This is a genomic window from Spirosoma liriopis (assembly GCF_023196085.1).
Taxonomy (GTDB): Bacteria; Bacteroidota; Bacteroidia; order Cytophagales; family Spirosomataceae; genus Spirosoma; species Spirosoma oryzicola.
The window spans coordinates 1-115343 of sequence record NZ_JALPRF010000002.1; the positions used below are offsets into that span (position 1 = coordinate 1).

99 protein-coding genes, 2 tRNA genes and 1 rRNA gene (1 of these 102 running past the window's edge) are annotated in these 115343 nt (G+C 49.1%); 44 read left to right on the forward strand and 58 right to left on the reverse strand.

Features of this window, described 5'->3' with window-relative positions; all coding sequences use genetic code 11:
• Positions 1-11 precede the first annotated feature (11 nt).
• Positions 12-122 (forward strand): 5S ribosomal RNA (rrf, locus tag M0L20_RS09100).
• Between the two features lie 118 nt (positions 123-240).
• Here the strand turns inward: rrf and M0L20_RS09105 are convergent.
• The 12 genes from M0L20_RS09105 to ilvD all read right to left on the reverse strand — a co-directional run bounded on the left by M0L20_RS09105 (position 241) and on the right by ilvD (position 14729).
• Positions 241-702 carry a hypothetical protein gene (locus M0L20_RS09105; protein WP_248476638.1) on the reverse strand — a complete coding sequence of 154 codons (462 nt, stop codon included), beginning with the start codon at positions 700-702 and terminating at the stop codon, positions 241-243.
• Between the two features lie 108 nt (positions 703-810).
• On the reverse strand, positions 811-1950 hold the full coding sequence (locus M0L20_RS09110) for a 2-isopropylmalate synthase (protein ID WP_248476639.1): 1140 nt from the start codon (positions 1948-1950) through the stop codon (positions 811-813).
• 264 nt (positions 1951-2214) lie between these two features.
• Positions 2215-3294, reverse strand: coding sequence for a 3-isopropylmalate dehydrogenase (gene leuB, locus M0L20_RS09115; RefSeq protein WP_248476641.1), 1080 nt, complete (start codon positions 3292-3294; stop codon positions 2215-2217).
• A gap of 2 nt (positions 3295-3296) precedes the next feature.
• Positions 3297-4817: a hydroxymethylglutaryl-CoA lyase-like TIM-barrel protein gene (locus M0L20_RS09120; protein ID WP_248476642.1), complete on the reverse strand. Its 1521-nt coding sequence runs from the start codon at positions 4815-4817 to the stop codon at positions 3297-3299.
• Positions 4818-4911: 94 nt separating this feature from the next.
• Positions 4912-5523, reverse strand: a complete 612-nt coding sequence (leuD, locus tag M0L20_RS09125; protein WP_232560598.1) for a 3-isopropylmalate dehydratase small subunit — start codon at positions 5521-5523, stop codon at positions 4912-4914.
• A gap of 97 nt (positions 5524-5620) precedes the next feature.
• Positions 5621-7021, reverse strand: coding sequence for a 3-isopropylmalate dehydratase large subunit (gene leuC / locus M0L20_RS09130; RefSeq protein WP_232560599.1), 1401 nt, complete (start codon positions 7019-7021; stop codon positions 5621-5623).
• A 138-nt stretch (positions 7022-7159) separates the two neighbouring features.
• The gene (locus tag M0L20_RS09135; RefSeq protein ID WP_232560600.1) at positions 7160-8011 is read right to left on the reverse strand and encodes a helix-turn-helix transcriptional regulator; all 852 of its coding nucleotides are present in this window, start codon (positions 8009-8011) and stop codon (positions 7160-7162) included.
• Between the two features lie 57 nt (positions 8012-8068).
• Entirely contained in the window at positions 8069-9343 is a 1275-nt protein-coding gene (gene ilvA, locus M0L20_RS09140; RefSeq protein WP_232560601.1) for a threonine ammonia-lyase IlvA, read from the reverse strand.
• 100 nt (positions 9344-9443) lie between these two features.
• Positions 9444-10487, reverse strand: a complete 1044-nt coding sequence (gene ilvC / locus M0L20_RS09145; protein ID WP_232560602.1) for a ketol-acid reductoisomerase — start codon at positions 10485-10487, stop codon at positions 9444-9446.
• Between the two features lie 40 nt (positions 10488-10527).
• On the reverse strand, positions 10528-11061 hold the full coding sequence (gene ilvN, locus M0L20_RS09150; protein WP_232560603.1) for an acetolactate synthase small subunit: 534 nt from the start codon (positions 11059-11061) through the stop codon (positions 10528-10530).
• Between the two features lie 120 nt (positions 11062-11181).
• On the reverse strand, positions 11182-12942 hold the full coding sequence (ilvB, locus tag M0L20_RS09155) for a biosynthetic-type acetolactate synthase large subunit (protein ID WP_248476643.1): 1761 nt from the start codon (positions 12940-12942) through the stop codon (positions 11182-11184).
• An 86-nt stretch (positions 12943-13028) separates the two neighbouring features.
• Positions 13029-14729 carry a dihydroxy-acid dehydratase gene (gene ilvD, locus M0L20_RS09160; protein WP_248476644.1) on the reverse strand — a complete coding sequence of 567 codons (1701 nt, stop codon included), beginning with the start codon at positions 14727-14729 and terminating at the stop codon, positions 13029-13031.
• 125 nt (positions 14730-14854) lie between these two features.
• Between ilvD and murQ the strand changes: the two genes are divergently transcribed.
• Complete coding sequence (murQ, locus tag M0L20_RS09165) at positions 14855-15667, forward strand: N-acetylmuramic acid 6-phosphate etherase (RefSeq protein WP_248476645.1); 813 nt, start codon at positions 14855-14857, stop codon at positions 15665-15667.
• 154 nt (positions 15668-15821) lie between these two features.
• Here murQ and M0L20_RS09170 read toward each other — a convergent pair whose 3' ends face one another.
• From M0L20_RS09170 to M0L20_RS09205, 8 genes are all read right to left on the reverse strand, one after another.
• The gene (locus M0L20_RS09170; protein ID WP_248476646.1) at positions 15822-17087 is read right to left on the reverse strand and encodes an AGE family epimerase/isomerase; all 1266 of its coding nucleotides are present in this window, start codon (positions 17085-17087) and stop codon (positions 15822-15824) included.
• Positions 17088-17150: 63 nt separating this feature from the next.
• Positions 17151-19643 carry an endopeptidase La gene (lon, locus tag M0L20_RS09175; protein ID WP_248476647.1) on the reverse strand — a complete coding sequence of 831 codons (2493 nt, stop codon included), beginning with the start codon at positions 19641-19643 and terminating at the stop codon, positions 17151-17153.
• A 182-nt stretch (positions 19644-19825) separates the two neighbouring features.
• Entirely contained in the window at positions 19826-20335 is a 510-nt protein-coding gene (locus M0L20_RS09180; RefSeq protein WP_248478061.1) for a DUF6702 family protein, read from the reverse strand.
• Between the two features lie 33 nt (positions 20336-20368).
• Positions 20369-21685, reverse strand: coding sequence for an RIP metalloprotease RseP (gene rseP / locus M0L20_RS09185; RefSeq protein ID WP_248476649.1), 1317 nt, complete (start codon positions 21683-21685; stop codon positions 20369-20371).
• A gap of 149 nt (positions 21686-21834) precedes the next feature.
• A complete protein-coding gene (locus M0L20_RS09190) occupies positions 21835-23007 on the reverse strand; it encodes a 1-deoxy-D-xylulose-5-phosphate reductoisomerase (RefSeq protein WP_248476651.1) in 1173 nt (390 codons plus the stop codon).
• On the reverse strand, positions 23004-23594 hold the full coding sequence (locus M0L20_RS09195; protein ID WP_232560612.1) for an HNH endonuclease family protein: 591 nt from the start codon (positions 23592-23594) through the stop codon (positions 23004-23006). The genes M0L20_RS09190 and M0L20_RS09195 overlap by 4 nt, the downstream gene beginning before the upstream one ends.
• 5 nt (positions 23595-23599) lie before the next feature.
• Complete coding sequence (locus M0L20_RS09200; RefSeq protein ID WP_248476653.1) at positions 23600-24961, reverse strand: AAA family ATPase; 1362 nt, start codon at positions 24959-24961, stop codon at positions 23600-23602.
• Between the two features lie 3 nt (positions 24962-24964).
• A complete protein-coding gene (locus M0L20_RS09205) occupies positions 24965-26467 on the reverse strand; it encodes a GH3 auxin-responsive promoter family protein (protein WP_248476654.1) in 1503 nt (500 codons plus the stop codon).
• A 251-nt stretch (positions 26468-26718) separates the two neighbouring features.
• Between M0L20_RS09205 and M0L20_RS09210 the strand changes: the two genes are divergently transcribed.
• The 5 genes from M0L20_RS09210 to M0L20_RS09230 all read left to right on the forward strand — a co-directional run bounded on the left by M0L20_RS09210 (position 26719) and on the right by M0L20_RS09230 (position 31524).
• On the forward strand, positions 26719-27744 hold the full coding sequence (locus M0L20_RS09210) for a rod shape-determining protein (RefSeq protein WP_077923646.1): 1026 nt from the start codon (positions 26719-26721) through the stop codon (positions 27742-27744).
• A gap of 127 nt (positions 27745-27871) precedes the next feature.
• Positions 27872-28708 carry a rod shape-determining protein MreC gene (gene mreC / locus M0L20_RS09215; RefSeq protein WP_248476655.1) on the forward strand — a complete coding sequence of 279 codons (837 nt, stop codon included), beginning with the start codon at positions 27872-27874 and terminating at the stop codon, positions 28706-28708.
• Positions 28709-28771: 63 nt separating this feature from the next.
• Entirely contained in the window at positions 28772-29278 is a 507-nt protein-coding gene (locus M0L20_RS09220) for a hypothetical protein (protein WP_248476656.1), read from the forward strand.
• 9 nt (positions 29279-29287) lie between these two features.
• On the forward strand, positions 29288-29770 hold the full coding sequence (locus tag M0L20_RS09225; protein WP_248476657.1) for a GAF domain-containing protein: 483 nt from the start codon (positions 29288-29290) through the stop codon (positions 29768-29770).
• A 230-nt stretch (positions 29771-30000) separates the two neighbouring features.
• Positions 30001-31524, forward strand: coding sequence for a c-type cytochrome domain-containing protein (locus tag M0L20_RS09230; protein ID WP_248476658.1), 1524 nt, complete (start codon positions 30001-30003; stop codon positions 31522-31524).
• A 12-nt stretch (positions 31525-31536) separates the two neighbouring features.
• On the opposite strand, the gene M0L20_RS09235 is transcribed toward M0L20_RS09230, so the two are convergent.
• From M0L20_RS09235 to M0L20_RS09265, 7 genes are all read right to left on the reverse strand, one after another.
• Positions 31537-32817 carry a sensor histidine kinase gene (locus tag M0L20_RS09235; RefSeq protein WP_248476659.1) on the reverse strand — a complete coding sequence of 427 codons (1281 nt, stop codon included), beginning with the start codon at positions 32815-32817 and terminating at the stop codon, positions 31537-31539.
• Positions 32814-34184: a sigma-54-dependent transcriptional regulator gene (locus tag M0L20_RS09240; protein WP_248476660.1), complete on the reverse strand. Its 1371-nt coding sequence runs from the start codon at positions 34182-34184 to the stop codon at positions 32814-32816. Before M0L20_RS09240 ends, M0L20_RS09235 begins: the two co-directional genes overlap by 4 nt.
• A 56-nt stretch (positions 34185-34240) precedes the next feature.
• Positions 34241-35395, reverse strand: coding sequence for an ABC transporter permease (locus tag M0L20_RS09245; RefSeq protein ID WP_232560621.1), 1155 nt, complete (start codon positions 35393-35395; stop codon positions 34241-34243).
• A gap of 80 nt (positions 35396-35475) precedes the next feature.
• Positions 35476-36723 carry an ABC transporter permease gene (locus tag M0L20_RS09250; protein ID WP_248476661.1) on the reverse strand — a complete coding sequence of 416 codons (1248 nt, stop codon included), beginning with the start codon at positions 36721-36723 and terminating at the stop codon, positions 35476-35478.
• A 4-nt stretch (positions 36724-36727) separates the two neighbouring features.
• Entirely contained in the window at positions 36728-37417 is a 690-nt protein-coding gene (locus M0L20_RS09255; RefSeq protein WP_248476662.1) for an ABC transporter ATP-binding protein, read from the reverse strand.
• A gap of 15 nt (positions 37418-37432) precedes the next feature.
• Positions 37433-38866 (reverse strand): TolC family protein, encoded by a 1434-nt coding sequence (locus M0L20_RS09260; RefSeq protein WP_248478062.1) that lies wholly within the window; start codon positions 38864-38866, stop codon positions 37433-37435.
• 71 nt (positions 38867-38937) lie between these two features.
• Positions 38938-40197 (reverse strand): efflux RND transporter periplasmic adaptor subunit, encoded by a 1260-nt coding sequence (locus M0L20_RS09265; protein ID WP_232560624.1) that lies wholly within the window; start codon positions 40195-40197, stop codon positions 38938-38940.
• 325 nt (positions 40198-40522) lie between these two features.
• Here M0L20_RS09265 and M0L20_RS09270 point away from each other — a divergent pair, with 325 nt between their 5' ends.
• The 4 genes from M0L20_RS09270 (at position 40523) to M0L20_RS09285 (ending at position 47252) form a co-directional block, all read left to right on the forward strand.
• The gene (locus tag M0L20_RS09270) at positions 40523-43993 is read left to right on the forward strand and encodes a DUF1553 domain-containing protein (protein ID WP_248476663.1); all 3471 of its coding nucleotides are present in this window, start codon (positions 40523-40525) and stop codon (positions 43991-43993) included.
• Between the two features lie 86 nt (positions 43994-44079).
• A complete protein-coding gene (locus tag M0L20_RS09275; RefSeq protein ID WP_248476664.1) occupies positions 44080-45537 on the forward strand; it encodes a DUF1501 domain-containing protein in 1458 nt (485 codons plus the stop codon).
• Positions 45538-45685: 148 nt separating this feature from the next.
• The gene (locus M0L20_RS09280; RefSeq protein WP_248476665.1) at positions 45686-46045 is read left to right on the forward strand and encodes a VOC family protein; all 360 of its coding nucleotides are present in this window, start codon (positions 45686-45688) and stop codon (positions 46043-46045) included.
• Positions 46046-46142: 97 nt separating this feature from the next.
• Entirely contained in the window at positions 46143-47252 is a 1110-nt protein-coding gene (locus tag M0L20_RS09285) for a mechanosensitive ion channel family protein (RefSeq protein WP_248476666.1), read from the forward strand.
• Positions 47253-47498: 246 nt separating this feature from the next.
• On the opposite strand, the gene glpK is transcribed toward M0L20_RS09285, so the two are convergent.
• A complete protein-coding gene (gene glpK / locus M0L20_RS09290) occupies positions 47499-48998 on the reverse strand; it encodes a glycerol kinase GlpK (protein WP_248476667.1) in 1500 nt (499 codons plus the stop codon).
• A 197-nt stretch (positions 48999-49195) separates the two neighbouring features.
• On the opposite strand from glpK, the gene M0L20_RS09295 reads away from it, so the two are divergent.
• Both M0L20_RS09295 and M0L20_RS09300 read left to right on the forward strand, forming a co-directional pair.
• Positions 49196-51193, forward strand: coding sequence for a CHU_0125 family OmpA-like outer membrane integrity protein (locus tag M0L20_RS09295; protein ID WP_248476669.1), 1998 nt, complete (start codon positions 49196-49198; stop codon positions 51191-51193).
• A 104-nt stretch (positions 51194-51297) separates the two neighbouring features.
• The gene (locus M0L20_RS09300) at positions 51298-52104 is read left to right on the forward strand and encodes a TspO-related membrane protein (protein WP_248476671.1); all 807 of its coding nucleotides are present in this window, start codon (positions 51298-51300) and stop codon (positions 52102-52104) included.
• 75 nt (positions 52105-52179) lie between these two features.
• Here the strand turns inward: M0L20_RS09300 and M0L20_RS09305 are convergent, their stop codons facing one another.
• The gene (locus tag M0L20_RS09305) at positions 52180-52626 is read right to left on the reverse strand and encodes a peptidylprolyl isomerase (RefSeq protein WP_232560631.1); all 447 of its coding nucleotides are present in this window, start codon (positions 52624-52626) and stop codon (positions 52180-52182) included.
• 615 nt (positions 52627-53241) lie between these two features.
• Between M0L20_RS09305 and M0L20_RS09310 the strand changes: the two genes are divergently transcribed.
• Positions 53242-53541 carry a DUF952 domain-containing protein gene (locus tag M0L20_RS09310; protein ID WP_248476673.1) on the forward strand — a complete coding sequence of 100 codons (300 nt, stop codon included), beginning with the start codon at positions 53242-53244 and terminating at the stop codon, positions 53539-53541.
• Here the strand turns inward: M0L20_RS09310 and M0L20_RS09315 are convergent.
• Positions 53538-53729, reverse strand: coding sequence for a hypothetical protein (locus tag M0L20_RS09315; RefSeq protein WP_232560633.1), 192 nt, complete (start codon positions 53727-53729; stop codon positions 53538-53540). The genes M0L20_RS09310 and M0L20_RS09315 overlap by 4 nt on opposite strands.
• On the opposite strand from M0L20_RS09315, the gene M0L20_RS30505 reads away from it, so the two are divergent.
• The 5 genes from M0L20_RS30505 (at position 53642) to M0L20_RS09335 (ending at position 58349) form a co-directional block, all read left to right on the forward strand.
• Positions 53642-53836, forward strand: a complete 195-nt coding sequence (locus M0L20_RS30505; RefSeq protein ID WP_494338089.1) for a hypothetical protein — start codon at positions 53642-53644, stop codon at positions 53834-53836. The two genes, M0L20_RS09315 and M0L20_RS30505, sit on opposite strands and share 88 nt — an antisense overlap.
• An 82-nt stretch (positions 53837-53918) precedes the next feature.
• On the forward strand, positions 53919-55430 hold the full coding sequence (locus M0L20_RS09320; protein ID WP_248476675.1) for a TolC family protein: 1512 nt from the start codon (positions 53919-53921) through the stop codon (positions 55428-55430).
• A gap of 177 nt (positions 55431-55607) precedes the next feature.
• Positions 55608-56678 (forward strand): mannose-1-phosphate guanylyltransferase, encoded by a 1071-nt coding sequence (locus M0L20_RS09325; protein ID WP_248476677.1) that lies wholly within the window; start codon positions 55608-55610, stop codon positions 56676-56678.
• Between the two features lie 157 nt (positions 56679-56835).
• On the forward strand, positions 56836-57372 hold the full coding sequence (locus tag M0L20_RS09330) for a hypothetical protein (RefSeq protein ID WP_248476679.1): 537 nt from the start codon (positions 56836-56838) through the stop codon (positions 57370-57372).
• 62 nt (positions 57373-57434) lie between these two features.
• A complete protein-coding gene (locus tag M0L20_RS09335) occupies positions 57435-58349 on the forward strand; it encodes a serine hydrolase (RefSeq protein WP_248476681.1) in 915 nt (304 codons plus the stop codon).
• 112 nt (positions 58350-58461) lie between these two features.
• Here M0L20_RS09335 and M0L20_RS09340 read toward each other — a convergent pair whose 3' ends face one another.
• The 3 genes from M0L20_RS09340 to M0L20_RS09350 form a co-directional block, all read right to left on the reverse strand.
• Positions 58462-59349 (reverse strand): cyclase family protein, encoded by an 888-nt coding sequence (locus M0L20_RS09340; RefSeq protein ID WP_248476683.1) that lies wholly within the window; start codon positions 59347-59349, stop codon positions 58462-58464.
• 36 nt (positions 59350-59385) lie between these two features.
• A complete protein-coding gene (thiL, locus tag M0L20_RS09345; protein WP_248476685.1) occupies positions 59386-60414 on the reverse strand; it encodes a thiamine-phosphate kinase in 1029 nt (342 codons plus the stop codon).
• 93 nt (positions 60415-60507) lie between these two features.
• Complete coding sequence (locus tag M0L20_RS09350) at positions 60508-60960, reverse strand: hypothetical protein (RefSeq protein WP_248476686.1); 453 nt, start codon at positions 60958-60960, stop codon at positions 60508-60510.
• A gap of 108 nt (positions 60961-61068) precedes the next feature.
• Between M0L20_RS09350 and M0L20_RS09355 the strand changes: the two genes are divergently transcribed.
• The 3 genes from M0L20_RS09355 (at position 61069) to M0L20_RS09365 (ending at position 63351) form a co-directional block, all read left to right on the forward strand.
• On the forward strand, positions 61069-61317 hold the full coding sequence (locus M0L20_RS09355) for a cytochrome b5 domain-containing protein (RefSeq protein WP_232560641.1): 249 nt from the start codon (positions 61069-61071) through the stop codon (positions 61315-61317).
• Between the two features lie 34 nt (positions 61318-61351).
• Entirely contained in the window at positions 61352-62206 is an 855-nt protein-coding gene (locus M0L20_RS09360; protein WP_248476688.1) for an N-acetylglucosamine kinase, read from the forward strand.
• A 74-nt stretch (positions 62207-62280) separates the two neighbouring features.
• Positions 62281-63351, forward strand: a complete 1071-nt coding sequence (locus tag M0L20_RS09365) for a ferredoxin--NADP reductase (protein WP_248476690.1) — start codon at positions 62281-62283, stop codon at positions 63349-63351.
• A 118-nt stretch (positions 63352-63469) separates the two neighbouring features.
• On the opposite strand, the gene M0L20_RS09370 is transcribed toward M0L20_RS09365, so the two are convergent.
• Together M0L20_RS09370 and M0L20_RS09375 are read right to left on the reverse strand one after the other, a co-directional pair.
• Positions 63470-65581: a M56 family metallopeptidase gene (locus M0L20_RS09370; RefSeq protein WP_248476692.1), complete on the reverse strand. Its 2112-nt coding sequence runs from the start codon at positions 65579-65581 to the stop codon at positions 63470-63472.
• 28 nt (positions 65582-65609) lie between these two features.
• Complete coding sequence (locus tag M0L20_RS09375; protein ID WP_248476693.1) at positions 65610-65975, reverse strand: BlaI/MecI/CopY family transcriptional regulator; 366 nt, start codon at positions 65973-65975, stop codon at positions 65610-65612.
• Positions 65976-66141: 166 nt separating this feature from the next.
• Between M0L20_RS09375 and M0L20_RS09380 the strand changes: the two genes are divergently transcribed.
• The 8 genes from M0L20_RS09380 to M0L20_RS09415 all read left to right on the forward strand — a co-directional run bounded on the left by M0L20_RS09380 (position 66142) and on the right by M0L20_RS09415 (position 75104).
• Positions 66142-67887: a M3 family oligoendopeptidase gene (locus M0L20_RS09380; protein ID WP_248476694.1), complete on the forward strand. Its 1746-nt coding sequence runs from the start codon at positions 66142-66144 to the stop codon at positions 67885-67887.
• Positions 67888-67983: 96 nt separating this feature from the next.
• On the forward strand, positions 67984-68262 hold the full coding sequence (locus M0L20_RS09385; RefSeq protein WP_232560647.1) for a hypothetical protein: 279 nt from the start codon (positions 67984-67986) through the stop codon (positions 68260-68262).
• A 224-nt stretch (positions 68263-68486) separates the two neighbouring features.
• Positions 68487-69560, forward strand: coding sequence for an NAD-dependent epimerase/dehydratase family protein (locus M0L20_RS09390; RefSeq protein ID WP_232560648.1), 1074 nt, complete (start codon positions 68487-68489; stop codon positions 69558-69560).
• A gap of 58 nt (positions 69561-69618) precedes the next feature.
• Positions 69619-71295: a hypothetical protein gene (locus M0L20_RS09395; protein ID WP_248476695.1), complete on the forward strand. Its 1677-nt coding sequence runs from the start codon at positions 69619-69621 to the stop codon at positions 71293-71295.
• 84 nt (positions 71296-71379) lie between these two features.
• Positions 71380-72312, forward strand: coding sequence for a glycoside hydrolase family protein (locus M0L20_RS09400; RefSeq protein ID WP_248476696.1), 933 nt, complete (start codon positions 71380-71382; stop codon positions 72310-72312).
• 72 nt (positions 72313-72384) lie between these two features.
• The gene (locus tag M0L20_RS09405; RefSeq protein ID WP_232560651.1) at positions 72385-73209 is read left to right on the forward strand and encodes a hypothetical protein; all 825 of its coding nucleotides are present in this window, start codon (positions 72385-72387) and stop codon (positions 73207-73209) included.
• Positions 73210-73298: 89 nt separating this feature from the next.
• Complete coding sequence (locus tag M0L20_RS09410; protein ID WP_248476697.1) at positions 73299-74255, forward strand: glycosyltransferase family 2 protein; 957 nt, start codon at positions 73299-73301, stop codon at positions 74253-74255.
• A gap of 78 nt (positions 74256-74333) precedes the next feature.
• Positions 74334-75104 carry a glycosyltransferase family 2 protein gene (locus tag M0L20_RS09415; protein WP_232560653.1) on the forward strand — a complete coding sequence of 257 codons (771 nt, stop codon included), beginning with the start codon at positions 74334-74336 and terminating at the stop codon, positions 75102-75104.
• Positions 75105-75153: 49 nt separating this feature from the next.
• Here the strand turns inward: M0L20_RS09415 and M0L20_RS09420 are convergent, their stop codons facing one another.
• On the reverse strand, positions 75154-75600 hold the full coding sequence (locus tag M0L20_RS09420) for a hypothetical protein (protein ID WP_232560654.1): 447 nt from the start codon (positions 75598-75600) through the stop codon (positions 75154-75156).
• A 54-nt stretch (positions 75601-75654) separates the two neighbouring features.
• On the opposite strand from M0L20_RS09420, the gene M0L20_RS09425 reads away from it, so the two are divergent.
• Positions 75655-76626, forward strand: a complete 972-nt coding sequence (locus tag M0L20_RS09425) for a YheT family hydrolase (RefSeq protein ID WP_248476698.1) — start codon at positions 75655-75657, stop codon at positions 76624-76626.
• Positions 76627-76657: 31 nt separating this feature from the next.
• Here M0L20_RS09425 and M0L20_RS09430 read toward each other — a convergent pair whose 3' ends face one another.
• From M0L20_RS09430 to M0L20_RS09470, 9 genes are all read right to left on the reverse strand, one after another.
• Entirely contained in the window at positions 76658-77536 is an 879-nt protein-coding gene (locus M0L20_RS09430; RefSeq protein WP_232560656.1) for a MerR family transcriptional regulator, read from the reverse strand.
• 193 nt (positions 77537-77729) lie between these two features.
• A complete protein-coding gene (locus M0L20_RS09435) occupies positions 77730-78326 on the reverse strand; it encodes a carotenoid biosynthesis protein (RefSeq protein ID WP_248476699.1) in 597 nt (198 codons plus the stop codon).
• Positions 78327-78458: 132 nt separating this feature from the next.
• Positions 78459-78534, reverse strand: a tRNA-His gene (locus M0L20_RS09440).
• A gap of 102 nt (positions 78535-78636) precedes the next feature.
• Entirely contained in the window at positions 78637-79251 is a 615-nt protein-coding gene (locus M0L20_RS09445) for a superoxide dismutase (RefSeq protein ID WP_232560658.1), read from the reverse strand.
• 58 nt (positions 79252-79309) lie between these two features.
• A complete protein-coding gene (locus M0L20_RS09450) occupies positions 79310-79747 on the reverse strand; it encodes a nucleoside deaminase (protein ID WP_232560659.1) in 438 nt (145 codons plus the stop codon).
• A gap of 43 nt (positions 79748-79790) precedes the next feature.
• On the reverse strand, positions 79791-83711 hold the full coding sequence (locus M0L20_RS09455; RefSeq protein WP_248476700.1) for a T9SS type A sorting domain-containing protein: 3921 nt from the start codon (positions 83709-83711) through the stop codon (positions 79791-79793).
• A gap of 160 nt (positions 83712-83871) precedes the next feature.
• Entirely contained in the window at positions 83872-86937 is a 3066-nt protein-coding gene (locus M0L20_RS09460; protein ID WP_248476702.1) for a serine hydrolase domain-containing protein, read from the reverse strand.
• A gap of 574 nt (positions 86938-87511) precedes the next feature.
• Complete coding sequence (locus tag M0L20_RS09465; protein WP_232560662.1) at positions 87512-87760, reverse strand: hypothetical protein; 249 nt, start codon at positions 87758-87760, stop codon at positions 87512-87514.
• Between the two features lie 174 nt (positions 87761-87934).
• On the reverse strand, positions 87935-88747 hold the full coding sequence (locus M0L20_RS09470) for a T9SS type A sorting domain-containing protein (RefSeq protein ID WP_248476704.1): 813 nt from the start codon (positions 88745-88747) through the stop codon (positions 87935-87937).
• Positions 88748-88959: 212 nt separating this feature from the next.
• On the opposite strand from M0L20_RS09470, the gene M0L20_RS09475 reads away from it, so the two are divergent.
• The 6 genes from M0L20_RS09475 to M0L20_RS09500 all read left to right on the forward strand — a co-directional run bounded on the left by M0L20_RS09475 (position 88960) and on the right by M0L20_RS09500 (position 97399).
• Entirely contained in the window at positions 88960-90876 is a 1917-nt protein-coding gene (locus M0L20_RS09475) for a sensor histidine kinase (protein WP_248476706.1), read from the forward strand.
• A 41-nt stretch (positions 90877-90917) separates the two neighbouring features.
• Entirely contained in the window at positions 90918-91628 is a 711-nt protein-coding gene (locus tag M0L20_RS09480; protein ID WP_248476707.1) for a response regulator transcription factor, read from the forward strand.
• A gap of 62 nt (positions 91629-91690) precedes the next feature.
• On the forward strand, positions 91691-92662 hold the full coding sequence (gene hemB / locus M0L20_RS09485; RefSeq protein WP_248476709.1) for a porphobilinogen synthase: 972 nt from the start codon (positions 91691-91693) through the stop codon (positions 92660-92662).
• Positions 92659-93996, forward strand: coding sequence for a dihydroorotase (locus tag M0L20_RS09490; RefSeq protein WP_248476711.1), 1338 nt, complete (start codon positions 92659-92661; stop codon positions 93994-93996). Before hemB ends, M0L20_RS09490 begins: the two co-directional genes overlap by 4 nt.
• A gap of 82 nt (positions 93997-94078) precedes the next feature.
• A tRNA-Leu gene (locus tag M0L20_RS09495) sits at positions 94079-94165 on the forward strand.
• A 378-nt stretch (positions 94166-94543) separates the two neighbouring features.
• Positions 94544-97399, forward strand: coding sequence for a PAS domain S-box protein (locus M0L20_RS09500; protein ID WP_248476713.1), 2856 nt, complete (start codon positions 94544-94546; stop codon positions 97397-97399).
• Between the two features lie 106 nt (positions 97400-97505).
• Here the strand turns inward: M0L20_RS09500 and M0L20_RS09505 are convergent, their stop codons facing one another.
• From M0L20_RS09505 to rpmG, 9 genes are all read right to left on the reverse strand, one after another.
• Positions 97506-98519: an aspartate-semialdehyde dehydrogenase gene (locus M0L20_RS09505; protein ID WP_232560669.1), complete on the reverse strand. Its 1014-nt coding sequence runs from the start codon at positions 98517-98519 to the stop codon at positions 97506-97508.
• 94 nt (positions 98520-98613) lie between these two features.
• The gene (locus M0L20_RS09510) at positions 98614-99195 is read right to left on the reverse strand and encodes a 5-formyltetrahydrofolate cyclo-ligase (protein WP_248476715.1); all 582 of its coding nucleotides are present in this window, start codon (positions 99193-99195) and stop codon (positions 98614-98616) included.
• Between the two features lie 27 nt (positions 99196-99222).
• The gene (gene bshC, locus M0L20_RS09515; protein ID WP_248476716.1) at positions 99223-100770 is read right to left on the reverse strand and encodes a bacillithiol biosynthesis cysteine-adding enzyme BshC; all 1548 of its coding nucleotides are present in this window, start codon (positions 100768-100770) and stop codon (positions 99223-99225) included.
• A gap of 94 nt (positions 100771-100864) precedes the next feature.
• A complete protein-coding gene (gene rimO / locus M0L20_RS09520; RefSeq protein ID WP_232560672.1) occupies positions 100865-102178 on the reverse strand; it encodes a 30S ribosomal protein S12 methylthiotransferase RimO in 1314 nt (437 codons plus the stop codon).
• 68 nt (positions 102179-102246) lie between these two features.
• Complete coding sequence (locus M0L20_RS09525) at positions 102247-102897, reverse strand: PH domain-containing protein (protein ID WP_248476717.1); 651 nt, start codon at positions 102895-102897, stop codon at positions 102247-102249.
• A gap of 5 nt (positions 102898-102902) precedes the next feature.
• Positions 102903-103397 carry a hypothetical protein gene (locus M0L20_RS09530; RefSeq protein ID WP_248476718.1) on the reverse strand — a complete coding sequence of 165 codons (495 nt, stop codon included), beginning with the start codon at positions 103395-103397 and terminating at the stop codon, positions 102903-102905.
• 8 nt (positions 103398-103405) lie between these two features.
• Positions 103406-104362, reverse strand: a complete 957-nt coding sequence (gene ftsY / locus M0L20_RS09535) for a signal recognition particle-docking protein FtsY (protein ID WP_232560675.1) — start codon at positions 104360-104362, stop codon at positions 103406-103408.
• Between the two features lie 182 nt (positions 104363-104544).
• The gene (locus M0L20_RS09540; protein WP_171741734.1) at positions 104545-104700 is read right to left on the reverse strand and encodes a DUF4295 domain-containing protein; all 156 of its coding nucleotides are present in this window, start codon (positions 104698-104700) and stop codon (positions 104545-104547) included.
• 91 nt (positions 104701-104791) lie between these two features.
• Positions 104792-104977 (reverse strand): 50S ribosomal protein L33, encoded by a 186-nt coding sequence (gene rpmG / locus M0L20_RS09545; RefSeq protein WP_012929817.1) that lies wholly within the window; start codon positions 104975-104977, stop codon positions 104792-104794.
• A 193-nt stretch (positions 104978-105170) separates the two neighbouring features.
• Here rpmG and M0L20_RS09550 point away from each other — a divergent pair, with 193 nt between their 5' ends.
• A complete protein-coding gene (locus M0L20_RS09550) occupies positions 105171-106391 on the forward strand; it encodes an NADH-quinone oxidoreductase subunit D (protein WP_248476719.1) in 1221 nt (406 codons plus the stop codon).
• A 31-nt stretch (positions 106392-106422) separates the two neighbouring features.
• Here M0L20_RS09550 and hpt read toward each other — a convergent pair whose 3' ends face one another.
• Positions 106423-106950: a hypoxanthine phosphoribosyltransferase gene (hpt, locus tag M0L20_RS09555; protein WP_248476720.1), complete on the reverse strand. Its 528-nt coding sequence runs from the start codon at positions 106948-106950 to the stop codon at positions 106423-106425.
• Between the two features lie 131 nt (positions 106951-107081).
• On the opposite strand from hpt, the gene M0L20_RS09560 reads away from it, so the two are divergent.
• Complete coding sequence (locus tag M0L20_RS09560) at positions 107082-108299, forward strand: tetratricopeptide repeat protein (protein WP_248476721.1); 1218 nt, start codon at positions 107082-107084, stop codon at positions 108297-108299.
• A gap of 72 nt (positions 108300-108371) precedes the next feature.
• On the opposite strand, the gene M0L20_RS09565 is transcribed toward M0L20_RS09560, so the two are convergent.
• Complete coding sequence (locus M0L20_RS09565; protein WP_232560679.1) at positions 108372-108839, reverse strand: Lrp/AsnC family transcriptional regulator; 468 nt, start codon at positions 108837-108839, stop codon at positions 108372-108374.
• Between the two features lie 387 nt (positions 108840-109226).
• Between M0L20_RS09565 and M0L20_RS09570 the strand changes: the two genes are divergently transcribed.
• Positions 109227-109388 (forward strand): DUF2256 domain-containing protein, encoded by a 162-nt coding sequence (locus M0L20_RS09570; protein ID WP_425276918.1) that lies wholly within the window; start codon positions 109227-109229, stop codon positions 109386-109388.
• Positions 109389-109434: 46 nt separating this feature from the next.
• The gene (locus tag M0L20_RS09575; RefSeq protein WP_248476722.1) at positions 109435-111147 is read left to right on the forward strand and encodes a glycoside hydrolase family 10-like protein; all 1713 of its coding nucleotides are present in this window, start codon (positions 109435-109437) and stop codon (positions 111145-111147) included.
• Here M0L20_RS09575 and M0L20_RS09580 read toward each other — a convergent pair.
• The gene (locus tag M0L20_RS09580) at positions 111144-112400 is read right to left on the reverse strand and encodes a 4-hydroxy-3-methylbut-2-enyl diphosphate reductase (RefSeq protein ID WP_248476723.1); all 1257 of its coding nucleotides are present in this window, start codon (positions 112398-112400) and stop codon (positions 111144-111146) included. The two genes, M0L20_RS09575 and M0L20_RS09580, sit on opposite strands and share 4 nt — an antisense overlap.
• 119 nt (positions 112401-112519) lie before the next feature.
• On the opposite strand from M0L20_RS09580, the gene M0L20_RS09585 reads away from it, so the two are divergent.
• On the forward strand, positions 112520-113023 hold the full coding sequence (locus M0L20_RS09585; protein ID WP_248476725.1) for a flavin reductase family protein: 504 nt from the start codon (positions 112520-112522) through the stop codon (positions 113021-113023).
• 193 nt (positions 113024-113216) lie between these two features.
• Here M0L20_RS09585 and M0L20_RS09590 read toward each other — a convergent pair whose 3' ends face one another.
• On the reverse strand, positions 113217-113735 hold the full coding sequence (locus M0L20_RS09590) for a hypothetical protein (protein ID WP_248476727.1): 519 nt from the start codon (positions 113733-113735) through the stop codon (positions 113217-113219).
• 378 nt (positions 113736-114113) lie between these two features.
• Between M0L20_RS09590 and M0L20_RS30320 the strand changes: the two genes are divergently transcribed.
• Positions 114114-114320, forward strand: coding sequence for a PLDc N-terminal domain-containing protein (locus tag M0L20_RS30320; RefSeq protein ID WP_354004169.1), 207 nt, complete (start codon positions 114114-114116; stop codon positions 114318-114320).
• A gap of 172 nt (positions 114321-114492) precedes the next feature.
• Positions 114493-115343 carry the 5' portion of a hypothetical protein gene (locus M0L20_RS09595; protein ID WP_248476729.1) on the forward strand. Its footprint extends 430 nt past the window's final position, so only the first 851 of its 1281 coding nucleotides appear in the window; the start codon lies at positions 114493-114495; the stop codon falls past the right edge of the window.

Here is a 115343-nt window from a genome sequence, read left to right on the forward strand (position 1 = left end):
GAGTTCAACAGGTTGGTGCGGTTAAGGCGGGTGAACACCTCTTCCATTTCGAACAGAGCCGTTAAGCCCCGTACTGCCGATGGTACTGCTGTCACAAGCGGGAGAGTAGGAAGGTGCCACCTGGTGATATTGAGGGGAAAGGCCGTTAGCGAGAGCTAGCGGCCTTTTGTTATTAAAGCCTATTCAACTGTAATTACCTCAAAAAAGAAATGGACTCCTTAAGTGTTCATAGCGACTTGCCTAAGCAGGTTGCAAATCGTTGATGGATGGCAATACAATCTTTTGTAATAACTGATCCTCTAGCAAGCCCGCCCAAGTGTTTAGATAAGTAACTACATCATCACGGACATTATGTTTCAGATAGCGCTTCTCCAAAGGCAGACGGAGTAGCACTTCTCTATCGTTCAATTTCTCGAGATGTTTTAAATCTTCTATCGTCAGACCATTCGTAATCATTTCGTTGATTATTAAGTCGATTGGCATTTGGCTGCTGGAACAATAATCGTCAACCTGTTTGCTCCAATCGCCGTAACGCTCCATAGCGTATCGATGAATTTGATCTTTTGACAGTTTGGTCAGCTCTTGAGCGAGATTTCCGCAATTGCAGCCTCCCATATGCCCCCATTGATAATGCGTACCGTTCTTAAGCTTTTGAGCCGTAACGCGCAGTGCATGTATTAATTCAGGTGTTGGACGTGCCATGTCTAAAACGTTTATTGAATAATATTACTGTTATTGGCCGAACAGCTTGCTTATTGGTTTTGTTCGTTTGGCATAAATGAAAAAGCCCACCGACATGGTGGGCTTTTTTTATCGGACCAATTCCATCAAATCTTTATCGTTTACTTCTTTTCGAATGTCTGCCATATCGAGGAAGCGTGTGTAGATACCGTCCAAAGTTGGTTTGTCGTAGCGGTATCCAAGCAATTCAAGTCGATGCTTTAGGGCGTGACGTCCACTTCGTGCCGTTAATACGATAGATGACTCCGGAACGCCGACATCCTGAGGCTTCATGATCTCATAGTTCTCCGAATGCTTTAGAAAACCGTCTTGGTGTATACCCGACGAGTGTGCGAAGGCATTGCGACCAACGATAGCTTTGTTTGCCTGAACAGGCATGCGCATCATTTGCGAGACAAGATTACTTACCGGAAATAGCCGGGTAGCATCGATGTTCGTGTAGTAGCCAAGCTCCTTTTTCACCTTTAAGGCCATAACGACTTCTTCCAGTGATGTATTGCCAGCACGTTCGCCGATGCCGTTCATAGTAACCTCAACCTGCCGCGCACCATTCATGACGCCAGCCAGGGTATTAGCTGTAGCCAGGCCAAGATCATTGTGGCAATGAATCGATATGGTCGCTTGATGAACATTCGAAACGTGCTCGTATATATAGGCAATCTTTCTGCCGTACTCATCAGGCAGGCAATAACCTGTTGTATCCGGTACATTGACAACGGTTGCCCCTGCTCTAATAACCGCTTCGGTAAGCTGAGCTAGAAAGCCAAGATCAGCTCGTCCCGCATCTTCAGCGTAGAACTCTACATCTTCAACGTACGTCTTAGCGTGTTTAACCGCAGCAACGGCTTGCTCGAGGATCTTTTCCCGTGTACTGTTAAATTTGTTTCTGATGTGAATATCTGAGGAGCCAATACCCGTGTGAATCCGACCGCGTTTCGCCCACTTAAGCGCTTCACCAGCTGCGTCGATATCCCCTTTAACGGCACGGCTAAGAGCACAAATGGTCGGCTCGCTAACCGCTTTAGAAATTTCAACTACCGATTTAAAATCTCCGGGGCTAGATATTGGAAAACCTGCTTCAATAATATCAACGCCCAGTCGTTCCAGCTCTTTAGCTACCACAATTTTTTCTTCAGTGGTTAACTGGCATCCCGGCACTTGTTCGCCGTCGCGTAGCGTGGTGTCGAAAATATAAACTCGTTGGCTCATACCTGGTATTGATTGAACTGTATATAATTGACAAAGTAACGTAAAAAGATAAAGCCCTTTCATTTGGAGAAAGGGCTTTATTTGCATAGAACAACCTTCTCCGTTTAAAAAACGCTTCTCTTTAGAAGTAGGCTATTCGAACAAATCGATATCATATTTTCTGCGAAATTTCGCTGCTTGCGTAAATACGCTACAAAAGTAGCCAATTCATACAAAATTGCAAATACCCGCAAAAATTTTTGTCCTATATAATGTAACTACAAATCAGGCATTTAAGCGGCTGATTAGCTCCTTACCCATAGCTTCAGTTCCAAGTATTTTCTCTGCTGGGGTATTCTGATCGGCGATGTCCCGTGTACGGAATCCGACCTTCAATACGGAATCGACAGCGTCGATGACTGCCTGGGCTTCGTCCTTCAAGCCAAAGGAAATGTCTAGAAGCAAGGCTGCTGATAAAACCGAAGCAAGCGGATTGGCAACGCCTTTTCCTGTAATGTCATGCGCTGATCCGTGGATTGGTTCGTAGACTCCCGTATTATCGCCAACCGAAGCAGACGCGAGCATACCCATTGAACCTGCAATTTGGCTAGCTTCGTCAGTGAGGATATCACCGAACAAATTACCTGTTACAACTACGTCAAACCGCTTAGGATCTTTAATCAGAAGCATGGCAGCTGCATCGATGAACTGATGCTCGACGGTTACGTCAGGGTATTCGGGCGACAGCGTTTGTACGACTTCCCGCCACAAACGACTACTTTCTAAAACGTTTGCCTTATCAACGGAACACAACTTCTTACCACGTGTACGGGCTGCTTCGAACGCTTTACGAACGATACGTTCAACTTCGTACTTGCTGTAAATCATCGTATCATAAGCCGTATTCCCTTCATCAAGCCGCTCGCGTTTGCCGAAGTAGACGTCACCCGTCAGCTCGCGAAAGAAAAGAATGTCAGCACCCCGTAAAATTTCAGGCTTAATACTCGATGCTTCGAGAAGTTCGTCAAATAGCTTGATCGGGCGGAGGTTGGCATATAAGCCCAGCTCTTTCCGCATCTTCAATAGCCCCTGCTCAGGACGTACTTTAGCCGAAGGGTCGTTATCGTATTTGGGGTGACCTACTGCGCCGAAAAGAACAGCATCGGCAGCGCGCATTTTTTCTAATGTTTCGTCCGGTAGAGGAGAACCCGTAGCTTCGATAGCAACGTGGCCGATGAGTGCTTCATCGTAGGTGAATTCATGACCGAATTTCTGGGCTATTACTTCCAGAACCTGCTTACCTACGGTGGTTACTTCGGCACCGATGCCGTCGCCGGGAACTACGAGAATGTGTTTTTTTGCCATGATTAATCTAAAGTATTCAGCATTTTTTGGGTTGCCTTGATGGCTGATACGGTTTGGTCAGAGTCGAGGCCCCGGGTTTTAAATTCGCGATTTTTGTCTTTCCAGGTAATGATTGTCTCGCAAAGAGCGTCGGTTCGCCCTCCCGTCGGAATCCGCACGGCGTAGTCGGTCAAAACGGGTAAGGTTTGGTTTTTCTTGCCGTAAATTTTCTTTAGCGCATTCATAAAGGCGTCGTACTGCCCGTCGCCCTGTGCACTCTCCTCAAATTGCTCTTCATTAATGCGCATCCGGAGCGTGGCCGAAGGCTTCAGATCTTTTGAATGAGTCAGCACATAGTTAAGAATCTCTACCCGCGAGACGACAGCGTTTGTATTCAGCACGTCAGCAATGACGTACGGCAGATCTTCACGGGTAACAACTTCTTTCTGATCACCTAGCTCAATAACCCGTTGGGTTACTTTTTTTAGGTCGTTTTCCGACAACTGGATCCCCAGTTCGCGCAGGTTATTTTCAATGTTTGCCTTGCCTGACGTTTTTCCGAGGGCATAACTGCGTTTACGCCCAAAACGCTCGGGAAGCAGGGCGTTGAAGTACAGATTATTTTTCTTGTCGCCATCGGCGTGAATACCTGCGGTTTGCGTGAATACGTTATCGCCTACAACAGGTTTGTTATCCGGAATCCGCAACCCGGAAAAAGTTTCGACAATCTTGCTGACCTGATAGAGCGACTTTTCAGTAACGCCCATTTTCACATCCGGCATAAAATCCCGGAGAGCGGCAATGGCGCTGGCCATCGGTGCGTTACCTGCCCGCTCGCCTAAGCCGTTAACAGTTAGGTGAATGCCCTGCGCGCCGGCACGTATGCCTTCCAGCACGTTGGCAACACTGAGGTCATAATCGTTATGCGCGTGAAAGTCAAAATGAATCGTTGGGTAGCGGCTGACAAGCTGACTGATGAACGCGTACGTTTCTGAAGGGGTAAGAATGCCGAGTGTATCCGGAAGGAGCGCCCGGCGGATTGGCTGGGTTTGAAGAAAGTCAAGCAGTTGAAAAACGTAATCGGGCGAGTTTCGCATGCCGTTGCTCCAGTCTTCCAGATAAACGTTCGTTTGCAAGCCTTCCTGCTGAGCCTCCTCGATAACTAATCGAATGTCGGCAAAATGTTCGTCTGGCGACTTTTTGAGCTGGTGGATAAGGTGGTTGAGCGAACCCTTGGTCAGTAAGTTCATCACCTTGGCACCGGATGCCCGCATCCAGTCGAGGGACGCTTTGCCGTCGACGAAGGTGAGTACTTCGATTTTGTCGAGTAAGCCAGCGCTAGCCGCCCAGGTGGTAATCTGTTGTACCGCTTCCAGTTCCCCGGCTGATACCCGCGCAGAAGCCACCTCTACCCGGTCTACCCTGACTTCGGTAAGCAGCAGCTGGGCCAGAGCCAATTTCTCAGAGGCAGAAAACGACACCCCGCTGGTTTGTTCACCGTCGCGGAGTGTCGTATCCATAATTTCAATGTAACGGCGTTTCATACGTTAAAGAGCGAAAGAAGTAAATAAACAAAAGAGTGATCGTTTGGCGCTCCGCTAGTGCGATGTCCCGAACGTTCACTCTTCCGCTGGCTCTTTAAAATGGCCTTGTCTCAGCAAAGGTTTCGATCTCCCCTTTCATCGAAAGCAGGTAATCAATGTCATCATAACCGTTGATGAGGTTATGCTTTTTGTAGCCATTGATGTTAAAGCTTTCACTCTCGCCCGTAACCAGCAACGTAATCGTCTGCGTTGGAAGATTGATTTCTAGTTCCGTGTTAGGGTCCGCGTCGATGGCCGCGAAGATTTTCTCCAAAAACTCGGGGCTTACTTGTACGGGAAGGATACCAATGTTCAGCGAGTTATTGCGGAAAATATCGGCAAAGAAGCTCGATACAACACAGCGGAACCCGTAATCGTAAATCGCCCAGGCAGCGTGTTCACGGCTAGACCCACTACCGAAGTTTTTGCCGCCTACCAGAATTTTGCGGGGCGACCCTTCGCCCGAATAGGTCGGATTGTTCAGTACGAAATCCTGCTTAGGCGTATCGTCGTTGTTATAGCGCCAGTCGCGAAAAAGGTTGTCGCCGAATCCTTTGCGCTCCGTTGCTTTCAGAAAACGGGCAGGGATGATTTGGTCCGTATCGACGTTCTCAATCGGCATCGGAACGGCAGTGCTACGCAGTATAGTGAATTTGTCGTAAGCCATTTTTGTAGTCGTTCTATGTCACTTGCGCGGAATTAATCGTCGTTAGCTGCCATTGAGTGTTCGGAATGACAGCTAACTGACGCAGAGCGCCATGACGTTAAATAAATTGACGGGGATCAGTTACTACACCGGTGACGGCAGCAGCGGCAGCTACCAGCGGACTTGCCAGCAAGGTTCTGGCACCTGGACCCTGACGGCCTTCAAAGTTGCGGTTCGAGGTCGAAACAGCGTATTTGCCCGCTGGAATTTTGTCTTCATTCATCGCCAGACATGCGGAGCAGCCTGGTTGACGTAGTTCAAAACCGGCGGTAGTCAAGATATCGAGAATGCCTTCTTCCTTAATTTGTGACTCGACAATGTGTGAACCCGGCACAAGCCAGGCCGTTACGTTATCCGCTTTCTGACGACCTTTAACGATAGAGGCAAAGGCGCGGAAGTCTTCGATACGACCGTTGGTGCAGCTGCCCAGAAACACAAAATCAACGGGTTTGCCCAGCATCGATTCGTTTTCCGAGAAACCCATGTACTGAAGCGATTTCTTGTAGCTTGCGGCACCGTCTTTCACCGTTTCAGCTACTGGAATCTGACGCGTTACGCCGGTTCCCAATCCAGGATTGGTACCGTAGGTAATTTGGGGCTCAATGGCGGCTGCGTCGAAGGTCAGGTCAACGTCGAAGGTAGCGCCTTCGTCTGTTTTGAGCGTCTGCCAGTAAGGAACCAGTTTATCCCACTGTTCGCCCTGAGGAGCCAGTTCGCGTCCTTTCAAGTAGTTGAGCGTCGTCGCGTCAGGAGCGATGATACCCCCACGAGCACCCATTTCGATACTCATGTTGCATACCGTCATCCGGCCTTCCATGCTCATATTCTCAAACACATCACCCGCGTACTCGACGAAATAGCCGGTTGCGCCACTGGCTGAGATCTGCGAAATGATGTACAGAATCGCGTCTTTAGGCAACACCCCTTTACCCAGCGTACCGTTGACGGTAATACGCATTTTCTTGGGTTTAGGCTGCATGATGCATTGCGTGGCCAGTACCATTTCTACTTCCGACGTACCAATACCGAAAGCGATAGCACCAAACGCGCCGTGTGTTGAGGTGTGCGAATCACCACAAACAATGGTCATACCAGGTAACGTAATGCCGTTTTCGGGACCGACGACGTGTACGATACCGTTTTTGATATGGCCCAAACCCCAGTGCGAGATGCCGTACTTGGTCGCGTTCCGTTCCAGGGCCGCCAGCTGATTAGCCGACAAAGGATCGGCAACCGGCAGGTGTTGATTAAGCGTTGGCGTGTTGTGATCGGCAGTCGCGAAGGTGCGTTGGGAAAACATCACGGGTACGTGGCGGCTTTCGAGACCAAGAAAAGCGACAGGGCTGGTTACTTCGTGGATAAAATGACGGTCGATGAAGAAAACATCAGGGCCATCGTCAACGTGCCGGACAACGTGTGCGTCCCACACCTTATCGAACAAAGTTTTTGGAGTGCTCATAACTATATAGATAACAAGTCTTAGGATTTTCTACCAAATCTTTCAGGCGTAGTAACAAGCGAGAAAGGTGGCTACAAATTTGCCAAATGTTCTTCGATTATACATCTCGCCATTCGTCCAGTGAATAGCGATTTTAGCTCAATGTACCTGTTTAGGTGTAAAACCGTATTGCTGTTTGTACGCCTTTATAAAATGGGAAACGCTTTCATAGCCAATTTCCATGCTGACTTCTGATACGTTCTTGACCGTATTTCGTAGTAAAAAATGCGCGTGCGTTAGCCGCTTCTGGCGAATCCATTGACCAGGTGACGTATGAAAGTGTTCTTCGAAATCACGCTTAAACGCCGACAAGCTCCGGCCCGACAAACGGGCCAGTTCGTTCATGGACAAAGGTTTAAGTAAATAGGTACTCATGAGGTAATCAAGATCCGTTTTCTGGCCTTCGTAGATATGGCGAAGAATAGCTTTCAGTTGGTTGGACGCATCCAGCTCAAGAAGGTGTAAAAGCAATTCCTGGAATTTGAGCCGAAGCAGTTCGTTCAGAAAAGGAGTTTTTGCCCCGAAGTAAGGGAGTAGTGAGTCGATAAACGTTACGAAAGTCGGTGATGAAGAGAAAGACAGGATCAGATCAGCAGGCAACGGGAGCGGGACCGGCAACGATTGGAAAAGGGCCAGATGCTGACTAACAAATTCTTTCAGTAATTTCTCATTTACAAAAAAGACGAGGCTGCGGTAGCTGGAGTCAATAGACTCGTTCATGGAGTAGCACCCTCGCTGAAAAAATAGAATCTGCCCCTTGTGTACGTGCAGTTCCTGCGTGGGTGAGCTGAATTTCTTCTCTCCTTCCAGAATAACAATGACGGCATGTTCTTCAAAGAAAACCTCGTTCCGCTCTGGATAAACATCGCTACGGTAAGCCACGAACGTCATTTCCTGAATTTTCAGGGATTGAAACTGATTCGCTTCGATAGAAGACGGCACACGGAGCATGGAAAAGACAAATTAGCGGAAAAGGCAGACACTCCTGTCGGCTGGCGGGCTTCTGCGTTAGACTAAAAACTGAAAAAGATTCGGCTGGTCGTTCAGGTAGTCGAACACAATATTCTGGTCTTTCATCCGCTGAATAAGTGGCTCGAAATCATCCCGATTTTTAAGCTCAATGCCTACCACAGCAGGGCCGTTTTCCCGATTTGTTTTCTTGATGTATTCAAAGCGGGTGATATCGTCGGTCGGCCCCAGTACGTTCAGAAACTCGCGAAAAGCACCCGAGCGCTGTGGAAACCGAATAATGAAGTAATGTTTCAGGCCTTCGTAAAGCAAGGACCGTTCCTTGATCTCTTCGGTGCGGGTAATGTCATTGTTGCCACCGCTGACCAGACAGACCACGTTTTTTCCTTTGATCTCGTCCTTAATCAAATCGAGTGCGGCAATGGTCAGTGCTCCGGCGGGTTCAGCAACAATAGCGTCTTCGTCGTACAGTTTGAGGATGGTGGTGCAGACCTGCCCTTCCGGCACCAGAATAACGCGGTCAAGAAACTGACGGCATACTTCGAACGTAGTTTCACCAACGCGCTTCACGGCGGCACCATCTACGAATTTGTCAATCTGGTGGAGGGTAACCACATGGCCCTGGTCAATGGCTACCTTCATGGAAGGCGATCCCAGCGGCTCAACGCCAATCAGTTTGGTTTTCGGACTAAGCTGATTAAAAACCGTCGAAACACCGGCTGCCAGACCGCCCCCACCGATAGCCATCAGCAGGTAATCGATCCTAAAATCAGAATCCTTAAAAATTTCCAACCCAACCGTTCCCTGCCCTTCAATGACCTGCAAATCGTCAAATGGATGAACGAATATGCTGTCGTGGGTTTTGACGTAATCAATAGCTGCGTAGTACGCATCATCAAACGTATCGCCCGTCAGTACAACCTCAACGAACTCCTTACCAAACAGTTTTACTTGCTTGACCTTTTGGTTCGGCGTGGTTGACGGCATAAAAATAGTACCGCGAACGGCCATCTTCCGGCAGGCGTACGCTACGCCCTGAGCGTGGTTGCCGGCACTGGCGCAAACGACACCCTGAGCTAGTGCTTCGGCTGACAGGCTAGCCATTTTGTTGTAAGCACCCCGAAGTTTGTAAGACCGAACAACCTGTTGATCTTCGCGTTTCAGGAAAATGGTAGCTCCATAACGATCCGACAGATTGATGCTTTCCTGAAGAGCTGTGTGCGAGGCTACGCCCCGGAGCCGCTCGGCAGCCAGATAAATATTATCCAGATCGGGAAAGGTTGTTTTCTTATCGGCTTCGACGGACAAGCTCATAGTGCAAAAAAAGTATAAGCGGGAAAGGTAGCCTAGTTGTCCGACCGTCAGTTTCTAATGAGCGGTCTGCCAACAAAACTACCTTTCCCGAATTAATTAGTTAGCTACGCTCTGGACGCAACGACCGAACGGCTTTACCAGCCTGCCACATTTCTGAATCGCGCAATTCGGACAGTTCTACTTCCAGCTTCTCGCGGTAGTCGGGCTGCGAGTTACGAGTGATGCTGATTTCGGCCTGCTCCTGCGATTTTACCGAGTTATAGAGTTGTTCGAAAACCGGCTTGGTTGCATCGCGGAAAGGCTTCCACCAGTCGAGAGCACCGCGCTGAGCTGTGGTCGAGCAGTTTGCGTACATCCAATCCATACCGTTCTCGGCGACGAGTGGCATCAGCGACTGCGTCAGTTCTTCAACCGTTTCGTTGAAGGCTTCCGAAGGGCTGTGGCCATTAGCGCGCAATACTTCGTACTGAGCCGCGAAGATACCTTGAATAGCACCCATCAGCGTACCCCGTTCGCCGGTCAAGTCGGAGGTTACTTCTTTGTAGAAATCTGTTTCGAACAGGTAGCCCGAACCTACGCCGATACCCATAGCAATTGCCTTGGTACGGGCATTGCCCGATGCATCCTGGTAGATAGCAAAGCTAGAGTTCAGTCCTTTTCCTTCTACGAACAACCGGCGAAGCGACGTACCCGATCCTTTCGGTGCAACCAGGAACACGTCAACATCAGCTGGCGGAACAATACCCGTTTTTTCTTTATAAGTAACGCCAAAGCCGTGCGAGAAGTACAACGACTTGCCGGGCTTCAGAGCCGCTTTTACGGTCGGCCAAAGTTCAATTTGAGCGGCATCAGAAAGCAGGAAGCAAATGATGGTACCTTTTTCCAGCGCTTCTTCAATCTCGAAAAGCGTTTCGCCGGGTACCCAGCCGTCGGCAACGGCTTTGTCGTACGTTTTGCCTTTACGCTGTCCTACGATGACATTAAAGCCATTGTCGCGCATGTTCAGCGACTGACCAGGGCCTTGTACGCCATAGCCAATAACGGCGATTGTTTCATTGGCTAGCACCTCACGGGCTTTTTCCAGCGGGAACTCTTCCCGTGTAACAACTTGCTCCTCAACTCCTCCGAAATTAATCGTTGCCATGTTTAATTGGTTTTGGTACTCGTATTATGGGGGTTAAACATTACAGATAATAAGCCCACTCCATTTCGGGCAGGTATTCTACCAGTCCTTTCTCGGTTTTTCCGACGGCTACGCGACCCGAGCGGACAAACTCCAGAATGTCGTACTGCTTGATGTAAGCAAAGAAATCAAAGATCTCCGTATCGTTCCCGGTTTTCTCGATCACTACGTAATCAAGACCCCAGTAAACGACCCAGGCTTTGTATTTCTTGTTGATGGTTTCCACATCCAGCGGTTTGCTGCCCAGGGGCGTAGAAACCTTGAACAGCGCAATTTCATTGTAGACGATCTCGTCGTTGAGGTAACCAAAAACGGCCATCACCTCCACGATTTTACGGATCTGACGCACAAGCTTTTCGACTTCTTCCCGCGATTCGTGTTTAATGACAATTGTGAATCGGGACACGCCTTTTCGCTCGGTTTCAGAAACCGTCAGGCTCTCGATGTTGATCCGTCGGCGCGTGAAAATAATCGTGATGCGATTCAGCAGTCCGATGGTATTTTCCGTGAATATACAAATGGTGTAAGTCGTCATGGGGGATGTCATTAGTTGTCAATTGATCGTCGTTGTGTTACCATCTATTGGGCTGAATACCGATGAAATAGGCACCAACGAATGGGTAATCAGGACAGTCAGCGACGGAATAGCGAATGACTATTTCAATCTGATTTGTGAAACGCTGGTGCCAGCAGGTACCATCGGGAATACGTTTTCTTCTTTCTCCACGATGACTTCGAGCAAGAACGGTCCGTCGTGGTTCAGCATGGTATCAAGCGCGTCCGACAGGTTTTCCCGCTGATCGCAGGTCATACCATCCATGCCGAAACCTTTGGCAATCGTGATGAAATCAGGATTCTGCAACTCAACGAATGAGTACCGGCGTTGGTGAAACAGTTGTTGCCATTGCCGGACCATGCCCAGAAAGTTATTATTCAGGATGATGGCTTTAACCGGCTGCTTGTTCTGCACAATGGTTCCTAATTCCTGTAGTGTCATCTGGAAGCAACCATCACCAATAATGGCTACAACCTGCCGGTCGGGAGCACCGACCTGAGCACCAAAGGCCGCTGGTAACGCAAAGCCCATCGTGCCCATACCGCCCGAGGTAACTAAGCTATTGGGACGGCGGAACTGATAGTAACGGGAGGCCATCATCTGGTGCTGACCTACGTCGGTCACCAGAATGGATTCTCCGTTGGTTTTCTCCGACAGCATGTTCACAACCTCACCCATTCGGATTTTTCCTTCGGCGGTGTTTAGTACCGGCTGCGTGATGGTTTCGTGCTCGACCACGTCATATTTACGAAACTCGTTGCGCCATACCGTATGATCGTTGGGGTTAACCAGCGATAGCAGAGCGTTAAGTGCTTCTTTGGCATCACCCACAACCGGCGCGTCGGCCCGAATAATCTTATCGATTTCCGATGGATCGATCTCGATGTGAACGACTTTGGCCTGCTTGATAAACTTGCTGGCATCGCCCGTTACCCGGTCATCAAAACGCATACCGATGGCAATAACTACGTCGGCCTGATCGGTCATCACGTTGGCGCCGTAGTTTCCGTGCATGCCCAGCCAGCCCACGTACAGTGGATGGGCGGTCGAAATGGTTGATTGGCCCAGCAAGGTTGTCGCTACCGGGATGCCGGTTTTTTCAACGAATGTCAGTAATTCAGCTTCGGCTTTTGCGATTTGCACGCCGTGTCCAACCAGCACGTAAGGCCGTTTCGCGGAGTTGATCAGGCGGGCTGCTGCTTCCACCTGTTCTTGCTTGGGTACGAGACGGGGCCGGTAGCTAATGATGCTCTGGCAACGTTCGTACGCAAACGGTTTCGTCATCAGTTCCAGCTGGGCACTTTTGGTAATGTCGATCAGGACGGGTCCCGGACGACCCGACTGGGCAATGTAGAATGCTTTTGAAATGACATCCGGCACTTCGTCAGCGTCGGTAATCTGGTAGTTCCATTTAGTAATCGGCATCGTAACGCCCATCACATCGGCTTCCTGAAAAGCATCTGTGCCCAGTAACTTTTTAGCCACCTGACCGACAATGCAGACCATCGGTGTCGAATCGATCAACGCATCGGCAATACCCGTAACCAGATTCGTTGCGCCTGGTCCCGATGTTACGAGGCAGACACCCGCCCGACCCGTTACGCGGGCGTATCCTTCGGCTGCGTGAGCCGCGCCTTGCTCGTGACGAACCAGAATGTGATTCAAGCGATCCTGAAAATCGTAAAGGGCATCGTAGACCGGCATGATTGCTCCGCCGGGGTACCCAAAAATGGTATCGACGCCTTCGGCTACCAGAGCCATCATAAGTGCTTCCGATCCTGAGATTAATTTCGGAGCTACTGGGGGAGCCGCCGGGGTAGTCTCAATAATTTCCGGGGTGATGCTGGCGATTGCTTCCATGACGTATGGTCAGTTTAAGGTCGTTAGCTTGTTGGTTTTCTTACAGGGTTGTATTCAACTATCGAAAGTACGAATCGGGCAACTGATTAAGCTTCATCCGTGACACAACCTTCACTGGCTGATTTTACGTTCCGGATGTATTTGCCGAGCATACCCTTTGCAAAGCGTGGAGCCGGTTGCGTCCAGCGACTCCGCCGGTCGGCTAGTTCTTCGTCCGAAACGTGCAGCGTGATCTCGCGATTGACAGCGTCAATGGTGATGCGGTCGCCGTTCTGAACCAGTGCAATCGGTCCGCCTTCAAACGCTTCAGGAGTGATGTGTCCAACCACAAAACCGTGGGTTCCACCCGAGAAACGTCCGTCCGTGATCAACGCTACTTTATCGCCGAGACCCGCGCCAATAATAGCCGAGGTCGGTTTCAGCATTTCGCTCATGCCGGGGCCGCCTTTAGGACCCGCATTCCGGATTACGACTACCTGACCAGGCAGCAGTTCACCGTTCTGTAGCGCTTCGATTACTTCGCCTTCGTGCTCACATACTTTGGCTGTGCCTTCAAAGCGTTCGCCTTCTTTACCCGTAATCTTGGCTACTGAACCATCTGGGGCCAGATTACCGCGCAGGACCTGAAGGTGTCCCGTAGTCTTGATGGGCTGAGAGACGGGGAAAATGATTTTTTGCGTTGAGAAATCAAGGTCCTGTGCCTCCGCCAGATTGTCGGCAACGGTTTTTCCAGTAACCGTGATACAGTCACCGTGAATCATACCTTGCTGGTAAAGGTATTTCATAACCGCAGGAACACCGCCGATACCCAGCAGATCTTCCATATAGTACTTACCGCTCGGCTTTAGATCCGATAGTAAGGGCACACGATCGCTGATCGCCTGAATTTCATCGAGCGTCAGGTTGATGCCAACCGCACGCGCAATAGCCAGGTAGTGAAGTACCGCGTTGGTTGACCCGCCGAGTGCCATAACTACTGCAAACGCGTTTTCGAGCGACTCACGGGTAATAATATCTTTGGGGGTAATATTGCGCTCTAGCAGGATACGCATAGCTGCCCCAATCTTCTTACATTCTTCCTGTTTCCCTTCGTGGGTAGCCGGGTAAGTACTGCTGAACGGAAGGCTCAAGCCCATCGCTTCGATGCTACTCGCCATGGTGTTGGCGGTATACATACCACCGCAGGCACCGGCTCCCGGAATCGCGTTTTTGATGACGCCTTCGTAATCTTCATCGGAGATGTTATTGGCGTACCGCTTGCCGAGAGCTTCAAAAGCCGAAACGATGTCTAATTTCTGACCTTTATAGTGTCCTGAACGAATTGTTCCGCCGTAGACCATGATACCTGGCCGATCAAGGCGAGCCATCGCCATAACAGCACCCGGCATATTTTTATCACAGCCAACCACCGTAACAACACCATCGTACCACTGCGCTGACACAACGGATTCAATCGAGTCAGCGATCAGGTCGCGGCTGGGCAGCGAATAGCGCATACCGTCATTGCCGTTCGTCATGCCATCCGATACACCGATTGTGTTGAAGATTAGACCAACCAGACCGTTCGCCTGAATACCTTGCTTTACGTAGACGGATAACCCGTTGAGGTGCATGTTACAGGTGTTACCCTCGTAGCCCGTGCTGGCAATGCCAATCTGGGGCTTCTGCATGTCATCCTCGCTTAATCCAATACCGTACAGCATAGCTTTAGCGGCTGGATTAGTTACTTCTTGCGTTAGCGTGCGACTAAAACGGTTTAATTCGGTTGTTTCTGGTTCGGCAATCATCTTAGACAATTAGCGAAATTTCGCTGATAGTGTAATAACGCCGTAAAGAAAAGTTAAGTTTTCTGTAAAGGCAAGAAAAATGGTATTATTTGTCAGTTAAAATATGGACGTATTATTTTTGGGTCATGATAACAGAAACATCGTCGCAATACGATCATTTAGAGCAGATGTCGGTTCACGACTTGCTGGCCAATATTAACAAAGAAGATAAGACTGTCCCGTTGGCAGTTGAGAAGGCTATCCCCCAAATTGAAGCGTTGGTTAGCCAGATCGTCAATCGCATGAAAAAAGGCGGACGGTTGATTTATATCGGTGCTGGAACAAGTGGTCGTCTGGGCGTTGTCGATGCATCGGAGTGTCCGCCAACGTACGGTGTTCCGCACGATCTGGTCATTGGTTTGATAGCGGGCGGGGATGGAGCCGTACGAAAAGCGGTCGAATTCGCCGAAGATGATGCGGAACAAGCCTGGAAAGATATTGAGCCGTATCACCCCGACGAGCTGGATACGGTCATCGGGATTGCAGCCTCGGGCAGAACGCCTTACGTGATTGGTGGGCTTGATAAAGCGCGCGCAGCAGGTTTGCTAACGGGTTGTGTTGTTTGTAATCCGGGTTCAGCGGTGGCGCAGGCGGCTGAATTTCCAGTTGAAGTCGTTGTTGGTCCCGAGTTCGTTACGGGCAGCACACGCATGAAAGCAGGAACTGCTCAGAAGCTGGTGTTGAACATGATTTCCACGTCGGTTATGATTCAACTAGGTCGCGTGAAGGGAAATAAAATGGTCGATATGCAGCTTACTAATATTAAGCTCCAAGATCGGGCGGCCAAGATGGTAATGGGTGAGATTGGTGTCAGTCGGGAAGAGGCCGAAGCGCTATTAGCGAAGTACGGTAACGTTCGCGGTGCTATCGACAACTTTAACCAGGAAAATAACTTGTAAAAATAAGGCTGCTGGTATCCAGGTATAGTTCAGGTAGCAGTTTTAAACCAGTGTTACTTGAAACCTGTACCGGTTTGACACGATTCACAAACGCTTCGAATGTACAAGAGCCAGTAACGACGCTTTTGCCTCTTACTCAAGGGCAGACAAGAAATCACTTATTCGTTTTCTGATTGTTGAAATCAGTAGCGGGAAACTGGTCGCCCTTTGGTAAGTCGTCAAACAGACGACTATGGCGTCCTGCGGGCTGGAGCTGAGCGCATCTAATCAAAGTTTGCGCTGTTTCTGCCAGACATCGGATTAAGGAAAAGCAGCCTGTAGTAGCAATGGCTTTTGCCGGTAGCAACGGTTGATTTTGCTGGCCAATGACTAGGTGCCAACCGCTCAGCTTCGGATCAGGGAAATACTGAAACGTAAAATCGTGAATGCGCTTAATCCATTTTGGGCATTCGGGGTGGTGCGTTTGAAAATAGCTTTTGGTCAAGGCTGACAAAGCTTCAACCTGTACCCAGGCCCACCGTTGGTTCCAGTCCGGAAAAATAAGCGGCTGCCCTTTCATATCCGCGTACTGATTAAGTCCACCTGATAGCTCATTCCAGGCCACTTCGCTCATTCGGATACACCATGATGCTACTTGCATCGCTAATTTGCGGTTACCCGATTCTGCGCAAAGGTCAAGCAAAAAATTGGCGGCTTGGAAAGTCAGGCCAACGTTAAGCCGCCGACCTTCCGGGGTGTTGATGAACGAGCCGTCGGGCAGCATATGTTCTCGCAAGATACCTGTGCGACGGTCCAGGAATTCGCGCAACAGCGCATGCAGGACGCTTTCTATCTTTTCGTGCCAGCTTTCCTCATCGAGCAACGGTCGGATTTCGAGTAGTGTTTTGAGCAATAGAACGGGCTCACCCAAGTGCCGGAGCTGGCGATAGCCGCCAATCGTCTGTGCTAATTCGGTATGCGTTGTTTCCCATTGCTGGAACAAGCCCGAAAACACTTGTTTCGCCAGCATCGCCCATCCGTCGTCGTCTGTTGCGCGGTGAAGCTGGGCGTACGCCATAACGGCTGAACAGCTTGCTACAACGTTGGCTGACGGAGCTACCGGACGGCCCCGGCGGTCAAGCTGTTCATACGAATTCAGCTTCTCATCGTGGGCAAACTCACTCAAAAAAGTAGCGCCCTTGTATGCGTGGTCAAGCCAGGCTGGTTGACCGTCGAACGTATTGTAAAGCCACGTAAATGCCCATACTTGTTGTGCTTGCAGCGTTACGATCTTATCGCCTTCTACAACTTGCCCGTCGCTTGTCAGGAAGTCAAAGTAACCACCGCATTGCTCATCCCGGCTGTGGTTAAGCCAAAACGGAACAACCTGGCGAAGCAGCGCCTGTTGATAATCGGCAGAAAGTTTACGAAAATCTAACACCCTGTAAATATAAAAAAGCGGCTCAAATCGTACGATTTGAGCCGCTTTTTTGTTTCGCTGCAACTAGGAATAAACACGCTCTACTTCGCGCTGTTCCTTATCTTCTGGCAATACGAATTTCATCGGTTTACCAACTTTATCCGGCAACAAAGCAATGTCGAGAACCTGATCGACGGTATCGGCGTAATGAAACTTGAGGTCTTTGATGTACGTAGCATTGATTTCCTCAATGTCCTTCCGGTTTTTCGAGCAAAGAATAATTTCCTTGATACCCGCCCGGTTAGCCGCCAGAATTTTCTCTTTGATACCACCGACCGGTAATACTTTACCCCGCAACGTCACTTCACCCGTCATCGCCAGGTAAGGTCTAACCTTGCGTTGGGTATAAATCGATGTCATCGACGTTAGCATCGTAATCCCCGCAGAAGGGCCATCTTTTGGAACCGCCCCCGCCGGAATGTGGATGTGCAAGTCGTAATGGTTGAAGATCCGATAGTCGATGCCTAAATCATCGGCGTGGGCTTTCAGATAAGAAAGAGCAGTGATTGCTGATTCTTTCATTACGTCACCCAACTGACCCGACAAGGTCAAAACGCCTTTGCCACGGCTCAAACTCGACTCGATCAGCAGAATTTCACCGCCAACCTGCGTCCAGGCCAATCCCGTTACAACACCCGCAATGTCGTCATCGGCGTACAACTCTTTGTCAAAGATTTCGGCTCCCAGCATTTTCGGCACATCAATAGCCCGAACGGTGTGGTTGTATTCCTCCTCCATGGCAATGGATTTGGCAACTTTACGGACCAAAGCACCAATTTTCTGCTCCAGATTCCGCACGCCCGATTCACGCGTGTACCCTTCAATAATCCGCAAAATCGCTTTGTCCTCAAACACCAGATCTTTAGGCTTTAGCCCGTGATCTTTGCGCTGCTTGGGAATCAGGTATTTCTTGGCAATCTGCACTTTTTCTTCAACGGTATACCCCGCGATGTCGATAATCTCCATCCGGTCGCGTAGGGCAGGGTGGATGGTATCGAGTGAGTTAGCGGTAGCGATAAACAACACCCGCGACAGATCGTACTCCGTTTCGAGGTAATTGTCCATAAACGTCGAGTTCTGCTCGGGATCGAGTACTTCCAACAACGCTGACGACGGATCGCCCCGAAAATCGGAACTGACTTTGTCGATCTCGTCCAGAATAAAGACCGGGTTCGACGTGCCGCATTTGCGAATATTCTGGATGACCTTACCCGGCATAGCGCCGATGTACGTTTTGCGGTGACCTCGGATTTCAGCTTCGTCGTGAACACCACCCAGCGCCATTCGGCTGTATTTACGCCCTAATGCCTTGGCAACCGATTTCCCCAGCGAAGTTTTACCCACGCCCGGAGGGCCATAAAGGCACAGGATTGGCGCTTTCATGTCGTTTTTCAGCTTCAGAACGGCCAGGTATTCGATGATCCGCTCTTTTACTTTTTCGAGACCAAAGTGATCGGTATCCAGAATCTTCTGCGCCCGCTTCAGGTCGAAGTTGTCTTTCGTGTACTCACTCCACGGCAGATCAACCATCAGCTCCACGTAGTTCATTGTCACCGGATATTCCGGAGCCATTGGGTTAATCCGCTGAAGTTTGTTCAACTCCTTGTCGAAGTGCGCCCGTACCTCGGTTGGCCACTTTTTATGGTCGGCCCGTATGCGAAGTTCGTCGATCTCGCGGTCAGGATTATCCATGCCCAACTCATCCTGTAACACCTTCATCTGCTGGCGCAGGTAATAATCCCGCTGCTGCTGATCGAGGTCCGAGGAGGCTTTAGACTGAATCTCGCGTTTCAGTTCAAGCAACTGCACTTCCCGAAGCATGTATTCGAGCAGCAGATTAGCCTGTTGGTTTCCTTCGAGTGTTTCAAGAAGGCGTTGTTTGTCGGATACGTCGGCGTTGATGTTAGACGACAGGAAGTGGAGCAGAAATGTCGGACTTTCGATGTTGTCGAGCGCAATCCGGGCTTCCTGTGGTATCTCTGGATTAAGCCGTAAAATCTTATAGGCCGAATCTTTCAGTGACTGCAACAGGGCTTTTCCTTCCTTTTTATTGACGGCTGGAAACGAATCTTCGATCTGACGAACCTGCGCCGTCATGAAAGGCTCTTCCTGCTGGATTTGCTGGATTTCAAAACGTTTCTTTCCCTGAATGATAATCGTAATGTTACCATCAGGAAGCGTAATCATTTTGATGATATAAGCCACTGTACCATATCGATACAGATCATCGACCGTTGGTTCGTCTTTTTGTTGATTCAACTGCGCAACTACGCCGATAATCCGATTGCCTTTGTACGCTTTTTTTACCAGCCGAATGGATTTCGCTCTACCTACCGTAACCGGAATAACCATACCTGGAAACAATACAGTATTACGAACCGGCAGAATAGGCAGGTTCGGCGGAAGCTCGTAGTCATCATCCAACCCTTCCGGCGAGCCAAGTGGCACAATTTCTAAATTGTCCGAATCAAAATCGGCCAGCAGTAAACGGGTAGCTAAATCTTTTTCTGAAATCATATGTGAACTGTCAAACTGACAGCTTTCATTACGTGGTAGGTGTCTTTACCTTGTGGAAAGATAAGGTTATGAGCAAGTTGCAAGAGCCGTGCCATATATTGACCGCTGACCCAAAAAGGGGTCACACACCTTAACAACAAAAGTAACCAAATAGGGCCGCCACTAATCAATAAATTTATTATTCAGAACGAAACATCCTGAACGGGCTGGCTTTTGCGGAAAACAAATGTTTTTTTCTGCCCCTGATACTGAACATTGACCATATTGACCTGGTCATCGAACATTTCCATCAGTACATTTTGCTTTAGCAGCCCTCCTTTAAAGGGTTCACTATAAGGCATTTCCAGATAAATCCAGTTGGCGTCAGCTTCTACCTCATGACCTACGTAGGTGATAGGTTTAGTTTGCTTCTGTGGATTTACGTAAGCAAAATGTGAACGAATGTATTTTTCGATTAGTGGTTCGTTTTTATCGTGCGGCTGACCGGGCGAACCATCTAAATGCACTTTGGTATTTGCCTCCTGGGATAACGCTTTTTCAAAGTCGTCCGTGAAAATACGGATACTGATCTCAAATGCGCGCTCCTTGGGGTTGTACTGCATTTGCGTAACACTGGCATGAAAATCATGTTTCGCTCCGCTATTCAGGACAAGAGGCCGACTACCTGACAGGCAACCGGCCACTAGTATCATCAAGGCTATTACTGACTTACGCGATTTCACTGCTTAGAAAACAGCTTTAAATACATCATTGAAAATAGCGAAGGCCATTAGCCCGAGCAGGATAACCATACCAACTCGCTGAGCTGCTTCCAGGAATCGATCCGATGGTTTTCTACCTGATATGATTTCGTACCCTAAAATGGTCGCGTGACCACCGTCGAGCGCCGGGATCGGTAGTGCGTTCATAAACGCCAGTGCCATAGAAAGCAATCCTGTGACGGTCCAGAAGCGATCCCAAACCCAGATACCACCAAACAGATTTTGTGCGATACCGATCGGGCCACTTAGTGCTTTGGAGGGAGAAACTTCACCCCGGAAGATTTTACCAAACCCTTTGATGTTGTCGAACACAACCTGGAAAGCCTTTTGTGTACCAATCGAAAGAGCTTGCCCAAATGTGTATTCTTCTTTTGTCAACGGAAGCAACAGCTTTGGGTAGAAACCAATAGTCCCATCGGCGGTTGTTATCATGTTGAGGGTAAGCGCCTGACCGTTGCGGTTGATACCAAGGGTAAGCGGTTTGCTTTTGAGCGGCTTCACCACCTCGGTAAACTCGTGATAGAACCGAATCGGTTTGCCGTTAGCGCTCGTGATAACATCCCCTTTCTTTAAGCCTGCTTTCGTCGCTGGCTGGCCAGGAACCAACTCATCAACTTTGAACGGCTCGATAGGCTCAATGAATTGCCCGGCAGCTTTTTTGTCGGCTAGCTTATCAACAAAATTGTTGGGAATGTAAATGTCTTCCAGCTTACCGTTGCGTTCGATCGTGTAGGAGCTATTGTCGCCCAGAAACACGTCCGAGCTACGGATCTCGTTAAAATCGTTAATTGGCTTACCGTTTACTTTAACAATTTTGTCGCCCGTCTGCAAGCCAATACCTTTCGCCAGATCGTACGCTACAATACCGTATTTAGCATCTTTCATAGCCAGGTACGTATTGCCATTCTTGTACGTAAGGATCACGAAAATCAGGATACCGACAATTACGTTAACGATGATACCGCCGAGCATGACGATAAGGCGCTGCCAAGCTGGTTTGGCCCGGAATTCGTACGGCTGAGGTTCGGTGTTTGTATGCGTCGTGTCGAGCGATTCGTCGATCATGCCCGATATTTTCACGAAGCCACCGAGTGGAACGGCACCAACGCCATATTCGGTTTCACCCCGTTTGATGCTCCAGATTTTGGGTGGGAAGCCGATAAAATATTGTTCCACCCGCATGCCAAAGGCTTTTGCCGCCAGCAGGTGTCCTAACTCGTGCAATCCTACTAAGATAGACAGGCCCAATATGAGCTGTCCGGCCATAACTAATATTTCCATCTACTCTTAACTGTGAATTTCGCTGATTGAATGAATGTCGGTACTACCCAAGTGGCTTAATGATCGTTATAAACGACTCACAACTATACGTCAAAGGTAATAATCCGTGTGAATAGAAACGTTAACCGGTGTGTATACTGTACAAACACCTAAACGAAACTTTTAATTCGCTCGGACGCTAATCGACGGGCTTCGTCATCTGTACGGACGTAATCCTCATAAGTCGGGTTCTGTACGAACGTTGTTTTGGTTAGGCACAACTCGATAATCTCCGAAATTTCCAGAAAACCGACCTGGTCATGCAAGAAGGCATCGACGGCTACTTCGTTGGCCGCGTTGATGATACACGGCGCATTTCCGCCTTGTTTGAGAGCATCAAAGGCAAGTTGCAAATTGCGGAACGTTTTAACGTCAGGCTTCTCGAACGTCAATGACGGGTAGTCCAGAAAGTTGAAGCGCGGAAAATCGGACGGAAGTCGGTTCGGATAGCCGAGGGCGAATTGAATCGGTAGTCGCATATCGGGTAAGCCCATCTGCGCTTTCAGGCTACCATCTTCAAACTGAACCAGCGAGTGAATAATGCTCTGAGGATGTACAATCACATCAATCTGATCGGGAGTTAGTCCGAACAGCCACTTGGCTTCGATTACTTCCAGCCCTTTGTTCATCAGGGTAGCGGAGTCGATCGTAATTTTAGCGCCCATAGTCCAGTTGGGGTGCTTAAGCGCCTGTGCTTTCGTGACCGTCGATAAAAACTCGGACGATTTTCCCCGGAAGGGGCCGCCCGAAGCCGTCAGGATAATTTTCTCGATGGGGTTATGAAACTCCCCGACAAGGCATTGGAAGATAGCCGAATGTTCTGAATCGACCGGATAGATGTTGACGCCTTTTTGGGCCGCCAGCTTGGTAATCAGTTCGCCCGCCACAACCAGGGTTTCTTTATTGGCCAGTGCAATCGACTTCCCCGCTTCAATCGCCTTGATGGTCGGTAACAAACCTGCGTAACCAACCATAGCGGTCAGGACCATATCGATTGTATCCATCTGTACAACCGAAGCAATGGATTTAGCGCCAGCGTAGACCTTGATACCAAGCGGGTCGAGTGCGCTGAAGACCTGATCGTATTTGTCTTCGTTGCAGATGACCACAACATTAGGGTTTAGGTCGGTAGCCTGCTGAATCAGCAGTTCGGCGTTGTTATTCGTCGTTAATACCTCAACGGCAAACTGGTCGGGATGGGCCTTCACCACTTCAATCGCCTGTGTCCCGATGGAACCCGTGGAGCCGAGAATAGCGATATGGCGTTTTTTTATATCAGTCATGTAGTTTTCAACAGATCAAAATTGACTTTTACGTCTAACTCTTCTTCAATAGCGCGGATAAAGTAAACGCCCTCGGGATAAGTAACTAGCAATTCATCAATATACTGCTGTGCTGATTGACGCAAATTACCAATCTGTTGCTTTTTTGATTGAACATACCGTTTGCGTTGATCTGCCAGGCGGGCATTGTCTAAATCGAGTAGTCGAATAAGATTTTGGGCTGCTACATCATTGGGATCAGCGGCAACATAGTGGCCGCCAGCGAAGTACAAAATTCGTTGTTCTAAGTCTTCAGCAGTTGGATGAAGTATAGGTTGATAGTCTGCCCATTTTCTAGACTTTTTAGTATTCCATAGGCTTTTTACTAAAAACCAATTCGTATAACTATCTTCATTTGTGCCTTTGAGCGTCGGATTGAAGTGTTCAATGTGTGCGTCATCTGATGGACCAAGATATGTCTCCGTATAAGCACAAAGCGTATGCTGTTCATCAGCTAATAACTGCCTTAGCAAGTCATTCTCCCCAGCTTTAAACTTCACCTTACGTTTAATTACCTCCGAATCGGCGTCTTTTTTAACTCGTCGCATGCCGATTAAAATTTATACTGATCACCTAATTTAGCCTGCTCAACAATCAATTCTTTTTGGCGAACAGGGTCCTTCTCGTTTCTAATTTCTACAAATAAATCCCTATATCGCTTATAAGCGTCTAAGCCTGGCTTTAGCATTAATTCCTCTAAGCCAAAATCTTCACTTAGAATATCGTTGGGATCATCACCTTCTGGAGCAACGCCGGTGTGACACTTCACTTCTCCGTTTTCGTCAAAGTATAAAATGAAGCGTTCACAAGGCTCGAAAGCGGAAGCAATAATTGGTGAGTGAGTGGCGAAGAAGAACTGAGCTTCAGGAGCAAGTGACGTATAATAATCAATTAGACCTCGCTGAACGTCAGGAAATAAGGACCGTTCAGGTTCATCGAAAAGAATAACTCCTTGATGAATTTGACTCTTATAAATTGGGATCGCTGTTGCTAAAAGCTGCTTTGTGCCAGTGCTTAAAGTGTCGTAGGTTAAAGATACCCCGTTTTGTGTTTTTATAACTATTGGCGCTTCTGTACCTTCTATGTCTACTTCCAGATGAAAGTTTTTCAGGATTGGATTAAGGCAGTTATTAGCTATATCTATTTTTGGATTAGGATTCTCTTCCTGCCATTTACTTAGTTTCTCTGCCAAACGATTTGGTGAAAAGCTGCCATTCCTCTGAATTAAATCAATTGCTATTCTCTTCAAACTATCATCGTATCTATCTATATCGCTAAGTAGGTAATTCCACAAGTAACGACTTCCCACAGACTGTAAAGCCATCACTTTTGAGTTTGTCAATTTAGTAATTGTTTCCTCTCTTTTTTCATTAGCTAGAAGGATCTCATTACTATTTGCAATGTATGGCTTATTGCCAAAATCACTTTCGTTTCTATTAGCTGTTAAACTATAAGCGTGATTAATAGCCGAGTCATCAACATACACACATAGTTTACTGGTTACTCCAATCTCATTTTCTACCTGTGACTTTAATAGCCACTCTACGCTGCTATTGATAACTGATAAGTCTTTAAAAAGGCTATCTTCATAGTTTTTAAAGCTTTCATTATCAAATCGAATAGATTTTCCGCTGGCATCAGCTGTCACTGATACTTTGTTGAAAATTATGTAAGGATCTATAGAGTTTGGCCTACCGAGTTGTCTCTTTTTGTAGAGTTGATATCCATCATCACTGATCACAAAGAAGTTCCAAATAATATTCAATAGGGTCGTCTTGCCAGTTCCGCTTTGGCCGATAAAGCACACTTTCTCCAACGGCTGACCTGCTTTAGGGTGGTTAGCCGGATACGTGAAATCAAACTTTATATTTTTGAACTGACGGTATTCATCAATGTTGATTCCGGTTATTTTCATCGTCTAAACCGTTTTCGGAATTTCCAGTAATCCATCGGCAATTTTCCGGTCGTTGGCCAGACGAGGTACTTTGTTCTGACCACCCAGCTTACCCTGCGACTTCATGTAGCGCTGAAAAGCTCCGCGTGGTAAGCTGGTCAACTTCAGTGGTTGTAAGATAGAGCCTGTAATCAGATCGTCGTAATATACGTTTAAACCAATCAGCCGGTTGTCAATATCGCGGGCAAATGAAGCCAGATCGTTAGGGGGCGTAGCAAATTCAATTAGCCACTCATGGTACGGCAAACCCTCGGAAGGGCTAACCATTGGAGCGACGGTAAACTCAACGACTTCCGTTTCGGGATGACGCTGCATGGCGTACTGGAGCGCTTTCTCCACTTCTTCGCCAATGACGTGTTCACCAAAAGCCGAAATAAAGTGCTTGATGCGTCCCGTTACCAGTAGCCGGTAAGGCTCTCGTGAAACAAACTTGACCGTGTCACCCAACGAATAGCCCCACAGCCCGGCGTTGTTGTTGATAATGACCGCGTAGTTTTTGCCCAGCTCCACTTCTTCGATGGTTAGTCGGCGCGGGTTTTCCGTAAAGAACTCGTCAGCGGCAATAAATTCATAAAAGATACCGCTGTCTAGCAGCATCAACAGACCCTCTTCGGTCTGCGTATCCTGAAACGCAATGAAGCCTTCCGAGGCTGGGTATGTTTCAATGGAGTCGATCCGCTTGCCGATGCTTTCGTACAGCTTCGCGCGATACGGCTCGAAGTTAACACCACCGTACACGAACAGCGAGAAATCGGGAAACACGTCCTTAATCAACTTACCCGTGCGTTCCTGGATTCGGTCGAAATACATCTGCACCCAGGGGGGGATTCCCGAGATCAGCGACATCGGCTGATCGATTGTTTCATCGATGATCCGCTCAAGCTTCGTCTCCCAGTCTTCGATGGTGTTTGTTTCGTAGCTGGGCAACTGGTTTGTGCGCAGGTAAGCCGGAACATGGTGATTCGCGATGCCCGACAATCGACCAATGTTGATACCCGCTTTTTGAGTAAGTTCAGGACTGCCCGAAAGAAAAATAAGCTTCTTATCCAGAAAACCACTGTTGCCCGTTTGGTGAACGTAATTCAGCAGTGCGTTACGAGCTGAGTTGATGTGGTTTGGAATGGAGTCATGGGTAATGGGAATATACTTCGTGCCGGAGGTTGTACCGGACGTTTTGGCAAAATAAAGCGGCTTGCCTTTCCAGAGGACATCCGACGTACCGGCTAGGATCTGGTCGATATACGGTCTAAGATCTTCATAATCGCGGACGGGTACAGCCTGCCGAAAGTCTTCGACCGTTTGGATATCCCGGAAGTGATGAATTCGGCCAAACACCGTGTTTCGACCGCCTTCGAGCAACTGCTGTAACCAGCGCTGCTGGGCTTCGGCGGGTCTGTACATCCACGCCTGTTGCCGCTCTACCACCCATTTAGCCAGTGGCTTACTTACGACTGAACGAATTCCCATAAGGACACAAAGTTACGAAAACAGTTGGCAGTCTGCTGTACATACACACAATTGATGCAGGTCAGAGAAGTGTGTATGTTTCTAAATTTACTTTGTTGTAAACAGACAGCTATAAACTGCTAACTATTCTGATTGTCATATAAAAAATACAATAATGCTTTTAGCGACTAGGCTTGTTTGTCTTGAATAATCCATATTTTTGCAGACCTTTTAAAACACTACTTGTAAAAAGGCGCAACAAATAACCTGGAATGGGACTTTTCAATTTTTTAACCAGCGACATTGCTATTGACCTGGGCACGGCGAATACCTTGATTATTCACAAGGATCGGATTGTGGTGGATGAGCCTTCGATTATTGCAATGGACAAAGCCAGTGGGAAAGTGCTGGCTATTGGCCACAAGGCCATGCAAATGCACGAAAAGACCAATGAAAATATTAAGACTATCCGTCCGTTGAAAGACGGCGTAATTGCTGACTTTACAGCCGCCGAGTTGATGATTCGGGGTATGATCAAAATGATCGATACCGGCAGTAAGCTTTTCTCTCCTTCTCACCGGATGGTGATCTGTATTCCATCAGGCATTACGGAGGTTGAGAAGCGGGCCGTTAAAGATTCTGCTGAGCATGCCGGGGCCAAGGAAGTATACATGGTGCATGAGCCAATTGCCGCTGCTATCGGTATCGGTATTGACATTACGCAGCCGAACGGAACGATGATCGTTGACATCGGTGGGGGCACTACCGAAATTGCCGTAATCGCGCTGTCGGGTATCGTCTGCGAACAGTCTATCCGTATTGCGGGCGACGTGTTCACGCGTGACATTGTAGACTACATGCGCCGGGAACATAACCTGCTTATTGGAGAACGCTCGGCGGAGCAGATCAAGATGGAAGTTGGCTCGGCACTGCCCGAACTCGACAACCCGCCGGCTGACTACGAAATTCGCGGTCGTGACCTGATGACGGGTATCCCCAAAGAAATCAAGGTTACGTATAGCGAAATCGCCTACGCGCTCGATAAATCGATTTCGAAAATTGAAGAGGCTACCATGAAGGCGCTGGAAATTTCGCCACCGGAGCTTTCGGCGGATATTTACACGAACGGTATTCACCTGACCGGGGGCGGTGCGCTGCTCCACGGACTCGACAAGCGCCTGGGTGCAAAAACCAAGCTGCCTATTCACGTGGCCGATGATCCGCTCAAAGCCGTTGTAAAAGGCACGGGCGAAGTAATTAAGAATTTGGATATGTACCGGTCGGTACTGATTAGTTAAGCTTTGTTTTGTAGCCTGGACCGCTGGTTTGGGTAACCGAAGGGTAGCTTGTGGCGGAGAATTTCGCGAGCAATGCAGGCTTCGGTTATCTGAATCAGCGGTTCAGGCTACTTGCTTTCGCTGCTCTATGGGCGAGTTAGTCGATTTTTTTGTTCGAAGCCGAAACTTCATTTTGTTTGTGCTATTGGAAGTACTTTGCTTCTATTTTATCATCAACACAAGCAATTACTGGAGCGCAACGTATTTCAACACCTCGAACCGATACGCGGCAAAGGTGTTGGCGTGGTCGAATGCGGCCAACGAGTACACACGATTGCGGCAGGTTAACGCCGATTTGGCTATGGAAAACCAGCGGCTCAATACCCGCCTGACCCGGTTACTCCAGAGCAAACCCGCTGCCCCTGCTGAATACCAAGCTGATTCAGCCTTTGCCGACCGATTCAAATACACCGTCGCGAAGGTGGTTGACAATACAACCCAGTTTGCCAACAACTACATCACGATCGATAAAGGTACGGACGATGGCATTCGTCCGGGGATGGGGGTTATTTCGCCAACAGGAATAGTCGGCAAGGTGAAAGTGTGTAACCGTCATTTTTCGGTCGTTACGTCCATCCTGCATTCCGAGTATCTAGTTTCCTCGCGACTGACGAAAGCTGGTGATGTTGGAACCGCTAAATGGGATGGCGTCGATCCGCACCTGATCAAGCTCAATGACATTTCGCTGACGAAAACAGTTAATAAGGGTGACTCTGCGGTTACTTCCGAATACAACACAACGTTTCCTCCAGGTATTCTGGTGGGGCGTGTTCGGTCGGTTGGTGTGCAACCAAACAAGACATTCCACGATATAACGCTTCTGTTGTCAACAAACTTTAGTAACCTCTCCTTTGTGTATGTGGTCGAAAATCGGTTGCAGCAGGAGCAGGATCAGTTGGAAAAACAAGTCGAAACGGAAAAATGAGTTTTCAGTTGACGGGCAAATCAATATGCCTCAGAATCTGAAAGCAGAAAACGGTTAATTAGAGTGACTTTACGCGAGATCCTGTCCGCTGTCTTTTTGTTTTTGTTGTACCTGGTATTGCAGATCCTGCTGGTGCGGAATCTGGTGCTGTTCGATTACGCATTCTGTTTTGTTTACATCGCCTGCGTGCTGCTGCTGCCAAACGAAACCAGCCTGACCTGGCTATTGCTGATTGGCTTCGTCACCGGTATTATTGTCGATACGTTTTACAACACGCTGGGTATGCACGCAGCGGCTACAGTGCTTATGGCCTATTGTCGTCCATTGATTGTCCGGTCGCAGATTGACGTACCCGGTCTGGAACACCGAATCGAATTCTCGTTAAAAGAACTGGGGGCGGGCGCTTTTTTTCGGTATGTGTTTATTCTGGCACTTATTCATCATACCGCGCTGTTCTTCATTGAAGCGAGTAGCCTGTCATTGCTTATTCCAACGATGATCCGGGTTATTGCCAGTACGCTGTTCACGACGGTGAGCATTGTGCTGATCCAGTTTTTTACAAGAAACTAGCGTACCGAAATGGCAGAAACACTTTTCATTCCGCAAACAGCCGACCGTAAAGCCGTCTACGAAAGCTTAGTACCACAAATAGCCGCCCTGATTGAAGGCGAACCAGACCTGATCGCTAACCTGGCCAATATTGCCGCTGCCCTCAAAGAAGCGTTCGGATTTTTCTGGGTTGGCTTTTACCTCAGTAAAGCCAACCAGCTGGTTCTCGGACCTTTTCAGGGACCAATTGCCTGCACGCGCATTGCGTTCGACAAAGGCGTTTGCGGAGCCGCCTACACCCGGCGGGAGACGATCTTAGTACCCGACGTTGACCAGTTTCCAGGGCATATTGCTTGCTGTTCGGCGTCTAAATCCGAAGTTGTTGTCCCGATCGTCAACCGTACGGGCGAGGTGATTATGGTCCTGGATGTAGACAGCGATCAGCTTAATGACTTTACGGAGGTCGATGTGCAGGGGTTAGAGCAAATTGCCGCTTTGATTACCGCTTTGTGAGCTAACGACTAGAACTAAATAAGTGCAACAATGGGTCAACTCGTTTCAAAACGAGTTGACCCATTGTTTTATATAAAAAGACAGAATCGAATTAAACGCTCGCAAACAGCGCCTTGGGCTTGCAGTAAAGTTTAGGCGTTGTATCCTTTTGCTAGTGATGGCGCGGGTATGTCCTCGTCAAAAAGCACACCCGATAAACCACAGCGGTTTGCCTGGAATGATGGAAGACCATGAACAAACTGATTTTAGTACAGGCAAATGCATCGCAACCGTCTGACTGGGCGCTGTTTTTTGGTCATTTCCACCCGCTTATTGTTCACCTCCCCATTGGCTTTTTGCTTATCGCAGGTCTGCTCGAACTGGACCGGTTAATCCGCCGTAATTCGGTCAGCACACATACCATCACGCTTATTCTGTTCTGGTCGGCGGTCAGCGCGACCTTAGCCTGTGTGTTTGGTTATTTGTTATCGCTGGGGGGCGGGTATGATGCCGCGACCCTGACCAGCCATCAATGGCAAGGGATCGGCGTCGCGGTGTTTGCGTGGATTGCCTGGGCGGTCAAGTGGGAAAATTTGGGTCGTATCATTCCGTTCGCGCAACTGATGTACCTGCCTGCGCTTGGAGTAGCACTGTTATTTTTATTGTCCGCTGGTCATCAGGGTGGCAACCTGACGCACGGGTCGGACTACCTGACCCAGTACGCACCTGAACCCATTCGAACGCTGGCGGGCTTACCACCGAAGCAAAACGAAATCAAAATTGAGCCAATCTCTGACGTGAATCAGGCGCTGGTGTATCAGCAAATCGTTAACCCGATTTTGCAAACGCGCTGCGTTCAGTGTCATAATGCCGACAAAGCCAAGGCTGGCCTACGCCTTGATAACCCCGCTATGATCAAGAAAGGCTACGAAGATGGCCCGGTTTTCGTCGCCGGGAATAGCAAGGTTAGCGAACTGACGAAAGTATGTCTGCTGCCCGAAACCGACGATAATCACATGCCGCCGAAAGGGAAGCCGCAACTGACGGATAGCCAGATCGCGCTGCTAACCTGGTGGATTGATCAGGGCGCTTCGTTTGACAAGAAAGTAGCGGACCTCGCTGTTAATGACGCGATTCGTCCGGTGTTAGCTGAATTGGCGAAGGGTAGTTCAGAAAAGGGGGCATCAGAAAAGCAGGTTGCGTTAGCGGGACCTTCACCCGAATCGCCCGTGCTGACCATGACGGTTCCGGCGGCTGATCCGAAAGTAGTGGACGAACTCAAAAAAACGGGTCTGTTGGTACTACCGCTTTCCAAAGAGCACAATCAATTGGAGGTTAGTGCCGTTAATGCGCGGAGTTTTAGTGATGCACAAGCGGCTTTGCTGCCTGCACTGCGTGAACAGATCGTATGGTTGAAGGTAAGTGATACTGAGGTGACCGATGCGGCATTAACGCATATCGCTCAATTGAAAAACCTGCAAAAGCTTCACCTCGAACAAACCAAGGTGACCGATGCGGGGCTGAAACAACTGGCTGGATTAACCCATCTGGAGTACTTAAACCTGTACGGTACAGCCGTGACGGACGCTGGTCTCAATGAATTGACAAAGCTGAAACACCTGAAGACTGTATACCTCTGGCAAACCAAAGTGACACCGCAGAGGCTGGCTTCTCTGAAGAAAACGATGCCAAACCTGGAAGTGATTGGGGGCAGCGACGACCAGTCGATTGCCAAAGCGACCGCTACGAATCAGGAAGAACCGAAGAAGAATTGATCGGTACGGCGCTTACCAGGCAATGGCGAAAACGGTCCAGCCATCGGATTCGGTTTGCAGTGAGAAGGTGAAGCCATGATTCAGCAGAATCTCCCGCGTAAGTGTTAAGCCAATGCCCTGCCCGGTAGGCCGTGTACTGAAAAAAGGGTTGAACAGTTTGACGGCTATCTCGTCGGAAATCGGTGCGCCATTGTTGCGAACAAGCAGTTGACTCACTTTGACCTGCACCTCTACCATTTGTCCCGCCTTGCAAGCTTCAATGGCGTTCTTGATAATATTGACCAGCACCTGCTCAAGCTGACCGACATCCATTGGCTGCGTAACCGGAATGCTCGGACTTGTCAGCGTAAGCGTTACGTGCTGCGCTTCGGCCTGTGGCTGCATAAGCCGAACAACATTACAAGCCAGTTCGGTTACGTCGCCGGGTAGAAGGTGGGGCGTTGGCAGCCTGACCACATCCGCAAAGCGACGCATAAACCGATTCAATCGCTCGTTCCGGTCAATCGCAACCTGAACCGCGCTTCGTAGATCAGGGTCCGACAGTTCGGGTTCGGCTATATTCAGAATCGAATTGACGGCCCCGATGGAGTTATTCACTTCATGGGCCATCATGCGAATAACCTTGCTGTAGGCATTTTTCTCGGTAGCCAGAATCTCGGGGGTGAGTTCTTCGATGATCAGGAATGAACGGCGGAAACCACGATCGACAAAATTGGACCGAAGTACTTTGTACGTTTCAATACCGTTGGGCTTCATGATGCGCGAATCACCGTCAACCAAATCAGCAATGTGGGCGAGCAGGGAATAACCCAAATCGGCCAACTGCTTTCCGATCACGTCGTTGGGGTGTACACTCAGCAGCTGGCAAGCTCTCGGATTGATGGACGCAATACGGTCGTCGAAATCAAAGACCAGGATGGCAATGGGGGCAGCCTCGATGAGTTTGTCCAGGAAAAACTGTTGTTCAGCCTGCCGGGTGCGTTCCTGCCGAAGCTGATCGATCATGAGGTTATACACCGTAATCAACTCATCGACTTCCCGGTTGCCCGTTTGGACAAATTTGATGGAAAAATCTTTGTCGCGGATGGCTTCAATACCCGATGTGATGAACTCGGCAGGTTGCTGAAACGCCCGGTAAATACGTACCGCAACGTAGGCCGAGATAAGAATCAACACTTCCGACGCAATGAACAACGCTTTATTCTCCCGCAAGATCCAACCCATCAGGGCCAGCAGCACGAGGTGAACAGCCATGATGTAAATCAGGTAACGAGTGCGTAGTGGTAAGTTCATTCCTCGGTCGTGTAGGGAATGCCAAATTTCTCTAATCGCCGGTAGAGTGCAAAACGAGTGATCCCCAGCGCTCGGGCCACTCGGGTCACCCGGTTATTGTGAAATACCATCGCCTGCTGAATCATCTGGTATTCCATCTCTTCGAGGGTCATCGTGCCGACCTGAGGCAGGGATTGCGCGGAAGGCAGGGTGGGCGAGGATTGCAGATTCTGTTCAAAATCAGCCACCGTCAGTTTGTCGCTGTGGGCCAGCAGCACGGTTCGCTCGACCACGTTTTTCAACTGACGAATGTTGCCCGGTAACGCCAGCGTTGATAGCCAGTTCATGGCTTCCTTTCCTATGTGGAGACCAGGACGCCCATACAGTGTTTTCAGGTTGTTGACAAAGTACGTCGCCAGCCGGGGGATGTCGTTAGGCCGTTCGCGCAGTGCCGGTAAGCGGACCGTAATGAGATTGATCCGGTACAGTAAATCTTCGCGAAATAAGCCCTTAGCGACCATCTCGTCCAGATTCCGGTTTGTAGCACAGATAACGCGTACATTGACCGTCCGGCTTTTGCTGCTGCCCAGCGGCTCAAAAGTCCGGTCCTGCAACACCCGAAGCAGTTTTACCTGACTGGCCGGATCCAGATCACCGATTTCGTCCAGGAAGATGCTGCCTTTGTTTGCCAACTCAAACCGTCCGATCCGGTCGGTACGGGCGTCGGTGAAAGCACCCCGGACATGACCGAACAATTCACTTTCAAATAACGTAGAGGAGATGCCCCCCAGATTCACTTTGACAAAGGGCTGTCGCTTGCGTCGGCTGTTCTGGTGAATGGCTTCGGCGATTAGCTCCTTGCCCGTACCGCTCTCGCCCGTGATCAGTACCGGGGCATCGGTAGGAGCCACCCGCCCGATTGTTTTCAGCACATGGAGCAGAGTGGCGTCTTCACCGACGATGTTGTCAAACGAAAACTGTTCGTCAAGACGTTGGCGGTCGGGTGATACCAGGTCCGGTTTCGCCAGATTCAATGCGGTACGAACCGACTGAACAAGGTACTCATTCTGCCAGGGCTTGGTGATAAAATCTTGGGCACCGGCTTTCATTCCTTCCACGGCCAGATCGATGCTGCCCCAACCCGTAATCAGAATGACTGGCACATCGGGCAGCCGTTCCCGAATCCGACGCAACAGCCGTAGCCCATCATCACCGGACGTATCTACCGAAAAATTCATGTCCAGCAGAATCAGCTCCGGTGTTTCTTCGCCTAAAATTTCGAAGGTCTCGAAGGGACCGTCGGCAATACGCACGGCAAATCCTTCTTTCCTGAACAGTAGGGAAAGCGACGTTTGAACCGCTATATCGTCGTCAATAATCAGAAGCATGAGCTCAAGGCAAAAATAGCCTTATAAAGTTTGAAAACGCTACAAGGCTCGTGCAACTATTCCTCGTGAAGGGCCGTCGCTGGTTGAATGAGGGCGGCCTGTCGGCTGGGAAATAGAGCGCATAGGGTAACAATTCCGTAGATGATGAGTACTGCAATGCCAATAGCTGTCATGTACGTCCCTGATGCTAAATCGAAAACGTTCAGCAACGGAAATTGAACGGCAAAAAGTAGCCCGATCAACATGGCGAATGTCGCCAGTACCCAGATTTCACCGATAAACTGAGTCGAGATACCGCTGCCTGTCGCCCCGATCGCCCGACGCAATCCGATTTCGCCCCGACGCTTGGCAATACTTAGATTCAGTACGCCGAACAAGCCAAGCGCTACATTGATCAGCAGAAAACCCGACACAATGGCGGCTATGATAACCGGGACCAATACCAGATTATGTTGGTTTTTTCGGGAGTCGGTCAGGTAGTTGACTTCCACGCTCCATCCTTTTACCATCGTTGCAATATTCTTTACCACGTTGGCTTCGAAGACCGCATCCGTTCCGGGCTTTACTTTGATGAGTACGATGTTGGACCAGGAATTCTTGGCTTCCATTAGCTCAAAAACGGCAGGTTTATTCGTCATGAACTCCCCCTTTGCCTTGAAATTGTCCATAACGCCAACTACTCTGAACTTGTCGCTAACTATTTTTCCTAGGGCGTTTTCGTTACCGAAGAGTTCTTCTTTGGCTTTCTCGTTGATAACCATTGGTCGATATTTACCGACGCTGTCAGCATTACGATACCATTTGCCGTCCGTTACGGAGATGCCAAGCGTTTGGGCGAAATTCTCGTCCGTTACGTAACGGTCAGACACTACGTTCCGCTTGTTGTATTCAACGCCGTCGTTCATCTGGTTTGCCGAAAACGGAAAGTTACTGCTCATGCGCGAAACCGATTCTACTTCTGGATACGTTTTCAGTTGCTGTACAATCCGCCCCAGTTTATTGGCCACTTCCGTTGTATCCTGGTTGTTGTTCAGGTCGATGGCCCACACGTTTTCGTAGGCAAACCCCAGCGGCTCCCGGTAGTTCCCGACGTTCACCACAATGAGGGTGGCCAGGCCAAACAAGACCATAAACGAAGCCCAGATCTCAACGATCAGCAGCGTATGGGCTTTTTTCTTATTCCAGATAAGTCTAAAGAGATGAGAGATCATAGTAGAAAGGGAAAAGGCGATGGAATGAATGGACGAAACCCGAAAGGCGATCTACGGTTACGGATGCATTCCATCGCTGTTTACGATTTTAAGGCGTCTGCAATCGATAAGCGGGACATGCGAAGGGCTGGCAACACACCTGATAAAAATCCGAAAATTAAACACACGAAGATGCTGATCATGAACACGCTCAGGTTAATGGTTAGATCGGCGTAAGCAATCCAGCCACTGCTGTTGATAAAGTAAATGATACCGGAGGTCAGCAGCAGGGCAATAGCGCCCCCGATCAGTGTGATGAAAATATTTTCGACAATAAACTGCCAGACCAGCGTCTGAATGGGTGCACCGAAAGCTTTCCGGATGCCAATTTCCGACGCTCGTTCCATAATCCGACTGACGTTGACGTTGACTAGATTGAGAGCCGGTAATCCCAGCAGCATAAACAGAATGAAGGCAAGAGCACCAAACAGAATGGCTTTGAGCCCAGGGCCACCGTCCAGGATTTGACCGATGAAATTGGCCGCGTACGGCTCTGATTTCACTTCCAGATAGGTATACTTATTGTCGTTTTCGACAATTGGTAACGGTATCTGATTGATGCGGTCCTGAAATTCGTCGTTTATAGCCTTTAGATCTGATTTATCCTTGGCCAGTAAAATACTCATGAAACCGCCCCGCATATCGCTTCGCTGGTAGTTGCTCTTGGGAGCTGTGTACGGAAAATAAACGTCGGCGTACGTGATCGGGCGTGTAACGGGACTGCCTTTTACAACACCAATGACTTTGTAATGAATGTTTTCAATTTCAACGTCTTTACCAACCGCCGATTCCCTCGCATCGGGAAAGTACTGTTTCCTGAAGTCGTCCGTAATAACCGCTACGTAATCCCCATTGGTAATGTTCTGCTCACTGTACGGTTTGCCTTCCAGAAAATCGAAGTCCATGACCCGCCAGAAATCGGCATCGGTAAATTTGGTGTTCAGCTTGATGCGCTGCGAACCTACGTATGCATTGGAGCTATTGAAGGCGGAAAAGATACTGACCCGCTCGGGCGTTTTCAGCGTTTTAGCGTACTTGTTCAGAAACTGAAAACTCATCGGTCCCGAACTTCTTCCGCTTCGAGCTGAATCGCGCTGAACCATCAACATGATGTAGAGCGAGCGGTCCCGTTTTGTCTCAGGATAATGACTGCTAAACAGATGATCCAGAAAGGAGGTCAGTACCATCAATACCGTGAGGGTCAGGCTGATACCGAAGAGCGTAATGAAGGTGTAGAACGGATGCCGAAGCAATACCTTCCAGGCGATTTTTATGTAGTTTATCAGCATGGCATTAAACCGTTTGAAGTACCGAATCGCCAACCATTGACCCATCGAAAAGCCGTACTAAACGATGCGTTTTCTTTGCCATCGATTCGTCGTGCGTAACCATCACAATCGTGCTGCCCTCCGCGTTGAGCTGTTGAAGAATCGCCATGATTTCGTTGCCCATCGCGCTGTCCAGATTGCCCGTCGGTTCATCGGCGAGAATAATATCGGGTCGGCCTACGATGGCTCGTGCAATCGCCACCCGCTGTTTCTGACCACCTGACAGTTGATTCGGGAAATGTTTCATGCGGTTGCTCAGACCAACGCGTTCGAGCGCCTGCTTCGCCATCTCCCGGCGTGATGCACCCGTTGTATCGCCTTTCCGATAAAGCAAAGGAATCTCGACGTTATCGAGGACGGATAAATCATTGATCAGGTGAAAGCTTTGGAAGATAAAGCCGATTTTTTGGTTCCGAAGCCGGGCCAGTTCTTTATCCCGGTAATGGGTTACGGCTTGGCCGCCAATCTCCACATTGCCTTTGCTTGGTTCGTCGAGCAGGCCCATCAGGTTCATCAGCGTCGATTTGCCGCAGCCGCTGGGGCCCATAATGGACAGAAATTCTCCGGTTCGGATGTCAAGGTTGATGTTTGTCAGCGCCAGCGTCTCGATGCTGCTGGTGCGGTACACTTTTTCGATGTTTTTGAGGGTAATCATGTCGATCGAGGGTGGTTAATACGTGATTTTATGATTCGTTTCAAAGTCGTACAACGTCAGCAGACGAAGCGAGTAAAACGCCTGCCAGTAGTCGCGGAGCGCTAGAATGGCATCCCGGCGGGCCCGGTCTTTATCCTGGATGGCAATACCCAGATCCGTAACGCTCAGGTTACTTAACTTAAACCGGTCCTGGGCGATCTGATAGCGGTTCTGGGCGATCTGGTCGGCTTCGGCGGTCAACTTAACCTGCTGGCGAAGCATGTCCAGCAACGTTACCTGCGTGTAAATCTGCTGCTCGAATACGCGCTTGTTCTGCTCGACGGTCTGTACGATTAGCTGTTGGTTCGCCAGTGCGGTTTCTGTCCGGGCTTTAGCACGTCCCCACGTCATGATGGGCAGTACAAAGCGAACTTCCAAAAACTCGCGGTCCTGCGGACGCACGTACACGTCGCTGGGCTGAGTACCCCGGTTTGATAGGCCGAATTCTGCGTTTAGCGTAGCATTCAGTCCGTTTTCTTTGCGTGCCTTTTCCGTATCGCGTTCGGCTTCGAGCAGTTGCCGACGGAAGCCAATCGACGCCGAACGATTCGCAAACGCTTCGGTTAGTGCCTTGCTGATATCGACCGGAAATTCCGTTAGCTGAGTCGGTACAACCAGTTCGAAGGGCTGCGGTCGGCCTGAGTTGGCGACGTTTGTATTCAAATACGACCGTAGCTTTAGCGAGGCTACTTCTGCCGTCTGACGAGCTGATGCCAGATCTTTTTTGGCGTTCAATACGCTTAGTTGCAATTGAAGCAGATCGTTCTGCGAAATCTTGCCCAGGTCCAGTTTGTGAACGGCTATCTTGTAGAGCGTGTCATTGTTAGCGCGGTTGGTTTCGGCAATTTGAAGGTTCACCTGCGCGACCAGCAAGTCAAAATACAGACTCGTCGCATCAACGGCAACCTGTTCCAGTGCTTCGATGTATTGCTGGTTACTTTCGGCGTAGCGCAACGGTTCGGTTCGGCGATCCCACTTCATTTGATTGAAGCGAAACAGCGGTTGCGTCAGTCCGATGGCAAAAGGAATACCGTTGTAAAGCGTCGTGTTGTTCAGAAAATTGTCGAACCGCTGAAGTTGTTGCTGAACGAAGATAGAGCCACCCGTCAAAGGAATGTTCTGGCTCAGGGACAGGTTCAGAATCGAGTTATTGTTCGAAACGGGTTGAAACGCAATCGTACCGTCGGGCTGGGTGACCTGCACAAACGAACGGGTAAAGCTGGGCAACGATCCATCAAGGCTTAGTTGCGGTTTAAAATCGGACAGAAACGTTCGGTATTTCCAGTAGTTCGTTTTTCGTAGGGTAGCCGCCTGTTTACCGGCGATCGACTGGTCACGAGCCAGCTGAATAACGTCGTTCAGCGTAAACTTTTGTGCTTGCGTCGTGGATAGTTGTAGGATTAGAAGCATGGAGCAACCTACCACCCATTTCGTCAGTGAACCGATCCGTTGGCCTGCCTGACTAGTCATCGTGTTCATCGTCAGGGCTTTTTAGGATCAATCGTGAGCTGTTCCAAATGCGCGAATTCGCTTAAATCGGTCAAAATAACCTGATCGCCGGGTTGCAAACCACTTTTGATCTCAACCCAATCGAAGTTGGACAAGCCGACCTCTATTTCGCGACGCGTCGCCACGGTAGGGCTGGTCATCACGTAGATAAACTGCTTGCGTTTGCCTTTAAAGGCGGGGCCGTTGGCGACGCGAACGGATTTCGCCACGCGATTGGTGACGATAAAAACCTCTACTTTCTGATTAGGCCGGAGCGACGTGTGACGATTATCATCCAGATCAACCGCAAACTGGATAACGCCATTCTGCACGGCTGGCTTGACCTGGACGATCTGACCGCGTATGGACGTTTCATTTATTTTGACGATAACCGGTAAGCCTGATTTTAGCTGTTCGGCATATACATCGGAGCAGGAACCTTCAACCCGGAAGCTGCCCAAATCGGCTAGCCGGGCCAGCATTTCGCCTTCGCTCACGGCTGAACCGATGTGCTCGTTTACCCACGTCAGCACGCCCGCCCGGTCGGTTAAAATATCCGCCTGTTTGAGCTTGTGCGCTAATACTTTCAAATTGGTGGCTTCAATCTGAGCCTGTAATTCCGACTCTTTCAGGCTGGCGCTCATCGACTGACGATTGTAGGTCAAGTCATTCTCAAGCTGCCTCTTTTCCAGTTGAGCAATTTGCAACAGATTCTCCGCGCGGGTAACGTCTTCCGGCGTCTGACCACCTACTTTCAGTAATCGTTTTGCATCGTTTAGTTCGGCTTTAAGTTTGTTGATAGACAGCGATTTGATCTGGTCGTTGACATCCGCATCGAATAAGTTCTTGTTTAACTTTAGCCGAAGTTGCTCGATGCTGTTTTGTTTTAATGCGAGTTGGTCAGCAATTTTTTCGTATTCAATCTGGGTCAGTGATTTGTCCAGTTCCAGGATGGGCTGACCTGGCCGGACGCGCGTTCCGGGCGTTAGCAGGACCCGACGGATACTGGCGCGGATGGGGCTGGTGATGATTTGCTCATAAGCGGGGATGACTTCTCCCGTAGCGGTGATGGTATTCTCCACAAAACCGGTCTGGGCAACTGCCGTCCTGATCTTGCTTGCTTCGACTGATGTGTTCAACAGCGTCTTAAACCAGAGAATCCCAGCAATCAACCCAATACATAAGGCTGTGCCAATCAACCAGCTTTTCCGGCGGGTTTGAGCAACAAGTTCGGGCGCTAATTCACGGTCCATGATTGGTAAGTGTCGTTATGCACTATACTTTTCAAATGGCATGCCACGAATAAAATATTGAAAATCAGATATTTGTGATTTTGAGCTGATGTAAATAGGTGCGATTTCGCACAATCGGTGCGGTTGTGCACTAAGTAGCGAAGCCCAAGACGGAGCACGGAGTGATACAGGATACCTGTAATGGCTGGCAACGTTTCGTTCTTGTTAGGTGTTTCACTCTGGACGGGCGTTAAAATAGAACGGTAACCGGGTAAAATAGTACTGTTTGAAGGTTCGTGGAGTTCGTAAATTTGTAATTTAGCGTATACTCAACTCAACTGGTTGTATGCCAATCTGGTCCGACATACGGTTTCGACGTATTTTACTTGGTACAACGGCCAGTCTGTTCACCATGTCCGTTTGGCTTACGGCTTGTCAAACAGCGGTTGAGAAGCCTGCCGACGTTGTCGCTGCCGAAGCCTTTTTGCCGGAAAAAGTCGATTACAACCTGCACGTCAAGCCAATTCTGTCCGATCGATGCTTTGCCTGTCACGGTCCAGACAAAGCCAAACAGCAGGCGGGGCTGCGACTCGACACGCCCGAAGGAGCTTATGAAGCGTTAGCCAAAAGCGGTCATACGGCTATCGTGCCGGGTAATCTGGCCAAAAGTGAATTTGCGCGTCGCATCATCACCACTGACCTGGACGAAGTGATGCCTACGCCCCAGTCGAATCTGACGCTCAGCGCGGAAGAAAAGGCAATATTGCTACGTTGGGTCGAGCAGGGGGCGGAGTATAAGCAGCATTGGTCGCTGATTGCGCCGACTATGCCCGAATTGCCTCAAGTCAGCGACGAGAAATGGGTAAAGAACGACATCGATCGATTCGTTCTGGCTAAACTGAAAGCCAAGCAACTAAACCACGCACCCGAGGCCGATAAAACAACGCTTCTTCGTCGCGTAAGTCTGGACCTGACGGGCTTACCACCAACACCGGCCGAGATTGACGCGTTTGTGGCGGATAAGTCCCCGAATGCGTACGAGAAAGTCGTGAATCGGTTGTTGAATAGCCCGCACTATGGCGAACGGCAGGCGGCTGAATGGCTCGACGTGGCCCGGTACGCCGATACGCACGGCTACCAGGACGACGGCCTGCGAACAGCGTGGCCTTACCGCGACTGGGTGATCCGGGCCTACAACCGCAATTTGTCGTTTGATCGGTTCGTCACCTGGCAGCTAGCCGGTGATTTACTGCCTAAGTCAAATCGGGATCAGCTCATTGCAACGGCTTTTAACCGCAATCACCAGCAAAGCCAGGAGGGGGGTATCGTTGATGAGGAATATCGCGTCGAATACGTAGCCGACCGGACCAATACGTTTGGGAAAGCCATGCTGGGTCTGACCGTCGAATGCGCCCGCTGTCACGACCATAAGTATGATCCAATCAGTCAGAAGGATTACTTTTCCTTGTTCGCGTTCTTTAACAGCAACAATGAGCGCGGGCAGATCCCTTACAATGGCGAGGCCGCTCCGACCATCACGCTTACCAAGCCCGAAACGGATGCGAAACTGAAGTTCATTCGCGAGAAACTCACGCCCATTGAGCAAAAGCTAAATCCCAATCGCCCCGATTACCAGCAACGGTTTACGCAATGGCTTGCCAACGATTCGCAGCAAAACCTATCGTCAACGGATTCGGGATTGTTGGCCCATTACACCTTCGACGAGGCCGACCGGGCCGATGTAAGCGCGTTTGTGAAAGCGCAGAACGAAGCGAAAAAGCTGGAGGATGCGAAGCGGAAAAAAGAAGAGGACGCCAAGTCGAAAACAAAGAAACCGGAGATTAAGAAGCCTGAACCGAAACCCGTTGCCAAGCGGAAAACGAAAGAAGAGCTTTGGAAAGATCCGCGCAATGCGTTTGCCAACTCGGTGAACGACACGATTCCGGCACGGCTGGGTGGCGATCCCGACAAGGTGCCTTACGCCGTTCCCGGACGGTTCGGTAAGGCGCGATTCCTGCCCGGAGATAGTTACATCGAACTACCCCGTGATTTTGGTGCTTTCGAACAGAATCAGCCGTTTTCGGTGAGTAGCTGGTTTAATCTGGCTAAACCAAACATGGCCCTTACGCTTTTGGGGCGCACAACCGGACCGATGGACGGGCAGCGCGGCTACCAACTTGATCTTCTGGCCGACGGTCGATTGAAACTCACGTTCAACCACGTCTGGCCTGCGAATGCCATTGACATCGAATCAGTCGATAAAGTACCTGCTCACCAATGGTTTCAGGTCGCTTTTACTTACAATGGCATGGGACGCGCCAACGGGCTGACGCTGTACCTGAACGGTAAGCCTATACGGACTAAAGTGGTTACCGACAACTTGGTTCACAGCATGGTGTACGGCAAGGATAAAACGCATTGGGCGCAACACGCGTTTTACGTGGGTCGGATGCACGACAATTTCTACAAAGACTTTGCTGTTGACGAATTGCGCATCTACGACCGTTGCCTGACGCCATTGGAAATGCCTAAACTGGCCGGACAGTCGGATGCGCTCAACGCGGCTCTGCAAACGTCCGCGTCTAAACGTACGCCCGCGCAACGAGCGGGTTTGTATACGTACTACGTGACAACGCAGGACCCGATCTATCGCGATGAGTACGCTAAAGCCATGACCTTACGGGGTGAGCAACTCATGCTTTACACTAATTCTGATCAGGTCATGGTGATGCAGGAGCGACCAACTCCCCGCGAAACGCACTTGCTGAAGCGTGGCGCTTACGATGCACCGGGTGAAGTTGTTAAACCTGCTGTGCTGCACAGTTTGAGCCCAATCCCAGACGATCTTCCTAAAAACCGGCTTGGTTTGGCAAAATGGTTGCTGTTGTCCGACAATCCGTTGTTTAGTCGGGTGATGGTTAATCGGGTGTGGCAACAATATTTCGGGCAGGGATTAGCCAAAAACAGTGATGACTTCGGTAATCAGGGTGCGTTACCAAGTCACCCCGAATTGCTGGATTACCTGGCCGTTCGGTTTCGGGAAGGAACCGGGGCGCCCGGCTCACAATGGAACATAAAAGCCTTGCATAAGCTGATCGTCATGTCGGCAACCTATCGGCAATCGTCGCGGGTTTCGGAAAAGGAGCGGGAAGCCGATCCCGAGAATACGTTCCTGAGCCGTGGACCAAGTTATCGAATGTCGGCGGAGCAGGTACGTGACAATACATTGGCGGCCAGTGGGTTATTGAATCAACGGATTGGTGGGCCGAGTGTCCGACCGTACCAGCCGGCAGGTATCTGGGAAGCACTAGCAACGCGCAACGCGGTGAAATACGAACAAAATCACGGCGATAGTCTGTACCGACGCTCGATGTACACGATCTGGAAACGGAGTTCGCCCCCACCGATGATGCTTAATTTCGACGCTGCCGAGCGGCATACCTGTATTGTGAAGCGGCAGAAAACGAGTACCCCCTTACAGGCACTCGTCACCCTTAACGACCCGCAGTTTGTTGAAGCGGCCAGAGTACTGGCGCAGCGGGTAAAAGGGGCAGGCACACCCGATGATGGCGAATTAATTAACCGAATCTTCAAAGCCGTTATCAGTCGTCCGGCCCGCTCGGTGGAGGTAAATCTGATGAAGCAGCTTTACGCGGAAGAGCTGGCCGATTTCCGAAAAAGCCCTAAGCGAGCGACAGAACTGTTGACCGTAGGCGAGTACCCGGTTGACAAAACACTAGATTCGGCGGAGCTTGCTGCCTGGACCGTGGTGACAAGCACAATCATGAATTTCGACGAAGCGATCATCAAGCGTTAATGGAAGTGGCGTCAGATGCTCACATTCTGACGCCACTCAAAACCAGATGAATTAACGGGCGCTGTCCTTCATAATCAACAACAGCTATGGACATTCAGGACGAAATACACGATCAGTTGAGCCGCCGGACGTTTTTAGGACAAACGAGCGCGGGGCTGGGGACGATTGCGCTGGCGTCGCTCCTGAATCCAGCGAATCTGTTTGGTAAAGGGTCATCTGCGTCAGACGAAAATCCAGCAGTCGGGAAACCGCATTTTCCACCCAAAGTAAAGCGGGTTATTTATTTGTTTCAAAGTGGCGCACCTTCGCAGCTGGAACTGTTCGACTACAAGCCGAAGCTTGAAGCGATGTGGGGGCAGGATCTGCCTGAATCGGTCCGCAATGGTCAGCGTCTTACCGGAATGAGCGCGGGACAAAGCCGGTTTCCGCTGGCTGCTTCAAAATACGCGTTCGCGCAGTACGGCCCCAGTCGCATGTGGATGAGTGAACTTTTGCCCCACACCAGCCGGATTGCGGGCGACCTGACGTTTGTTCGTTCGCTCCATACCGAAGCCATCAACCACGATCCCGCTGTTACGTTCTTTCAAACGGGTAGCCAGCAGGCGGGGCGTCCTAGTTTTGGCTCCTGGATTAGTTACGGATTAGGTTCCGACAACCAGAATCTTCCGGCTTTCGTCGTGTTGCTGTCCAAAGGCCGCGATGGTGACCAGCCGTTGTACGCGAAGTTGTGGAGTAACGGATTTTTACCTTCGGTGCATCAGGGCGTTGTGTTTCGGTCGGGTCCCGACCCAGTTTATTACCTCAATAATCCGCCGGGTGTTGACAAAACGAGCCGTCGGCGGATGCTCGATTACCTGACAAAACTGCATCAGGAGCAATATAAACAGGTACTCGACCCGGAAATTAACAGCCGAATGGCGCAGTATGAAATGGCGTACCGGATGCAAACGTCGGTCCCCGAAACGCTGGATATCGCCAAGGAGCCCGATTACATTTTCGACATGTACGGCCCCGAAAGCCGGAAACCCGGTACGTTTGCCGCCAACTGTTTGCTGGCTCGTAAGCTCATCGAGAAAGACGTGAAATTCGTGCAGTTGTACCACCAGGGTTGGGATCAGCACGGTAACCTGCCGAACGACATCAAGATTCAGACGAAAAGCGTCGATCAGCCGTCAGCCGCCCTAATCCGGGATTTGAAGCAGCGCGGTTTGCTGGATGATACGCTCGTAATCTGGGGTGGCGAGTTTGGGCGTGGCGCTTATTCGCAGGGAAAGCTAACGCGCGATAACTACGGGCGCGATCACCACCCGCGCGCGTTTACGGTCTGGATGGCTGGGGCCGGGGTGAAAAAAGGAATGGTCTACGGCGAAACCGACGATTTTGGCTACAACGTTATTAAAGATCCAGTCCACGTCCATGACTTTCAGGCTACCATTCTGCACTTGCTCGGCGTTGACCACGAGAAACTTACTTTCAAAAGCCAGGGCCGTCGCTACCGCCTGACGGATGTACACGGTAAGGTCATTAAGCCGTTGCTGGCTTAGTTTTCGCTGTATTTTTAGAGGTTCGTTCTGCCGAACAGTATTCGATAGGCCGTATCTCCAAGATACAGCGTATCGAATACTGTTCGGCAGAACTCTCTTATACCATTAACTTTGGCGATCCGGAGTGAATACCGATAAAGGAATAAGTATGATTCAGTTTAGGCGATTAGATCACATCTTGCTGTCGATTCCGGAAGGTGAGACGGCAACAGCTCGTACCTTTTACACCAATGTAATGGGGCTGACCGAAATTCCGGGCAACCATCCGGGCGGGGCTATCTGGTTTGCTATCGCCAATATTCAGCTCCACCTTCGCGAGGAAGGCGGTGAACAACCGTACTCAAAGCGTCATCCGGCGTTTGAAGTCAGCCAACTGGAACTAGCCAAAAAAGCGCTTGAACAGCACGCTATTCCCATCGAATATTCATCAGAAATTGACGGGCGGCAGCGATTCTTCATTCGTGATCCGTTCGGTAACCGGATCGAGTTTCTGGAGTTTTTACCGTAAAAAGGGGCTGTTCCTTAACCTGATTCCTTCTATATTTCACCCGGCAAAAGAAAAATGGGAGAAAATCAGTTAATTAGAAGGAGCATCTTTCTAACTAATGCAGGAACAAATAGAGACATGGATACGGGCGCTGGTCCGCTGGTTTGGGTATGTGCCTAATCGTGATTTGTCAGGTTGGGTATTACTCACAATCGCGGTCGTGCTAGGCCTGGCAGTTGATGTTGTCGTTACTCAAGTAAGCCGGTTTATTGCCCGTCGCCGAACGTTTCAAACGCTCAATCTCCTTAAAATTCATGTTCGCTGGGCGTTTTGGTTGTTCACACCATCCTTGTTTTTTCTCCTGGCTACCAATATTCAATCCGCGCGGTTTCTGCGTCGTCACCCTGTAGCCGACAAAGTGGCGGAGGTGTTGTTTCTCGTTACAGCCACTTGGTTGATTGTCAAATTGTTGAAGTTTGGCGAACTATTCCTGATCCGGGAATACGACACAACCAAGGACGTGAATCTGTCGCAGCGGAAATTTGTGACGCAGGTGCGCTTTGTTCGCCGTTTAATCGCGATTTGCGTCCTGATTGTGGGCGTCTCGCTCTTACTGATCTCGTTTCAGGGAAGCCGAAAAGTTGGGTTGAGCGTGCTGACGTCTGCGGGGGTCGTATCGGTGGTTGTTGGTTTTGCTGCTCAAAAAACGCTGGCTAGTTTGCTGGCAGGGATACAGATTGCTTTCAACCAGCAAATTCGTCTCGACGATGCGGTTGTTGTGGAAAAGGAGTGGGGGCGTATCGAAGAAATTAACCTTACCAGTGTTATCGTCCGGCTCTGGGACCGGCGTCGGCTAATTTTGCCTATTACGTACTTTGTCGAAAATCCGTTTGAAAACTGGACCCGCTCCGACGCGTCGATTGTTGGTTCCGTTTTTTTGTATCTGGATTATAACGTACCGATTGAAACGATTCGAACTAAAGCGCGGGAAATTGTCGAGAATGACCCCTTATGGACGGGCGAAACCTTCGCCGTTCAACTGACTGATACGACGCTGACCTGCATTCAGATTCGGATATTAGCATCGGCCCACGATGCGCCGTCGGCGTTTGATTTACGCTGTCATATTAGGGAACAACTCATTACCTTCATCCGGGACGAATACCCGCAGGCGCTACCGCAAACACGCTTGATGCTGGCTGAAGAACTGCGTCCCAAAGAGGTCTAACCTGATAGATTTAGGCTTAGTGGGGTCAACTACTCATAGCTGACCCCACTGATAAGCCGTGTTTTCTTGTGGTGTCGGTTTCTCAAGACAGTATTGTCCGAAATGTTCGATTTACATCAATCGGCTCCCTTCGTAGTGGTGTCGGCGGGGCCGCCCGCGCGGTTCTCAAAACCGACCTTTGGCGTCAGCAACCGGTGTCGGTTATGAGAAACCGACACCACCGATACCACCAAAACAATTCAGGTTTTATTCTTCCCAATCGAATGAGCGTTCGATCGCTTTCTGCCAGCCGCGCATGAGTCGTTTACGCTGCGTATCGTCCATTGTCGATTCGTACGTTCTGGCGACCCCCCAGTTTTGCCGAAGGTCGTCCAGATTGTGCCAGTAGCTCACGGCGATACCGGCAGCATAAGCAGCACCCAACGCTGTCGTCTCGGTCATCTGTGGACAAACGACGGGTCCGTTCAGTACATCCGCCTGAAACTGCATCAGCAATGAATTAACAACCATGCCCCCATCGACGCGCAACGATTTTAGTGATACACCCGCATCCTGTTCCATTGCCCGTACTACATCGACAGTTTGGTAAGCCGTTGCTTCCAGAACAGCCCGCGCGATATGCCCTTTGTTGACAAAGCGGGTCAGGCCGGCAATTACGCCCCGCGCGTCGGCTTTCCAGTGGGGAGCGTACAAGCCCGAAAAGGCAGGGACGAAATACGCTCCGCCGTTATCGTCAACCGACCGGGCCAGCGTTTCAATATCGGTGCTTTTTTTGATGATGCCCAGATTGTCGCGCAGCCATTGCACCAGTGCGCCCGTTATGGCCACACTGCCTTCGAGCGCGTAATGAACGGGTTCGTTCTGAAACTGGTAAGCCACGGTAGTCAGCAAGCCATAGGTTGACTCGCGAAGTTCGGTGCCGGTATTCATAAGCAGAAAGCAGCCCGTGCCGTAAGTATTTTTGGCTTGTCCCGGTTCGTAACAGGTCTGTCCGACCAGCGCGGCTTGCTGATCCCCAAGAATACCCGCAATGGGTACGCCCGGCAACACCTCCGACGTGACTGTTCCGTACACTTCGCTACTGGGCCGGATTTGTGGCAACATAGCGCGGGGAACCCCAAACGTTTCCAGCAGCGAATCGTCCCAGTCGAGCGTGCGTAGATTCATCAGTTGCGTACGACTGGCATTGGTAACGTCGGTAATATGCAAACCACCAGCGGGGCCGCCGGTCAGATTCCAGACGACGAACGTATCCATATTGCCAAAAAGCGCGTCGCCCCGTTCGGCATCAGCGCGTAAACCAGACACGTTGTCTAGCAACCATTTGAGTTTCAAACCACTGAAATAGGTTGCTAGTGGCAGGCCCGTTTGCGGTCGAAACCGGTCTTGGCCGCCGTAGGCTGCAAACTCCGTTACCAGATCGGCGGTACGCATATCCTGCCAGACAATGGCATTGTAGTACGGCTTCCCCGTTTTACGATTCCAGACGACGGTGGTTTCCCGCTGGTTTGTGATACCAATAGCGGCAATATCCTGCGTTGACAACTGCGCTTTAATGCGGGCCAAGGCGACGACTTCCAGCGTATTACGCCATATTTCTTCGGGATTGTGTTCAACCCAGCCGGGCTGCGGATAAATCTGTTTATGTTCTTTCTGAGCGAGTGAAACAATCTGGCCTTGCCGGTCGAATACTATACAACGGGTACTGGTCGTCCCCTGATCAATGGCGGCTATGTACGTGGGCATAAAACGGTATGAATGGTCAAAACAGGTAAATACAAAAGAGCAGTCAATTTACTGGTAATGATTAGTAACTTACCGTTGGGGGCCCTATACGTTTCGTGTTGAACAATCCTCAATAAATACAGATTGTATTCGTTAAAAGAAAGACACGCCCAAATTTGCCTATCTTGGGCGTGAAAATGCCTCTGCTTCATTTTTATATGAAAATCAATACGTTGTCTGTGCTACTGGTCGCATTGGGTTTGGCTACCGGGCTGGCGGGTTGCAACTCAGCCATGCAGGCGTACAAAAAAGGCGTTCGGCACTACGACGCTGGAGAATATAATTTGGCGCTCACCCAATTTCAGAAAGCGGAAAAAGGAAGTATCGATCCGGCCCGCCTGAACTATTACATGGCCGAATCGTACCGCTTGTCGAACCGCTTTGGGGAGGCCGTTCCCTTCTACCAGAAAGCTATTGAAGCCAATACGACGGAACCCGAAGCCCGCTTCAACTATGCATATGCATTGAAGTCGCAGGGGAATTACCCCGCAGCGTTGGATCAACTTCAGCAGTATGTCGCCAACGCGCCCAAAACGACGGCTAAGCCGGTACTAGATAAAGCGAAGCGCGAAATCGAAACGCTGAAAGCCATAAACATCATCGCCCAGAATAAGTCGCTGATCACGCTCAAAAACATGAGTAACCTCAACTCGCCCGGATCGGAGTTTGCGCCGGTGGTGCGGGGAGAAGAACTCGTCTTTACGGCGTCGCGGAAGGAGCAGGTTTATAAGAACAATGGTTTGCCAATGCTGGGTCTGTACAAGACCAAACTCAACCAGAAGCCCGACGAGACGGGCAATGCCGTATCGACGGACCGTCCTGAATTGTTCAGCAGCAATGTTCTTCAGAACGATGTGAACGAGGGAACACCGGCTTTCTCAAAAGATGGCAAAACCATGATTCTGGCGCGTGGCAATAACGGCAAGCGCAAAGGCGGGCTGGATGTGGATCTGTACATCAGCCGTCTGGGTGAAAACAACACCTGGAGTCAGCCACTTCGTCTGCCCATCAGTGACTCAACGGCCTGGGACGGTTCACCTGCTTTCTCTGCCGATGGCAAAACGCTTTATTTTGCTTCGAATCGCGCGGGTGGTGCGGGTGGTATCGACCTGTACCGGACGAGTATCGACGCATCGGGACGGTTTAGCCGCCCGGTCAACATGGGTCGTGATATCAATACGCCCGGCGATGAAATGTTTCCCTACGTTGGACCGGACGCGAAACTGTATTTTGCTTCCGACGGACATCCGGGATTGGGTAAACTGGACGTATTTGTCGCTACCCGGTCGGGTGGGGTAACGCGGGTCGAAAATATGGGCCAGCCCATCAATTCACCCGGTGATGATTTTGGCCTGATCTATATTGAACCGAAGAAGGGATTCCTTGCGTCCAACCGAACGGGTGGTAAAGGTGACGACGATATTTATTTCTTCCAGGAAGGCCCCGCTGCTGATACGACGACGATTGTACAGAACAAACGCGATCCGAAGCGGGTCCGTTATTTCTTAGCTGGAACTGTTTCGGCCAACGAAACGCCGATTGCCCCACTGGATTCGGCTCGTGTCCGTATTCTGGATGACGCTACAGGGCAGCCAATTGCCGAAGCGACAACGGGGCAGCCCGGTACGTTTGGTAAGTACCCGTTGCAGGAAGGTAAAGACTACACCATTCTGGCCGAGCGTAAAGGATACCTGACGCGTCGGGAGCAGTTTACGATGCAGGGCAAGAGCATTCCCGAAATCTTCCTGACCAAGCCGGAAACAGACACAACGTTCAACGTAGCGATTTTGCTGGATAAAGGCACGCTGAACAAAACGTTCGTGCTGGAAAATATCTACTACGATTTTGATAAATTCAACATCCGCCCCGACGCTGCTGATGAATTGGATAAGTTAGTGACGATACTGAAAGACAACCCGACGCTTAAAATTGAGTTGGGCTCCCATACGGATGCGCGGGGTAGTGATGCGCACAACGAAACGTTGTCGCAGAACCGGGCGAAATCAGCCGTCGAATACATTGCTTCGAAGGGTATCGACGCCAGTCGTCTGACCTATAAAGGGTACGGCGAAAACCAGCTGATCGTCAAAAATGCGAAGACGGAAGAGGAACACCAGCGCAACCGTCGAACCGAGTTCAAGATTCTTGAGCTATAGGCAGGTACGGGATTAGATTTGTTGAATGGGTAATTGATAAGCAGGGTCATAACAATTTGACCGGTTTACCAATTACCCATTTATCTATTTACCCGTTGTGAGCCATGAACGATAAACTCCGTCAGTTTCTAGTCGTCTTCGGCATTATCTCGCTGATCGTGACAAACTATCTGTCGAACGTAGGGGCGTTTGGCGGACAAACGAACGCCAACATCTCGGCTAAGTACCCCACGTTGATTACGCCGGCTGGTTATGCCTTTTCAATATGGGGCGTGATTTTTCTCGGCTTGCTTGCTTTTGCCATCTACCAGGCCACGCCATCGCAACGAACCAATCCGCGTTTTCGGGCTGTTGGCGGGTGGGTTATTCTGAATGCGTTTTGTAATAGCATCTGGAGCCCTTTATTCAACAACGAGCGCATCGGATTAGCACTAGTGGTCATTCTAGTCATGCTATTTTCGCTGGTTATTATTGAACAGCGTCTGCTGGCGCGGCCACATAGCCCCTTGTTGCCGGTTGATGGTGATGCAACGCTTCCTGAGTCGGCAGCGTCACCCGCGGAGACGTGGCTGGCTCGGATTCCGTTTTCGCTGTATTTCGGCTGGCTAACCATTGCTACGATTGTCAACGTGGCAGTTTACCTGAAAGCGACCGATTTTAGCCTGATGGGTCTTAGTGAGCAAACCTGGGCCGTTGCTGTCCTGATCGTTGGGTTGGTTGTGGGAGCTGTTGTCTTCAATCGCTATCGAAGTGTCGCGTACATACTTGTATTTGCCTGGGCTTATGTAGCCATAGCTATCAAGCAGGAAGGTAATGGACAGGTTCCGTTGGTAGCTGGGGCCGGAGCAGTTGTGGCGGCTTTACTAGCCATTACAGGGCTTATCTCCCGAAAAACACCAAGCTATACGTAACAGCTGATCATTGACGGTTATCAAAAAGGGCGCTTCCAGTTGGAAGCGCCCTTTTTGTAGGAGGACGGAATAGACTTATGCCTGTTCTTCTTCCAGTACTTCGATGCTGTTGATTTTATCGCCCTGACGAATCTGGTCAATAACGTCCAATCCTTCGACAACCTTCCCGAAAACGGTGTGGTTACGATCCAGGTGCTGCGTATTCTGGCGGTTGTGGCAAATGAAAAACTGCGAACCACCCGTGTTGCGGCCCCGGTGCGCCATCGACAAGACACCCCGGTCATGGTATTGGTTGTCGCCCGTCAGTTCGCAATCGATGGTGTAGCCAGGACCACCCGCACCCGTACCGGTTGGGTCGCCACCCTGGATCATGAAGTTCGGGATAACGCGGTGAAACATGATACCGTCGTAGAATCCTTTCTTCGCGAGGGTAATAAAGTTATTAACCGCTTTGGGCGCGTCTTTATCGAAAAATTCGATGAGCATGCTGCCTTTATCGGTATTCATTTTAGCCTTTGGCATAACTAAAGTCGATTTTGTTGTGGTTGCAAAATTACGACGAATCGCTTTATAAAGATGTCCTTTTCCGATGATTGCAACGAGAAGCAATAAACAAGGCTTTAATAAAGTCAGAACAACGGATTAACACTATTTACAATCTACAGCCAGTCAAGTGGCTAGTTGACAGGGCAATAGTTTATCAGTTGAGACGCCTAGGTGTAACAGGCGAGTTGACCTGTCGTTGGCGAGAAGCGTATAGCGAATAGCTATCAAGGAAAAATAGGTAGTTAATGGTAGCAAAACCATTGGTTGATGCTAGTGGTAAAGACGCTTATAAGTCTACTGATTTCGCAAAGCTATTTTTTAAGATTTGATTTATAATTTATTCTTGGAATAAGTCAATGTGTGGGGTGTTGTTATTTGCGGCAAAGAGGATAAATTGCCTGATCGTTAAGACTTAAGAAGAAACTAAGTCTGATTTTCTTCTTGTTTTTGTTCAATTATACTCAGTTTCATCTTTTTTGTAAGTACTATTACTCCGTTGGTTTTACTTTTTTGTTGGATTCCCTACTTACCATTTTTATTCAGAATCTGTGAACATTCAACCGATTCTTATCAATTTCTAAACGTGTAACCATGAGTCTGATCTATCATGTTGTTCCGGCTAAGGACTGGGCGACGTTCGAAAATAAATCAACGTATGAAGCCGCCAGTCTCCAATCTGAAGGCTTCATTCATTTGTCAACAGAGTGTCAAGTGGCTGGTGTATTGGAACGGTACTATCAGAACGTGCCAGATCGATTACTGCTGCACATTGATCCTACACTGCTGACTGCCGAACTGAAATATGAAATTTCGACCAACAACGAGCGTTTTCCGCATCTTTATGGCCCTCTTAATAAGGACTCCGTCTTGACCGTAGAACACCTGGATTAACCGTCATAATTGACCTGTACGAAAGCGTTGTGATTGCAGGCCCTGGACGATTTGTATTTGTCAACGTGCCCCAAGCGTATTTCCAATCGGTTAAGGTCGGGTGCCCGCCACAGTTGTAACAGAATTAAGAAATCAGGCGTTTGCCGGAAAAGTTGTAGGTGCATCAGGTACGTTACGAAGCGAATCACGAACTTTACTTGCCGAAGTCGCAATTCCTAACCCAAAACAGAAACTGTCTTCAGGCTTGTGTAGTCAGGTAGAGTTCGACATAATTGTGCCCAATGCACCCGCCTAATCCCAGCCAACGCGCTTCAAATCACTTCTGAGAAACCGCACAGTGCGGTAATCGAACGTTGTCGAAAAACAGTAGCCCAACGATGAAGAAAAGTATTATTTATAGTTTATTGATTCTTGCCGTCGGTGCGCCGATTTGGTGTTACACTGCCCATGCCCAGACTACGCCACTCAACGCACCAGGTGGGGGAGTAACGGTACAGCCGGGGGGCGTTCCTGCTGGTACAACGGGTACGGTTCAACCACAAACCCCGGCCAACAACGGCGCAACCGGACCAACGACGACATCGTCCGCGGCTCCCGATCCAAACGCGTCCGCTCCGGCCTTGACAATCAGTGGCTTTCGCCGGTTCGGTGATCCGATGCTTGAGTCGTTGATTCAACTGGGTTTGGACAATAGCCCGAATCTGAAAGCGGCTTTGAGCCGGTTGGAAGAAGCCCGAATTCGGGTGCAGGTGGCGCAATCATTCCTGTCGCCTTCTTTACGAAGTTCGTTACTGGTTACCACACAAAGCCTGTCTGAGCGTCGGCCCTTATCGGTTCCAAATCAGGCTGATCAGCTGCCTCGCTTTCAGTTGAATACATTTCAGCTTTTACCCATCGACGCTAGCTACGAACTCGATTTGTTTAAGCGGATTCGGAACAGCATCACGGTGGCGAATCTGCAAGCGCAGGCCAGCGATGCTGACTATCAATCGTTTCGGCTAACATTAGCTTCCGATATTGCCCGGACGTATCTGCTTATTCGGGGTAACGATGCCGAGCAGGCAGTTTTCCGTCGGAACATTCAATCGCGGGATACAACCTTATCGATCATTCGGGAGCGCTTCCGGGTCGGGTTGATTAATAACATCGATGTACAACGGGCCGAAACGGACTATGCAAGTTTGCAAGTGACGTTGAAAGGGCTCGAACGCGCGCGTATCGAACTCGTCAACGGCTTAGCGCAGCTTTGCGCGCAGGACCCTACCCAGTTTTCGGTACCTGCCGGAACGTTGCCAGCCGCCGTACCAGCGTATCCGTATACCGCTGTGCAGGTCGAACAACTGCAACGTCGTCCTGATTTGCTACAGTTCACCCGTCAGAATCAGATTGCAACTGCTCAGGTTACGCTCCAGCAAAGTAGTACGCTACCCCGCGTAACCCTTGTTGGATCAGCGGGCGTCTTGTCGGGCCGGATCGGTCCCTGGTTTACGCCTAGTGCTGCAACGTACATAGTAGGCGTTAACGCGTCGGTACCTATTTATGAGGGGCATCGGGCTCGTCAGAACATCTCGCTTTCCAGGCAGCTTGCCCAAACGGCGCAGCAGACGTATCAGCAGGCCCTACAGCTTGCTCTACGTGATGCCGAAACGGCTTTGGATAATCAGACGCTTTTACGGCAGCAGATTGATTTACAGGGACAAACACTAGCGCTGGCTCGTCGAACCGAGCAATATAACCGGGAACTGTATGTCCGAGGACTGGCTACGTATTTGGAGGTTCTGGATGCGCAACGTACCATTTTAACGGCTGAACAGCAACTCGTACAGCTTAGAAGCCAGGAAAATCAGTACGCTGTAGCCCTGTTACGTGCCATTGGCGGGGATTGGTAGTTTAAATAATTTATATTTCGGTAACAATTCTGCTTTGGTAAGTAGGAAATCTGACGTTTGTCTATGTACTTTTGCTAGCCGTGATCGTTCAGTAAAATTACTGAACTATTCCGTAGTTTTTAAGTAGAATAGTAGCGTCGCAACTTTAGCACATTCAAGTCTATTAGATCACTATCAATGAATCATACGTACGTCATCATTATGGCGGGGGGCGTTGGAACGCGCTTTTGGCCCTTTAGCCGGACCAGTTATCCAAAGCAATTTCACGATGTTTTAGGTACAGGCCGAACGCTTCTCCAGCAAACTGCGGACCGTTTCAACGGTGTTTGTCCACCTGAGAATATTTTTATCGTTACCAGCTCGTTGTATAAAGATCTGTGCCAGCAGCAACTGCCGAAGCTTTCGGACGATCAGGTACTCTGCGAACCTATTGCTCGCAATACGGCTCCCTGTATTGCATATGCTTGCTATAAAATTGCCCAGCAAGATCCGGAAGCCAATATTGTTGTGGCTCCGGCTGATCATATTATTCTTAAGGAAGAAGAGTTTCAGCGTACCATTCGTACCGCTCTGGACGCTACGCAGAACCAGGACATTCTGGTAACGCTCGGAATTCAGCCAAGCCGTCCGGATACGGGCTATGGCTACATTCAGTACATCCCTGATTCAGCACAGTCGGTTAAGAAAGTAAAAACATTTACCGAAAAGCCACACCTCGAACTGGCGCAACAGTTTGTCGACAGTGGTGAGTTCGTCTGGAATGCGGGTATCTTCGTCTGGAACGTACAAGCGATTGTCAAAGCGTTCGAGAAATACCTTCCTGAAGTCGCCGAAATTTTTGACGAAGGGAAAGGCAAGTATTACACGAGCGAAGAAACCGCTTTTATCGACAAAGCGTACTCGCTGACTAAAAGCATTTCCATCGACAACGGTGTGATGGAAAAAGCAGACAACGTTTATGTTGTGCTTAGTGACTTTGGCTGGTCGGATCTGGGTACCTGGAAGTCTTTGTACGAGGTGTCGGATAAAAATGACGAAATGAACGTAGTAGACGGTCACGTTCTGCTATACGATACCAAAAACTGCATCATCAAAACGCCTAAAGATCGCTTAGTAGCAATTAACGGTCTGGATGGCTTTATCGTTGCCGAGTACGACAACGTACTGATGATCTGCCGGAAGGAAGATGAACAGAAAGTAAAAGCCTTCGTGGCTGATGCCAAGGAACGCGGTGTTCACTACGTGTAATTCCTAAATTAGCTTAACACCGTCGCGGCACGTTGACAAACGGAGTCGCGACGGTGTTGACGTTTTCTGAATAAGTGTATCCTTCTTATAAAAATAGTCGGTCAGGACAATCAGACTGAAACAGCTTTCGTTAGTTTTGCGAACTACCGACTGACTTGTGAAAAAACTCTTCCTATCCATATCTGTTTGCTTGCTGTGCATTGGTTTGCTGACTGACTGCAACGATTCTAAGTATGCTTTCTCGCCTGGTGCCGGAGACCCTCGCATTACCGGGACCTGGCAGTTGTACGAGCGGCAGTTTCCCAAAGACTCCACGTTGTACACGAAAAATTATTCCTATCAGGTCGTGGTGGTAGATAAGCGTAACGTTCGGGTTGTCCGTGACTCGACATTGACGTCGCGGGATACGTCTTTTTACGCCCGGCGGAGATATCGAGCCAATCCTGCGCAGACGCTGTCATTCGGTACAGATGGTACATTGACCGCAAGCGGTGATGAAATGACGTATTACACCTCGACAAAGCATTTTCGCGTTGATTCAACGCAGCAGGACGGATTGGGTGTGAATTTGTATGTCAACACGAACGGTGCCAATCAATATTTCCGACAGGGCGTTTCCTTCCAGAGCGATACACTTTTACTGAAGCCCAAATGCCAAGGAAATTGCTACCTTAAACTGTATCGCGTGCGGTAGGATGTTCTTCCAGACGAAAGAGCGGTAGATTTAGCTATATTGGCCTGTTAACATCGCTTTATATGACGCTTCTCAATCGCCGTTTCGTCGCGCTGACGGCTATTTTCGTGTGTTTATCAGCGCTCTGGCAATCAACACTTGGTCAGACAAAACCAACGCTAGCCCAACTGCGCGGACAGATCACCGAGGAACTAGCAAAGCAACGTGGTGTTTTTGCGGTCGCTTTCAAAGATTTAAGCACTGGTCAGGCGTTAATGATTCGGGAGCATGATGTATTTCATGCGGCCAGTACCATGAAAACGCCTGTTATGATCGAGATTTATAAGCAGGCTGCCCAACGTCAGTTATCGCTTACGGACTCGATTCCTATTAAAATAGAATTCAAAAGCATTGTGGATGGTAGTCCCTACAGCTTAAGCGCCAGGAATGACAGCGACACTGCTATCTACAAACAAGTTGGAACGAAGCGGACGCTGGCATCGCTGGTTTATGATATGATTATCCTGAGCAGCAATCTGGCGACAAACCTGGTTATTGAGCAGGCCGATGCCCAGAAGGTGACGCAAACCATGCGTGAATTGGGCGCAAAAGATATCCAGGTCCGCCGGGGCGTCGAAGATTCGAAAGCATTTGCCCAGGGCCTTAATAATACCACGACGGCCTACGACCTGATGGTGATTTTTGAAAAAATGGCCAAGGGTCAGGTCGTTAGTCCGGAAGCGTCAAACGCAATGATCAAGGTATTGCTCGATCAGCGATTCAACAGTAAAATTCCCGCTAAATTGCCAAAAGAAGTGAAAGTGGCGCACAAAACGGGTTCTATCGTCGGTGTCTCGCACGATTCGGGCATCGTGTTTTTACCCGATGGACGGAAGTACGTGCTGGTTCTCTTGTCGAAGGATCTCAAAGACGATCAGGCGGCTGAAAACACGTTGTCTACTGTTTCGGAAATGATCTATAACTACGTAAAAGACTAAGCGTCGTTCGTCTGCCTGCACATCCCTGCTCGCTCAGGATAACTAAGTAATTGCGGTATCGGCAGCCTAACAACGGTCGTTGTCGCCGTTGGCCTGTTACCTGCGTAAAGGTTTAGTAAAGTTTAGCCATTGCTCGTACAGGAAACGTACCGACTCCTTTAAACTTTGGCGGGATAGCGCTAAACGTAAAACGGTCGTCGGGGAGCGAAGACAAGTTGCACAAATGTTCAACGATTAAAATGGACGCACATAGTAACGTGGTGTGTACCGGACGGCTTTTACCGCGTGTATCGTCGATGTTATGGGAGTCGATACCGACTAGTTTTACGCCACAATCACGTAAATAGTCAGCCGCTTCACTTGTCAGAAACGGATGATTCTCGTAATAGTTGGCCGTGTTCCAGAACTGATCCCAGCCGGTATGAATAAGAACCGCCCGATTCCTAACTTCGTACGATTGCACATGAGCTTTCGTAATAGACAGTGTTTCGGTGTAGGGCACTCGAATAACAATACCTTCCAGATCGGTAAACGCTTCCAGGCCGGTTTCAGACAGGTCTTTACCGTTTTCGAACCGATGAAACGGGCAGTCCAGATAAGTACCTGTATTGGTGACCATCTCGATCCTGCCAATCTGAAACTCTGTGCCTTCCTCGTAAAGCTGACGCGATTTTTCGCGGCTCAGGTAATCGCAGATAATAGGGGCGGGGAGACCCTTGTACGTCACGAGGCCATCTTCAATGGTATGGCTTAGATCGATCAACCGATTTTGCTGTCCAGTACCTTCGATAGGCTTTCGTTTATGCGCTTCTGTAATGATTTCTTTGTTCAGGATTTTGGCAGGACCCACCATAAGTAGGCGCAAGTCAGCAATGATGTATTCTAGTAAGTCGGCGTCTGAAATATCGTCTCCTGCAATATCCAGTCTAAAATCTTCGCCGGTTAAACTACCACCGTTGGTGAATTGAATCTCGAAATCGAACTTAACGCGCTTCTGCATGAATTGACAACTACAAGGGTTTACCCGCTTCTATAATTACTTCTGCATAGCTTCCCAACCCTGCGCACGAATCGGTGTTTGCTGACCCGCTTTGGTAGCCAGCGTTATCTGATTCGGGTCGTTCGTCAAATAACCAATCGCCGTTATACGCGGGTTATTGGCTAGTTTGTCAAATTCCTGCGGACGGACCGTAAATAGTAATTCATAATCCTCGCCACCGTTGAGTGAAGCCGTTATAGGGCTGATCTTGAATTCATCGGCCCCCAAATGCGTCTGATCGTCAACCGGAATGTTTTCATCAAAAATCACCGCTCCCGTACCGGATTGGCGGCAAATGTGAAGCAGTTCAGAAGCTAGTCCGTCCGAAATATCGATCATGGCCGTAGGAAGAACACCCAGGTCGCGAAGCTCATGCACAACGTCGGTGCGTGCATCAGGACGGAGTTGCCGTTCTACCAGATAAGCGCGTTCTTCCGAAAGATTGGGTTGCATGTTCGGATCGGCCAGAAAAACCTGTTTCTCGCGTTCCAGCAGCTGAAGGCCAAGGTAAGCGGCTCCAAGATCGCCCGTTACGCAAACCACATCGTTGGGCTGGGCGGTGTTCCGGTACGTGATCAGCTCTTTAGGTACTTTGCCCAGCACCGAAACCGAGATGATCAGTCCCGACCTTGAGGCCGTGGTATCACCACCCACCAGATCAACGTTGTAGGCTTCGCAAGCTGCCCGGATGCCCTCGTACAATTCATCAACGGCCTCAACCGGGAATCGGCTGCTCAGGCCAATGTTGACCGTAACCTGAATCGGCAGGCCATTCATCGCTGCAATGTCCGATACGTTGACAGCAATGGCTTTGTAGCCGAGGTGTTTCAGGGGGACATACGTCAGGTCGAAATGAATACCTTCAACGAGCATGTCGGTAGCCAGCAAACCGTAGTCGTCACCCCAGTCAAAAACAGCTGCATCGTCGCCGATACCGCGAACCGTTTCGGCATGGGCGGGAGCCGGAGTTGCCTGTCGGATACGCTCAATCAGGCCAATTTCGCCAATAGTATTAAGATCAGTCATAAGTTTGCAGGCGATTTACGGACTAGTAAACCACTAAAAAAGCCGTTCCTGTTGACATACGGAACGGCTTAATCAAAAAAATGGTTTGCGCGCTTACGGATTCGTCAGCGTATATTTCACGATTTGACCCCCTGTTTTCTGGGTAGTTGTCGTCTGGGTTATCACCAACTCATTATCGCTAATCGAATTGATCGTGAAATCGAGTTTGCCGGTGGTGTTACCGCTTATCGGGGGGCTTATATTTGAGAAGGAAAGTTGTGTATCCGATGGAACTGAGTACTGGCCCGTAAAAGCAGTTCCTTCAAAATCGGTGAAGGTAACGGTAGGCGCTGCGCTTAAATTCAGCTGGTAATTAGCGTAACCTGGCCGAACATTGCTCGTTGCTCCTTTTGTATAAACAGTAACGTTGTTCCATTCAATTTTACTGGCTGTCCACACTTTAGCAATTCGTTCAGAAACCGGAGGGGTTTTGGAACCACTGCAACCCATCAGCAAACCAATAACGGCTATTGCCGAGAGAAAAGCAGTGAAAGAAGTCTTTTTCATTGTAAATTGTTGCATATAACAGAAGTGGCTAAAGTTACACTATTTTTGTTTTCGCCTGCAACTTTCAGGCACTCAATAATTAGTTGGTCCGACTGAACGGTTATACAAATGCTTACTGATTCGGCAAAGCCGAAAGAATACACCCGAGCGCAACTGGCCCTTCGCAATGGCTCCGACCGCGACGAGATCTGGTGCGCCTACGCTGGCCTGATTTATGACGTATCAGCCTCCCGACTTTGGCGTACGGGTAAACATTACGAACACTGGGCCGGGCAAGACCTGACGGCAGAACTAGCCGACGCTCCCCACGCTGATTGGGTATTCGCCCGCTTTCCCATAGTAGGACGGCTTCTGTAAGCTATCACAAATCAGAGGCCACAAACGCTACATAATGACTACGATTCTCATCGCCGACAGCGGTTCAACCAAAACCGACTGGCGTCTTGTTAGCGCTGATGGAACTCCCCGCGCTATTCAAACGAATGGCTTCAATCCCTATTATCAAACAACCGAACAGATTATTGATACGCTACGCGTTCAGTTGCTGCCTGAGCTAAACGACCAAATCGTAACCGCTGTGTTTTTCTACGGGGCTGGATGCAGCGGGCCGTCGGTAAACTATGTTATTGCCGATGCGTTGCGGGCGATTCTGCCTGCTGTGAGTCTTGTCGAGGTGAACAGCGATATGTTGGGAGCCGCTCGCGGAGCCGCCGGACGTGAGCAGGGTATCGTTTGTATTTTGGGGACAGGTTCCAATGCGTGCTGTTACGATGGCTATGGCATCAAGCGTGGTATCCAGACGCTGGGCTTCTGGCTTGGTGATGAAGGTAGTGGCGGCTATCTGGGTAAAACGCTCGTCCGGGATTTTTTCCAGGAACGGCTACCGGCTCACCTGCGCGATAGTTTTCAGGCTCGTTACGCGCTTGACCGGCCAACGCTGTTGGAAAATGCGTACCAGAAACCCTACCCGAACCGTTATTTCGCGTCGTTCACGCCTTTCTTATCCGATCATTTGGCCGATGAATACGTCGATACGTTAGTGACCGATGCGTTTATTTTATTTCTGTCAACCTACGTCACTCGCTTCCCCGAATCCAGACAGTGGCCAGTGCATTTTGTCGGGTCAATTGCGTATTATTTCGGGGATCAGCTCCGTAAAGCCGTTCAACAGACCGGTTTGCTGATGGGCCGTGTTGTAAAGGCTCCCGCTACGGAGCTGGTTAATTTTCATCGGGAGACTGCATAATGTACCTTTGCGGTGGGGTTATTGGTTACGCCTTGTCGATAGCCTATACAAATCCCGCAACAACCTGAATAGTAATGGCAAATCGGTATTTTTTAAAAGTAAAAGAGGTCGTTCGGGAAACGCCGGACGCTGTAACAATAACGTTTTGGCACCCACTCAACGAAGAAGTGCGCTACCAGCCGGGACAGTTTTTAACGTTCCTGCTGAATATAAACGGTCAGAAGCTGAGACGCTCGTATTCAATGGCTTCGTCACCACATGTCGATGTGTCGTTGGCGGTGTCGGTGAAACGGGTACCGGGCGGTTTGGCGTCCAACTACCTGTGTGATCAAGTCAAATCCGGCGATATTCTCGAAACGCTGGAGCCAATGGGGAACTTCGTGCCGAAGCTGGACGCTAAAAATCGGCGCAACATTGTGCTGATTGGCGCGGGTAGCGGTATCACTCCGCTGTTTTCGATGGCGAAGTCGGCGTTGCACGTTGAGCCGGATAGTCGCGTATGGCTGATTTACGGTAACCGCAGTCAGGAAACCATTATCTACAAAGCGCATCTGGACGCGATGGAGCAGGCGTATGGAGCATCGCGCTTTCGGGTGACGCATGTGCTGAGTCAGCCTACGGGAAGCTGGTCGGGACTCGAAGGACGATTGAATCAGCACACGATTGCGAAACTGGTCGAAACATTACCGGCTGCTGAGCGCCAGAACGTTAGTGTTTATCTGTGCGGTCCCGATGGCATGATGGCCGAAGCCCGTTCAGCTTTGTCGCTGGTCGGCATTCCGAATGATCGTGTATTCAAGGAAAGCTACATTACTGCGCCCGTCGCGGCTGGTGAAGTAGTCGAAGAGCCGGTAGCCGCCGACGAGACAGGATCGCCCGAAGTGACCGTTCTCTACGAAGGTAGCGAGTACAAATTCACCGTGGCCCCGCACCAGACTATTCTGGAAGCGGCTTTAGATCTGGACATCGATTTGCCTTATTCGTGTCAGGCGGGAATGTGTACGGCCTGTATGGGCCGTTGCGTATCTGGTAAAGTACAATTGGACGAAGAAGACGGTCTTTCGGAATCGGAATTAAAAGCGGGTTACATACTAACCTGCGTTGCGCACCCTGTTGGCCGGGATGTAGTGATTGAAATTGAATAAAAAGCCTATTTGATCTTTTCGGAATGTTTTAGAATGTCATACGCCATATCTCCAAGATATGGCGTATGACATTCTAAAACATTCCGAAACCGTAGTACTACAACTCGTCCTTGACCATTTATTTTTTACGCTTCGACGCCGGAGCTGGGGCAGCTGGTAAGGCAGGAACTACGGCGTCAGGAGCCTGAGCCGGTGTGACGAAGGCCGGAGGGGCAGCTGGTGTTGCTGGAAGTGGAGGAACGGTAGCGCGTAACGACCGGGACGGACGCGTCGGACGCTTTACCGGTTTGGATTCAACCTTGATCGGTAAATCTAGATCCATGTCCGATTCGTCTTCCGCCATAATATGCGCTACTTTTTCGCTGTGCCGACTCATCTCTTCCGATAGCAAATCCAGCCGTTTTGTCATCTTCTCGATCTCCTGTTCCAATTGGTCCATGGGCTGCCGGGCTGTTTCCGCTCTTTTTTGAGCCTCTTCGAGTTGCTTGTCTAATTCTTCAACATTGAGTTCCTGCTTTTTTATTTCCGGTTCAAGAAGTTCAAGTTGTTTTTCAATCGTAGCGGCAGCGGCTTTGTTTTTTCCTTCGACGGATGCGTCCATCATCTGTTGTCGTTTCTGGAGAATACGTTGCCGTTCTTCCAGCAACCGTTGTTTACGCCATTCGAGCGTTTCCTGACTGCGTTCAATCGCTTCGACTGGAAAGCGAAGCTTCTCCATCTGCCGATACAAGGCTTCCATTTGGTTCGATCGCTGAGCCATGAGCCGGCTCAAACTGTCAAGACGCGTTTGGTGCAATTTGCGCAGCTGCTTAAGGGTGTCGGCCAAGGGCTTGGGTGGCGCCGTCATTTTGGCTAATTCCTCGTCGAGCTTATCCGGGCTAACAATGCTGGTATGCTTTATGTCTGCCGTCCATTGATCCAGTGCGTTCATGCCTTTGTCGAAAGAATACTTTGTTTCGATAAGGGCCAGTAGCATATCGCGATCAGGTTGAGGAATCGAGTCTAGTAGAAGCTGACCGCTCATAACCCGATCGAACTGCTGTTGAAGCTGGTCAACGTGCTTCGCTGGTAGCTTCTGACCTTTCCAGGTCATATAATCGAGCTTGTTATTGTCCGTCATACTGAATTCAGTGCCGTTACCTGCGCTAAGCCGCCGGTACGACTGCGGCTTCGGCTTACTTGGTTTAGGTTGTTGCTGAATGGCATAAACCGATGCGCTTACCAGGAGTAGCGTTGCCAGCGTAAGACCAACCAAACTACCGTTCGAGACAATCGGGCGCGTTGAGACACCAAGCGCGCGCCGAACCCGGTGGAGAAGCAACTGCCGTTTGGTGGTCAGGGCCATTGCCAAAGCGGGCGTTTGACTGGGTTGAGCCAGCCGTAGTTCTTCGACACGGGCTAGCGCCTGAGCCAGTATCCGTCCATTGTTTCCACATGCCTGTATCGCCAGATCATCGCAGCAGTGTTCCCGTTCCTCCCGGATACGCGCCGATAACCACCAGATAGCCGGGTGGAAGAAATACAGTACTTCCAGAACCGACTGAAGAAGATTAACCGCATAGTCATGGCGCTTCACATGGGCTAACTCGTGAGCAAGAACGGCTTCAAGTTCCTGAATGGACAGGTGAGTCGCCAGGCCGATAGGAAGTAACAAAACAGGTTTCAGGCTGTTGACAACCATCGGTACCACGATCCGGGCCGACTCACGGATGCGTACCACCGGACGGATCTGTAAAGCTGATCGCAGGTGATTGGCCAGATCGGCTACACGGTCGGAAGCGGGTTGAGCCGCTGTTCGGTTGAGGTGTTGCAGATAAAGCCAACCGCCCGTAAGTCGTACACCGAACAAAACGACGCCAACCAGATAGATCAGCACAAACTGACTCAGGTGATTGTCCAGAAAAAGCTGAATTTGCGTGTGCCACGGCAATGTGTGCGTTATTGTGTGCCACTGCGTTGCGAACGAACGTAGGGCGGGTGTAGTGCCGGAGCTGGTTACCGTAAGGAGTGGCTTGTAATACCACACAAATGTGCCAATCGAAAGGAGCGGTTGAGCTAGTAAAGCCAGAACGCCTATGCGGTAACGTGCTGCACTCGATTGGCGACGGAAGAGATGCAATACCAGAGCTGTAGACAGAACAAGCGCAAACCCTTGCCACAGCGCGTGAAATAAGGTCCAGCCGAGCGCGTACATGACCGGACTCGATAGAGGATAGGTGATGGTATTCATGACAAACCTTGTTGATCAGTTCAATTGATTAGTCCCGGTCCAGATTATCCAGCAATTTCTTAATCTCATCCAGCTCTTCACGCGATGTTTTGTGCTGGCCCAATACCTGCATGACCAGTTTCGACGCCGATCCGCGAAAGGCCGTTTCCACAAAGCGGTCAACTAGCCCCCGTTGCGTATCCTCCTGACTGACAGCCGCTGTGTACGTATGCGACCGCCCGTCCTCTTCCCGGCTCAGTAACCTTTTCTCATGCATGATCTGCATAAGCTTCAAAGCCGTTGTATAGCCAATATCACGATTTTGGCTTAGTGTTTCGTGAACCTGTCGTACGGTGCTCGGCCCTTTAGCCCAAAGCACGTGCAGGATTTCCAGTTCAGCATCGGTTGGCTTCATAATTATCTACGAATAATTTCGTAGTAAAGAAATACGAAGATTTTCGTAGATGCAAGAGTGTGAACAAAAAAGTTTTATAATCACTTATTTATAAGATGGCTGGATAGCTTTTTGCTTTATCAACCCGTAAAAATTTACACATCGACTTTGATAGCCGAATCACCCTATGACCCCAAACGAAACCTTACTTATTCCAACCCGTCCCGTTCGGCAATTCATTGGCGAAGATCGCTTTGCTAATTCGGATCTAAAAAGTTGGGACGATGTAAAACCCTTGTACGACGAGTTACTGAACCGGCCTATCCAAAACGCCGATGATCTCAAACGATGGTTGATTGACCGGAGCGAACTCGAATCCTACCTATCCGAGAATTTCGCATGGCGGTATATAAAGATGACCTGCGATACGGCGAATGAAGAGCTGATAAACAGCTTGAATTTCTTTATCTCTGAGATTCAACCGCCCATGACTGCTTATGGCAATGATCTTGACGTCAAAGCCATTGACAGCCCTTATTTAAGCCAGCTAACCGACGAAGGATTTGCGGTTATGGTACGGGGCATGAAAAAGGCTATTGAGATCTTCCGCGAGGAAAACATTCCACTGCAAACGGAGATTCAGACCGAAGAACGCAAATACGGTGCAATAGCTGGTGCAATGACCGTTACGATTGACGGACGCGAAATGACTTTGCCCGAAGCCAGCGACTTACTTCAGGTAACGGACCGGGCGGTTCGGGAAAAAGCCTGGCGTAAAATCTGGGAACGCCGGTATCAGGATCATGATGCGCTCGATGGGCTTTTTGATCGGTTGCGAACGCTACGGCATCAGGTAGCGGTTAATGCGGGTTTTGCCAACTTCCGGGATTACTCGTTCGCGGCTCTCGGTCGGTTTGACTACACACCGGAAGATTGCTTTAATTTTCACAGTTCGGTGGCGGATGCGGTAGTGCCGTTGCTGGACAAACTGGCTTCGGATCGGAAACAACGACTCGGTGTCGAACCGCTGCGTCCGTGGGATTCAAAAGTTGATGTGGAGGGCCGTCCACCGCTCAAACCGTTTGGAACGGGAACCGAACTAATCGAAAAGACAATAACCTGCTTTGACCGACTTGATCGTTCGCTCGGCGACGACCTGCGGATTATGCGGGCAATGGGCCACCTCGATCTGGAATCGCGGAAAGGAAAAGCGCCCGGTGGCTACAATTACCCACTGGAGGAAATCGGCGTACCGTTTATTTTTATGAACGCTACTTCAAGCCTACGCGATCTGGTAACGATGGTTCATGAAGGCGGCCATGCTATCCACTCGTTTCTGACGCGTGATTTGTCGCTAAAAGCGTTCCGCAACCCACCGATGGAGGTAGCCGAACTAGCTTCCATGAGCATGGAATTACTGTCGATGGATCATTGGGATGTGTTTTTTGACAACCCCGATGAATTACGTCGGGCTAAGCTTCAGCATCTTGAATCGATTATCGAAACCCTGCCTTGGGTAGCAACCATCGATAAGTTTCAGCATTGGATCTACGAGAACCCAACGCACACCGACGCCGACAGGAGAGAAAGCTGGATTGCCATTTATGATACGTTTGCCGATAAAATAACGGACTGGTCGGGCATAGAATTCTTCAAGTCGTACCTCTGGCAGCGGCAATTGCATTTATACGAGGTGCCGTTTTACTACATCGAATACGGCATTGCTCAACTCGGCGCTATTGGCGTCTGGCGTAACTATCGTCGGGACGCGGAGGCTGGTTTAGAGGGCTACAAAAAAGCGCTTAGCCTGGGGTACAAAGCGCCTATTCGGGATATTTACGCGGCTGCTAATGTACCGTTCGATTTTTCCCGCGAACATATTCGCGAGCTAATGGCGTTTGTATGGGAGGAAATGGAGACGCTTAAGAAGTAGACGATTAACGAGAAAATTAGAAAAATCTAACGGTTAACCGCTTACGACTAACGACTCTTTCGTAAGTTTGCAGAATCAATTCGTAATCAAGTGGCTATGAAACGCGTATTCAGTGCAGGATTAATGGTAGCCGCCGTGCTGTCGCTGGCATCCTGTGACTATCAGAAAAATAACACGATCCGTCAGGCCGACTACCGGGCAGGTGATTTCCGGCCTGATTATCGGGCGGGTGATCCTGAAGTATATGGAGCTGGCAAAGACTCGGCTGCTGTACAAACAAAATACAAATACACGCCGAATCCTGCTCTTGATCAACGGGCCGATAAGATTCGTCAGAAATTATTTGGGCCTAGTACAAACGGGCAAGGTGCTTAATCAACTTGCATTATTCGGAGGTCAAGGTTTATTTAACCAAGGCCGTAGAATGGGCTAGTTAGATGGCTTATAAAAGCGACGCATTGGTCAACTTGACCGATGCGTCGCTTTTGTGTACAAGGAATAGTAGTATCTATTTTTTTTGCGTTACTTTGTTCGCTTAACACATTGCACTTAATAGTACTTTTTAAATAAGGTAAGTAGTCAAAAACAGCATAGACGCTATGAATATTGCATTAGTAACAGGTTCGGCTGGGCTCATTGGTAGCGAAGCCGTATCCTTTTTTGCCGATAAGTTCGATCTCATTATTGGTATTGACAACAACATGCGTCAGTACTTTTTTGGCGCCGATGGGTCAACCGAATGGAATCGGAATCGATTGTCAGACACCTATGCTACTTATAAACACTACGCAGCTGACATCCGGGAAGTAAGCCAACTGGAACCTATTTTCCGGGAGTACGGCTCTGACATTAAATTAGTACTGCACACGGCTGCGCAACCGTCACACGACTGGGCGGCTCGTGAGCCATTTACCGATTTCGGCGTGAATGCTGTTGGAACGCTCAATATGCTTGAGATGACCCGCTTACACAGCCCCGAAGCGGTATTTATCTTTACCTCGACCAACAAAGTATACGGTGATAACCCGAACTACCTGCCGCTGATCGAGACAGAAACCCGCTGGGAAATCGATCAGAATCATCCATATTTCAAGGATGGTATTGACGAGTACATGAGTCTTGATCATACCAAACACTCGGTGTTTGGCGCATCGAAAGTAGCTGCTGATATCATGGTACAGGAGTACGGCCGCTATTTCGGTATGAAAACGGGCGTTTTCCGGGGTGGCTGCCTGACGGGACCAAACCACTCAGGTGCTCAGCTTCACGGCTTCCTGTCTTACCTGATGAAGTGTGCCATCACCGGTAATCAGTACACGATTTTCGGCTACAAAGGCAAGCAGGTACGGGACAACATTCACAGCTGGGACCTGGTGAACATGTTCTGGCATTTTTACCAGAATCCTCGTGCGGGTGAAGTTTACAATGCGGGTGGTGGCCGTTACGCCAACTGCTCCATGCTCGAAGCCATTGCCCTATGCGAAGAAATCTCGGGTAATAAAATGAATTATCAGTATTCAGAAACGGCGCGTAGTGGCGACCATATCTGGTACATTTCTAATCTGAACAAATTCAAAGATCACTACCCCGACTGGAACTGGACGTACGATTTGAAAGAAACGATGGTTCAGATTCACGATAGTATGGCTGCCCGGTTGGCCCTGGTGAAATAATATCCATTTACGCTAAAAAATGCCAGTCGAATAAGCTGGCATTTTTAGTATTATGTCCATGCCGCATTTCGATACCTACCCGACTTTATACTGGTTTCCCGTTTATTTATTGTGCTGGGCGCTGTTGTGGTTGGCCGTTCGGCCCCGGTTCAATCACCGGGCTTTTCTAGCCTTGTCGGTGCTGGTCCTGTTTTTGCTACGGTTGCCGAGTATTGTTTTTAACAGCGAGATTAATCCGGACGAAAGTCAGATGATTACGCAGGCGCTAACGCTCCGGCAGGACCCCGTTTATTTTCGGGCGGTAGATGGAACGACAGGGGGACCGTTGGATAGCTACTTCTTAATTGTTCCCAGCTTTATCGGGTTACCATTCGATTACATCACTGCGCACTTAACCGCCTTTGGTTTGGTTGCGGCATGTCTGTGGCTTCTGTTTCGAACGGCAAGGTTATGGTTTGGCGACGCAGCCGCTCGTCTGGCGTTGCTCCCTTTCATCTTCATGCTGGGATTAACGCAGAATGGTGATTTTTTGCATTATAACAGCGAACTGATTGCACTGCTGCTGCTAAGCTGGAGCTATTACCTTTACGCTACATTATTAAAGCAGAAAGAACCTTCGACAGGTCGAATAGCGTTGATCGGCTTATTTCTGGGAATGGTGCCGTTTGGAAAATTACAGGCTGTTCCGCTTGCGGCTGTGGTCGGCTTGTTTGTTTGTGTCGATGTACTGCTTCGGCAAAATCTTAGTGTAGCGGGCAAGATTGGTCGCGTCGCTGTACTAGGCGTATGTGGGCTAGCGTTCCCGCTATTTTTCGTTTTGTTTATGCAAGTCAACGGCATGTACGATGACTTCGTAACATTCTATATTCTGGGCAATTTTCGGTACGCTGGTGACACAAACCAGTGGCAAAGCCTGCTTCGTCTGCCTGATTTTTTCCAGAAAGGAAGCGAGTTTGACTGGCTGGTTAAGTTTGTTGCCATCGTCTGGTTAGCTGGCCTGGTAATGGCCTTCCGCCCAAAAGACCGGTTAACGGCTCATTCCGTTCAGATTGGTGCTTTTATTGGTCTGCTCCTCGTGGCAACGCTGTTTGCTATTACCCGAACCGGCTCGGAATACGTACACTATCTTTACTTTCTGACGGGACCGCTGTTGTTTGGACTAGCGTATGGCTGGCAAAATCTGTTGAATGTTGAACGCTTAGGGAAGTGGCTTGGGCTGGGTGCTACCGCTATTTTTCTAATTCTCTTTGGTGTTCAAACCGGTCAGAAATTTCTGAATAAAACGCCCGTTAACCCGTATCCTTCGGACAGTCAGCATGGCTGGGCCGTTCAGCAAACGCCCGTATCGAAAGAAGTCCTGAAATACGCGCGACCTGGTGAAAAACTAGCCGTTTGGGGTTGGCGCTGCGATTACTACATACAAACCCAGATGCCGCAGGGCGTAGCTGAGAATCATACTATTCGCAGTGCTTTTAATCATCCCATGCTGGCCGACTATCAGAAACGGTACGTACGTGATTTTGTACGATCTACTCCGCCGGTTTTCGTTGATGCGGTTGGTAGCCAGAGCCTTTGGATGAACGACCGGAAGACGCAGGGCCATGAACTAATCGGACCGTTGGCTCAATTTGTAGCTGCGCACTATACATATGTGGGCCTGATCAATGACACCCGAATCTACGTTCGCAAGGACCGTGTTAATGGCTTATCGCTGGTGGATCAATCCGTAAAGTAGACAAGTAAAAAAAATAATTCACATTTGGCAGCCAGCACTTATTAATCAAAAAAAGGCTAAGCTGACTCGTAACAAGCTTTTTTCATGTGGACAAAAAAAGGACTCATTTATAAACCAGACGGTGCTCAACCGTTTAGCCGTACGCACGCTCAAGTACCATTTGGCTATCCAATGGGCGATAAGTTACGCGTGTATTTTTCGACGCGTGATGAGAACAGTTCGTCGGCGGTTTCCTTTGTCGAACTGAATCCGAACAATTTATCTGAAATAACGTATATTCATGACCAGCCCTGCCTGAGCAAAGGTGCTGTTGGTATGTTTGATGAAACCGGAACCATGCCTTCGTGGTTTTTGCCCGTTGGCGACGAAATCTGGCTCTACTATACCGGTTGGAACAAAAGCGAAACAGCGAGTTATCGACTGGGTATCGGTTTGGCTATTAGCACGGATGGAGGGCTGACGTTTCAGCGAAAGTACGACGGCCCCCTACTGGATCGCTCTATTTATGATCAAGTGTGGGCGGCCCAGCCTTGTGTGATTCGGGAGGGTGAAACCTGGCGGATGTGGTATTTGTCCTGTACAAAAATTGAAGTCATTAACGGGCATCCTGAACCCTTTTACGACGTTAAGTACGCCGAATCGAAGGACGGTATCAACTGGGAACGTACGGGGCAGGTATGCGTTGGTTACGACGAATTTACCGACGCAATAGGGCGCCCGACGGTTTACAAAGACGGTGATTTGTACAAGATGTATTTTTCGTACCGCAACGCGACGAACTATCGTACCGACGTACAGCGCAGCTATCGAATTGGCTATGCCGAGTCGAAAGACGGAATTACGTGGAGCCGCAAAGATGAACTGGCCGGTATTGAACGTTCCGCCGACGGTTGGGATTCATTGATGATGGATTATTGCCATATATTCCCGCATCAAAATGAATGGATTATGCTCTATAATGGTAATGGCTTCGGTGCATCAGGATTTGGGTACGCTACCCAGTCGGCCACTTACTAAATTATGAACAAATGTCTTTGTTTATTAGATAGATAGCAACCTAATTTGTGTACAATCCACAAGTGAGCACCCATGAAAGAAGTAGCGAAATATCTGATTAAAATAGACGCCGAATTTGTTGATGGTAAGATAGTAACCGAGATTCCTTACGAGGAGGTAATGCGGCTGGTTAACGAACCGAATATCGTCATTATAAAGACCGGCATTCCACAAGAAACCCTGGCGAAAGTTATCAAAGGCACACGCCAGTGGGCTAGCAAAACTCCTTTGACTGAGGCACCGGATACGTTTGACAATAACCAGCACAAACATCGGTTACATATTGCCAAAATTCAGCAGGCTCCGCAGTTGTTCCACGATCATACATTCGATGCTTTGCTCGACCTGGAGCCAGCATTTCAGCAGACACTGCTGAGCATTTTTGATCCGATGCGTAATCTTTGGAACAGTCTGACTGGAAACGATGAGGCATTTGGAATTCGCAAAGGGGAGGCTTATTTCCACCCGCAGGTAACGCACTACCCGCTGGGAGGAAGTTTCTTTGGCCGGCACTGGCATCCGCTCAATCCACAAAAAGTAGGGTTGATTCTAGCGTTGAACCAGTACGGAAAAGACTACACGTCAGGTGGCACAGGCTATGTAATAAACGATCACATTATTGAAACAGAAGGTTTCCAGGATTCGGGGGATCTGCTTTTGTTTCGCTACGACCTCCCTCATTGGGTGAGCCCTTCCAGCTTTGCTGACCGCTTTAGCTGGGAAGATCCCGCCGGGCGTTGGGTGTCGATTCTACCGTTTTATAACCCGTGGGGTACACCCGCTGACAAAGATGAGCCGCAGGGCTGGAAAACCCAGATCCAGCAGGCAAAACATGCCCCCTCGGTGGCAGTTGCTTAAGTTAGTCATTAAGTACTACAAGTGAACCCTATACGTGACATTCGGGTTTCAACTGAAGTACTTAACGACTAGCTATAAATTTCCAGTATATGGTTAAAGTTAGCGTGCTGATTATTACTTACAATCAGCATAAATTCATTCGCGCTGCCATCGAGAGCGCTCTTGCTCAGCAGACAACGTTTCCAATTGAAATTCTGGTGGGCGATGATTTTTCAAAAGATGGTACGCGTGAGATTATTCAAGAGTATGAGCAAAAATATCCTGGCTTAGTTATTGGTGTACTACATCCTCACAACATGGGGAAAAATGGGGGAATCAACTGCCTTGAGACCCTAAAGCTAGCCAAAGGTGAATATTGGGCCTTGATGGATGGCGATGATTACTGGATAGATCCGCTGAAACTGCAAAAACAGGCCGATCTATTAGACGCTCATTCTGACTATTCCACTGTTTTCAGCAACACGCGGGTCATCTTCGAAGATGGGTCGCCGTCGTACCTACTCAACGGCCCCGACATGAAGCCCTATTATACGCTGGATGATTTGATCGGCGAGGATGAGATCTGGTTTATGGCTACGTCAAGTTGCATGTACCGGAACAACATCAATGAGTACCCGGCCTGGTTTCGGGAATCATCGAGCGGTGATATTCCCCGCTTGATCCTGAAGGCAAAACTGGGTAAGATTGGGTATATCCCGGATGTGATGTCGGTTTATCGCAAAAACCGGGGTGGAGCCAGTTACGCAGATAACTACTACGACGAATCATTTCTGCGCAATCGAATTCAAATGTATAGCGACATCAACCGGGAGCTTGATTACCGCTACGATCACCTTTTGCGCCGGAATATTGCCCGCTATTACCGGATGATGCTCGATTCGAAACAATACAAAGACACTTATTTCCGTCGCGCCAAAGTGGCCATTCAGTACCTTTATCTGGGAAAACCAGAGTGGGATAAGGCGAAAAAAGTAATTCGTGATTATATTGTTCCTCAGCCGTTAGCGAAATTGTACAGTACAATTCGTTTGTTGCCTTACCGATAATTCGTGACGGCAGCCAGTACGGAGACGGAAGCTACAAACCTATTTAGAGAATCACGGGCCAGAATCCGTGCTATAGCTATGAAATTAAGCGTTGTTATACCGGCTTATAACGAAGAAGAATCGTTGCCGCCCACCTTACGGGCCTTGTACCAGACCTTGGCTAAACACGGTATTCCGCACGAGATCTGCGTGACCAACGACAACTCGAAAGACGGAACGTTACGGGTACTTAATGAAATGGCGGCTAATGAAATTCCAACGTTGGTTCCATTCACAAACCTTGGCCCTAACGGATTTGGTTATGCGGTTCGTTACGGGCTGGAACGTTTTTCGGGCGACTGTGTGGCTGTGTTTATGGCCGACATGTCCGATGATCCAGAAGATCTAGTTAAGTTTTATAATAAAATGCTTGAGACCGATGTCGACGCCGTATTTGGGTCGCGTTGGGGAAAGGGTGGAAAAGTAATTGACTACCCACCGCTTAAAATGTACATCAACCGCGTAGCCAACTTCATCGTTAAGCTGTTGATGGGGATTAAGTACAACGACACGACCAATGCGTTTAAGTTGTACAAGCGCGAGACCATTGAAGGCATTAAGCCCTTTTTAGCCCCTCACTTCAATCTGACGGTGGAGCTCCCACTGAAAACGATTGTACGTGGTTACAGCTTCGCCGTTGTACCCAATAGCTGGACAAACCGGAAGTACGGCGAGTCTAAACTGAAGATTAAAGAAATGGGCAGCCGCTACTTCTTTATCTTGATGTACTGCCTGATCGAAAAATATTTTTCGCGTGGTGATTTCCACAAAAAACCGGTGACGCCTGTAGCGCAAACAGTTAGCCGGTAGAAAATAGTCTATTAACGTTAGTTGATGAGCCAGCCCGCAGACGGTTGGCTCATCGTGCTATCAGGCCCTTTAACCCGGGAATCTGGTAAATAGCGAGGGTTTGTACGACCGCCCACAGAAACCCGCTGATCAGCATATAAAGCAGGAGCTGACCACGACTCACGCGGAACGAAACCGCGAGAGCGGTGCCGCCAATAGGCGTGAGAATCAAAGGCGTCAGGAAAGCGATTCCCATCAGGCCAAACCGCTTCCAAACTCTGATTGCCATCCGCGTTCGGCGTGTAAACCGCTTTGGTCGCTGCTTTCGGTAACGATCGACCAGGGCTTGTATGGCCGATCCTGCGTAAGTAATTGCTGCCACACTAAGCATCATGCCCGCCACTGTACAAAGGGATGTTTCTATCCAGGATAAGCCCAGTGTTGCCCCTGTCAATGGCCCGCCAATGAATTTAATCGTGCTGGCAATGATTACCGAAACATATTTGGCAAGGTTCATAGAAAGAATTTAGTCTTGAAACAACGCCATAAACGTAGCTGTTGTTTACGATATATGCCACTGCTTAAATCTGTTTATTCTGGTTCGCCTGCCTACCTTTACAATGGTCATTTACAAACCATTATTCCAAGTCTTACCCGCAATGTCACTGGCGTTACTTACGAACGTGAACGGCTAACGCTCGCCGACGGCGATTTTATCGACCTTGACTGGATCGATGCAGGGAAGAAACGACTGGTTATTCTGACGCATGGACTAGAGGGCGATAGCCGACGCCAATACATGCTTGGAACGGCCCGGCTGTTTTCTCGGCATGGCTTTGATGTGCTCGCCTGGAACTGTCGTTCGTGCAGTGGAGAGATGAACCGGGCTTTTCGGCTCTACAATCATGGTGAGATTGGTGATATTGGTGAGGTGATAAACCACGCATTACGCACCAAATCATACGAAGAAATTGTCTTGGTAGGCTATAGCATGGGAGGAAATATTATCCTGAAATACCTGGGTGTCCATGCAAAACACGCCCCCGATGTTATCAAGCGAGGAGTTGCCATTTCGGCCCCAACTGATTTGGGAGCTAGTGCTGCGCTGCTCGACCGGACTTCGAATCGTTTCTACCGGAATCGATTCATGAAAAAACTGATTACGAAACTAAATCAGAAAGCCGACCTGTTTCCGGGCCGGCTGGATATGACAAAATTGAAGCAGGTAAAGCAATGGCGTGATTTCGACGATTTTTTCTCGGCTCCGGTAAACGGATACCACGATGCCAACGACTTTTACAATCAAGCTTCCGCCGTTAATTACATGGCTGACATTACAGTACCCGCACTATTATTGAACGCAAAAAACGATCCGTTACTATCACCCGAATGTTCACCCGGTTGGCTTGCTGAAAACCATCCGTCTATATTTTTAGAAACGCCCGCTACGGGTGGTCACGTTGGCTTTATGGTCGCGAATGACATATACACCTACGCCGAACGACGAGCGCTGGCTTTTGCCGAAGGTACAATCGACGGCTAAAACATCGCTTCTGCGATCTGTTCAGCGTGAACTAGGCGCTGGCAATATGAATCAAATCTTCGATTTGATTGATGATTGTAGCATTTTCGGGAATATCGATATCCTGTCCGACGACTTGGTAACCCATGAGTAGTAAGTGAACGTCCGGAAACGATTTCACCAGACGATCAACGTAAGGTTGGACTTCATGGTTTGCGGGTACTGAGGTCAAGGCCGTGAGCAGATAATCAGGTTTGTGAACGTTGTAGGCAAAAACCAACTCGTTGAACGGCAAACTCTGACCCAGATAAATAACTTTGTTGTAGCGAGCCCGAATAATGTAATTGCTGAAAAGAAGACTAATCTCGTGCATTTCACCTTCCGGTAAGAACAGCATGTATTTTTTGCCGTCTGGCCGCTGTTTGCTAGCCTGCCCATCGATAGCAACGATAATTTTCTGACGAATCAGATTCGAAATGAAATGCTCCTGGGCAGAGCCAATCGATCCTGTCACCCAAAGCGTACCGATTCGGCTTAAGAATGGATAGACAATGTGGATCATTGTGTTCTCAAAGCCAAACTGGAGAATGTTCGTGCTGATAATCTTCTCGAAACGCTCCTCGTCGAGATCAATCATCGAGATGGTAAGCGCGTGGATCTGATCAGGATAGTTGAGTTGCCGATCTGAAATCTTGATTACTTCACGATACATTTCCTCTACCGACAGCTTCGAGATCTCAGATATCTTGTATCCATGATCTTTTAGCAGAGAAATATTCAGCACCAGTTTGAGATCCTGATCGTCGTACGTGCGGATATTGGTATCCGTTCGCTTGGGAGAAATTATATTGTAGCGTTGTTCCCAGATTCGCAACGTGTGAGCTTTGATGCCCGAAAGTTGCTCTAAATCTTTTATGGAGTAACTACTCATAGAACCAATCTATTGTATATGAACAGGGAGTAAAGCGCCATGCTGATTCATACTTTTTTGCAGTTGACAGCAGACTGCTCTTACAAGCCGACTGAAGATAAATAAAGACATACGGTCAATACCATCGTTAAGTTTGCTTGCTATGCAAATATACTTATAGAACGCCAAACTTTGACTTTTGTTTAAGTGAATTCTACAAAAGTATGAACAAAAATTGGCCGATAAAAAACGTGAATTGTAATGCCAATAACCACTTCGCCAAGCGATTGTCTTTTCGGAAGGGTAGTGCATACCAAACGGTAAACAACAGAATAGAAACAAGCCACCAACCGAGATAATTCTGCAAAGGAACTGGCTGCCCGAACCACGTCCAAAAATCCAGCTGAATCGCTACGGGTTCGATAAATAAGTCTAACACGACCATCACTGTTGCGGCCAGTACAACTTTTAGCCAGGCAGGGGCAGGTAACTCATTGCATACAGAACCAATACAATACGATAAGATAAGCCAGTTGACAGCAATAACCGGAGGAACTGACCATACCTGAGCGCCTAGTCCCCAGCCGTAGGCATAGTGACCAAAAATCGACTCTGTATGAACACCGATTACTTCAATAAAATAGCTCGCCAGTAGGGTGAAGGCAAGATAGATGTAAAAGGAAGGACGCCAGTCGGTGTGATATAACAGTAAAACGACTAGGGATGAAATAAGCGTAACGGGGCTTAACGGGCGGAAATAGTCTACCAACGGGGGGAGTTGTAAACCAACGATACCCGCAAGGTAAGCCATAATTAAAATCGCTCGGATGATTGAGTGATACCGGGTAACTGTAGGAACATGAACGGCCATGAACGAGCAACCACCTGATCGAGAGAAGTGTTACAAAAAAAGCCTCCTGAATAATCAGGAGGCTTTACTAGGGGGTGAAAGACGGGGCTCGAACCCGCGACCTTCGGAACCACAATCCGACGCTCTAACCAACTGAGCTACAATCACCGTTTTGAGAGGGCAAAGATAGTAAATAGCAATGAATTATAAACAATAGCGGCTACCTTTTTTTCTACAATAGCCAACATTGTCTATAATTCATCGCTTATAATTAGGCTTGCTTACCTTGCTGATAACGCTTATTCGCAGCGTTCCAGTCAATTACGTTAAAATAAGCGCCAATGTATTCGGGACGACGGTTCTGGTACTTTAGGTAGTACGCATGTTCCCACACGTCCAAACCAATGATTGGAAATCCTTTTGCGTCTGCAACGTCCATAAGTGGATTATCCTGATTTGGGGTTGAAGTAACGGCTAACTGACCTTCTGGAGTAACGATCAACCACGCCCATCCTGAACCAAAACGGGTCGTCGCAGCTTTCGTGAACTCTTCTTTAAAAGCGTCGTAAGAACCGAATTTTTCGTTGATCGCGTCGGCTAGCTCACCCGTTGGCTGGCCGCCACCGTTACCAGAAATCGTATTCCAGAATAAGGTATGGTTATAATGGCCGCCCCCGTTATTGCGTACTGCAACCGGAGCCTGGCTCACCGTTTGAAGCAATTCTTCAATTGACTTGTTTTCCAGCTCTGTTCCAGCGATTGCATTATTTAAGTTCGTAACATAAGCATTGTGGTGCTTGTCATGGTGGATTTCCATGGTTTGCTTGTCAATGTTAGGCTCGAGCGAGTCGCTGGGGTAGGGTAGTGGGTCTAATACAAAAGCCATTGGACTTATAAAGTTAAAATGGAAGATCTTTCGGTTGGGTTAACACGGCTCCATTCGTTTATGTTCTTAAGCGTCGAAAAAACTTAGTCAATAACTGCTGACTGTCATCGGCTAACACACCTGTTTCGACGCGCGTTTTGGGATGTAAGAGCGAGGGCTGAATGCGGCTGTACCCGCGTTTTGTGTCGGGTGCGCCGATCACAACACGCCCGATCTGCGCCCAAAACAAGGCCCCGGCGCACATAACACAGGGCTCCAGCGTGACGTAAAGTGTACAGTCGGTTAAGTACTTGCCGCCGAGGTATTGCGTCGCTGCCGTGATGGCGAGCATCTCGGCATGAGCGGTTACGTCGTTGAATTGCTCCGTCTGGTTTCGACCCTTCGCTATAATACGATTTTGAGCGACAACTAAAGCGCCAACGGGAATCTCGCCCGCTTCGGCTGCCTCTTCCGCCAGACTTAGCGCAATATCCATAAAGTAGTCATCCGAGAACATAAGCAAGAAGGTAGCTGGAGAACCGGCTAAAATACAGCTTAATTTATTGTTTAAGAATTTTCCGAACCGACTGCCGGTCTCCAACCTGAATGCGAAGTATATACTGACCCGTCGGCTGAGTACTCAGATCAAGTTCGGTTTTGGCCGTACGGGTGGTCAGTTGATGGATTGTTCGTCCCTGCTGATCCATGAGTGAAAGAACAGCCGGTGTACGACTCAGAGGCATATCAATCGCCACGGTCACAGATGTCTGAGCGGGTACGGGATACACACCCACCAACGGATCGAGGGAATTGTTTTCCAGCCCTGTTACAACCAGAACTTTTACAGTCGCTGTACCCGATATAGCGCCTGCTCCGCAACCATTGCTCACACTAACCAGATGATACGTTGTCGTTCGCGCGGGTCGGACTTCGGCAACGTATGGGTTCGTTGTGGTTGTTGCTACGTATGATCGGAGGCTATCCGCGTACGTTACTGTCCAGGGATTTTCACCGCTTAGGGTAACCGTCAAGCTTGCCGGGACACCCGCATAAATAGTTTGATCACCCTTCAGGAGGGCAATCGGTTTGGAGCGTACCGTAACAAGCGTGGGGCTGTTGGTCCCTATCACTTCGACATCTGGATTTGATCCTTTCACGCGAACGTAATACTGACCAGCTACGAAAGAATCTGACAAACGTGCTGTGACAGGGCTGTTGGTACTGGTAGCAGAAATTTCGTATTTTTTACTCGTATCTGCCGTACTGATCAGATCGATTGTAAACGTGTTGCCGTTTCTAAATGCTCCTGTCGTCTGAAACGGGACCGTCAGAGTTGTTCCTGCGCACACAATGTTATTGCCTATGCTGCTCGTTGCGATCGTTGGACTTTGTACACTGATGACGGCTGTTGCCGGATTACCCGGTAGCCCAACACCACAACTATTGGAGACAGTCGTGACCTGGTAAGTAGTATTGCCTCTGGGTAGTACCTGAATGGTTGTGTCAGTTGTGCGGGATACGCCCGAGTAGCCACCCGTCAGGGTGTAGCTGAACGGAGGATTGCCCGTGAACTGTAATCGTAGCGGTGTTCTCTCACCCAGATTGATCGAGGCCGATCCTGTTAATGATAAAGTGGGTATCGCGTTGACGATGACTTTGACAACCGAACGGGCGCTGTAGCAACCCGATGAACTGGTCTGATACACATAATACGCATCACCACCGGGCTCTACATTGACGTTGATCGTGGGAGGAGCGGGGGCAACGGTTGTTTCGTGGCCGTACGGATCGACCCAGTGCAAGACACCCCCTGGCTCAGCGGTTGCTTCCAGGGGTACTGATTTCTCATCGACGCAGTACGCAACTACCGGCTTAGAAACCACCGGGACGGGTGTTGTCTGCACGTATACCTGAAGTGTAGCTTTCTGGCTTTCGCAATTGTCAACCGTCTGGGTAACCTGGTAGCTGATACTACCTGTCTGCGAGATGGGTGGCGTTGGAGCGCTTGAATAAACCCGACCGTCGGTATTGTACCACCTCAGATTCTGACCACTTGCGGTCAACGGCGAAATCGTCTGAGCGGGCTGATCCTTCTGTGCCTGACAGAACGTTAGATTGCTGACGATGGGAGAGGCTGGTATGGGTTTGATGCTGACGGTTAAGGCCGCCTTGTTACTTTCACAGCCGTTTACGGTTTGCGTGGCCTTGAAAAGTTGATTGCCAATCGTGTTTGTACCGGGTGTCGGAGCATTAGCCAACGGTTGATCCGACGCGTCGTACCACTTGATATTTGATCCCGTAGCCGTTAGCGCTTGTGCCTGCGCGTTGTTGCAGAAATTTACTGAACTTACGCCAGGAGCAACGGGTATTGCTTTAACTGTAACAACCAGACTGGCTCTTGTACTCTGGCAACCATCCAGCGTTTGACTGACGTAATACATCGTTTGCCCTGGTGTGGTGTTCTGAACAACGGGACTCGTGGCAGATGCCGTACCACCCGTCGCATTAGTACCATACCAGTTTGCTGTTGCATTAGCCGTAAGGGTTACTGGTAGTGTTGGCACAGGACTATTCTGGCAAAAATCAACGGGTGTCGTGACGGGTGCCGTGGGTGCATCTTTGACAAGCACCGGAATAGCCGCTCGGTCGCTTTCGCAACCGTTTACGATTTGCGTAACGTAGTAGTTTGTCGTGCCAATAATCGATGTATTCGGAATTGTTGCCGTTAGGGAAGAGGGCCCACCCGACTGTTGGGTACCATACCAGTGTAGATCCTGACCGCTAGCCGATAATGGATTGGCTTTCGCGCCTTCGCAGTAAGGACTTGGGGTAATACCGGCGGGCTTGTTGGGTAACGGGTTAACCAGAGCCGTCAAACTTGTCCGAGCACTCTCGCAGCCATTCAGCGTCTGACTCACGTAATAAACCGTTGAACTAACGGTGCTTGTAGAAGGCGTAGGCGCCGTAACCGACGCTGTACCACCCGTGGCATTGGTTCCGTACCAGTTCAATGTGCCACCTTGCGCTGGTGTTGCAGACAAAGCGTTCGCTGGACGATTTTGACAATAGATAGTTGGACTGACTACGGTCGGAGTTGTAGGTAGCGGTTTCACCTGTACGGACAAGCTGGCCCGTGGACTTTCGCAGTTGCCTACTACCTGAGCGACATAATATAACGTTGTCGAAGCGGAGGTCGTACCAGGTGTGGTTGGTGTCGAGGTAGCTGTACCACCGGTTCTGTTAGTCCCGTACCAATTTAATGTACCGCCCGATAGCGCTGTGGCCGACAAGGGTTTTGCTGTTTCATGCTGGCAATAGGTCAACGAAGACGGCACAGAAGGCGAAGCGGGCGCCGACAGGACGGTTACGGCAATTGCTGCTCGCTGACTTTCACAGTTATCAATTATCTGACTAACGTAATACGTAGCACTGCTTTGATTAGTAGGTACTGTCGGTGTTGCTGAAGCCGTGCCACCCGTAGCCGATGTACCCCACCACCGTAATGTCGCTCCTGATAGGGCCGTAGCTGTAAGCGCTGCCGTCGTTGCTCCCTGACAAATACTTACCGAAGCGATTGTTGCAGGAGCTGGCAGAGCATTGCTAGTTGTTACAAGGAGGGAGACCCGCTCGCTTTCGCATCCGTTCAACGTTTGGCTGACGTAATAGGCTTTCTGACCAATTACGCTTGTGTTAGGAGTTGGAGCAATCGATGAAGCCACCCCGCCAGTGGCCCCTGTGTACCAATTGAGCGTTGCCTTCGTAACAGTTGTAGCAGACAAAGGACTGGCAACACTACCCTGACAGTACGATTTGTTCGCAACGATAGGCGCATCTGGCCGTTCGTTAACCGTTACCTTAATGCTTACTTTATCGCTCACGCAGCCATTCAGCGTTTGGCTTACGTAATAAGCCGTGCTACTGGTGAGGTTGGTATTTGGGACTGTTGCAATACTGGTTGGCGCGTTTGATGCATTCGTTCCGTACCAGTTTAACGTTCCACCTGACGAAGCTGTAGCGGTCAGGGGTTGGGCAACATCACCTTCACAATACGCAGCAGGCGTTGATACCGTAGGCAAACCCGGAGCCGATTGGACAGCGACCTGTTGGGTATTTGTGCTAATGCGAGCCGGAGAACTGGAAATAACCCTGATCTTATACGCTACGCTGGCTGCTGTCGTCTTTGGAATCGTCGCGCTGATTGTAGCCGTGTTGGCTGCTGATGGAACCAGAGAAAGCGTTCCGATGCTGATCGTAGAACCAGAGAAAACGCCGTTTGCATCCGATAGTTGAGCCGTAAAAACATTTCCGGTTGAAAATGCGCCCGTCGTTGAAAAGGAAATGACCAGCGTGCCGTTTGAGCCTGTACAGGCGATACTGGCCGATAAGGTACCTGTCGTGATGGTTTGAGCCTTGCCCGGTGTCATAAACCCGGTAAGACAAAAACAGATGAAGAGATAAAAGTAGCGTATAGGTCCCTTCATAGATCTAGCTGGAAAAGCGGTTAACGTATCTAAAAATAGCAAAATTACTTTACTTGATGCAGACGGTAGACGAGGGTAACTAATAGTATCTAACAATAAAAATGCCACCTTTCACAGTGGCATTTCATAAAAGACGAAAGGATCGTGGAGTGTGTTGCGCTTATAAAACTGCGCTGTAAATCAACTCGTGTATTCTTCGGCGAAGCTTAGTTGTGTTGATTGAGTTGTTGCCCGCTGTCGGATAAATACGGTTCGACAAGAAAACGAAGATTAATTCCTTTTCCGGATCAACCCAAACGACGTTACCCGTAAAGCCCGTATGCCCAAATGAGGTGGCGGAGGCTTGTTGCGCCAGATAAACGCTGCTCGAACTTTCCGGATTCGGTTTATCCCAGCCCAGCGCCCGGTGGCTACGGTTACTCAATGTCTGCGTAAAGTAAGGAACCGTCATCGGTTGAAAGATACGCTCCGTACCGTAAAACCCCTTTTGGAGATTCATTTGAAGAAGGGTCGCAATGTCATGGGCGTTTCCAAACAACCCGGCATGTCCCGAAACTCCACCCTGTACCGCTGCCATCTGATCGTGTACCGTACCCACCAGCAGTTGATTCCGGTAGTAGGTATCCTGTTCCGTCGGTGCGCAATGTGGATTTTTCAGGCGTTGAAGTGGTGTAAAGCCTAACTGGTGTAAGCCAAGCGGTTTGTACACATTTTCCGTTACAAACGCATCCAGAGGTTGTTTGCTGACGCGCTCGACAATCTTTTGCAGCATCAGAAAATTCAAATCACTGTACACGTAAGCGGGTTTGCCCGACTCGTCGAGCTTGCGGGACATTGGTGACTGAACCACCCATTTCCAGACTGAGTCCTTCAGCGCAGGCGTTGCCCAAAGCGTCGGCGCTATTTGCAGCGGGTGCAACGTATCACGGGTCGCACTGTAATATTCAGCTTTCAGCCCACCACCCGGCGTCCGTGTCCGGTCCCATGTGGTTGGGTAGAACGACACCATACCCGACTGGTGCCATAATAAGTCCTGAATAACGATATTCTGTTTGTTAGTGCCTCTAAGTTCGGGCAAGTAAACCGATGCTTTCTGGCTTATGTCAATCTGCTTGCGATCATACAGAACCATCACACTTTGCAGCGTTGCCAGCACTTTGGTCAATGAAGCCAGATCATACAGCGTTTCGTCCGTTACTTTCTCTGCACCGGGGCTGTAAGTCAACGCACCAAAGTTCTTGCTGTAAACAACCTTGCCTTTACGAGCCACCAGAATTTCGCAACCGGGTACAACGTGATCGCGAACTGCGTTTTGAGCAATAGCGTCAATTTTTGCCAGAACGGCGGTTTTCATGCCAACGCTTTCTGGCGAACCCGCTGAAAGACGACCTTCCGGACTGACCGTTTCACCAAGCCCAACTTTCAGATCACCCGTCGAAATTGGCAGCATACCTCGGGAGCCTAGTGCGCCGAACAGAACCTGAGGCACAACGCGTTGCATCTCATCAAATTCCTGATAAGCACAGATCAGGCCGTCGGCATCCGTAAACTGCGTAAGGCTGTAAGGCGAACCAAAAACCGTAACAATTACTTTAACGCCCCGTTGTTTCAGCCGTGTTACCAGATCGAATGAAGCTTTGGTAATGCCGAACTTCCGGTAACTCGACTCGGTCATTTTGTGGTAGCTCACGACAACCGTATTCGCCGAACTGACCTGAGCCAGCGCATCGTTCAGTTCTGTTTCGGAAACAATCTTATTCGGGTAAGAAAGCGTCTGAAAAGGCGCGTATTGGTTAAGCGTTTTTTGGAACGGGTTGTCGACATCTGCACCAATCGCAATCGACGCCAACCGCAGGGAGTCCAACGGGCCGATAGGCAGGATCTTGTTACGATTTGTAACAACCGTAACCGCTTGTTCGCACAAGTCATGCTTGAGCTGTTGCGCTTCCGGTGAATTCAGCTCCGCCGATAAGCCAGCAAGATTGATGGGCTTATACTGATTTAACCCAGCCCAGTATTTAGCGCGAAGTATTTTTTTGACTTTTTCGTCAATGAATTCCTGGGATATGACACCCTGCTGAATCGCATTAAGGATATTTTGCGAGGCTTCCCGAACGTTTTCTGGATACAGCAAAATATCGTTTCCTGCCATCAACGCCCGTAGGTTAACGTCCATTGCTTTGGGTGACCGGCTGATACCGCCCATGTTCAGCGCATCAGTAAAGACCAATCCCCGGAATCCCAGCTCCTTTTTAAGAAGCTCGGTTACAATTTTTTCGGATAACGTAGCGGCCAGGGCCGGGGTGTTGTCCATTACTGGTACGTGCAAATGACCCGTTACAACGCCCATCAAACTGTCGGCAATGAGTTTCCGGAATGGGTACAGGTCAATGTCACGCATTTGCTCCGACGACCGGCTAACGGTTGGCAGCGTATGGTGCGAATCGGCATTGGTGTCGCCGTGGCCCGGAAAATGCTTGGCCGTAGCAATGACGTGCGTTTGCTGTAAGCCACGCATGTAAGCCGACGCTTTCAAGGCTACATTCTCCTTCGACTCCCCAAATGAACGAATACCGATGACCGGATTCGCGGGGTTGCTGTTAATGTCCGATACCGGGGCAAAATTGATATGGATGCCGAGCCGCTGGCATTGCCGCCCAATTTCGGCGCCCATCCGGTAAATCAGCTCATTGTCGCGAATGGCACCGAGCGCCATCTGCTTGGGAAAGTCCATCGTACTATCCAGGCGCATCCCTAATCCCCATTCGCCATCAATGCCAATCAGCAAGGGGACTTTTGATAATGCCTGATAGCGATTGGTCAGAACGGCCTGCCGGTACGGACCACCCTGGAAAAAGATCAGACCACCAATATGGTTTGTCTGGATAAGGTGCTCGATGTATTGGTAATGATTATCATGACGGTTGGAGAACGTAGCCACCATGAAAAATTGCCCGACTTTTTGTTCGGGGGTGAGCGTCTGAAACACACTGTCGACCCAACGCTGCCCACTATCGGGAAGCGAAAAGACTTCAACAGGGGTGGCGTACGAACGCACGTGCGAAGCGGGTGCCGTCAACCGTCGGGCCTTCGCTTTGTGAGCGTGTGCCGACGGGGCGAGCCGGGTCCATAAAGTACGCCCTGGCTTCGTTAAGCCAAATGCCGTAAATAAACTGACGGACAGCAGACCGATGACCAAAATCGGTCGTACAAGGTTGTTCCGCATGGGTACTCGATTGGTAAAAAGGTACAGTCGGCTATCGGTGGTTTATTGCCAAACCATAAAAATAGCCAACACCTACTGAAAACAATAACACATGTTTGAATTATCTAACTTTTTAACAAAATAATATACGTGAAATGTTTCGCTGCTTGGATTAATACAAAATTAAAACGAGCGAATGGAAAGAAAGCCGACGTTGCGATTTCAGGAAATGCATTGACAATCAATTCATCAGTTGAAGAATAAATGAATGTTTGTTGCAGGATTGAAACGTTAAAAAAGTACACGGAGCAGCACAAAATAACAGCAGATCAATCACCAACCGTATACGGGGTAGCTGTAAAGTACTTGGAGCGGAAGAAAACTTCCTGTAAACTGACAAATGAGATTGGAGAAGCAGGCTGGTAAGAGTTTAATAACGATTCGTTGTCTACATGGGCCGATCACCCAATAGCCTGTTCAAGTGGATCATTGCAAGACCCATTCTGTAGCTAGTTGGAAGAAGCTACAGGGCGCTTTCAGACGTAACTTAACAGCCGTCAGATGAAGCGTGGAAGAGAGGATGCGTAAGGGTAAATCAGAAAGACCGTGCCGGACGTACGCTCGCCAGGGCAGCAACCAGTCGTTTGCTTAGTTCAGCTTTGTCAATAGCGGCAAGCGGCTGCCAGCACGACGACGCTGATGTCACTTTCGATTTTTGAACTAAAGCCGACGATTTTGCCCGCATTTGCTTTCTGGCAGCAAAAATATTGTGCGGATGCCCCATGCTCATCGCCTGTCCGCTAATGCCTACTAGTAAGGTTCCGACAATTAGTAAGGTTTTCATGGTCTGGTTGGTTCTTATTGACAACACAAAGATATAGGCTTTGTTGGGTATCTTGCAATACATAGTACTAAATTTTTCAATTATTTTTTCAGGATCGACCAGGTCGAGCAAAATATTGAGTCTCTTCTCCATAAAGCATAATCATTTTGCTCGACCTGGCTAACCGATTTATAGTCAATCAAGCACGATTCGTTTGACGGCACCGTCTTCGTTCTGCGTGACAGTTATAAAGTAAGCTCCTTGTGCGCTTTTACCTAAATCAATTTGGCCGACAAACTCACCTGAGAAATTGTTCAACTCGCGTTTAGCTACTTCTTTTCCTTTCGGATTGGTCACAACGATACTTACATCGCCTTTTGCCGGAGCCGTGAACCGGACGTTCAGTTGGGCGCGGTCTGGGTTGTTTGGATAAGCATCCAATCCACGAATGGTAGACGGTTTGCTGTTGAAATTGCGTGACCAGTCTTCGAAGGGACGAACAAGCTGTCGATCCAAGTCGCGCGGTAATTGCATTCTGAATCGGTTTAGCTGGTCGGCCAGCGAATCGGTCCCGCGACGAAATTCATAGCGCCAGGTTTGTAAATCGCGGTCGTTGATCCGGGGTATTCTGCCTCGATACACGTAAAAATCATCGGGAAGCCGTCGGTGGCGGGGGGTGAGACGCTCGCGTCTTGCTACGTGGCCGCTATCCGTATCATCAACGATGATGGTCATGTGGCGTTTGCCTTCTTTCCCTTTCCGCGTCGTCTTCAGCGAGTCGACCAGTTTCATGACAAGACGGTCGCGTTCAGGATCAGTCAGACCGTCAACCCGGTAGGTACGTTCGATCTCCCGCACTTCATCGCCGTTTCGTTCAATGATTCGGACGTTAACTTCGTCTTTCTTTGGCGAAGAACCCGCCTTCTGAGCCGTAGCGATTCCACTGATACCACCAGCGATCAACAGCGCTAAAACGAACCGCTGTAGCAGAATTACTGTTTTTTTCATAATCGTAAACATTAATGAATACACAATAAGATAGGCTAAAAGTCATTGAGGGTGGGGCTGTTAAAGTTTGTTAAAGGCTCAGTGACTGCCTGGCAGCATTCGTATTTTTACGGATTACACAATCAGGCATAGCCAAAAGCATACCGATTGTGATCCGCTTGTTTACCCATAGATGAAAAAAAAGGCCGAAGGTTGCATAAAGGCCGAAAAAAATGTCGACACTACGCATACGATGGATTGTTGCCCTGATGGCAGTCGGATTGGTGGGCCTCGTTGGTTTACAGTCTTACTGGATCAGTAGTGCATTGCATTTGCAGAAAGAACAATTCGACTATAAGGTTACCGATGGCTTGCAGGAGGTTGTTCGCGCCCTCGAACGGCAGGAGGCTATGTACCAGGCAAAACAACATATCCAGGCCCGCGACCATCAGGACCGGTTGATGGCGATTGCCAGAAAAGAAGATAAGAAGTCGGTTGTTGAATCCTCGGCTTCCAGGAAAAAAGTAGCCAGTGCAACATCCGATAAAGTAGCTAGTACTCAGGCAAAGAAAGCAAATCCGAAAGTGACTGATTCGCAGCGGTTGCCGTATGGAATGGCCCCGGCTGGTGCGGTAGTTGTACAATCGGATGTGCTGCATCCGGTAGCGCATCCGCTGTCGCCAGAGCAAATGGCCGTTGTCGAAGAATTTTTCCGCCAGCAGGATGAACTGATGGCGGTTGGTGATTGGCAGACGCAATTGGCGCAACAACAGCAGTTTAATCACTGGGTCGATCAGATTCTTGTCAACGAACTCAATCAGATCAACGGACAGGTGGCTTCGGCTCGTCGGCAGGATTCGCTGGCTCGATTAAAAGCAAGTCGGGAGCGGGCCAAGCAGATTGCTAAGCAGCGAAAGTCGCGCCAAAATGTGTTGAACGATTCGGCTAAAACAGAGGTGGCCGTCAGTACACCGACAAGCTTTAGCTCGAACCGAACGGGCGAGCAGTCGAGAATGATCAAGGATGTATTGAAAGGGCTACTTCTTTCGGAACGCCCCATCGAGGATCGTATCAACCGACTGGCGCTCGATACGCTGCTACGGCAGGCATTGCAGGAAAGAGGCATCAACATTCCGTTTGCTTTTGGCGTTCGGACGAAATCCCAACCTGCTTTTTTGTTTACGTCGCTCGGTATGAGTCCGCAGCAGTTCAGCGAGGGTGGGTATAAAGCCGCCCTGTTTCCGAACAATATGCTCGAAACTGGAAACTACGTTTACGTTTATTTCCCAACGCAACGACAGTTTATTCTGAGTCAGTTGTGGTTTACATTCGGCGCATCAGCCGTGTTGATTCTCGTCATTCTGGCTTGTTTTTACATTGCTATTAGTACGATTGTCCGACAGAAAAAGCTGGCCGACATCAAGAATGATTTCATCAACAACATGACCCACGAGTTCAAAACGCCTATTTCGACCATCTCATTAGCGGTTGAAATGGCGCAGGAACAGGTCCGCCACCCGCAGGGCGCTTCAAGCACGGATGAGTCATCCGTAAATGAACGGTTGTCGCGTTACATGGGTATTATACGTGATGAAACCCGACGACTTGGTTCGCACGTTGAAAAAGTACTGCAAATGGCCTTGCTCGACCGGGGCGAAATCAAGCTGAAATTGTCGTCAGTCAACGTACATGATGTCGTCGAGAATGTGCTGAACAACATGAGTTTGCAGATCGAGCAGCGCGGGGGCGAGTTAGACCTGGAGTTTGATGCCGACCGCGAAGTGATTGAAGCCGATGAGGTCCACGTAACCAACATTGTGTATAACCTGCTCGACAATGCGCTGAAGTACTCGCCCGAAAGTCCGCGTATCGCCTTGGCTACGCGTAGCCTTCCCGAAGGAGTCAGCATAACGGTTACGGATCACGGCTTGGGAATGACCAAAGATCAGCTAAGCCGTATCTTTGAAAAATTTTACCGGGTTCCGACGGGCAACCGGCACGACGTAAAAGGTTTTGGGCTGGGATTGAGTTACGTGAAGAAGATGGTTGACGAACACCACGGGCAGATTCACGTGGTCAGCGAACCTGGCAAAGGCAGTTCATTCGAAGTGATTTTACCCTATAACATTAGCGAAAGAGCAAAAGAGTAGTGAACGATTCATGTACTCGTTTGCTCTTTCATCGTTCAATTATGCCTACCATTCTTCTCGTCGAAGACGATCCCAATCTGGGCCAATTAGTGCAGGAATACCTGACTATGAAAGGCTACGCTACTGACCGCGCTACGGATGGCAATCAGGGCCTGCAAAAGTTCATGGCTGGTCAGTACGACCTATGCATCTTCGATGTAATGATGCCTAAGAAAGACGGCTTCACCCTGGCGAAAGAAGTACGTATGGCGCAGCGCGAAGTGCCGATTATTTTTCTGACGGCCAAGTCCATGCAGGAAGATGCCATCCAGGGCTTCAAGGTGGGAGCCGATGACTACGTGACGAAGCCGTTTAGTATGGAGGAGCTTTTGTTACGCATTCAGGCTATCCTACGGCGGTATCAGCGATCTGCCGACGCACCTGAACCAACGGTATATAAGATCGGTTCGTTTTCGTTCGATTATCCCCACCAACTGCTAAGCCGTTCCGCCGAAAATGAACCCCAAATCGAAATAGAGTCGCCGGCGCAGAAACTAACCAGTAAGGAATCCGAGTTATTAAAGTTGTTGGCTCAGAATTTGAATCAGCCCGTTAGCCGTAGTTTTGCGTTAAAAATGGTCTGGGGTGACGATTCATACTTCAACGCCCGCAGCATGGACGTGTACGTTACCAAGCTTCGCAAATACTTGAAAGACGATGCGACTGTTCAGTTGGTCAATGTACACGGTGAAGGATTTAAACTGATTGCCTGACGGTTTTCAGCTGTTCGATTGTTTTGAACCGAACGGTACGCGAAAACCGAAATTTGTAAGCCATGAATATAATACGTCGTCCGCGCCGGAGCCGTCAATCCGCTGCTATTCGTGATATGGTGCAGGAAACGCGCCTGTCCGTCACCGATTTTATTTTGCCCGTTTTTATCATGGAAGGGCAGAACGTCCGTTCTGAAGTGGCTTCCATGCCGGGAATTCATCGTTTGTCGCAGGACTTACTCCTCGAAGAAATACAAGAGTGCGTCGATTTAGGTATCAAAACGTTCGATCTGTTTCCGAATCTGCCTGAGTCGAAAAAAGATAAATATGCTACGGAAAGCTACAACCCTGACGGTTTATATCTGCAAACGATCCGCGCCATCAAAGACCGTTTCCCCGATGTGATGGTGATGACTGATGTGGCGATGGACCCGTACAGTTCGGACGGTCACGATGGTGTTGTCGAAAACGGTCAGATCCTAAACGATCCGACCTTAGAAGTACTGGGTAAAATGGCCTTGGCGCAGGCGCAGGCAGGCGCTAACATTGTCGGTCCTTCAGATATGATGGATGGGCGAGTAGGCTATCTCCGGCAGGTGCTCGACGAAGGGGGCTTTCACGATGTAGCGATCATGTCGTACTCAGCCAAGTATGCCAGCGCTTTTTACGGACCGTTCCGCGATGCGCTTGATTCAGCACCGAAATTTGGCGACAAAAAAACCTATCAGATGAACCCGGCCAATAGTCGGGAAGCGCTCATCGAAGCCCAGCTCGATTTTGCCGAAGGAGCCGACTTTCTGATGGTAAAACCCGCCTTAGCGTATCTTGACATCATCAAGCTTCTGAACGATAACTTTCATTTGCCCATTGCTGCGTACAATGTTAGTGGAGAATATGCGATGATCAAGGCCGCGGCTCAACAGGGCTGGCTCGATGGAGAGCGCGCCATGATGGAATCACTACTGTCAATCAAACGGGCTGGTGCTTCGGTTATCCTCACTTATTTTGCTAAAGAAGCTGCCCGCCTTTTATGAGTAAGCTATTAATTCGTAACGCTCGTTTGGTAAACGAAGGGCGTGTTGTGGAAACGGATGTGCGTATTGAAGACGGATTCATTGCACAGATCGGTCAGAATTTGTCAGATGCTGGTGTTAATCAATCAATTGATGCCGATGGCCAGTACCTGCTCCCTGGTGTCATTGATGATCAGGTACACTTCCGTGAGCCGGGTCTTACGCATAAAGCAACCATTCAGTCCGAGTCGCGGGCGGGCATAGCGGGGGGTGTCACCAGCTTTATGGAGATGCCCAATACCGTACCCAACGCGCTGACGCAGGAGCTACTGGCCGATAAATATGCCATCGCTGCCCAAACGTCGCTGGCGAACTACTCGTTTTTTATGGGTGCTTCGAACAACAATCTGGATGAGGTTCTGCGTACAGATCCGCGCACTGTTTGTGGCATCAAGGTGTTCATGGGATCATCTACCGGTAATATGCTTGTGGATAATGAGCAGGTACTGGCCAGTTTGTTCCAGCAAAGTCCGATGCTAATTGCTACCCACTGCGAAGACGAAGCTACGATTCGGGCCAACACCGAGCGCTACCGGGCAGAATACGGTGACAATGCTACTGCCGATCTGCATCCGTTGATTCGTAACGAGGAAGCGTGCTTAATATCGTCAACGCTAGCGGTTGAACTGGCCAAGCAGTATAATGCCCGATTACATATCCTACACATCTCGACGGCTGACGAACTAAAGTTATTCGCTAACGACCGGCCGTTAACGGAAAAGCGCATTACAGCGGAAGTGTGTGTCCATCACCTTTGGTTTGATAGTGATGATTACAAACGCCTGGGCAATCTGATTAAATGCAATCCGGCCATAAAAGCTCCGCATCACAAGGAAGCGCTAATGACGGCTCTGCTGGATGATCGACTGGATATTATTGCTACAGACCATGCTCCGCACACTTGGGATGAAAAGCAGCAATCGTATTGGCAGGCTCCATCTGGGTTACCGTTGGTACAGCACCCGCTTTTGTTGATGCTTGATTTTGTTCAGCAGGGTAAGCTATCGATTGAAACCGTTGTCCGCAAGATGTGTCACGCCCCTGCCGATTGTTTTCAGATTGACCAGCGTGGTTATGCGCGTGAAGGATACTGGGCGGATCTGGTACTTGTCGATACCAATCTGCCAACAACCGTTTCGAAAGAAAATGTACTGTATCAATGCGGATGGTCGCCATTAGAAGGCCATACATTCGGGGCTACGGTAACGCACACGATTGTGTCAGGCGAACTGGTATACGCACAAGGGCAGTTTCTGACCCACCAGTCAGGACAGCGGATGCTATTTAATCGATAGTACGAAAAAAATATGGTCTAGATCTTGCACAGTCAGGAAAGTGTACCGTATCTTTGCAATCCCAAACAAGGGGAAACGTACTGCCGAAGTGGTGAAATTGGTAGACACGCACGTTTCAGGGGCGTGTGTCTTTACGGACATGCGAGTTCGAGTCTCGCCTTCGGCACCACCTTAAGCCGCAATCTATTGATTGCGGCTTTTGTTTTATAATTAACTTGTCTACCACGACACTGCCCCTCTATACTACCCCTGAATGCGGCATGATTGGTCTGCCCCTTTTGAACACTGTTGAATAACCAGCAGCCTTTTTTCGGTTTCAATAATCCATTTGCCAAGATTGCGCGTACGAGCGTGATCGATTCGAAGACGGCTACCGAGACGACACTTAGCCCGTTACAGAAAGAAAACCGCCCCACTCCTTATCGCCCCTTTGATACTCACTGATTCTAAAAGTAGACTCAAGTCTCTACAAACATTTTTGTTACTGGCTTGTCTACTATAAACTATTCATACATATTGTTTTTCAAGATTAACTCTTTTGCAATCAATGAACGGTGAGCGCGAGCCCCTCGATCAAACTATTACCGCCGACTATGAGCGGATAAAGTTTACGCTACAGGCTGCTTGTATTGGAACCTGGGAGCTAGATATAACGAATCAATTGGTTCGTTGGGACGATAGCTGTAAAACGCTTTTTAATTTTTCGGGCGATGATCTGGTAGCCTATGATCAGGTACTGAATTTAATACACCCTGATGATCGAATTTTAATCGAAGAGATTGTTCAACAGGCAACTAATAACCAGCTTGGTGAGCAGTATAACGTTAAATTTCGTGTTCATGCCGATGAGAGCGGCCAGTTTCGCTGGTTGCAAAGCAGAGGGAAGATACACATTGACAAAAAGACGGGAAGCCGCCGTTTGCTAGGCATACTAGAGGACGTCACTCAGTCGGTTGACGGTCAAGACCAGATTGCTGCTCAGCAGAAGATTGAGATTGACGAGCGATTTCGGGGGCTTATTAACGAAGTACCCGTCGCCACTTGTCTTTTGATAGGCGAAGATCTGATTGTCGAAATGGCCAATTCGCCGGCGTTGGCTATCTGCGGAAAAGACCATTCTATAATTGGTAAACCATTAATTGACATCTTCCCCGAACTGAAAGGTGAATTCGTCGAACGGGTGTTACATAGCACGTTACGTTCGGGAGAAACCAATCAGACGCGCAGCACTCCTGTCGAGTTAATTGTAGATGGTGTATCGCACACCTATTACATTGATTTTGTATGTAAGCCGTTGCGTAACCCGGCGGGTACTAGCAACGCTATCTTAGTCATGGGAATCGACGTCACCGAGCAGGTGATGGCTCGGATGAAGATCGAAGAAAGCAAAGACCAGTTGACGTTTGCTATTGAGGCTGCTGAACTGGGCGTTTGGGATTTGAATCCTGCCACGAACAAATTCACCGCTAACAACCGATTGAAAGAGTGGTTTGGCGTTCCTTCCCAAAAGGAAGTAGAGTTAGATGTAGCACTTAATGCCATCACTGATAAGGACAAACAGCGGGTATCCGGGGCAATCTGGAACGCCTTGCAGGGACAATCGGGAGGACAGTACGATATTGAATATACACTCGTCCATCCAGAGACGAAGCATGAGCGAACGGTCCGGGCGAAAGGAAAAGCCCAATTTACCGATAAAGGCGTGGCTTATCGCTTCAATGGTACACTACAGGACATAACTGAGCGTGGACAGATAGAATTGGTCCTGGCCGAAAGTGCGCAAAAATTACGTAGTTTAGTTGAAAGTGCCCCCTTTCCAATTGGCGTTTACGTTGGTAGAGAAATGCGTATTGAACTTGCCAACCAGTCGATTATGGACGTTTGGGGTAAAGGCAACAATGTGGTCGGTAAAACGTACCAGGAGGTGTTACCCGAACTGTCGAATCAAGACATTTACTCCCAACTCGACAACGTTTTTACTTCGGGTATTCCCTTCCATGCTAAAAATCAACGGGTTGATCTTAAGGTAGATGGTAAGTTACAGCCTTACTATTTCAATTATAGCTTTACTCCTCTGTATGATGCCAAGGGGGAAGTGTACGGGGTAATGAATACGGCTGCTGAAGTAACGGACCTGATAGTTGCCAAGCAGCAGATCGAAGACGCTGAGGTGGCTCTTAGAGGGGCAATCGAACTGGCGGAACTGGCTACCTGGAGCGTGGATGTCAACCAGAGCACCTTCACTTTTTCCGAACGATTTATGAATTGGCTTGGCATCACCGAGTCTACAAAAAGTCTGGAGGAAGTGTATAAGTTGTTGCCCGATGAATCGAGGCAGTCAGTGAAAGAAGGAATTGCGGCCAGTCTACAGCCTGGTTCATCCGGCTTTTATGAGAATGAGCATCCTGTTAGTAACCAACTGACTGGGAAGATGCGCATCATCCATACCCAAGCTCAGCTTTATTTTGATGCCGATAATCAGCCAATAGCGCTTCGAGGTACGGCTCAAGATGTCACTGAGCAACGGCAGGTACAAATAGCTTTAGAGCGGCAAGTTCAGGAGCGGACTGAAGAATTGGCGGCTATCAACGAGGAGTTGGCAGCTACTAACGAAGAATTAGCCGCTACCAATGAGGAACTGGCCGCTACCAATGAAGAGTTAGCCGAATCCAACCAGTTGTTCATTCGCTCCAACCACAACCTTGAGCAATTCGCTTATATTGCCTCGCATGATTTACAGGAACCTTTACGTAAGGTGCAGCAATTCGGCGATCTGTTGATACGACAACATGGCGATCAGCTAGGTGAAGGGGCGATGTATCTAGAACGCATGCAGTCAGCCGCTAGCCGCATGTCGACGTTGATTCGTGACCTACTGACTTTCTCGCGCATTTCGACTCAGCAGGATAGTACAGGGCTGGTAGCTTTGAATGGCGTTATTAATATGGTACTGACAGACTTAGACCTGCGCATTCAGGAGACAAGTGCGGCCGTTAACGTTGGGTCATTACCAGTTATACAAGGCGATAAATCTCAACTGGGACAATTATTTCAGAACCTGATTAGTAACGCGCTAAAGTTTTTCCGACCTGATATTCTACCCGTTATCAACATCAGTGCTGAATTGATAGAGGTCAGTGATTTACCTCCAACAGTGAAGCCAACGCGCTCAGTAAGGGCTTACTATCGCATCGATGTAGCCGACAACGGAATTGGGTTTGATGAAAAGTACATTGATCGCATCTTCCAGGTTTTTCAACGGCTGCACACCAAAAGCCAGTACGCAGGTACTGGTATCGGATTGGCGATCTGCGAAAAGGTAGCGGCCAATCATGGAGGAGCAATCACCGCTACGAGTCAACCGGGGCAGGGTGCTACTTTTAGCGTATACTTACCGGCCTGAGTCGCTATTGAGGCTGGCAGCAGTCGACTTAGCATTGTCAACATAAACAAAATCCCGTCTGGTATCAGAACCAGACGGGATTTTGTTTATGTGTCTCGTAAAATAACTAGGCGATAACTTCGCCAGCTTCTACCAGATTATGTTTTAGTAAGTATTCTGCAATCTGAACGGCGTTGGTAGCTGCTCCCTTGCGAAGGTTATCAGCTACGATCCACATATTCAGCGTGTTCGGCTGACTTTCATCACGACGAATACGACCGACGAATACTTCGTCTTTACCGTGCGCTGTCAGTGGCATCGGGTATACTTTGTTTTGCGGGTCATCCTGTACAACAACACCCTCGGCATTGCTGAGTAGTTCAACCACTTCGGTTACGTCAAAATCGTTTTTGAATTCAACGTTTACTGCTTCCGAGTGGCCACCGATGGTTGGAATGCGAACTGTGGTTGCCGTTACCTGAATCGAATCGTCGCCCATGATCTTCTTGGTCTCGTTGACCATTTTCATTTCCTCTTTGGTATAACCATTGTCGAGGAACACGTCGATATGGGGTAATACATTCAGGTCAATCGGGTGCGGATACACTTTCGATACGCTAGTGTCGCCATTACGTTCAGCAAATAGTTGATCAACAGCCGCTTTGCCCGTACCCGTAACCGACTGGTAGGTCGAAACGACAACCCGTTTAACGCCATAGCGGTCGTGCAGGGGCTTTAGCGCAACGACCATCTGGATCGTCGAGCAGTTTGGATTCGCAATAATCTTGTCTTCTGGCGTGAGCGTATTGGCGTTGATTTCAGGAACAACCAGCTTTTTGGTTGGGTCCATCCGCCAGGCCGACGAATTATCAACTACGGTAATTCCTGCCTCCGCAAACTTGGGGGCCAGGGCCAGCGAGGTGCTACCTCCAGCCGAGAAAATCGCAACGGCAGGTTTGGCGGCAATGGCATCCTCAAAGCTAACGACTGTGTACGGTTTACCCTTGAACTCAATCTGTTTACCAACCGAGCGCTCGGAAGCAACGGGAATGAGTTCTGACACGGGGAAGTTACGTTCTTCCAGTACCTTCAGGATTTCGCCACCGACTAGGCCTGTGGCGCCAACGACTGCGATTTTCATAATTTTTTCACCAGTTAATTAAAAATTGACCGCAAAATTACAGTAATAAGTTGACATACAGATAAAAAAGGAAGATATTTTTAGTAGCAACCAATTACTTAAAATAGACAACGGAATCAGGAGTCACACAAACGTCCAACGGAATGTCAGTTGGTTCAATCGCGTCAATTTGCTCGATGGAGTCTACGAATGATAATCCGACTTTTAAACAGTCGGGGCGACAATCTGCCAGGAATCGATCATAAAAGCCACCACCATAGCCGACTCGATGACCCTGTCGATCAAAAGCCAGAAGTGGTACCAGTACAAGGTCAATCGCGCTGGTCTTGACAGCTAGAGAATCTTCAGCAATGGGCTCAGGAATCCCCCATTGATTAGTAGCCAGAAGCGTATCCGGAGTCAGTTCGTAATGAGTCAGTTGGTATATATCAGCATCCGTGATCGAAACAGCCAGCCGGACCTGCGGAAAATCGTGCCAAAAACGGTGAACGATTAGCCAGGTGTCCATCTCGTTTTGGCGTGCGATGGGGAGGAAAGTATGAACGGTAAGCCTGCTATCCGTCCATACCTGATCGAAAAAATGCGCGCAGATTTTTTGGCTATACTCAGCAAGCGCTGTATCGGACAGCGCCTTGCGAGTGGTCAGATACTGACGCCGTAAATCAGCTTTTTTCATACACGCTGCGATAGCCAGAAGCCAAACTTATTCCAAACAGAGCTGCATCCGATAGTCGAACGGATCGAAGACCGAACGGATTTTGTTTAAAAACTCCCGGTCGTTCAGGTGAAATGTCAGAAAGTTTTCGCTTCGTTCCTGTAATCCGCCATTAGGAAACAGTTCGTCCTTGACGGCCAGTAACTGCCGAACACCCACTTCCTGATTGTGCTCTTCGGCCCGGCGCATTTTCTTTTCCAGCCGTGTAATGGCATTGGCAAACCGCTTCGTCTCGGCTAAAACTGCTTTCTCAAGGGTAGGGTCAACCATTTGCGCTTTGTGCAAAATGTTGTCCAGCGCTTTGTTGACAACCTTGTTTTCGTTGTCGAACTTAAGCGTGTGCCGGGCGTGGTTTTCGACATACTCGCGCTTGAGAACCAGCGTATCCTTAAACAGTTCTTCGGGCGTCAGACCCAACTTGCGAATGCGCTTTGCGCTTACTGATGGCACATACATCGCAAAATTGCGCGGCATCAGAATTGGAAAAGCGGTCTGGAAATAATCAAATACCGGTTTCAACTGCAACCAGTAAGGTACTTCCGACGGTCCGCCGATGTAAGCCAGATTCGGTAAAATCGTTTCCTGGTACAGAGGTCGTAGCACGACGTTAGGACTGAATTGCTCCGGATGTTCGTCGAGCAGTTGTAACAACTCCTGTTCGGTAAACCGAAGCTTGGTATGTAGCACTCGATAGGTACCATCCTCCTTGCGCTCGATACGTTCGCGAAGCTGATCGTCCAGGTAAAACAGGTTAATGTCGCGCGGGGAAATAACCGTTTTGTACCCCAGCTTTTCGAGTAGCTCAGTTTGCTTTGCCACCAGTTCACCCGAGCGCTGATGCTGCAACTCATCCCGCATGACCGGGGCAAAAACACGCTTTAACGCGGCATCGTCGGCATCCAGCGATATAAGACCCTGACTCCCGAACAGCTCGTTTATGTAATGCCGGGCCGCATCGGCTAAGGTGTTGTGCTTTAAATACGCTTCTTCAAACAAGGACAGCTTTTCGGGAATCTGATTGAAAAGCGTCTTTAGCTCCTGCGGATTCATCCGTCCAACGGCTCCCCGCTGTTCGGTCGCCCAGGAGTAGTTTTTGCCGAAAAGCGAGAAGTGATTGATTTCAGCAAAATCGTGATCTTCCGTCGCCATCCAGTAAACCGGCACAAAATTGTAGTCGGGATAGGCTTTCTTCAACTGTTGCGCCAGCCTGATTGTCGTAATCAGCTTGTAGACGATGTACAGCGGTCCCGTAAATATATTTAACTGGTGGCCCGTTGTAACCGTAAACGTGTTTGGCTGGAGGAGTACCGAAAAATCCGGTTTGTTAGAAATTTGTGCGTACTGCCGCTCAAGTGCATCGACTAAAACCTGCCGTTTTGATTCGTCAAATGCCTTATCATTGATCTGTTCTTTAAACGCTGATAACTCTGGGTAGCGCTGATAGAACGGGAAAAGTATATCTTTTTTATTGATGTAATCGAGAAATAAGGAAGAAAACTGGCCGGTGGATGCGAGCGGCAGGTACTGACAGTCCATGCAGGTTGGGATTTATTCGGCTCAACAACGGAAAAACCCGCAAGGTTCGGCTTGATCATAATGACCAGGACTAAACCTTGCGGGTCAGTAACAGTTAGGAGACAACTTCTCCGTATAAATCAAACTCTTCGGCCCGGTTGATCTGGACATTCGCGAAATCGCCCTGTCGAACGTAGCGATTGCTTGCCGATACCAGCACCTCATTATCAACTTCGGGAGAATCGCCTTCGGTACGACCAATAAAATAGCCGCCCTCTTTGCGGTCGAAAAGAACTTTATAGGTTTTTCCGACTTTCTGCTGATTCAATTCGTGCGAAATACCCTGTTGTAACTCCATGAGCGCATCAGCACGTTCCTGTTTGATCTCATCGGATATATCGTCGGGCATGGAGAACGAGTGCGTGTTTTCTTCGTGCGAATACGTAAACACACCCATTCGGTCAAAACGCATCCGTTCAACAAAGTCGTACGTTTCGTCAAACATGGCATCCGTTTCGCCGGGGTGGCCAACGATCAGGGTTGTACGCAACGTAATGTCCGGTACTTTTTCCCGAATTGTATGGATCAAGGCTTCCGTTTTTTCGCGGGTTGTACCCCGGCGCATCAGTTTCAACAATTCCGTCGAACCGGTTTGCAAAGGCATATCTAAATAATTGCAGACGTTTGGCCGGTCGCGCATAACGTCGAGTACTTCCAGCGGAAATCCTGACGGATATGCGTATTGCAGACGAATCCAGTCGATACCTTCCACGTCGGCAAGCTGGTTGATCAGGTCGGCAAGGTTCCGCTTTTTATACAGATCCAGACCGTAGTAGGTCAAATCCTGAGCAATAAGAATCAACTCTTTGGTGCCACGTCGGGCCAGCGAACGCGCTTCGGTAAGCAAGTCGTCAATGGTTCGGGATACGTGTCCTCCGCGCATCAACGGGATAGCGCAGAACGAGCAGGGACGGTCGCAACCTTCGGCAATTTTCAGGTAAGCATAATGCGCAGGCGTTGTCAAAAGCCGTTCGCCAACGAGTTCGTGCTTGTAGTCAGCCCGAAGTGTTTTCAGCATCCTGGGCAATTCGTTGGTGCCAAACCAGGCATCGACGGTGGGCATTTCGACTTCGAGTTCGTCTTTGTAGCGATGGGACAAACACCCCGTTACGTACACTTTATCGACAATCCCTGCTTCCTTGGCATCGACGTAGCGGAGAATCGTGTTGATGGATTCTTCCTTCGCATTGTCTATAAAACCGCAGGTATTGATGACAACGATGTTGGCATCGTCCTTTTTGGCTTCGTGCGTCACATCCATACCGTTGCCCTTCAGTTGCGTAAATAGCACTTCCGAATCGACTAGATTCTTCGAGCAGCCCAGCGTGACAATATTGATTTTATTGGTACGTATTCCTTTCGTTTTCAAAACGGATATAAATTTCAAGCGTCGGTACTAACTAACGCTGATTTTAAGAAGCAAAGTTCGGAAGCGTATTATTTTTCGGATTGTAGAAGTTCTCTGACCCACGGAATCCTGTGATAAACGGTTGTAAGAGGCTTTCCTTTAAAGTGACGCTCCAAAAATTCAGCGTGGTCTGCAAAGAATAAATTATTGACCCAGACTATAGTACCATCAGTAAGGTAGAACAAAAGATAGCCATAGCCGTAAAGCGGTTCTTTCGGATTATCGCTTTTGCGAAGATGTGACTCTATATAGTCTACATTTTCAGGCGTAAGCGTCGCTAACTGGGTTGGACTGTCAATGTGAATACTAGAGTCAAATGGGTTGAGCGTGAGCTGAACGTCTCGGGTAATCGTCCAATACTGCCAATCGACGTAAAAGATAAAGGTCAGATAGACAGCCATAAAGAAAAAGAACAGAGCGGGAATAAAAACCCGTGGGTCGGCCTGTCTTATTGCCTCTCCAACCAATATTTTGACGATTATGAGAAACTGGATGAAAATAACGGCGAGCATTCCTTTGTAGAATGTCACGAAATAGTCTTCAGTCAGGATCTCGTAAGTCCGCTCACGATAAAGCGGGGAGTTTTCACCGATCGTATCGTCCGTGTACCGGATCATCTTGTAAATGAACCAGATGAATGGCACAAAGACAATAACCAGCAGAATGATAAACGTTTCCATGATGCCTAAAAAACAGCTTCATGGGTAATTTCTACTTTCACGGTTAACTGCCGGTTTTTCTGGACGTTGACCGGAAAAATATTGTTTTGAGTGTCAGAAAGGTTTGCGTACAAACCCTTCGGTTCACGTACGATCAGCGAGTACCGACCAACGGGAAGATTGATGCAGAATTTTCCGTTTTTATCGGATCGCACCGTCTTGATTGGCTTAGCCTCACGGACGGAATTGATAAAACCATTGTCACCCGCATCGACCTGACTCATATTCAGAAGCGGAAAAATAAGAATTTCCCGCTCAGCGGGTGCACCATCCGAGTCAGACCGGGGTGAATCAGGGCTGGGCGAATCCACGCTGGGCATATGATTTCCGCGCTTTACCACAACCAAACCGCAGATTCCTTGCTTGGCGGCAGGTTTACGAGTCTGTTTGCGTGAGTGGTTTTGAGCGGAGACCGCAAACGCAACTACGAGCAAAAGAAATGTAACTGCCGCCTGTTTCATACCCGATGTCATTTCTTAAAAAACGAATCCACAAACTCCATCTTGTTGAAGGTTTGTAAATCGTCAATTTTTTCGCCGACGCCGATGTATTTGACCGGAATTTTGAACTGATCTGAAATACCGATGACAACGCCACCTTTGGCTGTACCGTCCAGCTTGGTAATGGCCAAAGCCGATACTTCCGTTGCTTTTGTAAATTCGGTAGCCTGGATAAACGCGTTTTGTCCCGTTGATCCGTCGAGTACTAAAAGCACCTCGTGCGGAGCGTCAGGAGTCACCTTCTGCATGACCCGTTTGATTTTGGTCAGCTCGTTCATCAGGTTGACCTTGGTATGAAGGCGTCCGGCGGTGTCGATGATAACCACATCAGCTTGCATATCCGTAGCTTTTTTGACCGCATCGAACGCAACCGCCGACGGGTCGGTGTTCATGCCGTGTGAGATAACAGGTACCCCCACGCGATCGCCCCAAAGCTTGAGCTGGTCGACAGCCGCAGCCCGGAACGTATCACCCGCACCCAACACAACCTGCTTTCCCCGCTTGTGGAACTGAGCCGCCAGCTTACCAATGGTTGTGGTTTTACCGACGCCGTTGACACCAACAACCATGATTACATAAGGCTTTTTATCAGCAGGGAGCGCAAAGTCGTTCGACACGTCGGTTGTGTTATTGTCGGAGAGCAGCGCAGCGATTTCCTCGCGCAAAATGCGGTCCAACTCTTCGGTACCCACGTATTTGTCACGGGCAACCCGCTCTTCAATCCGGCGAATAATCTTGACGGTTGTCTCAACGCCAACGTCCGACGAAATCAGGACGTTTTCTACCTCGTCCAGCACTTCCTCATCGACAGTTGATTTGCCGACGACGGCTCTGCTAAGTTTAGAGAAGAAACTATCTTTTGTTTTCTCTAAACCTTTGTCGAGCGATTCCTTTTTTTCTTTCGAGAAAAAACCGAATAAAGCCATAGTATCGTTAGTGAAATGGGATCAACAAGTTAGTGTGTCAGTGCTTAAGGAGATCCGCGTATTCAATACGGTGATCGGCCTGCCAACTGACTAACTATTTTTTAACGCAAAAAGTCCCACTAGGCCAGTGAAGGCTGTGGGACATTTGAGTTATTGGTGAAGGAAACAGGTTCCAACAGGGGTTAGCCTTTCAGCGCAGCCTGTACTTCGTCGACAGGAACCATTTCTTCCTTGAAGGTATAAGCGCCAGTTTTAGGCGATTTAACGGCTTTGATAATCTTAGCAAACGCTTTGCCGTTATCCTTCGTTTTTAGGGTTGCAACTACCTTTTTTGCCATGACGGTTTATGGTTTATAGTTTTTGACTGTGTTATGGTTTTTTACAAGCTAAAGCAAGTGCCGGCCCACGCTGTAAAAACAATAACCAAAACTATTTAATTTCTTTATGCAACGTTACTTTTTTCAGGAACGGATTGTATTTCTTCCGTTCGATACGAGCCGGCGTATTCTTCCGGTTTTTCGTGGTGATGTACCGGGACATGCCGGGTACACCGCTGTCTTTCTGCTCGGTGCATTCCAGAATAACCTGGATTCTGTTGGCGCCTTTCTTTGCCATTGCTAAAGTTCGTTTTCTCGATAAGGAGCGCAAAGGTACAAAATTACTTTTAGTTTACAAACATATAGTTGCGAAAAAGCTATGATTTGTAGAAGGTTAGCCCGGAAGCGATAATCTTTGGGCGTTTAATTCCCTCTGACGACCTTTGTCCACAAATGCACTAAAACAGCCGTAAGTTGTTTTGGGTATGATTATGGCTACGCAAATAATTCAATACGAATACGCTCCTGGTCATTTTCGGGCGTCGGAACCAAACGTTTACCGGCCCGATATGCTCAATGAAGGAGAGATGATTTTAAACATGGGACCGCAGCATCCGTCTACCCACGGTGTGCTACGGCTCGAAGTCGTTACCGACGGCGAGATTATTGCCGACGTGGTGCCGCACCTGGGTTATCTGCATCGTTGTTTCGAGAAACACGCCCAGGCCTTGCCATTCAATCAGACCATTCCATTTGTGGACCGGCTTGATTATCTGGCTGCTATGAACAGCGAACATGCTTTCGTAATGGGTGTCGAGCGGATGCTGGGCATTGAAAACGACATTCCAAAACGGACGGAATACATTCGGGTGCTGGTAGCTGAACTAAATCGCATCGCGGCCCACTTCGTCGGAGTTGGTACGTATGCATTGGATATCGGCGCGTACACGCCTTTTCTGTGGCTTATGCGCGACCGCGAGCACATTCAGCGCCTGCTGGAGTGGGTAAGTGGCGCGCGAATGCTGTACAACTACATGTGGGTAGGCGGCTTGTTTTATGATCTGCCGGTAGGTTTTGAAGAACGCTGCCGGGAGTTTGTTCAGTACCTCAAACCTAAGCTGGTTGAGCTGCAACAATTGGTGATCGAGAACGAAATCTTCGTAAAACGGACGGCTAACGTGGGTGTTTTGCCGCTCCCAGTGGCGATTAGCTACGGTTGTACAGGGCCTATGTTGCGTGGTTCTGGCTTGCGTTACGATTTGCGCCGGGTTGACGGGTACTCCGTTTATCCTGAACTGGATTTTGATATTCCCATTGGTGAAGGCCAGATGGGAACTGTCGGTGACTGCTGGGACCGTAACAACGTCCGAGTACAGGAATGTCATGAGTCGATACGGATTGTCGAGCAGTGTCTGGACAAGCTCACGACCGATTACCGACGTACCCGCGACTACGACCCACAGGCTGTGGTACCCAAAAAGATCCGTCCAAAAGCAATGGATTTTTACGCCCGCGCCGAAAGTGCCAAGGGTGAACTTGGTTTCTTTTTCCGGACGGATGGTCGATCAGACGTACCCGTTCGCTGCAAAGCCCGTTCCTGCTGTTTTCACAACCTATCGGTTATCGGTGAAATCAGCAAAGGGGCTATGCTGGCCGACCTGGTGGCTGTTATTGGATCAATCGACGTTGTAATGGGCGAAGTAGACCGGTAGAAGATCAAATTCTTTTCCGGCTGCTACCCGCTTATTCCAGTACTAAAATGTCGGGTGTGTTACGACCCAGGCCATCGTAATCGAGACCGTAGCCTAGTACAAACCGGTTTTCGATCTCAAAGCCCACGTAGTTTAGGTCCAACTGCTTTTTGAGCGCTGCTGGTTTGAACAATAGCGTGGCAATAGCAAGCGATGCCGGTTTTTGAGCGTTGAGCTGATTGCAGACATCACTAATTGTCAGGCCCGTATCAACAATGTCCTCGATGATGATAAGGTCACGGCCTTCGATCGAATCGTTTAAACCCAAAATCTGTTTAAGCGTTCCGCTGGATTCCGTAGCGGAATAAGAAGCAACCCGAATAAAGGTGATTTCGCAGGAAATGGTGAGACGCTTTACCAGATCGGCGGCAAATATAAAGGCCCCGTTGAGTACGACGACGATCAAAGGCTGTTTGCCTGCATATTCCTGATTAATTTGCCCAGCCAGTTCGTCGATACGCGTTTGAATGGCTTCTGCACTAATGAATGGGATGAAATTTTTATTGTTGACTGTTATCATATCAGCGTCTGCGTAGCGTCAAAGATACGGCCCTCTGTTGCTAGCAGACAAAAATTTACCTGAAAAATAAACGTTAGTAAACGTACTGTCAGCGGATTGTGTTGATAGAGAAGGAAAAGCGACCTTAACGAATGAAGAAACTACTGTTGACGGTATGGCTCGTGGGACTGGCTGCGTTGGCACAAGCCCAGTTGTATGATCCGTCGGCGTTTGATAAGAAGTATGATGGCTTGTTGAAGCATCCTGGGGTTCAGATCGAATCTGCCGAAGCCATCAATTTGATGTATAATTACAAATTTTACGACGCCGATAAGGAGTTTCGGTGGTTACGGCTACGTTACCCCAAACACCCAATGCCTTATTTCCTGATGGGCCTGGCAGAATGGTGGAAAATCGTCCCGAACACCGACGTTACGGACTATGATGACGTTTGTCTGGCTTACATGGATTCGACCATTACGCTGGCCGAAAAGCTGTATGATACCAGTGAAAACAAGCTTGAACCTTCCTTTTTCCTGGCGGCTGCTTATGCCTTTAAAGGCCGACTTTACTCGGAGCGGAAAAAGTGGACAAAGGCGACCTTGGCCGGTAAGAATGCATTAAAGTATTTCGAGAAGTGTAAAGGTAATGCTGATTTCAGCCCTGAACTCTTGTTTGGCGACGGGATGTATGACTATTACGCGCAGTGGATACCCGAAAATTACCCGTTGCTGAAACCGATCCTGATGTTCTTTCCAAAAGGAAACAAAGTCAACGGTATCAAGGAGTTGGAAAAAACGGCTAATTCGGCCTTCTACACGCGTGTCGAGGCCCGGTATTTCCTGATTCAGATTTACAGCATGGAAAATCAGTATGATAAAGCGTACGAAATGTCGAAGTACATGGCGGAGCAATATCCTGATAATCCATTTTTCGAGCGGTATTATGCCCGGTCAGCTTTTGTAACGGGACGATTAACCGAAGCGGAGCGCATCTCGAAAGATATTCTGGCGAAGGTAAGCCGCACGCAGTCGGGCTATGAAGGTGTTAGTGGACGAACGGCAGCGTATATCTTGGCTTACATCAACCAGCAGTTTTACAAGAATCTGCCCGAAGCCAAAAAGTATTACCAGCAGTCGATTGACTATGCTAAACAAACGAATGCGTTAAATGCGGGCTATTACTGGTCGTCGGTGCTGGCTTTAGGTAAGATTGCCAACGAAGAAAAGAATTACGATCAGGCGCAGGCTTACTTTAAAGAAGTGATGGACAAAGCCGAACGTAAGTCAAGCCAGCATAAAGACGCGAAAAAAGCGCTGGATGACATGAAAAAATCGCGCCGGGAAGAACGCCGGAAGCGTAGAGAGTAGCGTGCAATAGGGAGTAAGATGTATGATATAGCGGTTATTAGTGGTATATCATACATCTTACTTCGTACATCATCAAGGAATAGGTAATACTTTGCTTTCTTTGAAAGTTGACATGATCACCATAGTTTGGGTGCTGGCAACTTCGTCAATTTCGTTAATAACATCTAGCATTAACGCCTGATACGAAGCAATATCCTTCGCAATTACTTTCAGCAGGAAGTCGCCGGAACCCGTAATGTGGTGGCACTCGATAATTTCAGGAATTTCATTCGCACGAGCCACAAACGACATTGTGGTTTCTTTTTTGTGCCCAACAAGCGTAACCATCACGAATGTGGTAACGCCGAGGCCGACTTTCTCGCGGCTAAGCTGAGCGTGGTAGCTTTGAATAATACCTGATGTTTCGAGCTTTTTAACGCGCTCCAGGGTGGGAGCAGGAGAAAGACCTATTTCTTTAGAAAGCTGGGCATTGGTAATTTTTGCGTTGGCTTGCAGGATCTCTAATACGTTGCGATCTATTTGATCTAATTTATGGCTCATACTCAATACGGTCTGTTGAAACTCAGTTTCAGAATAGGGCAAAAGTAGTATCTTTCAAGAAAAATAGTCTAAAAAGATATTGGTATTTTGCAAATTTCGAAAGAATTGTTGCTTATATTTCTTTTAAACGGCACAAAAGTAAGGGAATTCACTAAGACACCAAATGAAAGCCTATTGATCGGTTACATACTGATATGTTACCGGTGCTACTGAATCAGCTGTGAAAACAGGCTTAATAACCCCTGTGAGGGGCAATTACAGGTAATTTTAATAAGTACTATTTACTAAAAAATTATTTTGTGCGCGTTAGGTTGATGAATTCTGACAAGCAAATAGATCGCCGAGGATTAAACCTAGGCAGTTAATCCGGGTTTATAAGGCATGAAAATGCGCAAGAAATCAGAGTTGCCTACCAAAATATGTCCGGTGTGTAACCGTCCGTTTGCGTGGCGAAAGAAATGGGAACGCGACTGGGATAACGTAATTTATTGCAGTGATGCGTGCCGCTTAGTTGGCAAAAAGCAAAAAACGACTCCTTCGCAAACGTAGATCCAGCCGTCTATCGTTATTTTTGGCAATTAACCAGCTACTCAACATGCGCTTAATTGCCTTTCTCTGTTTGTTTGTTCTTGCTTTATCATGGGATGGTTGCCGGCGACCTCAACCTGTTGTGGTAAAAAGAACGCCAGTGCCCGTCAGACGCCCACCCGCAGCAAAACCAATTCCTCAAAAACCAGTAGCTGCAAAGCCAGCACCCGCGAAGCCTGTTCCAGTAGCTCCTGTAGCGGCCCCCACTCCTAAAGATATGGTTGATGACGAAGAGGTAGAAGAAATGCCCTTCGAACGTGGTCTCGTTCCGCCAAAGCGGGAGTTTCGGGCTGTTTGGATCGCAACCATCGATAACATCGACTGGCCGAGTAAGAAGGGATTGCCCGTTGCTGACCAGCAACGCGAGATTATCGAAATGTTTGATCAACAACAGCAGATGGGGATCAACGCTGTTGTTGTGCAGGTCCGGTCAGCAGCGGATGCGTTTTACGCCAAAAGCTCGGAACCCTGGTCGGAGTGGCTTACTGGTCAGCAGGGTTTAGCACCACAGCCGTTTTACGATCCGCTGGAATTTATGATTGAGCAGGCCCATCAGCGCGGCATGGAATTTCATGCGTGGTTTAACCTCGACCGGGCTACGTACAGCAAAACATCCAGCGTAGCGCCAACGAACATCATTTATCGAAAACCGGGATGGGTGTTTACCTACGGTGGCCGTAAACTTTTTAATCTGGGAGCGCCCGCCGTTCGGACATACATCGCCGGAATCGTCGCCAACGTGGTCCGTGAGTACGATGTAGATGGGATTCATTTTGACGATTATTTTTACCCATACGCCGTCGCCGGACAGGTTTTTCGCGATGACAGCACGTATCAGGCGAATTTCAATGGTATGAAAAAAGAGGATTGGCGACGTGACAACGTGACCAAGCTCATCACTGAACTGCGCGATTCGATTCGGGATAATAAACCCTGGGTTAAATTTGGGGTGAGTCCGTTTGGCATCTGGAAAAACCGAAGCAACGATGCTGAAGGGTCAGCTACCAACGGCGGGCAATCGTACTACGATCAATATGCCGATACCCGGAAGTGGATTCGTAACGGGCTGATCGATTACATCGTACCGCAGGTTTATTTCAGCACGGAGTTTACGCGGGTGCCGTATAAAACCTTGGTTGAATGGTGGGCTCGTAACTGTGGTAAGACTCACCTTTATATCGGACACGGCGCTTACCGAGTTGGACGTGGGTCGGAGCGCGATCCGGGCTGGGGGCGATTCACGGAGCTTCCGGATCAAATGCGTTACAACCGGCAGCAGCGAGCCGTACTGGGAAGCGTATTTTTCAGCGCAAAATCGTTAAAGACCAATCCACTTGCCATTCGGGATTCGTTACAGTCGAATTTTTATCGATATCCGGCCCTGGTACCGCCAATGACCTGGCTGGATAGCATTCCACCCCTAGCGCCCCGCGACTTAAAAGTAGCTGACACCCCAGAAGGCATAGAGTTGTTTTGGCAACAACCCGGCGAAGCACAGGACGGTGACGGAGCGAGTTATTACATTGTCTACCGCTTTGAAGGGCGTCCTTCCCGTGTGCGATTAGACGATCCTCGGTGTATCGTAGCGCAGTGCATCGGCGAAGCTTCGACGCGATTTATCGACAGAACCGCCGATCCGAAAAAGAAGTACGTCTACGCTGTAACAGCCGTTGACCGACTTCATAACGAAAGCCGTGAAGTAACCGTTAAGCTACGCTAGCTCAAAAACTCGTTCATGACTTCAGAAACGGGCCGGGCTTCCGGAAAAAAGCTGACTAGTTTCGTCAGGATACCTTCTACCGTAGCATCGGGGCAGGACGCGCCACAGGTCAGTAAGATTGTGACGGGTTCGCCCGTTAACCCGCTCAGTCGGGGGATAAAGTTTTCGGTAACGACTTCTTGTCTCGTATGGCCGTTATAATGACGGATCAGGTTTGGCGAAAGAATCTTCTGTTCCGACTCGATAAAATAGGTGGGTAACTTCTCCTCGCAAAGATCGACGATGTGTGATGTATTGGATGAGTTGTAGCCACCGGCTACGATGGCAAAATCGGCTGGATACGTCAGTAGCGCATACGTCGCGTCCTGGTTGTCGTTCGTCGCGTAGCAGAGTGTGTCCCGCGTGTTAGCAAAGTAGGCGTCAACCTGATCCGTCGATGGGTTTTCGCCAAGATTGTGCTTCTGGATCATCACTTGCTTCAGGTAATCGGCAATACCCTGAGTGTCCGAAGCCAGCATGGTGGTCTGGTTGACGACGCCAATCCGCTGCAAATCGCGGGATGCGTCAAAACCGACCGAGTACTGATCCGCAAACTCGGTGTAAAATTGTTCGGTGGGTGACTCGCCCGTAATGTAGCGAGCCAGGCGCTGCGTTTGCGCTAAATCTTTTACGACTACCGTTGGGGCCGCTTCTTTGCTGTGCGAAAACGTAGCGCGCGTTTCTTCGTGATTCGGCTTGCCGTGAACAATCACCGTGTAATTTTTCTGCCCGATCTGCCCCGCTTTGTTCCAGACTTTTTCGACAAACGGGCAGGTCGTATCGTATTTTTCAACGTTCAACCCAATGGAAGCCAGCTTGCTTTGTGTTTCTAGCGTTGTGCCAAAAGCCGGGATAATTACAACGTCATCGGGCATTAGTTCCGACCAGGGAATAAGCTGCCCGCCCTTGGTATCCATGATGAAACGTACCCCCCGGCTTTGTAAATCAGCGTTTACGTCGGGGTTATGAATCATTTCACTAAGCAGAAAGATGCGTTTTCCAACGTTCTCAGCAATCGCTCTGTAGGCAATTTCAATCGCGTTTTCAACGCCGTAACAAAAGCCAAAATGCCGGGCTATCAAAAAACGGACCGGACCAAAATCGAGCAGGGTAGGGGTGAAGTCCCGTTTAAGCTTATCTTTTTTCCGCCGGAATTCCTTAAGCGGTGTAATAATGCTGCTACGGTAGTAATCAGGGATATCGAACGATTTCATGCTGAGAGTCGGCGGTCAGACTTTTTGGGCTAACAAAGTTAATGTGCCGGTAATCAAACAACAACCTGCCGTTCGGCAATGTTCATTTACCACTATTTTCGATAATCCTGACGAAACCGATGCCGAAACGCCTGCTGAAATACAAGAATTACGATATTCACAGCATCACCACCGTCGCTGGTCTGGACGCAACCGCCCCACGTTATAATGCGAACATTGTTAGCTGGGTCATGACAACGGATATGAAGGCTGCCGTGCTGGCCGTAGCGCTTTACAAAGTTGATTACACCATTGAACTTGTACGGGCAAGCGGTATTCTAAACGTTAATTTGCTGGCCACCGACCAGACACGGCTGATTCGTAAGTTTGGTCAGCAGTCTGGTCGCGCTAGCGACGGGCGGGCAATCGATAAATTGAAAAACGTGCCTTTTGCCCTTGACCAGCGCGGTTGTCCATACCTGACAGAAGCCATCGGTTATGCGCAATGCTCCGTAATGCACAGTACTGATGCGGGCGACCATGAGCTTTTTATTTGTAAAGTACAGAAACAGATTGTGCTCAATCCCGACAAAGAAGTAATGACGTACGCTTTCCTGAAAGAAAAGAAACTGGTACGTGGGTGATTAGCCACTTTTGTTACAGTTGACGGTAGTCTGATCACCTTATAGGGATTGGCTGTTGCGAAAGTCGGTGTTGGTCTGAATGACCCGTTTAAGCTACCTGTTTTGAAGGGAAAAATCAGCCGAATAAGGATTACCAACTCAGCCCAGCCCAGGTTTCTCGACTTTTGCAACAGCCACATCGTGATAGACTCGATTAGAACCGATTCGCCGTAGCCGACACCTTTTTAGCTTCAAATACGTAGCGAACAAGCTGATTAAGGCTGTCGGGCTCAACAATATCGAAAGCCAGGTTCTGGGTTTGTGGCCCATAATAGCCAAAGGCACTAGCCCCGTCTCGATAAAACCCCACAATGTCGTTCGTCTGATTGGCCCGCTTAGCGATGATATTCAAACCGCCAATATTAGCGATCTTATTCACCAGAAAGCCACGCGCTCCTTGCCGGTATACGTTGCGAAGAATTGACGCTTTCACTGTGCCATCGGGTTGGGGATTGGCCATACTAATGCCGATGCGATGGGTAATCGTCGTACTATCCGGCATCAAAAAGGGTAAATAGCCATCGAAGGTTTTTTGGCCGTTTACATACTGCGTCAATCGGGTCACTTCATACGTACCGATCGAACTCTTCAAATTGGCGGCTACCGGATCATCATCACGACGGCAACTACTCATCAGAAGAATGAACACGGCGAGGGAGAGCAAATAATGCATACGAATAAATAGATTTGGTTTTGTAGATACGAGTCCACCCTTACGAAAAGCGTTGGGTTGCTGCCGGCTTAAAAGTTGTTAAATCAGTGTTATTGATCAGGTAAGATAACTTGATCATCATCTTGTTTATTTAGAAAGCTATCCCTTTCCGAGCATGCTCCAGCAAGTCTATTGGCGTCTTTTACGGAATAAAGGTTGGCATACAGCTTCATGCTGTCGTGGAAGTGACATGGCCGTTTCAAGAGTAGGTTTATAGTTCTGAATTTCCGGACTTTACAATTGCAGAGTAGGGTAAAATCTGCCTGCTTAAGGCTTATGTGTCGAGCAGCATAAGCCTCTTATTGACTTTTACAACAGCTATGGAAGTTATCTATCAATATGTTATCGCCTGACTCCGCTTTACTTCTTTGGCAAATCATTATATTAATCCAACTACTCGGATTAGTTTATAGCATTGTGCGTCTGTACAACCATCGGCTGGGTTTCAGGACGAAAACGGTTTGGTGCTTCATCATTCTATGCGTTCCTCTCGGCTGGGTTGTTTATTTGATCTTTAGGAAGCCGACCTATTCGACGGGTGACTGAGTCAGCGTAAGCAATCGGCAGCCAATGCCTGATCTCTTTGCCGCAATGCCCGAATGGAACGGATAGCATCTTTGTCGCCATCCCGACTAAACGCTAAGGATCAAGCATCGGGACAGTGCTTTTATTACCAGTAGTTTCTTCGAGAATTAGCTTCTCTAACCTAAAACCATTCATGGAAAACTCCGCCGTGTACTTGGATAATCAGTGGGCCTGGTGGCACAAATTGCTATTTCGCTTCGCCTGCATTTACATCGTACTCTACACAACGATCTGGACCTGGATAGGCGACCTGCCTCTATTCAGCTTGATTGGTGAGTACTACGGCAAAACGGAGAACTGGCTGGTGACGGCGGCTAACGATTACATATTTCATGTAAAGGACGAGCTGGTTCCATTGAACGGTAGCGGGGATACATCCTACGGATACGCTCAATTGTGTTTCTTTCTACTGGTTGCAGTCGTCGGTACAGTCATCTGGACAATTTTCGACAAACGGAAAGAATATAACACGGGCTACTACTGGCTGATCGTGCTGGTTCGGTATTACGTAGCGATGATGGCGTTAGGCTACGGCATCATCAAGCTATTCGGACTGCAAATGATCTTTCCGTCGCTGAGCGCCCTAGCTACTCCGCTGGGTGATCTGCTGCCCATGCGGTTTTCCTGGTATTTTATTGGCTACTCGACGCCATACCAGTTCTTTTCGGGGGCCGTTGAGGTCGTAGCGGGCCTGCTGTTATTATTTCGGCGCACCAGTACGCTGGGAGCATTTGTGGCTGCGAGCGTGTTTCTTAACGTGATGATGCTGAATCTGTGCTATGACATTCCTGTCAAGCTATTTTCGATTCATTTGTTTCTGTTTAGTAGTTTTCTGCTGATCGCCGATGCCCGACGACTGCTTAACTTCTTTGTATTCAACAAATCGACCCAGCCACTGCCTCAGATCGTACTTCCTAAACAATGGATGCGACGGAGCAAAGTAGTGCTGAAAATCGCGTTTTTTATTTTGTTTCTGGTATTCCC

Coding starts and splice junctions, on each gene's coding strand:
- M0L20_RS09105 (WP_248476638.1), bottom strand. CDS start 702: ATGGCACGTCCAACACCTGAATTAATACATGCACTGCGCGTTACGGCT.
- M0L20_RS09110 (WP_248476639.1), bottom strand. CDS start 1,950: ATGAGCCAACGAGTTTATATTTTCGACACCACGCTACGCGACGGCGAA.
- leuB (WP_248476641.1), bottom strand. CDS start 3,294: ATGGCAAAAAAACACATTCTCGTAGTTCCCGGCGACGGCATCGGTGCC.
- M0L20_RS09120 (WP_248476642.1), bottom strand. CDS start 4,817: ATGAAACGCCGTTACATTGAAATTATGGATACGACACTCCGCGACGGT.
- leuD (WP_232560598.1), bottom strand. CDS start 5,523: ATGGCTTACGACAAATTCACTATACTGCGTAGCACTGCCGTTCCGATG.
- leuC (WP_232560599.1), bottom strand. CDS start 7,021: ATGAGCACTCCAAAAACTTTGTTCGATAAGGTGTGGGACGCACACGTT.
- M0L20_RS09135 (WP_232560600.1), bottom strand. CDS start 8,011: ATGCTCCGTGTGCCGTCTTCTATCGAAGCGAATCAGTTTCAATCCCTG.
- ilvA (WP_232560601.1), bottom strand. CDS start 9,343: ATGAGCTTGTCCGTCGAAGCCGATAAGAAAACAACCTTTCCCGATCTG.
- ilvC (WP_232560602.1), bottom strand. CDS start 10,487: ATGGCAACGATTAATTTCGGAGGAGTTGAGGAGCAAGTTGTTACACGG.
- ilvN (WP_232560603.1), bottom strand. CDS start 11,061: ATGACGACTTACACCATTTGTATATTCACGGAAAATACCATCGGACTG.
- ilvB (WP_248476643.1), bottom strand. CDS start 12,942: ATGGAAGCAATCGCCAGCATCACCCCGGAAATTATTGAGACTACCCCG.
- ilvD (WP_248476644.1), bottom strand. CDS start 14,729: ATGATTGCCGAACCAGAAACAACCGAATTAAACCGTTTTAGTCGCACG.
- murQ (WP_248476645.1), top strand. CDS start 14,855: ATGATAACAGAAACATCGTCGCAATACGATCATTTAGAGCAGATGTCG.
- lon (WP_248476647.1), bottom strand. CDS start 19,643: ATGATTTCAGAAAAAGATTTAGCTACCCGTTTACTGCTGGCCGATTTT.
- M0L20_RS09180 (WP_248478061.1), bottom strand. CDS start 20,335: ATGATACTAGTGGCCGGTTGCCTGTCAGGTAGTCGGCCTCTTGTCCTG.
- rseP (WP_248476649.1), bottom strand. CDS start 21,685: ATGGAAATATTAGTTATGGCCGGACAGCTCATATTGGGCCTGTCTATC.
- M0L20_RS09190 (WP_248476651.1), bottom strand. CDS start 23,007: ATGACTGATATAAAAAAACGCCATATCGCTATTCTCGGCTCCACGGGT.
- M0L20_RS09195 (WP_232560612.1), bottom strand. CDS start 23,594: ATGCGACGAGTTAAAAAAGACGCCGATTCGGAGGTAATTAAACGTAAG.
- M0L20_RS09200 (WP_248476653.1), bottom strand. CDS start 24,961: ATGAAAATAACCGGAATCAACATTGATGAATACCGTCAGTTCAAAAAT.
- M0L20_RS09205 (WP_248476654.1), bottom strand. CDS start 26,467: ATGGGAATTCGTTCAGTCGTAAGTAAGCCACTGGCTAAATGGGTGGTA.
- M0L20_RS09210 (WP_077923646.1), top strand. CDS start 26,719: ATGGGACTTTTCAATTTTTTAACCAGCGACATTGCTATTGACCTGGGC.
- mreC (WP_248476655.1), top strand. CDS start 27,872: ATGGGCGAGTTAGTCGATTTTTTTGTTCGAAGCCGAAACTTCATTTTG.
- M0L20_RS09225 (WP_248476657.1), top strand. CDS start 29,288: ATGGCAGAAACACTTTTCATTCCGCAAACAGCCGACCGTAAAGCCGTC.
- M0L20_RS09230 (WP_248476658.1), top strand. CDS start 30,001: ATGAACAAACTGATTTTAGTACAGGCAAATGCATCGCAACCGTCTGAC.
- M0L20_RS09235 (WP_248476659.1), bottom strand. CDS start 32,817: ATGAACTTACCACTACGCACTCGTTACCTGATTTACATCATGGCTGTT.
- M0L20_RS09240 (WP_248476660.1), bottom strand. CDS start 34,184: ATGCTTCTGATTATTGACGACGATATAGCGGTTCAAACGTCGCTTTCC.
- M0L20_RS09245 (WP_232560621.1), bottom strand. CDS start 35,395: ATGATCTCTCATCTCTTTAGACTTATCTGGAATAAGAAAAAAGCCCAT.
- M0L20_RS09250 (WP_248476661.1), bottom strand. CDS start 36,723: ATGCTGATAAACTACATAAAAATCGCCTGGAAGGTATTGCTTCGGCAT.
- M0L20_RS09255 (WP_248476662.1), bottom strand. CDS start 37,417: ATGATTACCCTCAAAAACATCGAAAAAGTGTACCGCACCAGCAGCATC.
- M0L20_RS09260 (WP_248478062.1), bottom strand. CDS start 38,866: ATGCTTCTAATCCTACAACTATCCACGACGCAAGCACAAAAGTTTACG.
- M0L20_RS09265 (WP_232560624.1), bottom strand. CDS start 40,197: ATGGACCGTGAATTAGCGCCCGAACTTGTTGCTCAAACCCGCCGGAAA.
- M0L20_RS09270 (WP_248476663.1), top strand. CDS start 40,523: ATGCCAATCTGGTCCGACATACGGTTTCGACGTATTTTACTTGGTACA.
- M0L20_RS09275 (WP_248476664.1), top strand. CDS start 44,080: ATGGACATTCAGGACGAAATACACGATCAGTTGAGCCGCCGGACGTTT.
- M0L20_RS09280 (WP_248476665.1), top strand. CDS start 45,686: ATGATTCAGTTTAGGCGATTAGATCACATCTTGCTGTCGATTCCGGAA.
- M0L20_RS09285 (WP_248476666.1), top strand. CDS start 46,143: ATGCAGGAACAAATAGAGACATGGATACGGGCGCTGGTCCGCTGGTTT.
- glpK (WP_248476667.1), bottom strand. CDS start 48,998: ATGCCCACGTACATAGCCGCCATTGATCAGGGGACGACCAGTACCCGT.
- M0L20_RS09295 (WP_248476669.1), top strand. CDS start 49,196: ATGAAAATCAATACGTTGTCTGTGCTACTGGTCGCATTGGGTTTGGCT.
- M0L20_RS09300 (WP_248476671.1), top strand. CDS start 51,298: ATGAACGATAAACTCCGTCAGTTTCTAGTCGTCTTCGGCATTATCTCG.
- M0L20_RS09305 (WP_232560631.1), bottom strand. CDS start 52,626: ATGCCAAAGGCTAAAATGAATACCGATAAAGGCAGCATGCTCATCGAA.
- M0L20_RS09310 (WP_248476673.1), top strand. CDS start 53,242: ATGAGTCTGATCTATCATGTTGTTCCGGCTAAGGACTGGGCGACGTTC.
- M0L20_RS09320 (WP_248476675.1), top strand. CDS start 53,919: ATGAAGAAAAGTATTATTTATAGTTTATTGATTCTTGCCGTCGGTGCG.
- M0L20_RS09325 (WP_248476677.1), top strand. CDS start 55,608: ATGAATCATACGTACGTCATCATTATGGCGGGGGGCGTTGGAACGCGC.
- M0L20_RS09335 (WP_248476681.1), top strand. CDS start 57,435: ATGACGCTTCTCAATCGCCGTTTCGTCGCGCTGACGGCTATTTTCGTG.
- M0L20_RS09340 (WP_248476683.1), bottom strand. CDS start 59,349: ATGCAGAAGCGCGTTAAGTTCGATTTCGAGATTCAATTCACCAACGGT.
- thiL (WP_248476685.1), bottom strand. CDS start 60,414: ATGACTGATCTTAATACTATTGGCGAAATTGGCCTGATTGAGCGTATC.
- M0L20_RS09350 (WP_248476686.1), bottom strand. CDS start 60,960: ATGAAAAAGACTTCTTTCACTGCTTTTCTCTCGGCAATAGCCGTTATT.
- M0L20_RS09355 (WP_232560641.1), top strand. CDS start 61,069: ATGCTTACTGATTCGGCAAAGCCGAAAGAATACACCCGAGCGCAACTG.
- M0L20_RS09360 (WP_248476688.1), top strand. CDS start 61,352: ATGACTACGATTCTCATCGCCGACAGCGGTTCAACCAAAACCGACTGG.
- M0L20_RS09365 (WP_248476690.1), top strand. CDS start 62,281: ATGGCAAATCGGTATTTTTTAAAAGTAAAAGAGGTCGTTCGGGAAACG.
- M0L20_RS09370 (WP_248476692.1), bottom strand. CDS start 65,581: ATGAATACCATCACCTATCCTCTATCGAGTCCGGTCATGTACGCGCTC.
- M0L20_RS09375 (WP_248476693.1), bottom strand. CDS start 65,975: ATGAAGCCAACCGATGCTGAACTGGAAATCCTGCACGTGCTTTGGGCT.
- M0L20_RS09380 (WP_248476694.1), top strand. CDS start 66,142: ATGACCCCAAACGAAACCTTACTTATTCCAACCCGTCCCGTTCGGCAA.
- M0L20_RS09385 (WP_232560647.1), top strand. CDS start 67,984: ATGAAACGCGTATTCAGTGCAGGATTAATGGTAGCCGCCGTGCTGTCG.
- M0L20_RS09390 (WP_232560648.1), top strand. CDS start 68,487: ATGAATATTGCATTAGTAACAGGTTCGGCTGGGCTCATTGGTAGCGAA.
- M0L20_RS09395 (WP_248476695.1), top strand. CDS start 69,619: ATGCCGCATTTCGATACCTACCCGACTTTATACTGGTTTCCCGTTTAT.
- M0L20_RS09400 (WP_248476696.1), top strand. CDS start 71,380: ATGTGGACAAAAAAAGGACTCATTTATAAACCAGACGGTGCTCAACCG.
- M0L20_RS09405 (WP_232560651.1), top strand. CDS start 72,385: ATGAAAGAAGTAGCGAAATATCTGATTAAAATAGACGCCGAATTTGTT.
- M0L20_RS09410 (WP_248476697.1), top strand. CDS start 73,299: ATGGTTAAAGTTAGCGTGCTGATTATTACTTACAATCAGCATAAATTC.
- M0L20_RS09415 (WP_232560653.1), top strand. CDS start 74,334: ATGAAATTAAGCGTTGTTATACCGGCTTATAACGAAGAAGAATCGTTG.
- M0L20_RS09420 (WP_232560654.1), bottom strand. CDS start 75,600: ATGAACCTTGCCAAATATGTTTCGGTAATCATTGCCAGCACGATTAAA.
- M0L20_RS09425 (WP_248476698.1), top strand. CDS start 75,655: ATGCCACTGCTTAAATCTGTTTATTCTGGTTCGCCTGCCTACCTTTAC.
- M0L20_RS09430 (WP_232560656.1), bottom strand. CDS start 77,536: ATGAGTAGTTACTCCATAAAAGATTTAGAGCAACTTTCGGGCATCAAA.
- M0L20_RS09435 (WP_248476699.1), bottom strand. CDS start 78,326: ATGGCTTACCTTGCGGGTATCGTTGGTTTACAACTCCCCCCGTTGGTA.
- M0L20_RS09445 (WP_232560658.1), bottom strand. CDS start 79,251: ATGGCTTTTGTATTAGACCCACTACCCTACCCCAGCGACTCGCTCGAG.
- M0L20_RS09450 (WP_232560659.1), bottom strand. CDS start 79,747: ATGTTCTCGGATGACTACTTTATGGATATTGCGCTAAGTCTGGCGGAA.
- M0L20_RS09455 (WP_248476700.1), bottom strand. CDS start 83,711: ATGAAGGGACCTATACGCTACTTTTATCTCTTCATCTGTTTTTGTCTT.
- M0L20_RS09460 (WP_248476702.1), bottom strand. CDS start 86,937: ATGCGGAACAACCTTGTACGACCGATTTTGGTCATCGGTCTGCTGTCC.
- M0L20_RS09465 (WP_232560662.1), bottom strand. CDS start 87,760: ATGAAAACCTTACTAATTGTCGGAACCTTACTAGTAGGCATTAGCGGA.
- M0L20_RS09470 (WP_248476704.1), bottom strand. CDS start 88,747: ATGAAAAAAACAGTAATTCTGCTACAGCGGTTCGTTTTAGCGCTGTTG.
- M0L20_RS09475 (WP_248476706.1), top strand. CDS start 88,960: ATGTCGACACTACGCATACGATGGATTGTTGCCCTGATGGCAGTCGGA.
- M0L20_RS09480 (WP_248476707.1), top strand. CDS start 90,918: ATGCCTACCATTCTTCTCGTCGAAGACGATCCCAATCTGGGCCAATTA.
- hemB (WP_248476709.1), top strand. CDS start 91,691: ATGAATATAATACGTCGTCCGCGCCGGAGCCGTCAATCCGCTGCTATT.
- M0L20_RS09490 (WP_248476711.1), top strand. CDS start 92,659: ATGAGTAAGCTATTAATTCGTAACGCTCGTTTGGTAAACGAAGGGCGT.
- M0L20_RS09500 (WP_248476713.1), top strand. CDS start 94,544: ATGAACGGTGAGCGCGAGCCCCTCGATCAAACTATTACCGCCGACTAT.
- M0L20_RS09505 (WP_232560669.1), bottom strand. CDS start 98,519: ATGAAAATCGCAGTCGTTGGCGCCACAGGCCTAGTCGGTGGCGAAATC.
- M0L20_RS09510 (WP_248476715.1), bottom strand. CDS start 99,195: ATGAAAAAAGCTGATTTACGGCGTCAGTATCTGACCACTCGCAAGGCG.
- bshC (WP_248476716.1), bottom strand. CDS start 100,770: ATGGACTGTCAGTACCTGCCGCTCGCATCCACCGGCCAGTTTTCTTCC.
- M0L20_RS09525 (WP_248476717.1), bottom strand. CDS start 102,897: ATGGAAACGTTTATCATTCTGCTGGTTATTGTCTTTGTGCCATTCATC.
- M0L20_RS09530 (WP_248476718.1), bottom strand. CDS start 103,397: ATGAAACAGGCGGCAGTTACATTTCTTTTGCTCGTAGTTGCGTTTGCG.
- ftsY (WP_232560675.1), bottom strand. CDS start 104,362: ATGGCTTTATTCGGTTTTTTCTCGAAAGAAAAAAAGGAATCGCTCGAC.
- M0L20_RS09540 (WP_171741734.1), bottom strand. CDS start 104,700: ATGGCAAAAAAGGTAGTTGCAACCCTAAAAACGAAGGATAACGGCAAA.
- rpmG (WP_012929817.1), bottom strand. CDS start 104,977: ATGGCAAAGAAAGGCGCCAACAGAATCCAGGTTATTCTGGAATGCACC.
- M0L20_RS09550 (WP_248476719.1), top strand. CDS start 105,171: ATGGCTACGCAAATAATTCAATACGAATACGCTCCTGGTCATTTTCGG.
- hpt (WP_248476720.1), bottom strand. CDS start 106,950: ATGATAACAGTCAACAATAAAAATTTCATCCCATTCATTAGTGCAGAA.
- M0L20_RS09560 (WP_248476721.1), top strand. CDS start 107,082: ATGAAGAAACTACTGTTGACGGTATGGCTCGTGGGACTGGCTGCGTTG.
- M0L20_RS09565 (WP_232560679.1), bottom strand. CDS start 108,839: ATGAGCCATAAATTAGATCAAATAGATCGCAACGTATTAGAGATCCTG.
- M0L20_RS09570 (WP_425276918.1), top strand. CDS start 109,227: ATGCGCAAGAAATCAGAGTTGCCTACCAAAATATGTCCGGTGTGTAAC.
- M0L20_RS09575 (WP_248476722.1), top strand. CDS start 109,435: ATGCGCTTAATTGCCTTTCTCTGTTTGTTTGTTCTTGCTTTATCATGG.
- M0L20_RS09580 (WP_248476723.1), bottom strand. CDS start 112,400: ATGAAATCGTTCGATATCCCTGATTACTACCGTAGCAGCATTATTACA.
- M0L20_RS09585 (WP_248476725.1), top strand. CDS start 112,520: ATGCCGAAACGCCTGCTGAAATACAAGAATTACGATATTCACAGCATC.
- M0L20_RS09590 (WP_248476727.1), bottom strand. CDS start 113,735: ATGCATTATTTGCTCTCCCTCGCCGTGTTCATTCTTCTGATGAGTAGT.
- M0L20_RS30320 (WP_354004169.1), top strand. CDS start 114,114: ATGTTATCGCCTGACTCCGCTTTACTTCTTTGGCAAATCATTATATTA.